General features: G+C 73.4%; 102 protein-coding genes and 1 tRNA gene (1 of these 103 only partly in view). 53 read left to right on the forward strand and 50 right to left on the reverse strand.

The genetic code is table 11. The annotated features are described in order from the left end of the window. Window positions 1-206: 206 nt before the first annotated feature. Window positions 207-280: transfer RNA gene (locus IE332_RS12520), tRNA-Thr, on the forward strand. 135 nt (window positions 281-415) lie between these two features. On the opposite strand, the gene IE332_RS12525 is transcribed toward IE332_RS12520, so the two are convergent. The 6 genes from IE332_RS12525 to IE332_RS12550 all read right to left on the reverse strand — a co-directional run bounded on the left by IE332_RS12525 (window position 416) and on the right by IE332_RS12550 (window position 5,885). Continuing rightward, entirely contained in the window at window positions 416-1,621 is a 1,206-nt protein-coding gene (locus tag IE332_RS12525) for a sensor histidine kinase (protein ID WP_189915902.1), read from the reverse strand. After that, a complete protein-coding gene (cseB, locus tag IE332_RS12530) occupies window positions 1,618-2,367 on the reverse strand; it encodes a two-component system response regulator CseB (RefSeq protein ID WP_229928587.1) in 750 nt (249 codons plus the stop codon). The genes IE332_RS12525 and cseB overlap by 4 nt, the downstream gene beginning before the upstream one ends. 8 nt (window positions 2,368-2,375) lie before the next feature. Then, complete coding sequence (locus IE332_RS12535; RefSeq protein ID WP_189915904.1) at window positions 2,376-3,224, reverse strand: hypothetical protein; 849 nt, start codon at window positions 3,222-3,224, stop codon at window positions 2,376-2,378. A gap of 198 nt (window positions 3,225-3,422) precedes the next feature. Continuing rightward, window positions 3,423-4,070, reverse strand: coding sequence for a class F sortase (locus tag IE332_RS12540; RefSeq protein ID WP_229928556.1), 648 nt, complete (start codon window positions 4,068-4,070; stop codon window positions 3,423-3,425). 187 nt (window positions 4,071-4,257) lie between these two features. Continuing rightward, window positions 4,258-4,710 (reverse strand): hypothetical protein, encoded by a 453-nt coding sequence (locus IE332_RS12545; protein WP_189915905.1) that lies wholly within the window; start codon window positions 4,708-4,710, stop codon window positions 4,258-4,260. A 365-nt stretch (window positions 4,711-5,075) separates the two neighbouring features. Then, window positions 5,076-5,885, reverse strand: coding sequence for a site-specific integrase (locus IE332_RS12550; protein ID WP_229928557.1), 810 nt, complete (start codon window positions 5,883-5,885; stop codon window positions 5,076-5,078). A 202-nt stretch (window positions 5,886-6,087) separates the two neighbouring features. On the opposite strand from IE332_RS12550, the gene IE332_RS12555 reads away from it, so the two are divergent. The 5 genes from IE332_RS12555 to IE332_RS12575 all read left to right on the forward strand — a co-directional run bounded on the left by IE332_RS12555 (window position 6,088) and on the right by IE332_RS12575 (window position 11,526). Next, complete coding sequence (locus tag IE332_RS12555; RefSeq protein WP_189915907.1) at window positions 6,088-7,359, forward strand: MFS transporter; 1,272 nt, start codon at window positions 6,088-6,090, stop codon at window positions 7,357-7,359. 182 nt (window positions 7,360-7,541) lie between these two features. Next, window positions 7,542-7,775 carry a hypothetical protein gene (locus IE332_RS12560; RefSeq protein WP_189915908.1) on the forward strand — a complete coding sequence of 78 codons (234 nt, stop codon included), beginning with the start codon at window positions 7,542-7,544 and terminating at the stop codon, window positions 7,773-7,775. Between the two features lie 192 nt (window positions 7,776-7,967). Further along, entirely contained in the window at window positions 7,968-8,513 is a 546-nt protein-coding gene (locus IE332_RS12565) for a methylated-DNA--[protein]-cysteine S-methyltransferase (protein ID WP_229928558.1), read from the forward strand. Window positions 8,514-8,767: 254 nt separating this feature from the next. Then, a complete protein-coding gene (locus IE332_RS12570; RefSeq protein ID WP_189915909.1) occupies window positions 8,768-10,189 on the forward strand; it encodes a family 2B encapsulin nanocompartment shell protein in 1,422 nt (473 codons plus the stop codon). Between the two features lie 287 nt (window positions 10,190-10,476). Next, window positions 10,477-11,526, forward strand: a complete 1,050-nt coding sequence (locus IE332_RS12575) for a family 2 encapsulin nanocompartment cargo protein polyprenyl transferase (RefSeq protein ID WP_189915910.1) — start codon at window positions 10,477-10,479, stop codon at window positions 11,524-11,526. 61 nt (window positions 11,527-11,587) lie between these two features. Here IE332_RS12575 and IE332_RS12580 read toward each other — a convergent pair whose 3' ends face one another. Further along, window positions 11,588-12,628, reverse strand: a complete 1,041-nt coding sequence (locus tag IE332_RS12580; RefSeq protein WP_189915911.1) for an NAD-dependent epimerase/dehydratase family protein — start codon at window positions 12,626-12,628, stop codon at window positions 11,588-11,590. 234 nt (window positions 12,629-12,862) lie between these two features. Between IE332_RS12580 and IE332_RS12585 the strand changes: the two genes are divergently transcribed. Further along, window positions 12,863-14,287, forward strand: coding sequence for a DUF1254 domain-containing protein (locus tag IE332_RS12585; protein ID WP_189915912.1), 1,425 nt, complete (start codon window positions 12,863-12,865; stop codon window positions 14,285-14,287). A 75-nt stretch (window positions 14,288-14,362) separates the two neighbouring features. Continuing rightward, a complete protein-coding gene (locus IE332_RS12590; RefSeq protein ID WP_189915913.1) occupies window positions 14,363-15,697 on the forward strand; it encodes a DUF1254 domain-containing protein in 1,335 nt (444 codons plus the stop codon). A gap of 500 nt (window positions 15,698-16,197) precedes the next feature. Here IE332_RS12590 and IE332_RS41865 read toward each other — a convergent pair whose 3' ends face one another. After that, window positions 16,198-18,165 (reverse strand): BACON domain-containing protein, encoded by a 1,968-nt coding sequence (locus tag IE332_RS41865; RefSeq protein ID WP_189915914.1) that lies wholly within the window; start codon window positions 18,163-18,165, stop codon window positions 16,198-16,200. Between the two features lie 150 nt (window positions 18,166-18,315). Here IE332_RS41865 and radA point away from each other — a divergent pair, with 150 nt between their 5' ends. Together radA and disA are read left to right on the forward strand one after the other, a co-directional pair. Continuing rightward, window positions 18,316-19,875 (forward strand): DNA repair protein RadA, encoded by a 1,560-nt coding sequence (radA, locus tag IE332_RS12600; protein ID WP_189915915.1) that lies wholly within the window; start codon window positions 18,316-18,318, stop codon window positions 19,873-19,875. Window positions 19,876-20,076: 201 nt separating this feature from the next. Further along, window positions 20,077-21,135 (forward strand): DNA integrity scanning diadenylate cyclase DisA, encoded by a 1,059-nt coding sequence (gene disA, locus IE332_RS12605; RefSeq protein ID WP_189916216.1) that lies wholly within the window; start codon window positions 20,077-20,079, stop codon window positions 21,133-21,135. Window positions 21,136-21,379: 244 nt separating this feature from the next. Here disA and IE332_RS12610 read toward each other — a convergent pair whose 3' ends face one another. Further along, window positions 21,380-22,234 carry a hypothetical protein gene (locus IE332_RS12610; protein ID WP_189915916.1) on the reverse strand — a complete coding sequence of 285 codons (855 nt, stop codon included), beginning with the start codon at window positions 22,232-22,234 and terminating at the stop codon, window positions 21,380-21,382. Between the two features lie 202 nt (window positions 22,235-22,436). On the opposite strand from IE332_RS12610, the gene IE332_RS12615 reads away from it, so the two are divergent. After that, complete coding sequence (locus IE332_RS12615; RefSeq protein ID WP_373313725.1) at window positions 22,437-23,360, forward strand: HhH-GPD family protein; 924 nt, start codon at window positions 22,437-22,439, stop codon at window positions 23,358-23,360. A 123-nt stretch (window positions 23,361-23,483) separates the two neighbouring features. On the opposite strand, the gene IE332_RS12620 is transcribed toward IE332_RS12615, so the two are convergent. Further along, on the reverse strand, window positions 23,484-25,079 hold the full coding sequence (locus IE332_RS12620; protein ID WP_189915917.1) for an MDR family MFS transporter: 1,596 nt from the start codon (window positions 25,077-25,079) through the stop codon (window positions 23,484-23,486). 223 nt (window positions 25,080-25,302) lie between these two features. Between IE332_RS12620 and IE332_RS12625 the strand changes: the two genes are divergently transcribed. Further along, a complete protein-coding gene (locus IE332_RS12625) occupies window positions 25,303-26,043 on the forward strand; it encodes a TetR/AcrR family transcriptional regulator (RefSeq protein ID WP_189915918.1) in 741 nt (246 codons plus the stop codon). A 7-nt stretch (window positions 26,044-26,050) separates the two neighbouring features. On the opposite strand, the gene IE332_RS12630 is transcribed toward IE332_RS12625, so the two are convergent. Then, window positions 26,051-26,965 carry a M23 family metallopeptidase gene (locus tag IE332_RS12630; RefSeq protein ID WP_229928559.1) on the reverse strand — a complete coding sequence of 305 codons (915 nt, stop codon included), beginning with the start codon at window positions 26,963-26,965 and terminating at the stop codon, window positions 26,051-26,053. A 370-nt stretch (window positions 26,966-27,335) separates the two neighbouring features. On the opposite strand from IE332_RS12630, the gene IE332_RS12635 reads away from it, so the two are divergent. Next, window positions 27,336-28,523, forward strand: a complete 1,188-nt coding sequence (locus tag IE332_RS12635) for a threonine aldolase family protein (protein ID WP_189915919.1) — start codon at window positions 27,336-27,338, stop codon at window positions 28,521-28,523. Window positions 28,524-28,616: 93 nt separating this feature from the next. On the opposite strand, the gene IE332_RS12640 is transcribed toward IE332_RS12635, so the two are convergent. The 15 genes from IE332_RS12640 to IE332_RS12710 all read right to left on the reverse strand — a co-directional run bounded on the left by IE332_RS12640 (window position 28,617) and on the right by IE332_RS12710 (window position 46,703). Continuing rightward, on the reverse strand, window positions 28,617-30,962 hold the full coding sequence (locus IE332_RS12640; protein ID WP_189915920.1) for an immune inhibitor A domain-containing protein: 2,346 nt from the start codon (window positions 30,960-30,962) through the stop codon (window positions 28,617-28,619). Window positions 30,963-31,305: 343 nt separating this feature from the next. Continuing rightward, on the reverse strand, window positions 31,306-33,825 hold the full coding sequence (locus tag IE332_RS12645) for an ATP-dependent Clp protease ATP-binding subunit (RefSeq protein WP_189915921.1): 2,520 nt from the start codon (window positions 33,823-33,825) through the stop codon (window positions 31,306-31,308). A 651-nt stretch (window positions 33,826-34,476) separates the two neighbouring features. Next, window positions 34,477-34,827 (reverse strand): histone-like nucleoid-structuring protein Lsr2, encoded by a 351-nt coding sequence (locus tag IE332_RS12650; RefSeq protein WP_189915922.1) that lies wholly within the window; start codon window positions 34,825-34,827, stop codon window positions 34,477-34,479. 92 nt (window positions 34,828-34,919) lie between these two features. Then, a complete protein-coding gene (locus IE332_RS12655) occupies window positions 34,920-35,456 on the reverse strand; it encodes an amino-acid N-acetyltransferase (protein WP_189915923.1) in 537 nt (178 codons plus the stop codon). Between the two features lie 9 nt (window positions 35,457-35,465). Beyond that, on the reverse strand, window positions 35,466-35,918 hold the full coding sequence (locus IE332_RS12660) for a BlaI/MecI/CopY family transcriptional regulator (protein ID WP_189915924.1): 453 nt from the start codon (window positions 35,916-35,918) through the stop codon (window positions 35,466-35,468). Window positions 35,919-36,216: 298 nt separating this feature from the next. Further along, entirely contained in the window at window positions 36,217-37,773 is a 1,557-nt protein-coding gene (lysX, locus tag IE332_RS12665) for a bifunctional lysylphosphatidylglycerol synthetase/lysine--tRNA ligase LysX (RefSeq protein ID WP_189915925.1), read from the reverse strand. Window positions 37,774-37,910: 137 nt separating this feature from the next. Further along, window positions 37,911-38,669, reverse strand: coding sequence for a hypothetical protein (locus IE332_RS12670; RefSeq protein WP_189915926.1), 759 nt, complete (start codon window positions 38,667-38,669; stop codon window positions 37,911-37,913). An 82-nt stretch (window positions 38,670-38,751) separates the two neighbouring features. After that, a complete protein-coding gene (locus IE332_RS12675) occupies window positions 38,752-39,537 on the reverse strand; it encodes a type III pantothenate kinase (RefSeq protein WP_189915927.1) in 786 nt (261 codons plus the stop codon). 46 nt (window positions 39,538-39,583) lie between these two features. After that, on the reverse strand, window positions 39,584-40,552 hold the full coding sequence (gene nadC, locus IE332_RS12680) for a carboxylating nicotinate-nucleotide diphosphorylase (RefSeq protein WP_189915928.1): 969 nt from the start codon (window positions 40,550-40,552) through the stop codon (window positions 39,584-39,586). A gap of 4 nt (window positions 40,553-40,556) precedes the next feature. Further along, on the reverse strand, window positions 40,557-42,230 hold the full coding sequence (locus tag IE332_RS12685; protein WP_189915929.1) for an L-aspartate oxidase: 1,674 nt from the start codon (window positions 42,228-42,230) through the stop codon (window positions 40,557-40,559). A gap of 15 nt (window positions 42,231-42,245) precedes the next feature. Continuing rightward, on the reverse strand, window positions 42,246-42,695 hold the full coding sequence (gene panD / locus IE332_RS12690; RefSeq protein WP_189915930.1) for an aspartate 1-decarboxylase: 450 nt from the start codon (window positions 42,693-42,695) through the stop codon (window positions 42,246-42,248). Window positions 42,696-42,814: 119 nt separating this feature from the next. After that, complete coding sequence (gene panC, locus IE332_RS12695; RefSeq protein WP_189915931.1) at window positions 42,815-43,720, reverse strand: pantoate--beta-alanine ligase; 906 nt, start codon at window positions 43,718-43,720, stop codon at window positions 42,815-42,817. Then, the gene (locus tag IE332_RS12700; RefSeq protein ID WP_229928588.1) at window positions 43,720-44,577 is read right to left on the reverse strand and encodes a Rossmann-like and DUF2520 domain-containing protein; all 858 of its coding nucleotides are present in this window, start codon (window positions 44,575-44,577) and stop codon (window positions 43,720-43,722) included. The genes panC and IE332_RS12700 overlap by 1 nt, the downstream gene beginning before the upstream one ends. 169 nt (window positions 44,578-44,746) lie before the next feature. After that, complete coding sequence (locus tag IE332_RS12705) at window positions 44,747-45,436, reverse strand: response regulator (RefSeq protein WP_189915933.1); 690 nt, start codon at window positions 45,434-45,436, stop codon at window positions 44,747-44,749. 34 nt (window positions 45,437-45,470) lie between these two features. After that, window positions 45,471-46,703, reverse strand: a complete 1,233-nt coding sequence (locus IE332_RS12710; RefSeq protein WP_189915934.1) for a sensor histidine kinase — start codon at window positions 46,701-46,703, stop codon at window positions 45,471-45,473. A 162-nt stretch (window positions 46,704-46,865) separates the two neighbouring features. Between IE332_RS12710 and IE332_RS12715 the strand changes: the two genes are divergently transcribed. Together IE332_RS12715 and IE332_RS12720 are read left to right on the forward strand one after the other, a co-directional pair. Beyond that, the gene (locus IE332_RS12715) at window positions 46,866-47,888 is read left to right on the forward strand and encodes an SAM-dependent methyltransferase (protein WP_189915935.1); all 1,023 of its coding nucleotides are present in this window, start codon (window positions 46,866-46,868) and stop codon (window positions 47,886-47,888) included. After that, window positions 47,885-49,054: an NADH-quinone oxidoreductase subunit D gene (locus IE332_RS12720; RefSeq protein ID WP_189915936.1), complete on the forward strand. Its 1,170-nt coding sequence runs from the start codon at window positions 47,885-47,887 to the stop codon at window positions 49,052-49,054. Before IE332_RS12715 ends, IE332_RS12720 begins: the two co-directional genes overlap by 4 nt. 108 nt (window positions 49,055-49,162) lie before the next feature. On the opposite strand, the gene IE332_RS12725 is transcribed toward IE332_RS12720, so the two are convergent. Continuing rightward, window positions 49,163-50,020, reverse strand: a complete 858-nt coding sequence (locus IE332_RS12725) for a DUF3109 family protein (protein ID WP_189916219.1) — start codon at window positions 50,018-50,020, stop codon at window positions 49,163-49,165. 318 nt (window positions 50,021-50,338) lie between these two features. Here IE332_RS12725 and IE332_RS12730 point away from each other — a divergent pair, with 318 nt between their 5' ends. The 8 genes from IE332_RS12730 to IE332_RS12765 all read left to right on the forward strand — a co-directional run bounded on the left by IE332_RS12730 (window position 50,339) and on the right by IE332_RS12765 (window position 62,025). Then, a complete protein-coding gene (locus IE332_RS12730; RefSeq protein ID WP_189915937.1) occupies window positions 50,339-50,797 on the forward strand; it encodes a hypothetical protein in 459 nt (152 codons plus the stop codon). Between the two features lie 25 nt (window positions 50,798-50,822). Next, window positions 50,823-53,705 carry a toxin glutamine deamidase domain-containing protein gene (locus IE332_RS12735; protein ID WP_189915938.1) on the forward strand — a complete coding sequence of 961 codons (2,883 nt, stop codon included), beginning with the start codon at window positions 50,823-50,825 and terminating at the stop codon, window positions 53,703-53,705. A gap of 791 nt (window positions 53,706-54,496) precedes the next feature. Then, on the forward strand, window positions 54,497-55,768 hold the full coding sequence (locus IE332_RS12740) for an SUKH-4 family immunity protein (RefSeq protein WP_505744298.1): 1,272 nt from the start codon (window positions 54,497-54,499) through the stop codon (window positions 55,766-55,768). Between the two features lie 269 nt (window positions 55,769-56,037). After that, window positions 56,038-57,000 (forward strand): Ppx/GppA family phosphatase, encoded by a 963-nt coding sequence (locus tag IE332_RS12745; protein WP_189915940.1) that lies wholly within the window; start codon window positions 56,038-56,040, stop codon window positions 56,998-57,000. 578 nt (window positions 57,001-57,578) lie between these two features. Next, the gene (locus tag IE332_RS12750) at window positions 57,579-58,382 is read left to right on the forward strand and encodes a sugar phosphate isomerase/epimerase family protein (protein WP_189916220.1); all 804 of its coding nucleotides are present in this window, start codon (window positions 57,579-57,581) and stop codon (window positions 58,380-58,382) included. 63 nt (window positions 58,383-58,445) lie between these two features. Next, window positions 58,446-59,252, forward strand: a complete 807-nt coding sequence (locus IE332_RS12755; protein ID WP_189915941.1) for a class I SAM-dependent methyltransferase — start codon at window positions 58,446-58,448, stop codon at window positions 59,250-59,252. Window positions 59,253-59,442: 190 nt separating this feature from the next. After that, complete coding sequence (ilvD, locus tag IE332_RS12760; protein ID WP_189915942.1) at window positions 59,443-61,287, forward strand: dihydroxy-acid dehydratase; 1,845 nt, start codon at window positions 59,443-59,445, stop codon at window positions 61,285-61,287. Window positions 61,288-61,479: 192 nt separating this feature from the next. Further along, complete coding sequence (locus IE332_RS12765) at window positions 61,480-62,025, forward strand: hypothetical protein (protein WP_189915943.1); 546 nt, start codon at window positions 61,480-61,482, stop codon at window positions 62,023-62,025. 4 nt (window positions 62,026-62,029) lie between these two features. Here IE332_RS12765 and IE332_RS12770 read toward each other — a convergent pair whose 3' ends face one another. Beyond that, a complete protein-coding gene (locus tag IE332_RS12770; RefSeq protein WP_189915944.1) occupies window positions 62,030-63,382 on the reverse strand; it encodes an SCO2583/SCO2584 N-terminal domain-containing protein in 1,353 nt (450 codons plus the stop codon). A gap of 114 nt (window positions 63,383-63,496) precedes the next feature. Beyond that, a complete protein-coding gene (locus IE332_RS12775) occupies window positions 63,497-63,946 on the reverse strand; it encodes a hypothetical protein (RefSeq protein ID WP_189915945.1) in 450 nt (149 codons plus the stop codon). Between the two features lie 265 nt (window positions 63,947-64,211). Between IE332_RS12775 and proC the strand changes: the two genes are divergently transcribed. Continuing rightward, complete coding sequence (gene proC, locus IE332_RS12780; protein ID WP_189915946.1) at window positions 64,212-65,039, forward strand: pyrroline-5-carboxylate reductase; 828 nt, start codon at window positions 64,212-64,214, stop codon at window positions 65,037-65,039. A gap of 240 nt (window positions 65,040-65,279) precedes the next feature. Continuing rightward, the gene (locus IE332_RS12785) at window positions 65,280-66,494 is read left to right on the forward strand and encodes an MFS transporter (RefSeq protein WP_229928560.1); all 1,215 of its coding nucleotides are present in this window, start codon (window positions 65,280-65,282) and stop codon (window positions 66,492-66,494) included. Between the two features lie 27 nt (window positions 66,495-66,521). Here the strand turns inward: IE332_RS12785 and IE332_RS12790 are convergent, their stop codons facing one another. Next, window positions 66,522-67,043 (reverse strand): hypothetical protein, encoded by a 522-nt coding sequence (locus IE332_RS12790; RefSeq protein WP_189915947.1) that lies wholly within the window; start codon window positions 67,041-67,043, stop codon window positions 66,522-66,524. A gap of 119 nt (window positions 67,044-67,162) precedes the next feature. Between IE332_RS12790 and IE332_RS12795 the strand changes: the two genes are divergently transcribed. From IE332_RS12795 to IE332_RS12815, 5 genes are all read left to right on the forward strand, one after another. Further along, on the forward strand, window positions 67,163-68,359 hold the full coding sequence (locus IE332_RS12795) for an acetoin utilization protein AcuC (protein WP_189915948.1): 1,197 nt from the start codon (window positions 67,163-67,165) through the stop codon (window positions 68,357-68,359). 234 nt (window positions 68,360-68,593) lie between these two features. Further along, window positions 68,594-68,803 carry a helix-turn-helix domain-containing protein gene (locus tag IE332_RS12800; RefSeq protein WP_045699258.1) on the forward strand — a complete coding sequence of 70 codons (210 nt, stop codon included), beginning with the start codon at window positions 68,594-68,596 and terminating at the stop codon, window positions 68,801-68,803. A 188-nt stretch (window positions 68,804-68,991) separates the two neighbouring features. Then, window positions 68,992-69,090 carry a 30S ribosomal protein bS22 gene (locus tag IE332_RS12805; RefSeq protein WP_003948845.1) on the forward strand — a complete coding sequence of 33 codons (99 nt, stop codon included), beginning with the start codon at window positions 68,992-68,994 and terminating at the stop codon, window positions 69,088-69,090. A 148-nt stretch (window positions 69,091-69,238) separates the two neighbouring features. Then, the gene (locus IE332_RS12810; RefSeq protein WP_189915949.1) at window positions 69,239-70,333 is read left to right on the forward strand and encodes an NAD-dependent epimerase/dehydratase family protein; all 1,095 of its coding nucleotides are present in this window, start codon (window positions 69,239-69,241) and stop codon (window positions 70,331-70,333) included. 7 nt (window positions 70,334-70,340) lie between these two features. Beyond that, window positions 70,341-71,348, forward strand: coding sequence for a lysophospholipid acyltransferase family protein (locus IE332_RS12815; RefSeq protein WP_189915950.1), 1,008 nt, complete (start codon window positions 70,341-70,343; stop codon window positions 71,346-71,348). Window positions 71,349-71,434: 86 nt separating this feature from the next. Here the strand turns inward: IE332_RS12815 and IE332_RS12820 are convergent, their stop codons facing one another. The 3 genes from IE332_RS12820 to IE332_RS12830 all read right to left on the reverse strand — a co-directional run bounded on the left by IE332_RS12820 (window position 71,435) and on the right by IE332_RS12830 (window position 75,405). Further along, complete coding sequence (locus IE332_RS12820) at window positions 71,435-72,739, reverse strand: DUF5667 domain-containing protein (RefSeq protein ID WP_189915951.1); 1,305 nt, start codon at window positions 72,737-72,739, stop codon at window positions 71,435-71,437. A gap of 270 nt (window positions 72,740-73,009) precedes the next feature. Continuing rightward, complete coding sequence (locus IE332_RS12825; protein WP_373313727.1) at window positions 73,010-73,783, reverse strand: ECF subfamily RNA polymerase sigma factor, BldN family; 774 nt, start codon at window positions 73,781-73,783, stop codon at window positions 73,010-73,012. Window positions 73,784-74,391: 608 nt separating this feature from the next. Beyond that, window positions 74,392-75,405, reverse strand: a complete 1,014-nt coding sequence (locus IE332_RS12830) for an HAD family hydrolase (protein WP_189915952.1) — start codon at window positions 75,403-75,405, stop codon at window positions 74,392-74,394. A gap of 337 nt (window positions 75,406-75,742) precedes the next feature. On the opposite strand from IE332_RS12830, the gene IE332_RS12835 reads away from it, so the two are divergent. The 7 genes from IE332_RS12835 to hemB all read left to right on the forward strand — a co-directional run bounded on the left by IE332_RS12835 (window position 75,743) and on the right by hemB (window position 83,048). Continuing rightward, window positions 75,743-76,018 carry a glutaredoxin family protein gene (locus IE332_RS12835; RefSeq protein ID WP_189915953.1) on the forward strand — a complete coding sequence of 92 codons (276 nt, stop codon included), beginning with the start codon at window positions 75,743-75,745 and terminating at the stop codon, window positions 76,016-76,018. Between the two features lie 163 nt (window positions 76,019-76,181). Then, window positions 76,182-76,928, forward strand: coding sequence for a 3'-5' exonuclease (locus IE332_RS12840; protein WP_189915954.1), 747 nt, complete (start codon window positions 76,182-76,184; stop codon window positions 76,926-76,928). A gap of 107 nt (window positions 76,929-77,035) precedes the next feature. Next, window positions 77,036-77,932: a redox-sensing transcriptional repressor Rex gene (locus IE332_RS12845; protein WP_189916223.1), complete on the forward strand. Its 897-nt coding sequence runs from the start codon at window positions 77,036-77,038 to the stop codon at window positions 77,930-77,932. Between the two features lie 25 nt (window positions 77,933-77,957). After that, window positions 77,958-79,301: a glutamyl-tRNA reductase gene (locus IE332_RS12850; protein WP_189915955.1), complete on the forward strand. Its 1,344-nt coding sequence runs from the start codon at window positions 77,958-77,960 to the stop codon at window positions 79,299-79,301. A gap of 41 nt (window positions 79,302-79,342) precedes the next feature. Continuing rightward, window positions 79,343-80,350 carry a hydroxymethylbilane synthase gene (hemC, locus tag IE332_RS12855; protein WP_189915956.1) on the forward strand — a complete coding sequence of 336 codons (1,008 nt, stop codon included), beginning with the start codon at window positions 79,343-79,345 and terminating at the stop codon, window positions 80,348-80,350. Continuing rightward, the gene (locus tag IE332_RS12860) at window positions 80,347-81,996 is read left to right on the forward strand and encodes a bifunctional uroporphyrinogen-III C-methyltransferase/uroporphyrinogen-III synthase (RefSeq protein ID WP_189915957.1); all 1,650 of its coding nucleotides are present in this window, start codon (window positions 80,347-80,349) and stop codon (window positions 81,994-81,996) included. The genes hemC and IE332_RS12860 overlap by 4 nt, the downstream gene beginning before the upstream one ends. A 74-nt stretch (window positions 81,997-82,070) precedes the next feature. Next, window positions 82,071-83,048, forward strand: coding sequence for a porphobilinogen synthase (gene hemB, locus IE332_RS12865; protein WP_189915958.1), 978 nt, complete (start codon window positions 82,071-82,073; stop codon window positions 83,046-83,048). Between the two features lie 190 nt (window positions 83,049-83,238). On the opposite strand, the gene IE332_RS12870 is transcribed toward hemB, so the two are convergent. The 3 genes from IE332_RS12870 to IE332_RS12880 all read right to left on the reverse strand — a co-directional run bounded on the left by IE332_RS12870 (window position 83,239) and on the right by IE332_RS12880 (window position 84,490). Beyond that, window positions 83,239-83,505 carry a hypothetical protein gene (locus IE332_RS12870; protein ID WP_189915959.1) on the reverse strand — a complete coding sequence of 89 codons (267 nt, stop codon included), beginning with the start codon at window positions 83,503-83,505 and terminating at the stop codon, window positions 83,239-83,241. A 213-nt stretch (window positions 83,506-83,718) separates the two neighbouring features. Continuing rightward, complete coding sequence (locus tag IE332_RS12875) at window positions 83,719-84,063, reverse strand: rodlet layer protein (RefSeq protein ID WP_121174808.1); 345 nt, start codon at window positions 84,061-84,063, stop codon at window positions 83,719-83,721. Between the two features lie 82 nt (window positions 84,064-84,145). Then, window positions 84,146-84,490 (reverse strand): rodlet layer protein, encoded by a 345-nt coding sequence (locus IE332_RS12880; RefSeq protein ID WP_189915960.1) that lies wholly within the window; start codon window positions 84,488-84,490, stop codon window positions 84,146-84,148. 300 nt (window positions 84,491-84,790) lie between these two features. Between IE332_RS12880 and IE332_RS12885 the strand changes: the two genes are divergently transcribed. Further along, window positions 84,791-85,510 carry a hypothetical protein gene (locus IE332_RS12885; protein WP_189915961.1) on the forward strand — a complete coding sequence of 240 codons (720 nt, stop codon included), beginning with the start codon at window positions 84,791-84,793 and terminating at the stop codon, window positions 85,508-85,510. Window positions 85,511-85,680: 170 nt separating this feature from the next. Here the strand turns inward: IE332_RS12885 and IE332_RS12890 are convergent, their stop codons facing one another. From IE332_RS12890 to IE332_RS12900, 3 genes are all read right to left on the reverse strand, one after another. Next, window positions 85,681-86,070, reverse strand: a complete 390-nt coding sequence (locus tag IE332_RS12890) for a hypothetical protein (protein ID WP_373313715.1) — start codon at window positions 86,068-86,070, stop codon at window positions 85,681-85,683. 104 nt (window positions 86,071-86,174) lie between these two features. Then, window positions 86,175-86,447: a chaplin gene (locus IE332_RS12895; RefSeq protein ID WP_189915962.1), complete on the reverse strand. Its 273-nt coding sequence runs from the start codon at window positions 86,445-86,447 to the stop codon at window positions 86,175-86,177. A 109-nt stretch (window positions 86,448-86,556) separates the two neighbouring features. Then, window positions 86,557-86,799, reverse strand: a complete 243-nt coding sequence (locus IE332_RS12900; protein WP_189915963.1) for a chaplin — start codon at window positions 86,797-86,799, stop codon at window positions 86,557-86,559. A 573-nt stretch (window positions 86,800-87,372) separates the two neighbouring features. Between IE332_RS12900 and IE332_RS12905 the strand changes: the two genes are divergently transcribed. Together IE332_RS12905 and IE332_RS12910 are read left to right on the forward strand one after the other, a co-directional pair. After that, on the forward strand, window positions 87,373-87,612 hold the full coding sequence (locus IE332_RS12905) for a chaplin (protein WP_189915964.1): 240 nt from the start codon (window positions 87,373-87,375) through the stop codon (window positions 87,610-87,612). Between the two features lie 273 nt (window positions 87,613-87,885). After that, window positions 87,886-89,523, forward strand: a complete 1,638-nt coding sequence (locus tag IE332_RS12910; RefSeq protein WP_189915965.1) for an RICIN domain-containing protein — start codon at window positions 87,886-87,888, stop codon at window positions 89,521-89,523. A 69-nt stretch (window positions 89,524-89,592) separates the two neighbouring features. Here the strand turns inward: IE332_RS12910 and IE332_RS12915 are convergent, their stop codons facing one another. After that, entirely contained in the window at window positions 89,593-90,180 is a 588-nt protein-coding gene (locus IE332_RS12915) for a DUF4291 domain-containing protein (RefSeq protein WP_189915966.1), read from the reverse strand. 155 nt (window positions 90,181-90,335) lie between these two features. On the opposite strand from IE332_RS12915, the gene IE332_RS12920 reads away from it, so the two are divergent. The 3 genes from IE332_RS12920 to IE332_RS12930 all read left to right on the forward strand — a co-directional run bounded on the left by IE332_RS12920 (window position 90,336) and on the right by IE332_RS12930 (window position 93,766). Further along, window positions 90,336-91,634 carry a glycosyltransferase family 39 protein gene (locus IE332_RS12920; RefSeq protein WP_189915967.1) on the forward strand — a complete coding sequence of 433 codons (1,299 nt, stop codon included), beginning with the start codon at window positions 90,336-90,338 and terminating at the stop codon, window positions 91,632-91,634. A 63-nt stretch (window positions 91,635-91,697) separates the two neighbouring features. After that, window positions 91,698-92,186, forward strand: a complete 489-nt coding sequence (locus IE332_RS12925; protein WP_189915968.1) for a MarR family winged helix-turn-helix transcriptional regulator — start codon at window positions 91,698-91,700, stop codon at window positions 92,184-92,186. Between the two features lie 134 nt (window positions 92,187-92,320). Further along, on the forward strand, window positions 92,321-93,766 hold the full coding sequence (locus IE332_RS12930) for an MFS transporter (RefSeq protein ID WP_189915969.1): 1,446 nt from the start codon (window positions 92,321-92,323) through the stop codon (window positions 93,764-93,766). A 56-nt stretch (window positions 93,767-93,822) separates the two neighbouring features. On the opposite strand, the gene IE332_RS12935 is transcribed toward IE332_RS12930, so the two are convergent. Beyond that, a complete protein-coding gene (locus tag IE332_RS12935) occupies window positions 93,823-94,305 on the reverse strand; it encodes a hypothetical protein (protein ID WP_078589103.1) in 483 nt (160 codons plus the stop codon). Window positions 94,306-94,788: 483 nt separating this feature from the next. Between IE332_RS12935 and hemL the strand changes: the two genes are divergently transcribed. From hemL to IE332_RS12970, 7 genes are all read left to right on the forward strand, one after another. After that, complete coding sequence (hemL, locus tag IE332_RS12940; RefSeq protein WP_189915970.1) at window positions 94,789-96,117, forward strand: glutamate-1-semialdehyde 2,1-aminomutase; 1,329 nt, start codon at window positions 94,789-94,791, stop codon at window positions 96,115-96,117. A gap of 63 nt (window positions 96,118-96,180) precedes the next feature. Continuing rightward, window positions 96,181-96,831: a histidine phosphatase family protein gene (locus IE332_RS12945; protein WP_189916225.1), complete on the forward strand. Its 651-nt coding sequence runs from the start codon at window positions 96,181-96,183 to the stop codon at window positions 96,829-96,831. A 165-nt stretch (window positions 96,832-96,996) separates the two neighbouring features. Further along, entirely contained in the window at window positions 96,997-97,614 is a 618-nt protein-coding gene (locus tag IE332_RS12950; RefSeq protein WP_189915971.1) for a TlpA family protein disulfide reductase, read from the forward strand. Further along, window positions 97,611-98,384: a cytochrome c biogenesis CcdA family protein gene (locus tag IE332_RS12955; protein ID WP_229928561.1), complete on the forward strand. Its 774-nt coding sequence runs from the start codon at window positions 97,611-97,613 to the stop codon at window positions 98,382-98,384. The genes IE332_RS12950 and IE332_RS12955 overlap by 4 nt, the downstream gene beginning before the upstream one ends. Window positions 98,385-98,387: 3 nt before the next feature. After that, window positions 98,388-100,184, forward strand: coding sequence for a cytochrome c biogenesis protein ResB (gene resB / locus IE332_RS12960; RefSeq protein ID WP_229928562.1), 1,797 nt, complete (start codon window positions 98,388-98,390; stop codon window positions 100,182-100,184). Window positions 100,185-100,187: 3 nt separating this feature from the next. Continuing rightward, the gene (gene ccsB / locus IE332_RS12965; protein WP_189915972.1) at window positions 100,188-101,318 is read left to right on the forward strand and encodes a c-type cytochrome biogenesis protein CcsB; all 1,131 of its coding nucleotides are present in this window, start codon (window positions 100,188-100,190) and stop codon (window positions 101,316-101,318) included. Between the two features lie 188 nt (window positions 101,319-101,506). Beyond that, window positions 101,507-101,914 (forward strand): hypothetical protein, encoded by a 408-nt coding sequence (locus IE332_RS12970; RefSeq protein WP_189915973.1) that lies wholly within the window; start codon window positions 101,507-101,509, stop codon window positions 101,912-101,914. Between the two features lie 18 nt (window positions 101,915-101,932). On the opposite strand, the gene IE332_RS12975 is transcribed toward IE332_RS12970, so the two are convergent. Next, on the reverse strand, window positions 101,933-103,024 hold the full coding sequence (locus IE332_RS12975; protein ID WP_189915974.1) for a ScbA/BarX family gamma-butyrolactone biosynthesis protein: 1,092 nt from the start codon (window positions 103,022-103,024) through the stop codon (window positions 101,933-101,935). Window positions 103,025-103,372: 348 nt separating this feature from the next. Here IE332_RS12975 and IE332_RS41870 point away from each other — a divergent pair, with 348 nt between their 5' ends. Then, the gene (locus IE332_RS41870; protein WP_189915975.1) at window positions 103,373-104,008 is read left to right on the forward strand and encodes a ScbR family autoregulator-binding transcription factor; all 636 of its coding nucleotides are present in this window, start codon (window positions 103,373-103,375) and stop codon (window positions 104,006-104,008) included. A gap of 90 nt (window positions 104,009-104,098) precedes the next feature. On the opposite strand, the gene IE332_RS12985 is transcribed toward IE332_RS41870, so the two are convergent. The 4 genes from IE332_RS12985 to IE332_RS13000 all read right to left on the reverse strand — a co-directional run bounded on the left by IE332_RS12985 (window position 104,099) and on the right by IE332_RS13000 (window position 107,706). Next, window positions 104,099-104,710 (reverse strand): ScbR family autoregulator-binding transcription factor, encoded by a 612-nt coding sequence (locus IE332_RS12985; protein ID WP_189915976.1) that lies wholly within the window; start codon window positions 104,708-104,710, stop codon window positions 104,099-104,101. 237 nt (window positions 104,711-104,947) lie between these two features. Beyond that, a complete protein-coding gene (locus IE332_RS12990) occupies window positions 104,948-105,157 on the reverse strand; it encodes an acyl-CoA carboxylase subunit epsilon (RefSeq protein WP_189915977.1) in 210 nt (69 codons plus the stop codon). 73 nt (window positions 105,158-105,230) lie between these two features. Next, window positions 105,231-106,832 carry an acyl-CoA carboxylase subunit beta gene (locus IE332_RS12995; RefSeq protein ID WP_189915978.1) on the reverse strand — a complete coding sequence of 534 codons (1,602 nt, stop codon included), beginning with the start codon at window positions 106,830-106,832 and terminating at the stop codon, window positions 105,231-105,233. Between the two features lie 451 nt (window positions 106,833-107,283). Next, entirely contained in the window at window positions 107,284-107,706 is a 423-nt protein-coding gene (locus tag IE332_RS13000) for a PLD nuclease N-terminal domain-containing protein (RefSeq protein ID WP_189915979.1), read from the reverse strand. A 92-nt stretch (window positions 107,707-107,798) separates the two neighbouring features. On the opposite strand from IE332_RS13000, the gene IE332_RS13005 reads away from it, so the two are divergent. After that, entirely contained in the window at window positions 107,799-109,256 is a 1,458-nt protein-coding gene (locus IE332_RS13005; RefSeq protein ID WP_189915980.1) for a menaquinone biosynthesis decarboxylase, read from the forward strand. Further along, the gene (mqnP, locus tag IE332_RS13010) at window positions 109,256-110,152 is read left to right on the forward strand and encodes a menaquinone biosynthesis prenyltransferase MqnP (RefSeq protein ID WP_189915981.1); all 897 of its coding nucleotides are present in this window, start codon (window positions 109,256-109,258) and stop codon (window positions 110,150-110,152) included. The genes IE332_RS13005 and mqnP overlap by 1 nt, the downstream gene beginning before the upstream one ends. Before the next feature lie 36 nt (window positions 110,153-110,188). On the opposite strand, the gene IE332_RS13015 is transcribed toward mqnP, so the two are convergent. From IE332_RS13015 to IE332_RS13030, 4 genes are all read right to left on the reverse strand, one after another. Further along, on the reverse strand, window positions 110,189-110,995 hold the full coding sequence (locus tag IE332_RS13015; RefSeq protein ID WP_229928563.1) for a Rossmann-fold NAD(P)-binding domain-containing protein: 807 nt from the start codon (window positions 110,993-110,995) through the stop codon (window positions 110,189-110,191). A 146-nt stretch (window positions 110,996-111,141) separates the two neighbouring features. Beyond that, window positions 111,142-111,897 carry an alpha/beta fold hydrolase gene (locus tag IE332_RS13020; protein ID WP_189915982.1) on the reverse strand — a complete coding sequence of 252 codons (756 nt, stop codon included), beginning with the start codon at window positions 111,895-111,897 and terminating at the stop codon, window positions 111,142-111,144. Between the two features lie 171 nt (window positions 111,898-112,068). Further along, window positions 112,069-112,785 carry an MOSC domain-containing protein gene (locus IE332_RS13025; protein ID WP_189915983.1) on the reverse strand — a complete coding sequence of 239 codons (717 nt, stop codon included), beginning with the start codon at window positions 112,783-112,785 and terminating at the stop codon, window positions 112,069-112,071. A 75-nt stretch (window positions 112,786-112,860) separates the two neighbouring features. After that, a protein-coding gene (locus tag IE332_RS13030; protein ID WP_189915984.1) for a cyclase family protein crosses the window boundary here: on the reverse strand, window positions 112,861-113,126 show its end. The gene runs 487 nt beyond the window's last position; the window shows 266 of its 753 coding nt (coding positions 488-753); its start codon lies off the right edge, out of view; it ends in the stop codon at window positions 112,861-112,863.

Genomic DNA, 113,126 nt, shown 5'->3' on the forward strand with positions numbered 1-113,126 from the left:
GTGGTCTGAACCACTGGAACGAAACCGCGACTCCAGGCGACGCTACCCGCGCTTCCGCGCCCTGTCAGCCCCTCCCGCCCCGATTTCGGCATCGGTTCCATCACGCCAGCCCCACCCCACCAACCCCCGGATATCCCACCACCCCGCCACCCCGGCCCGGTAGACTGCCCCCGGTGCCGCCGTGATCCGTCGCGGACGGTCACCGTGCCTCCTTAGCTCAGCTGGCCAGAGCACCGCTCTTGTAAAGCGGGGGTCGTCGGTTCGAACCCGACAGGGGGCTCCGCGTGTGAAGGGCCAGTTCGCCGGGGTGATCCCGGGCGGGCTGGCCCTTCGGCGTTTCGTTGGTGGGGGCGGCGGGCTGGTGGTGAGCAGGGGGTTTGCGGGAGGGGGAGCTGACGTGTGGTCGGCTCGGGGGTCAGTCGGGTGGGAGGGTGAGGGTGGCGAGGGCGCCGCCGTCGGGGTGGTTGGTGAAGGTGAGGGTGGCGCCGATGACGCGGGTGTGGCCGGTGGCGATGGTGAGGCCGAGGCCGTGGCCGCGGCCGCGTTCGGGGGCGTTGGTGCGGAAGCGTTGGGGGCCGTGCCGGAGGAGGTCGTCGGGGTAGCCGGGGCCGTGGTCGCGGACGGTGATGCGGCGGCCGTCGACGTGGAGGTGGACCGGGGCGGCGCCGTGGCGGTGGGCGTTGATGAGCAGGTTGCCGAGGATGCGGTCCAGTCGGCGCAGGTCGGTGCGGACCCGGGGGCCGTCGGCGACCTCGACGGTGACGTCCAGGCCGGTGAGGGTGACGGTCCGGCGCACCGCGCGGTCCAGCGGGATGGCGGAGAGGTCGGGGGCTTCGGCGTCGGCGTCCAGGCGGGAGACCTCCAGGAGGTCTTCGACCAGGCCGCGCAGGGCCTGGACCCGGTTGCGGACGAGTTCGGTGGGCCGGCCCGGCGGGAGCAGTTCGGCGGCGGTGACCAGGCCGGTGAGCGGGGTTCGGAGTTCGTGGGCGACGTCCGCGGTGAAGCGTTGCTCGTCGGCGAGGCGGCGGTGCAGGGTGCGGGACATCAGGTCGACGGCGGCGGCGAGGTCGGCGACCTCGTCCTTGCCGTCGACGAGTTCGCCGATCCGGGTGTCGGTTCCGCCGGCGGCGATGCCCCGGGCCGCTGTGGCCGCGGTCCGCAGGCGACGGCTGATCCGGTCGGCGACGAGTACGCCGGCCAGCACGGTGGTGAAGACCGCGGCGACGACGGTGAGCAGGATGATCCGGTCCAGGTCGGCGATGGCCTGCCGGTCCTGGGCGAAGTCCACCCGGATGGAGAGCACGCCCTGCTGCACCGGGCCGGCCGCCCACATGGATTCGCCCGCGCCGTCGGTCGCGAGCATCGATCCCTGCCGGCCGCCGGTGGCGAGGGTGTGCAGTCGGCCGGGCAGCGCCGGGTCGTTCAGGGCGGCGCCGCGGCCCGCCACCTCGCCGCTGCGGCCGTAGCCGGTCAGGGAGGATTCGAGGGCGGTGAGGGCGGTGGCGCGGGCCTGGTCGACGTGCTGGCGGATCATCGCCCGGTGGACCAGCAGGCCGACGGCCACCGCGACCAGGACGGAGATGGCGGCGACGGCGGTGGCGATCTGGCGGCGCAGGGTCATGCCGGTCGCCGCAGCTTGTAGCCGAAGCCGCGGACGGTCTCGATCCGGCCGGAGCCGATCTTGGCGCGCAGCCGCTGGACGTGGACGTCCACGACGCGGGTGTCGGCGCCCCACTCGTAGTCCCAGACCCGTTCGAGCAGGGTGGAGCGCTCCAGCACGATGCCGGGTGCGGCGGTGAACTCCAGCAGCAGCCGCAGCTCGGTGGGGGTGAGCGGGACCAGGCGCCCGTCGACCCGCACCTCCATGCTGTCGGTGTCCACCCGGAGGCCGTCGAAGCTGCGGACGGTGGGGGAGGGAGGGGCGGGAGGGGAGGAGGGGGTGGTGGGCGGGGCTTCGGACGGCGGCGTCGGGGCGACCGGGATACGCCGCAGCACGGTGCGGATCCGGGCCACCAGCACGGCGCTCTCGAACGGCTTGACCACGTAGTCGTCCGCGCCGGCTTCGAGGCCGGAGACCACGTCCACCGGGTCGGTGCGCGCCGACATCATCAGGATCGGCAGCTGGCTCTCCTCGCGGATCCGGCGGCAGAGGCCGACCCCGTCGAGCAGCGGCAGCATGACGTCCAGCAGGAGCAGGTCGGGCCGGACGGCGTGGAAGGCCTCCAGCCCCTCCAGTCCGTCGGCGGCCGTGGTGACCGGGAAGCCGTAGCGCTCCAGGGCCATCCGGGTGGCCTCGCGGATCACCTCGTCGTCCTCGACCAGGAGGATGTGCGGCTGGGCGGCGGCGGGGTGCGTCGCGGGGGTCATCGCGGGGGTCATCGCTTCGGCTCCGGGGACACGGTGGGCGTGATCTGCGGGGTGGCCGGCCGGGGCGCGCGCGGGGGCTGGACGGCCGCGCCGGCGGAGGGGGTGGCGGTCGGAACGGCCGACGGGCCGACCGGTGCCGCGGTCTTGACGGCACCGCTGGGCTGGGCGGGGCCCTCCCCGGTGGGCGGACGCACGCCGAGGCCCTCGTCCTTCCGCTCCAGCAGGACGAGCCTGACGCCGTCCCAGTGGTAGTGGCTGCTGGTCCGGACGTAGAGGCTGGTCGACTCGTACAGCCACAGGTCGGAGCCGATGGTCGCGGCGCTGAAGGTCCGTTGGACCTGGACCCGCAGGACGGGCAGCAGACGGTTTTCGGCAGGGGTGTAGACGTGCAGCACCACCGGGCCGGGGGTGATGACGGCGATGATCAGCGAGAGCCGGCCGTCCCCGGTGAGGTCGCGGAACTCGGGACTGCGGATCTCGCAGTTGTCGCAGGAGCCGAGCGCCGTCCGTTCCTCGGCGGTGACGGCCGGGTCCTTGGCGAGGACGGTACGGACGTCGACCGCCGTGACGTCCTGCCCGGGGACGGTCACGTCGGGCACGGGCTGCGGCGGTGGCTGGGTGGCGTCACCGGCGCCGGTGACGGGCTGGGTCGGGGCCGGTGTGGCGTCCAGGGCCGGCCAGAGCGCCTGGGCGACGGGCGGTGGCGTGACCGTCCGGACCGGCCCCTGGTCCCGCAGACCGCCGGGGGTGGACCGGCCGAAGGCCAGCGCGGCGACGGCGAGGAGGACGAGCAGGCCGGCCAGGGCCGCCACGGGGACGGCGCCGGGACGGCGGCGGGGTACGGGTGGTGCTGCCACGGTCGGTGCTCGTCCTCCTGATCTGTGGTGATGCGGCGGTCGGCGGGCCCGCTCCGCCGCGCGGCCCGGTGGCCGCCGAGCGCCCGGGCCCCACTGGTAGGTCGTGCGGACGGCGGCCGGGGGTTCCCGGCGGGGTTCCAGGCCGGTGGCTCCCCGGGGGGCGGATCGGGGCGGATCAGGTACGGAACAGGGGAAGGGTCAGGCCGGGTCGGCCAGCACGATGATGTTGTCCGTCCAGTGGCCGTCCGAGCCGATCCGCCCGCCGCAGGTGATCAGCCGCAGCGCGGGTGCGGGCGTGTTGCCGTAGACCTGTTCGGTGGGGAAGGCGTCCTTGGCGGCCTGGAGCAGTGTACGGACCTTGAAGTCCACGGTGCTGCCGTCCGCCCGCCGGACCTGGATCAGCTCGCCGGGCCGCAGTTTCGGCAGCTGTCGGAAGACCGCCGGGCCGTGCGCGGTGTCGTAGTGCCCGATCAGGACGGCCGGCCCGGTCTCGCCGGGGGTGGGGCCGTTGCGGTACCAGCCGACCTCGTCACCCCGGTCGGCCGGCGGTACCTGCACGGTGCCGTCGGCGTTCAGCCCGAGGTCGGTCACCGGCGCGTCCACTCCGGCGGAGGGGATGAGCAGGCGCGTCGGCGGGGAGGACGGGACGGGCTTCGGGGCGGTGGCCGCTGGGCCGCCGACGGGTGCGGTGCTCCCGGCGGCCGGTGCCGCGGGCGGGGTGTTCGCGGTGCTTCCGTGCCCGGAGGCCTCGATCCGTACCACCGGGGTCTCCCGGCCGGACAGCGCCAGCGAGACGCCGAGCACCAGGCAGAGCAGGCCCGCCGTGCCGAAGGCCGTACGGCGCAAGGCGCTCGGGCCGGGTCTGGCGGCTCGGCGCCGTCCGCGCCGGTGTCCCGGCCCGCGGCCGGGGCCGTTCGCGCGCGTGCGGCCGTGGCCGACGGTCCCCGCCGTCGGGGCGGCCCCGGCGCCGTTCCCCCGACTGGCCGGGTGCGGGGGAACGGCGCCGGGGTGCCCGGCGGACTCGGGACCGGTGTCAGCCGCGCGCACCGGAGCGGCGGCGCAGGACGGCGAAGCCCAGCGCGCCGGCGCCGACGGCCGCGACGGCGCCGCCGCCCGCGAGCATCAGGCCGGAGCTGTCGGAGGCGGTGGAACCGTCGCCTGCCTGCGCGGCGCCCTTCGGCACGTCGCGGACCTGCGGCTGGGTGCCGTTGGGGGCCTGCGGAGCGGCCGGGGCAGGGCTCTTCGGGCCGGCGCTCGGGGTCGCGGTCGGCGCGGCCCCGGCGGGGGCGGCGGGGGCCTTGGGGCCGGCCGCGCTCGGGGTGGCGGTCGGGGTGGCCCCGGCGACCGCAGCGGGGGCGGGGGCCTTCGGGGTGCCGTCGGCCCAGGCCTGTCCGCCGGTCATGACGGTCAGCAGTGCGGCCCCGGTGAGGGCGCAGACCGCCAGGACGCGGCGGGTGGGCGAGTGAACGGTACGGCTCCTGCTCATGCGGTGGTCTCCATCTGCATCGGTGGGATACGTCGGTCTTCGGCGCCGGACGTGCACGTCCTCGTCACGGACGCCCCTCGACCGGGTCGCCGTCGGGTCGGAGGGCCGGTACGGCCGGTACGGCCGGTAGGACTCGTGCGACCGGTGCGGCCGGGGCGTCGTCAGTGACGGTAGGAGGGCCCTGTCGCGGTCCTCGGCCGGTCGTGTCACGGCCGCCCATCGGCTGTGTAACGGTCGTCGCGCGGAACGTACCGGGGTCCGCGCGGTCGTGACCCGGACCGGCTGCCGGTCGCCTCGGAAGGGGCGAACTCGCCTTCAGGGCAGGCGGGTTCGGCTGCCGATCAGGTGCTGCGGAGCCGCTGCCGCTACCGCCCCGTCCGCAGCTGCCGGAGGGTCCGGCCGGGCCCGAGCGCGCCGGTGTGGGCGGTGAACAGCTCCGCCGCGCGGCGGTAGGAGAGGCGGGCGCGGCCGGTGTAGGGGCAGCGGTCGGCGGCGGGGGTGCCGGCGGGGGCGCGGCGGTCGGTGAGGAAGAGCGGGCCGGTGCCGCGGCCGGCGATGAGGAGGGGGAGGAGGCGGGCGGTGCCGGCCCGCCAGTGGACGGGGGCGTGTCCGGGGCGGGTGCGGCGGTGCGGGAGGTCGAGGTGGTCGGTGTCCAGGGCCAGGACGGCCTCGATCACGGCGCCGGATTCGTGCAGCAGGTGCCAGAGCGTCTGTTCGCGCAGCGGCGCGCGGAGGGCGAACAGGGCGTGCAGTTCGTCGGGGGTCAACGGGCCGGCGGTGGCGGGTGGTTCGGGTAGTGGGCGGGGGTGCAGGCCGGTCGTCGGGTCGCCGTCGATCCAGCCGCGGGCCCGCCACCAGGCCACGGCCGCGCGGAGGGTGGAGAGTTCCCGGTTGAGGGTGCGCGGGTCGGTGTCCGTGCCGCGGTGGGTGACGGCGGCGCGGAGCCGCCCGGCGGCGTCCGGGTGGTCGAGCAGGGCGAGCGGCAGTACGGGGGGCCGGGCGCGGCGCCGTTCGGTGCCGGTGGGGGCGGGGCGGTCGGCGAGCGCCCAGGCCCAGGTGTGCAGCGCGATCCGGTAGATCCGCCGGGAGCCCTCGGCGAGCCCGGAGGCGGCCAGGTAGCGCTCGACGGCTACGGCGTACTCGACCGGTGGGAGTCCTGCCGCGCTCTCTGTCACGTTCGCCCTCTTCCGCAGTAAATCAATCATCCGAAGCCGCCGGAAGAATATCCGCCAGGCACAGTAAACAGCAGGTGGACGGCTATTTCCAGGGCTGTTTACTGCGGTAGTCACCGACTCGCCGGAAATTGATGCGGAAAGGCTCAAGTTTTTCCCGGAAACCCTTGAATCCCGTCTCCCCGGAACCCCAGACTTGCTGCCCATGGCAGTGGACACCGAACGGATCCCGGCTCGCCGTAGGCGTCTGGGAGACCGGCTCGCCGTGCTGGGCGAGCGCGAATTCCTGTGGTTCTTCACCGGGTACACGACGTCCCTCGTCGGCTCCTCGATGGCGCCGGTGGCGGTGGCGTTCGCGGTGCTCGACGGCGGTGGCGGCGGCACCGACCTGGGGTGGGTGATGGCGGCCCGGATCCTCCCGGTGGTGCTGGTGCTGCTGGCCGGCGGGGTGATCGCCGACCGGCTCGGCAGCCGCCGGGTGATGCTGGGGTCGGACCTGCTGCGCGGGCTGGTCCAGGCGCTGTTCGCCGGGCTGCTGCTGGCCGGGCACGCGCCGGTCTGGGCGATGGTCGCTCTGGTGGCCGTGTGGGGGGTCGGGGAGGGGCTGTTCATGCCGGCCTTCGGTGCGATCGTGCCCGGGCTGGTGCGCCGGAAGGAGCTGTTGGCGGACGCCAACACCCTGCTGGGGCTGTCCCGTTCGGTGTCCACTGTGGTCGGTCCGGCCGCGGCCGGCCTGCTGACCGCAGCGTGGGGCCCGGCCGCCGTGCTGCTGGTCGACGCGGTGACGTACGGCGTCGGGGCCTTCGCGCTGGCCGCGCTGCGGCTGCCCGGGCGCGGGCCGTCGGGCGGCGGCGGGGAGTCGATGATCGAGGACCTGCGGGCGGGCTGGTCGGAGTTCGCCTCCCGTCCGTGGCTCTGGCTCACCACCGCGCAGATGGGCCTGTTCAACCTGCTGGTCTGGGCGCCGTTCCTGGTGCTCGGCCCGCTGACCGCGCAGCGGGACCTCGGCGGTGCCAGCGCCTGGGGCCTGGTGATGGGTGTGTACGGGGCCGGCGCGGTGCTCGGCGGGCTGCTGATGCTCGGCCGTCGGCCCGCCCGTCCGCTGGCGGTGGCCACCGTGGCCGGACTGGGCTGGGCGCTGCCGTCCGGGGCGCTCGCGGCCGGGGCCTCGTTGCCCTGGGTGGTCGCGGGCGGGCTGGTGGCGGGGGTCGGCTCGGCGGTCTGCGGGACGCTGTACGGCACGACGATGCAGGAGTGGGTCCCGGTGGAACTGCTCGGGCGGCTGACCTCCTTCGGCGCGCTCGGCTCCTTCGTCCTCGGCCCGCTCGGTCTGGCGGCGGCCGGCCCGCTGTCCGGCCGGTTCGGGATCGGCGGCGTGTTGCTGCTCGGGTCTGTCTGGCAACTGGCCGCCGGGGCCGTAGTGTTGGGCATACCGGCCGTACGGAATCGGCGCTGGGAGGAGGCGCCGGAGAACTGACCAACCCCTCGGACGGCTCCGGGGCGCACCCCCGGCCCCCGGTGCGACCCACCGCGCACCGTGCCCGGCCGGCCCCGGAGTGCAACCGGCTGCCCCACCCGCGCACGCAGGCCTCCGCGGCGGGCGGGGCGGCCGACCCGGTCGTACCGTGGAGGGGCGGGGGTGACGGAGGAGGTCGACCAATGCCCGGTTCGCTCACCATCAGCCACCACGAGTCCGCGGTCGCCCTGGACCACACGGACGCCGAGCGGCTCGCCACGGTACTGGCCGAGCTGGCGTACCTGCTGGAGATCCCGGGGCCGAACCGGATCAACGAGGCGCAGCTCGCCCTGCTGTGCGAGGGCCGCGCCCCGGACCGCGCCGAACTGGCGCACTGGTCCCAGGCGCTGGCCACCCGGCTGAAGGGGCGGCTCTGACCGGAGTCGTCCGTGTCCGGCCGGCGGCCGACCGCGCCTGACCGCGCCGATTCGGCGGTCGACCGCGCCCGCCCGGAGGCCGACCGCGACCGGGGTGCCGATCGGCCGCCGTACGATGGCGCGCGGGGCGGGGAAGCCCTCCGGGCGCCGGGGTGGCCGGCGGCCGGTCCGGCGGAGGGCGGGGGCCCGAGCGTGTCGCAGTCCTGGTCGATGTCCTGGCTGACCGTGCCGACTCCGCTGCCCAGCGGCCCGATGCACATCGCGGTGACCCCGCTCGGCGTGGCGGCGGCCGGGTACGGCGGACGGGACGGCGAGGCGCCCTCGTGCACCGACGACACGAAGATCGCCGCCGTCACCGAGCGGATCGGCGCCTATCTGGCGGGCCGCACGCGTGAGTTGGGCCTGCCGATCGACTGGAGCCTGAGCTCCGGGCCGCACCGCGCCGTGCTGCAGACGCTCTGGCGCGAGGTGCCGTTCGGCCGCACCGTCACGTACGGCGAACTGGCCTCCCGCAGCGGGGTGTTCGAGGGCGTCACGGAGCCCGGCCTGGCCGCCCGGACGGTCGGGCAGATGATGGCCGCCAACCCGGTCGCGCTGCTGGTGCCCTGCCACCGGGTGGTGGCGGCGGACGGGATCGGCGGCTTCGGCGGCGGCCGGGTCGGGATCGAGGTGAAGCGCTGGCTGCTCACCCTGGAGGGGGTGTTGGAGCCGACGCTCGACTGGGACGGGCCGCTTTAGCGGTGGGGCCCGGACCTTGTCAAGGGGAGGCGCGGGGGGCGGGGTCGATGGGGCAAGATGGGATGCCGGGTTCCGGTCTGTTCGAATGAACGGTCGAATTGATATCGATCAGGTGATCCAGTCGTACTATTTGTTCGGTTGTTCCAAACCACTCGAATGAGTGATTGCGGGCTGCCTTCGAATGGGCCCACGATGAAGCTGCAACACGAATGTGCAAGGCGACGATTCATCGGGATATGCGAAGGGCTCCCCTCATGTCGACCGAAACCAATGCCGGTATTCCCGCGCCAGGTGCGCAGTCGGAAGTCCGGCAGCAGCAGAGTCTGAGCACGGCGGGCGCGCGGAACCTCGCCACGACCACCAAGTCCGCGCCGCAGATGCAGGGCATCAGCCCGCGCTGGCTGCTCAGGAAGCTGCCCTGGGTGCAGGTGTCCGGCGGTACCTACCGGGTCAACCGCCGCCTGCGCTACGCGGTCGGCCGGGGCCGGGTGGGCTTCGTCAAGACCGGTGCCGACGTGCGGATCGTCCCGCCGACGCTCGCCGAGGTGCCGGTGCTGCGCGGATTCCAGGACGAGGCGGTGCTGGAGGAGCTGGCCTCGCGCTTCGTGCAGCGGGAGTTCAACCCCGGGGACGTCCTGGTCGAGGCGGGCACGCCGATCACCGAGGTCTTCGTGATCGCGCACGGCAAGCTCGACCGGATGGGCACCGGCAAGTACGGCGACGAGACGGTCGTCGGTACCCTGGCCGACGGCGACCACCTCGGCGACGAGGCCGTCCAGCAGGACGGCGGCAACTGGCCGTACACCGTCCGCGCCGCGACCTCCGGCACCGTGCTGGTGCTGTCCTGGCCCGCCTTCGAGGAGCTGCACGACCGCTCCGAGGCGCTGCAGCTGCAGGTCATCGAGTACCTGAACGGCTTCCAGCAGGCGCAGAACAAGCACGGCGAGGCCGCGATCGACCTCTCCGCCGGCCACGAGGGCGAGTACGAGCTGCCCGGCGCCTTCGTCGACTACGAGCTCAAGCCCCGCGAGTACGAGCTGAGCGTCGCGCAGACCATCCTCAAGGTGCACAGCCGCGTCGCCGACCTCTACAACCAGCCGATGAACCAGACCGAGCACCAGCTCCGGCTGACCATCGAGGCCCTGCGGGAGCGCCAGGAGCACGAGCTCGTCAACAACCCCGAGTTCGGCCTGCTGGAGAACGCCGCGTACGACCAGCGGATCCAGACCCACTCCGGCCCGCCCACCCCGGACGACATGGACGAGCTGCTCAGCCGCCGCCGCAGCACCAAGATGTTCCTGGCCCACCCCAGGGCCATCGCCGCCTTCGGCCGGGAGCTCAACAAGCGCGGCATCAACCCCGGCACCGTCGAGGTCGAGGGCCGCCACGTCATGTCCTGGCGCGGGGTCCCGGTCTTCCCGTGCAACAAGATCCCGATCACCGGCGGGAACACCAGCTCGATCATCGCGATGCGGGTCGGCGAGGACAACCAGGGTGTCATCGGGCTGCACCAGACCGGAATTCCGGACGAATACCAGCCGAGCCTTTCGGTCCGGTTCATGGGAATCGACGAGAAGGCCATCATTTCCTACCTGGTGAGCGCCTACTACTCCGCCGCGATCCTGGTGCCGGACGCCGTCGGCGTCCTGGAGAACGTGGACATCGCGCAGCGCTGACGGCGGCCCGGCGAGGCCGACCGGAGATCCACGCCGTCCGGCCGGAGGTGCCCACCGCACCCCGGCCGGACGGCGCGTCCCGGCACGCCCCGAACCGTACGAGCCGAGCCGTGCTCGCTGGGCCGCGCTAGCCGGGCCGCGCTAGCCGGGGCGCGCTAGCCGGGGCGTGCTGGCTGGGCCGTGCGTCCCGGTCGCCGTGCCCGAACACCGCCCGACATCCACAGCGCCGTTCCGGCCCGCCCGCACCGGGCCGTCCCGGGACGGGCGCCGACAAGGGGGAGAGACCCATGACGAGTCCCACGCTGGAACGGGACCACAAGGAGGGGCACGAGGCGACGGACATCCTCGCCCGTGCCCGCGCGCTGGTCGACCCGGTCATGCGGGCCGCCGTCGACTCGCTGCCCGGCACGATGCGCAAGGTCGCGGGCTACCACTTCGGCTGGTGGGAGGCGGACGGCACGCCCGCCGCGGCCTCCGCTGGCAAGGCGATCCGACCGGCCCTGGTCCTCGCCGCCACCCAGGCCCTGGGCGGCACGCCCGGCGAGGCCGCTGCCGCGGCCGCCGCGGTGGAGCTGGTGCACAACTTCACCCTGCTCCACGACGACGTCATCGACCGGGACGACACCCGGCGCCACCGCCCCACCGCCTGGCGGGTGTTCGGCACCACCGAGGCCATCCTGGCCGGGGACGCCATGCACTCCCTCGCGCTGCGGCTGCTCGCCCAGGACACCCACCAGGCCGCTCACGGCTCGATCCGCCGGCTCGCCGACTGCGTGGTCGAACTGTGCGAGGGCCAGCAGATCGACTGCGCCTTCGAGCAGCGCAACGACGTCTCGCTGCCCGAGTGCCTGGCGATGGCGGAGGCCAAGACCGGTGCCCTGCTCGGCGCCGCCTGCGCGATGGGAGCCCTGTACGGGGGCGCGTCCGAGGAGACGGCGCAGGCGATGGACGGCTTCGGCCGGGAGATCGGCCTGGCCTTCCAGCTGATCGACGACCTGATCGGTATCTGGGGGGATCCGGCGGTGACCGGCAAGCCGGTCGGGGCGGACCTGGTCGCCCGGAAGAAGTCGCTGCCGGTGGTCGCGGCGCTGAGCTCCGGCACCGCCGAGGGCCGGCGGCTGGCCGAGCTCTACGCGCTCGAACGTCCGCTGAGCCCCGAGGAGTTGGCCCAGTGCGCGGCGGCGGTGGAGGCGGCCGGCGGGCGTGGCTGGGCGCAGGGGCAGTCCTGCGAGCGGATGGCCGCGGCGATGGCGCAACTGGCCGCCGCCGTACCGGAGCCGGCCGCGGCCGACGAACTGCTGGCGCTCGCCGAGCTGGTCACCCGCCGTTCGCACTGAGGGTGCGGTCCGTCGGGGAGTGGGAAGTCGGCCCGTCCGACTTCCCACTCCCATGGCCGGCTCACGCCAAGGCGGCCAACAGCCGCCGCTCCTTCCCTGGTTCGATGCCCATGGGTGTCGCCGTACCCGGCCGCCCCTTGCGTCCGTCGGCGGCGGTGTCCTCGGCCGGTCCGCGCGTCCGCAGCCAGTCCCAGGTGTCGCGGGCGGTCTCGGCGAACGGTCGGCAGCGCAGCCCGGCCGCCTCCGCCCGGCCGGTGTCGGCGAGCCAGGTGCCCGCAATCTCGGGCAGGTCCGGTGCCCAGAGCGGGAGTTCGCTCCAGGGCTCGACCCGGTCCGGCCCCTCGGCGAGCAGCGGGGCGTCCGGCACCCAGACCAGTTCGGTGTCCGTGGCGCCCGCGACCGTCCGGCAGGTCTCCAGCCACTCGCCGAAGCTCAGCCGCCCGGGCGGGGCCGTGGTGAGGAACCGGCCCGCCGTCCCGGCCGTCAGCAGGTCCAGCCCGAAGGCGGCGAAGTCCCGGACGTCGATCACCTGCATGGTCCGGTGCGGATCGCCCGGGGCGAGCACCCGCCCGCCGCGCGCCATCCGCTCCAGCCACCAGGGCAGCCGGCCGCCGATCTCGTACGGTCCGATGAGCAGCCCGCTGTTGAGGACCAGTGAACGCCCGGCGCCGAAGCCCTCCAGCACGGCGCGCTCGCAGCCGGCCTTCAGGGCGGCGCTGAACGGCTGATCGGGCGGGGTGTCGGCTGGGCAGGGGTGGAGCGGGGAGTCCTCGCCGATCACCCGGGCGGGCCAGTCGGCGAAGGCGTGCACGGAGGAGACGAAGGTGTAGTGGCCGGCCCGCTCGCGCAGCAGCCGTGCGGTGAGCACGGCTTGGGCGGGCTGCTGGGCGGAGGTGTCGACGACGGCGTCCCAGGTGCGTCCGTCGATCAGCCGGGCGAGGTCCTCCGCGCTGTCGCGGTCGCCCCGGACGGCCTCGACCCCGGGCAGGTCGGCGGCGCTGCGGCCGCGGTTGAACGTGGTCACCTGGTGGCCCCTGGCGAGGGCCTCGACGGCGTAGGCCCGTCCGAGGAAGGACGAGCCTCCGAGCAGGAGGATCTTCATACCGCTCACCCTCTCCCGGCCGTCCCGCCGGTACGCCCGGATTAGCGCTGAGCAGATTCCGCGACCGTCCGGATCCCGTGGGCGCCCGGATCCCGCGGCGGTCCGGATCCCGCGACGGTCCGGTATCCCGGGGAGCGCCCGGCCCGACATGCCGCCCCCTCCCCGTCCACTTAGCATCCGATCTGTATCGGTCCATACCGATTCGACCGGATTCGGCAGTGGGAGAGCGACAGCATGGTCAACCCGGCACTCGTGGATCCGGACACCGTCCGCGCGACCGCCGCCGAGGCCTGGATCCGCGCCCAACCCCTCCTGCGCACCTACCGCCGCCTCTACGCCCAGGCCCTGGACGACGCGGACCCGTCGTACCTCGGCGGCTTCGGCGTCTTCCGCCACCACCCGAGGCCGCCCACCCCCGCCGACACCCCGACCGGCGCCCCGACCGACACCCCGACCGGCGCCCCCACTGGCACCCCCGTTGTCGGCACCGAAGCCGCCGCCGCCGTCGGCAGCGAGGCCGGGGACACCCCGTACTCCCGCGCCTGGCTCGACCTGCGCGCCGAACCCTGGGTCGTCTCGGTCCCCGCCGAGGACCGCTACTACGTCCTACCGCTGCAGGAACTCGACGGCGTGTACGCCGGGTTCATCGGCTCCCGGACCACCGGCCCGGAGGCCGGCGACCACCTGGTGGCCGGCCCCGACTGGAAGGGCGAGCCCCCGCCGGGCATTCGCAGCGTGACCCGCACCGCCACCCGACTGGTCGGCATCCCCGGCCGCACCCGGCTCACCGGCGACACCTCGGTCGAAGCCGCCGAACTCGCCGCCGTCCAGGAGCGGTACCGGCTGCGCCCGCTGCACGAGTACGCCGGCACGCCCGCGCCGGACCCCGCGCCGGAGCCGGTCTGGCCGGTCTGGCGCGAGGAGATCCCGGACGGCGTCGAGTTCCTCTCCCTCCTCGACTTCCTGCTCGGCTTCTTCCCGCCGGCCGGCCCCGTCCCACTGCCGCCCGCCGAGACCGACCTGCGCGGCCGCCTCGCCGACCTCGGCGTCGACGGCCGCGGCGAGTTCGAGCCCGCCGCCCTCCCGCTGGAGGCGCGCGCCGAGATCGAACGCGGCATCGCCGACGGCCGCGCGCGGCTCCGGGGAGCCCTCGCCGGACTCCGCGACCGGTGCGGCCTGTCCGGCACCCGCGAGCAGATCGGCGGCGACTTCCTCCGGCAGGCCGTCAGTGCCCTGGTCGACCTCGACGGACTGCCCACCGAGGAGGTCTGGTACGACAGCTGGCAGGCGGACAGCGCGGGCCACCGCCCGCCGAACGCCGCCGACCGCGACCACGTCATCCGCTTCGCCCCGGACGCGCTGCCGCCGGCCCGCTTCTCCTGGTCCGCCACCCTCTACGAGCTGTCCGGCGAGCTGCACCGGCTGGTCGACAACACCCTGGACCGCTACTCCATCGGCGACCACACCCCCGGCCTGGTCCGCGACCCGGACGGCGGCCTCACCCTCCACATCCGGCACAAGCGCCCCGCCGACGCCGGCCACTCCGCCAACTGGCTGCCCGCCCCGGACGGCCCGTTCACCGTGGTGCTCCGGCTCTACGGCCCGGACCGGGCCGTCCTCGACGGCAGCTGGCGGCTTCCCCCGCTCGACCCGCGCTGACCACCGACTGCCCCGCCCGCCCCGGCCGTCCCGACCCGACCGCTCCGACCGCCCCGACCGTACGAAGGACCCCCGATGAACCAGCCCGAGCTGGAGGCACTGGCCGCCGACGCGTACGTCTACGGCTACCCGCTGGTCGCCGGCCTCACCATGGTCGAGCGCTTCATCAGGGGCGGCCTGGGTACCCTGCCGGCCGCGCCGTTCAACCACTTCAGCCACGCCACCCGGCTGGCCGGCCCGGCCGACGACTTCGTCTCGGTCAACAACGACACGATCTACTCGATCGCCCAACTGGACCTCGCCGAAGGCCCGCAGGTGCTGCACGTCCCGGACACCGACGGTTCCTACTACGTGCTGCAGTTCATCGACGCCTGGACGGAGAACGTCGCCTACCTCGGCCGCCGCGCCACCGGCACCGCCGCGCAGACCTGGCTGATCGTCCCGCCCGGCTGGCACGGCACCCCGTCGGACCCGGACCGCGTCATCGAACTGCCCACCACCGTCGGCACCGTGGTCGGCCGCTTCGCCTGCACCGGCCCGGACGACCTGCCCCGGGTCCGGGCCCTGCAGTCCGCTCTCGTCCTGGAACCGCTGGAACCCGGCGGCCTGGTCGCCGGACTGCCCGAGCCCGACCCGGACGTCCCCGAACGGCTGGCCTTCTTCGAACGCATGCGGGTCTGGATGCAGGCGTTCCCACCGGCCACGGCGGACATCGAGTACCAGCGCCGCTTCGCCCCGCTCGGCCTGCTGGACGATGGCGCCTCGCCGTACCGGGCGGCAGTCCCCGAGTGGACGCTCGCACTGGCCAAGGGCCTGGCCGCCGGCCGCGAACGGGTCGAGGACGCCACCCGCCCGCCCGAGGACCACCCGCCCGGCGAATGGCGCTCGGCCCTCCACCTCTTCGACTACAACACCGACCACCTCGGCCCCGGCACCCTCGACGACCCCGAGTGGCGCATCCCCGACCGCCGCGCCGCCTACCTCAGCCGCGCCGCCGCCGCCCGCGCCGGCCTCTGGGGCAACCACGCCTACGAGGCCTCGTACGCGATGACCTACGACGACTCCGACGGGCGCCCCCTCAACGGTGCCAACAGCTACACCCTGCGCTTCGACCGGATGCCCCCGGCCGAGGCCTTCTGGTCCGTCACGATGTACTCCGTCCCGGACTACTACCTGGTGGAGAACCCGATCGACCGCTACTCGATCGGCGACCGCACCCCCGGCCTGGTCTACGGCGACGACGGCTCCCTCACGGTGACCCTCCAGCACGACCACCCCGAGGACCCCACCGCCGCCGCCAACTGGCTCCCCGCCCCACCCGGCGACTTCCGCCCCATCATCCGCCTCTACCAACCCGAACCCCCCGTCCTCGACGGTACCTACCAGGTCCCCCCGATCCACCGCAGCTGACACCGAGGGCCGGGGCCTGTCGGCCTGCCGAGCGGCGATTATGAAGACCGGTCTACATGCTGTGCTGCCCGGTGGGCCCGGCGCGGCGCGCGAGAAGTCGGGCTGGTCGACTTTCTGTGCTCGTGGTGTTCGCCGGGGCAGGAATATGGCGACCGGTCTACATATTTTGCGGCGCGGGAGCTGGGTCAGCCCGGCGCGGTGCGCGAGAAGTCGGTCTGGCCGACTTCCTGTGCTCGCGGTATTCGCCGGGGAAGAATTATGAAGACCGGTCTACATGCTGTGCTGCCCGGTGGGCCCGGCGCGGTGTACGAGAAGTCGGTCTGGCCGACTTCCTGTGCGCTCTGATGCCCGGGAGGGCAGGATTATGACGACCGGTCTACATATTGCTTGGGCACTGCCATCAGGTCGTGCGCGAGAAGTCGGACTGGTCGACTTCTCGCGCACCTGACTGCCGAACACGAGGAGTTGGCAAGCGCGCCGCTGCCTGGTGGGCGATCGCCCTAATGAGCCGAGGCTGATGCTGACGCCGACGCCGGGGCGGTTGGGGTTCCCGTCGGGTGGGGTGAAGTGCTGTTCGTCGGGGTTGCCGTTGGTGTGCCCGAGGGGGACGGCGAGCCCGTCGGGGTGTGCGACGGGGGCGGCGAGGACGGCGAGCCGGACGGCGTGGGTGTGCCCGTGGGGGGCGGCGAGATGGTGGCGGAGCCGGTGGCGGTCGGGGTGGCGGAGGCCGTGGGTGAGGGGTCGGCGGGCGAGGAGGCCGAGCCGCCGCGGTTGCGCGGGCCGCCTTCGAGCGTGACCACGGCCTGGGAGGGCGGCAGTGCGATGCGGGCGGTCCACTGGGTGGTCGGCGCGAGGTCCTCGTCCACGGTGACGATCACGGTGATCCGCTGCCCGGGTGCGAGGGTGCCGGAGTCGCGGCTGAGCCGGAGCCAGCCGGCGTCGGTCACCGCGTGCCAGCGGATTTCCGTGGTGCCGGAGTTGGTGAGGGTGAGGACGGTGCGGTTGCCGTACTCGCCGGCTTCGACAGTGAGCAGTCCGGTGGGGGCGGGTTCGGCCGCGCCCGGTGCGGAGGCCCGGTCGACCACGGGGGCCGGGGCGGCGACCAGGGTCGGGCTGCTGAGCGGGGTGGCGCCGTGGGCCGGGACGGGGATCACGGCGCCCTGGAAGGTCAGCCGTGGAAATCCGGGGAGCAACGTTTCTGCACCACCGATTCCACCGCCGCCGGCACCGCCCGCCCCGGCCAGTTCCAGCCCCGGCATGCCCGGTACGCCCTGGCCGGCGCCGGAATGGTCGAGCGACTGCGGCGGCCGTTGCCCGGTCACCCGCCCGGCCTCGTCCACCCGGACCGCCGACACCGAGGCCGCCGAGCCCGACCCGCCGCCGCCCCGGTGTCCGGCCCAGAGGGCGACCACGGGTGCCGCCAGGACGGCCGCGAGCACGCCGGTGGTCACCACCCGCCGACGGACCGCCAGTCCGCGCCCCGCGTCCGGCGCCCGGTGCCGGGGGAATCCGCTCTGGTCGAACCGCAACCCGGGCTCCAGCACCGACGCAACCGACGCAACCGCCGCCACCGCCGTCACCGACGCCACACCCGTGGCACTCGCCGCGCCCCCGACGCCCGCCGCGCCCCCGAGGCCCCCTGCCCCGCCCACGGACACCGGAGCCCCCAGCAGCGGCAGCCCCGACAGCCCCGCCGTGCCCGCCGCCGCCTCGCCGGCCACCCGCTCGGCCGTTCCCCGGCAGGTCGGGCAGTCCACCACGTGCTGCACCAGTTCCCGCCGCAGCGCCGGGCCGAGGACCCAGTCCCGCCAGGACTCGGCCCCGGCCCCGCCGAGCCGGTCGAGTTCCGGGCAGCTGCCCACGCCGAGCACCAGCAGCGCCGCCCTGGTCCGGGCCACTTCGGCCTCGGCGCCGGTCAGCAGTTCCCGGGTCCGTTCGAACGGCAGGCCCAGGACCGCCGCCACCTCCAGCGGGGTGAGCCGGTGCCGGACGGACAGTTCCAGCGCCTCGCGCTGTTCGGGGTCGGTGCCGGCCGCCTCCGGCCAGGCGAGCGAGGCCAGCTCGCGCCGCCGCCGGGCGGCCTCGGTCTCGCTCGGCTCCGCCCCGGAGGCCCGTCCGGCACCGAGCCTGCCGTCAGCCCCGTCCAGACCCCCGCCCCCGTCCAGACCCCCGCCCCCGTCCAGACCGCCGCTCCCGCCCCCGTCCCGGCCCCCGCCCCCGGCCGTGAGCCGGCGCAGGCAGCAGTACCGGGCCAGCGAGAACAGCCAGGCCCGGACGAGTCCGGGTTCGGCCAGTCGGGCGCCGTGCCGCCGGGCCAGCTCACGGACCTCGCGCAGGGCGTCGGCGGCGGCGTCGTGTTCGCACAGCACCGAGAGGCAGTAGGTGAACAGGCCGTCCACCTGCCGGTCGTAGGCCACGAGTACGGCGGCGGCCTGGGGCCCGGCCGGCCCAAGGGTTCGCGTTGTCACCCGTCCGACGGTAGAGACCCCGGACGGCCCGCCCCCGCCATTCGCGCCGTATGTACTTCTTTCGGGTAACAACATCGCCCATCTGTGTGGACGCGCGGCGAGTCCGGTGGCGGACCGCCGCTGTCGTACCCAGGCGCTACCGTGGGCCGCATGCCTCCGCGTTCCAAGACCACCGCCAAGCCGCGCCCGGCCTACCGCTGCACCGAGTGCGGCAACCAGCTGCCCAAGTGGGTCGGCCGCTGCCCGGAGTGCAACGCCTGGGGGACGGTCGAGGAGTACGGCGCGGTGCCGATCCGGACGACGGCCGCCGGTCCGGTCAGCGCGCCGGCCCGTCCGATCGGCCAGGTGGACGGGCAGGTCGCGACGGCCCGCTCGACGGGCGTGCCGGAGCTGGACCGGGTGCTCGGCGGCGGGCTGGTCCCCGGTGCGGTGGTGCTGCTGGCCGGCGAGCCCGGTGTCGGCAAGTCGACCCTGCTGCTGGACGTCGCGGCCAAGGCGGCCACCGCGCAGCACCGCACCCTCTACGTCACGGGCGAGGAGTCGGCGAGCCAGGTCCGGCTGCGCGCGGACCGGATCGACGCGCTCTCCGAGCACCTCTACCTCGCCGCCGAGTCCGATCTGGGCGCCGTGCTCGGGCACATCGAGGCGGTCGGCCCCGGCCTGCTGATCCTGGACTCGGTGCAGACCATCGCCTCCGCCGAGCTGGACGGCGCCCCCGGCGGCCCGGCCCAGGTCCGCGAGGTGGCGGGCGCGCTGATCCGGGCGTCCAAGGACCGCGGCATGGCCACCCTGCTGGTCGGCCACGTCACCAAGGACGGCCAGATCGCCGGTCCGCGCCTGCTGGAGCACCTGGTGGACGTGGTGCTGAGCTTCGAGGGCGACCGGCACGCCCGGCTGCGTCTCATCCGCGGGGTCAAGAACCGTTACGGCGCCACCGACGAGGTGGGCTGCTTCGAGCTGCACGACGAGGGCATCGTCGGCCTGGCGGACCCGTCCGGCCTCTTCCTGACCAGGCGTGACAAGCCGGTCCCCGGCACCTGCCTCACCGTCACCCTGGAGGGCAAGCGCCCGCTGGTGGCGGAGGTGCAGGCGCTGATGGTGGATTCGCAGATCCCGTCCCCGCGCCGCACCACCTCGGGCCTGGAGTCGCCCCGGATCGCGATGATCCTGGCCGTGGTCGAGCGGCACGGCGGGGTGAAGCTCGGCAAGCAGGACATCTACACCGCGACGGTGGGCGGGGTGAAGCTGAGCGAGCCGTCCGCCGACCTCGCGGTCGCGCTCGCGGTGGCCAGCTCCTCGACCGACACCCCGCTGCCCAGCAACCTGGTGGCGATCGGCGAGGTCGGCCTGGCGGGCGAGGTGCGGCGGGTGACGGGTGTGCAGCGGCGGCTGGCCGAGGCGCACCGGCTGGGCTTCACCCATGCCCTGGTCCCGCCGGACCCGGGCAAGGTGCCGCCGGGCATGAAGGTGGTCGAGGTGGCCGACATCGGCGAGGCGCTGCGGGCCATCCCGGGCCGTCGCCGGTCCGCCGCCAAGCCGCGCGGCGAGGCCCGTACCGATGCCCGTACCGACGTCCGTGCCGAGGCCCGTACCGAGGCCCGTGGTGAGGCTCCGTCGGCGCCGCCGGCACCCCGTTCGGCCCGGGTCGCCGCGTACCCGGAGGAGCTGATGGACGGCTGGGAGCCGCTCGACTCCGACGAACTGCGCTGACCCAAGCCCTGCCGAAGCCACACGCAGTTAGACTTTCCCCAGTCTCATTGGCCAGAAGGCAGTACCGAGCGGTACTGAGCGACAGAGCAACAGACCGCGGACCGGCGCACGGCGCGAGGCGCGCGGCACGGGGTCGACCGGAGGAGTCACGTGGCAGCCAGCGACCGGGGGGCGGACAAGGCCTCCCGTGAGGAGGCCCTGCTGCGGGCCTCCCTCACCGCCATCGCGCCCGGCACGGCGTTGCGTGACGGCCTGGAGCGGGTCCTGCGGGCCAACACCGGCGGCCTGATCGTGCTGGGCTTCGACAAGACCGTCGAGTCGATCTGCACCGGCGGCTTCGTGCTGGACGTCGAGTTCACCGCCACCCGGCTGCGCGAGCTGTGCAAGCTCGACGGCGCGGTGGTGCTGGACAAGGACATCACCAAGATCGTCCGGGCCGGTGTCCACCTGATGCCGGACTCGACCATCCCGACCGACGAGACGGGCACCCGGCACCGCACCGCCGAGCGCGTCAACCGGCAGACCGGCTTCCCGGTGGTCGCGGTCTCGCACTCGATGCGGCTGATCGCGATGTACGTCAACGGCACCCGCCGGGTGCTGGAGGACTCCACCACCGTGCTGTCCCGCGCCAACCAGGCGCTGGCCACCCTGGAGCGCTACAAGCTGCGCCTGGACGAGGTGGCCGGCACGCTCTCCGCGCTGGAGATCGAGGACCTGGTGACGGTCCGGGACGTCACCGCCGTGGCCCAGCGCCTGGAGATGGTCCGGCTGATCGCCACCGAGATCGCCGGCTACGTGCTGGAACTCGGCATCGACGGCCGGCTGCTCTCGCTGCAGCTGGACGAGCTGATCGCGGGCGTGGAGCCGGAGCGCGAACTGGTCGCCCGGGACTACTTCCCGGAGCGGGCCGCCAAGAAGGGCCGGACGGTCAACGAGGTGCTGGCCGACCTGGAGGCGCTCACCCACGCCGAGCTGCTGGACCTGCAGACCGTGGCCAAGGCGCTCGGCTACTCGGGCTCGCCGGAGTCGCTGGACTCCGCTGTCTCGCCGCGCGGCTACCGCCTGCTGGCGAAGATCCCGCGCCTGCCCAACACGGTGATAGAGCGCCTGGTCGAGCACTTCGGCGGCCTGCAGAAGCTGCTCGCCGCGAGCATCGACGACCTGCAGACGGTGGAGGGCGTCGGCGAGACCCGGGCCCGCTCGGTCCGTGAGGGCCTCTCCCGCCTTGCCGAATCGTCCATCCTGGAGCGCTACGTCTGACCCGACGCGCGCACGACGACGGACGGCCCCCGGGGGAAACGCTTCCCCGGGGGCCGTCCCGCGTCCCGGCACCGAAAGGGCCGGCACTCCGAGAACCCCGGCACCCCCAGAACCCCGGCACCCCCAGAACCCCAGAACCCCGGCACCCCCCAGAACCCCCAGAACCCCGACCCCCGGCGCCCCGAGAACGCCGGAGCCCCCGGCCGCGCGCGGCCGGGGGCTCCGGAACGGGGATGAGCGTCCCTCAGTTGTCGAGCCGGATCGAGGCCCGCGCCGAGACCTTGTCCCCGGAGAGCCCGGTGAGTTCGGCGAGCACCACGTAGGTGCCGTTCGGCGGCGGGGTCTGGTCGGCGGTCGCGCACTGCGGCTTGCTGCGGCTGCGGTCCCAGGTGAAGGTCTCGGTCTGGCTGCCGCTCGCGGCCAGCTGGACCCAGATGCTGCCCTTCTCGCTGGGGCAGTCGCCGGAGGACCAGACCCGGTCGCCGTTGCTGGCGCTCACGGTGATCGCGGAGGCGATCCGGCCGAGGTCCACCCGGCAGTTGGCGCCGGAGGAGTTCTTGACCGTCAGGGCGAGCCGCGGCTTGTCCTTGGGCTGGAACGAGTTCTGGGTGCCGGCCAGCTCCAGGGCGACCTGCGAGGAGGCGCAGACCGGGAGGGCCATGACCTCCGCGGTGTTGAACGCCGGGGCGCCGCCGGAGCCGCCCGCCGCACCGCCACCGGTGCCGCCGGCCCCGCCGCCCGAGCCGCCGGTACCGCCCCCGGGGGCCGGGTTGGCGCCGCCGGTGCCGCCGCCGCTCAGGTTGACCTCGGTGCCGCCACCGCCGGCCACCGGGCCGCCGCCGGAGCCTCCGCCGCCGGGGCGCGCCGCGGGGCCGCTCGGCGAGGCGCCGGGCGTGATGGCTTGGGCGGGGGTCTGGGACTGGGACGGAACGGCCTGGGCGGCCTTGCTCTGTGAGCCGCCGTCACCCCCTCCGCCCTGATCGGTCATCAGCCAGGCGATCAGGGCGACGACCGCCGCGACGGCGGCGAGCACGACGACGCGCCGACGCCAGTAGATCGAGGCCGGCAGCGGTCCCACGGGTTGACGCAGAGAGGGCACGACCAAACTCTACGAGACTGTGTGTGGCGATTGACTCACCAACACCGCACAGTCGTCCCTTCCTTCACATGATCCGCCATTTGATCCGTTCGAGGGAGCCCCGAAGGGATGATTTCCGGTGAATCCTCCGGGTGGACCGGATCATCGAACTCCACTTCGGCCGGGGTGGCGGGCATGGGAGGATCGAAGGGCCATGACTGCCATCACCGCCACCGCCACACCCCCCGACGCCGGGGCCACCCGGCTGCCGATGCCCCTGCCGCTGTTCCACTCGACCGTCCTGGACTGGTACGAGGCGACCAAGCGGGACCTGCCCTGGCGCACCCCCGACGCGACGCCCTGGGCGGTCATGGTGAGCGAGTTCATGCTCCAGCAGACCCCCGTCAAGCGCGTGCTGCCCGCCTGGGAGGCCTGGCTGACCCGTTGGCCGACCCCGGCCGACCTGGCCGCCGACGCCCCCGGCGAGGCGGTCCGGATGTGGGGCCGGCTGGGCTACCCGCGCCGCGCGCTGCGGTTGCACGCGGCCGCCGTGGCGATCACCGAGGAGCACGGCGGCGAGGTCCCGGACGACCACACCACGCTGCTCTCGCTGCCCGGGGTGGGGGAGTACACTGCGGCCGCGGTCGCCTCCTTCGCCTTCCGCCAGCGGCACGTGGTGCTGGACACCAACGTCCGCCGGGTCTTCGCCCGCGCGGTGACCGGTGTGGAGTACCCGGCGCAGGCCACCACGGCCGCCGAGCGCCGCACCGCCACCGCCCTGCTGCCCGACGACGCCGAGACCGCCGCCACCTGGGCGGTCGGCGTGATGGAGCTGGGCGCGCTGGTCTGCACCGCGCGCGGCCCGGAGTGCGGGGAGTGCCCGCTGTTCACCGGCTGCGCCTGGCAGCGGGCCGGCCGTCCGCCGTACGAGGGCCCGGCCCGGCGCGGGCAGTCCTACGAGGGGACGGACCGCCAGGTGCGCGGCAAGCTGCTGGCGGTGCTGCGCGAGGCGCACGGCGAGGTCGGGCAGGCCCGGCTGGACGCGGTCTGGCCGGACGCGGTGCAGCGGGCCAGGGCCCTGGACGGCCTGGTGGCGGACGGCCTGGTCGAGCCGGTCGAGCAGGGCGTCTACCGCCTGCCCCAGTAGACACGACGGCGCCTCAGCGAACACGAGGGCGCCTCAGCAGGCACGACAACGCCCCAGCGGACACGACAACGCCCCCGGGAGGTCCACTCCCGGGGGCGCCGTCGTACGTGCGGGGCGGGACCGTCAGACGGCCGCCGCCTCCAGCGAGGCCTCGGCCGACTTCTCGTCCTTGCCGGCCCCGCGCAGCGGCACCTCGCGCAGGAAGAGCGCGGCGGCGATCGCGATCACTGCCACCCCGGCGCCCCAGAGGAAGACGGTGTGCATGCCGTTGGACACCGCGTGGTGGTAGGCGTCCTGGATGTTCTCGGGCAGCTTGCGCAGGGCGGCCGGGCTCATCTGGCCCGGGTCCTTGACCCCGCCGCCCGAGGCGGCCTGCTCGCCGAGCTTCTCCTTCATGGTGTCGGTCACCCGGTTGTTGAACAGCGCGCCGAACAGGGCGACACCGAAGGAGCCGCCGATGGTGCGGAACAGGGTGGCGGTGGAGCTGGCCACGCCCATGTCCTTGAGCTCGACGCTGTTCTGCGCGACCAGCATGGTGATCTGCATCAGGAAGCCCATGCCGGCGCCGAGCACGACCATCCAGCAGGCCGAGGTGAAGCTGCTGGTCCCGACGCCCATGGTGGAGAGCAGGACCATGCCGGCGGTCATCACGACGGTGCCGATGATCGGGTAGATCCGGTACTTGCCGGTCTTGGTGACCGCCTGGCCGACGACCAGCGAGACCACCAGCATGCCGAACATCATCGGCATCAGCAGCAGGCCGGAGTTGGTCGCCGAGGCACCCTGGACGATCTGCTGGTAGAGCGGCAGGAACACGGTCGAGCCGAACATCACGAAGCCGACGACGAAGCCGATGATCGAGACCAGGGTGAAGTTCAGGTTCTTGAACAGGGTCAGCGGGAGCATCGGCTCCTCGACCCGCTGCTCCACGTAGCAGAAGGCGATCAGCGAGGCGGCGGCGAGCGCGGCCAGGCCGAGGATCTGCTTGGAGCCCCAGGCGTACTGCTGGCCGCCCCAGGTGGTGATCAGCACGAGCGAGGTGATGCCGACGGTGAGCAGGACCGCGCCCAGGTAGTCGATCTTGGCGGTGCTGCGGACCTTGGGCAGCTTCAGGGTGACGATGACGACGGCGAGCGCGACCACGCCGAGCGGCAGGTTGATGTAGAAGGTCCAGTGCCAGCTCAGGTGGTCGGTGATGAAGCCGCCGACCAGCGGGCCGCCGATGGTGGCGAGGGCCATCACCGCGGCGAACATGCCCTGGTACTTGCCGCGGTCGCGCGGCGGGACCAGCGCGCCCATGATCGACATGACGCCGACCATCAGGCCGCCGGCGCCGAGGCCCTGGACGGCGCGGAAGCCGATCAGCTCGTTCATGTTCTGCGACAGGCCGGACAGCGCCGAGCCCACCAGGAAGATCACGATCGAGGTGAGGAAGGTGCCCTTGCGGCCGTACATGTCGCCGAGCTTGCCCCAGATCGGGGTGGAGGCGGCGGTGGCCAGGGTGTAGGCGGTGACCACCCAGGACAGGTGCTCGGCACCGCCCAGGTCGCCGACGATGGTGGGCATCGCGGTGCCGACGATCAGGTTGTCGAGCATGGCCAGCAGCATGGTGACGACCAGGCCGACCATCACGAGGCGGATCTCGCGGGGCGACCGCGGCTGCTCCTCCTCGGCCGTCTTGTCCTCCGGTACCGGGCCGGCGGTCTTGGACTGTGACATGAGGTGGGGTCTCCCGGAGGGGTGGTTCGGACGGAACGTCGGGCCGTGCGGCGGGTCACTTACTTGTCGCCCGGCTAGTTTATCGATCGTCGGCACGGTAAGTTGTTTCCTAGCCGGTCGTCAAGCCAGTTTTCGAACCGGCCACCTGGGCAGGGAGAATGGTGCCCGGGGCGGACGTCACCGGGCGTCCGCAGCAGTCAACGACGCAGTCATGAGGCAGGCCATGGCCACTCCGCACAGTCCCCGCAGCGACACCCGGGCTCGCATCATCGAGGTGTCGCTGGAGCTCTTCTCCGAGCAGGGCTACGAGCAGACCTCACTGCGCGAGATCGCCGACCGGCTGGGTGTGACCAAGGCCGCGCTCTACTACCACTTCAAGACCAAGGACGACATCGTCCTGGGCATCGTCGAGCGGATGGCCGCGCCGATCGACGAGACCATCGAGTGGGGCCGCGGGCAGTCCTGGAGCCCGGCCATGCGCGACGAGCTGATCCGCCGCTTCGCGGACGGGATGGCCGAGCGGGCCCCGCTGCTGCGCTTCTTCCACGAGAACCAGCCCGCGCTGCGCGAGTCCCCGGCCGGACTGGCCTTCCGGGACCGCATGATCACCATGATGCAGCTGGTGCACGGGCCGCAGGCGGACTTCCCGGACCGGCTGCGGGCCGCGATGGCGCTGTTCACCGTCCACTCGGCGATGTTCCTGCTCAAGCAGGACACCGCGGACGACGGCCACGCCGAGAACGTCTGGGGCGAGCCGCTGGACACGGCGGCCACGCTGGACGAGGCGATCGGGACGGCCCGGGACATCGCGCTGGAGATCGGCGGCCGGATCAGCCACCCGGCACCCCCGGCCGCACCCCCGGCACCCCCGGCCGCACCCCCGGCACCGCCCGCGGCCGCGCCGCCGGCACCCCCTGCGCCGCCCGTACCCGCACCGCCGGCCCCGGAGCCCGTCCGCCCCTGAGGGCCGGTCAGAAGTCCGTGACGCCGTGCGCCGCGAGGTACGCGACCGGGTTGATCACCGCGCCGTAGCTGTTGCTGGTGCGGATCTCGAAGTGCAGGTGCGGCCCGGTCGAGTTGCCGGTGCTCCCGGACAGCCCGATCCGCTGCCCGGCCGCCACCTGCTGGCCGGCCGAGACGGCGAGCGAGGACAGGTGCGCGTACTGCGCGAAGCGTCCGTCCGCGAGCCGCAGCACGACCTCCTTGCCGTACGCGCCGTCCCAGCCGGCCGACACCACGGTCGCGTTGCCGACCGCCAGCAGCGGCGTGCCCGGGGAGACCGCGAAGTCCACCCCGGTGTGGTACCCGGCCGCGTAGCTGCGGTTGGCCACCCCGTACGGGTTGCTGGTCGGCGCGTCCGGCACCGGCGCGGACCACTCGGGCGCGGGCGCCGGCTCCGGGGCGGGAGCGGGCGCCGCGGCGGGCTCGGGCCCGGCGGCCGGGGCGGGCGGCTCCAGCGGCAGCAGGTTGGCCGCCACGGCCGCGGAGTGCCGGGCCGAGTCGCCGTCCTCGGACAGCTTGTACGGGCTCGGCCCGGCCACCTGGACCAGCCCCGCCGCGGGCACCTCCGCCCGCGGCGCGGTGAAGGCCGAGCTGCCGGGCGTGGTGGGCAGCACGGTCTGCGCCGAGGCGGTGCCGGGGGCGACCACCAGCAGCACGCCGGCGAGCAGCGCCGCGGCCGCCCCGATCGAGCCCAGCGCGTGGTCGTGCTCGGCCCGCTGACGGCTGCCCGGCAGCGTGGTGTGCCTGGGCGTGCCGAGGGTGCGCAGCGGCGCGGCCTGGGTGCGGACGGCGTGGCCGAGCCGGGGCTGCCAGGCCGCCGCCTGGGCCGCCGCGCGGGCGGCGAGCCGGCGCAGGGCGGGCGGCACGGGCGGAACGGTGGACATCGGTGGCCATACCTCACGGGTCGGGTCGGAGCAGCACGAAGGGCCCGTTCGGGCGTCTGCTGAGCGGGGGACCACTCAGGTGTAACCGTCACCGAGCGGACTCCCAAACGGTGTGACGTACTACGGCGTGTAGTCAGTGCCGCGCCGGAGATTCAAGCCGATGGAGTAACGATCATGAGATCCGATCGTCCGTGCCCGCTCCGGGGGCGGTTCGCGGGCCGTCCGCGGGTCGTCCGGGCCCGGCTACTACCGCCCGTCGTACCGCGCCGCGGGCCTGTGACCAGCACCACGCGCGGCCGGGGTTTGACGGGCTCGAACGGCTTCCGTCCGCACCGCTGACCGGCCCGGCCCGCTGCGGGACCATCGACGCATGTATGGCAACAGGAGCCAAGACCCCGACGCCGCTGCCCGCCCGAGCCCGGCGGACCGCCGATTCGCCGCCCTCCGCGGCTGCGAACGCATCCTGTCCGGCGTCCGGCCGCAGAGCCTCCGGGAACGCCTCGCCGCGCTGGCCGACCCGCCGACGGAGGGGAAGGGGCCGGTCCCCGACCTGGACGCCCGTCCGGACCAGTACGGCGACGGCGTGGTCCACGCCCTGGAGCTGCGGGTCGCCGAGCTGCTGGGCACCGAGGAGGCGGCCTTCTTCCCGACCGGCACGATGGCCCAGCAGGTCGCCCTGCGGATCCACGCCGAGGCCGCCGGGCTGCGCACCGTCGCCACCCACCCGCTGGCCCACACCGACCGGCACGAGCGGCAGGCACTCGGCGTCCTGACCGGCCTGCGCACCCTCTGGCCGACCCAGGCGCCGCGTCACCCGACCGTCGGGGAGCTGCGCGCCCTGGGCGAGCCGTACGCCGCCCTGAGCCTCGAACTGCCGCTGCGGGACGCCGGCTTCGTGCTGCCCGAGTGGGCGGAGCTGCGGGCCCTGGCCTCGGTGGTGCGGGCGGAGCACGGTGCGGCCCTGCACCTGGACGGCGCCCGGATCTGGGAGTCCGCCGTCGCCCTCGGCCGCCCGCTGCCGGAGGTCGCCGCGCTGGCCGACTCGGTGTACGTCTCCTTCTACAAGACGCTCGGCGGGATCAGCGGCGCCGCGCTGGCCGGTCCGGCGGGCTTCGTCCGCACCGCCAGGGCCTGGCGGCACCGCTACGGCGGGCAGCTCTTCCAGCAATGGCCGTTCGCGCTGGCGGCGTGGTCCGGGCTGGAGCGCGAACTGCCGCTGCTGGAACGGTACGTGGCACACGCTCGGACGGTCGCCGAGGCGCTCGGCCGGGCCGTCGCCGCCGTCCCCGGCGCCCGGGTGCACCCGGCCCCGCCGCACACCCACCAGTTCCGGCTCTGGCTGCCCTACCCGGCCGAGGTGCTGGAGGAGGCCTCGCTGGCGCTGGCCGAGGAGACCGGGACCGGGCTGTTCGGCGCCTGGCGCGAGCGCGAGCTGCCGGGCCTGGCGATGACCGAGGTCACCGTCGCCTCGCCCGCCCTCGACTGGACCGCTGCCGACGTCGAGGCGGCCGCCGCCGCCTTCCTGGACCGGCTCGGGCCCACCGCCGAACGGGCCTGACAAAGCGTCCGGCCCGCCCCCGCGGTGCGGGGACGGGCCGGACGTGGAGTGGTTCAGATTCGCCTGGTCACAGGCTGATCGCTACGGGCTCGATCAGTTGTCGACCGGACGGACCCGGATCCAGGTCTCCAGGTAGTTCGAGGACTCGTTCTCGACCTCGATGCTGGTGCCGGTCTTCGGGACCTGGACGCTGCTGTACGGGTTGTCCTTGGTCCAGTAGTCCTTCAGGTCCGAGAACTCGTCGACGCCCTTGGACTTCGGGATGACGGTCTCGACGCCGGCCTTGTGCAGGGTCAGCGCGGGGACGCGGCGCGAGCCGAAGGTCGAGTCGGCGCCGTTGATGCGCGGACGCATCAGGGTGCCGTCGGACCACTTCAGCGGGGCCGGGTGCGAGTCGATCGGAAGGATCAGACCCTGGCCCGGGTGGGCGCTGACGTTGTTGTCGGTCTGCGACTCGTCCCAGTACCAGATCAGCAGACCGGGCTGGTAGGAGTAGTGCTCGACCCAGCCCGGCTTGTCGGCGAAGCCGAAGTTGTACGGGCCGGTCTTCAGGGTCTGGTCGAAGGACACGTACTGCCGGTTCTCCGCGATGTAGTACTGCGCGTAGTCCTTGGTGTACGAGCCGCCGAAGCGGGTGAAGCCGCTGGAGGCCCAGCCGTTGTCACCCTTCTCCACGTCGTCGCTGAACAGGGTGGCGCCGTCGGCGACCACCGCGATGTTGTCCAGCGCCAGGCCGCGGAAGTGCAGGCCGCCGTCGGTGGTGTTGTGGTAGCGGAACTGGATCTTCTGGCCCGCGAAGGCGTCCAGGTTGAACGACAGGTCGCCCCAGGCGGCGAGCTGGCCGTTCACGGCCGGGCGGCCGTTCTCCTTGGGCAGCGGGGCGCCGTTCCAGGTGCCGTCCACGACGGTCCAGGTCTTGCCACCGTCGGTGGAGACCTCGCCGAACGCGTAGTCGAAGTCCTGCTCCAGCTCGTACCAGGCCTTGGCGTTGATGCTGGCCTTGGCCTTGCCGGTCAGGTCGATCTCGCGGGTCAGCGTGACGTTGAGGTTGTCGGCGCTGCCGCTCCACCACTCACCGGTGCCCGCGAAGGGCTTGTTGATCTCGGTGGTGATGCTCTTCTTCGGCAGGTCGACGATCAGGGCCTGCGGCAGGTTGGAGTTGTACTCCGCCGGGCCGATGTGGTGCGTCGACTCGGTGCCCGCCTTGGCGTGGTCGGCCTTCAGCCAGCCCAGCTTGAACTTGCTCCAGGCGTCGAAGTCGTTCGGCATGTCGCCGATCGAGTTCTTGCCCTCGCCGAGCCAGGAGCCGGACGACATGATCGACCAGAAGCCGACCGAGTTGTCGACGCCCTTGCCGGCGGTGTCGTAGAGGTCCGGCAGACCGAGGTCGTGGCCGTACTCGTGCGCGAAGACGCCGAGGCCGCCGTTCTCCGGCTGCATCGTGTAGTCGCCGATCCAGAGGCCGGAGTTGCCGACCTGGACGCCACCGAGCTTGTTGCCCTCGGGGCCGGCGGTGCCGTTCAGGTTGCCGTAGACGTACGAGCGGTGCGCCCACAGGGCCTTGGTGCCCTGCTTGCCGCCACCGGCCGACTTGTCCTCACCGGCGTGCACGATCTGGAAGTGGTCGATGTACCCGTCGGGCTGGTTGAAGTTCCCGTCATGGTGCGAACCGTAGCGGTCCCACTTGTCGTACTGGGCCAGCGTCGCCTTGATCTGGGCGTCGGTCTGACCCTTGGCCAGCTGGTCCTTGTACCAGATGTCCACGGCGTCGCGGATCAGGTCCTGGGCGCTGGCGCAGACGTTGGAGCCGCAGTAGTCGGAGCCGTACCGGGCCTCGTTCCACGGGACGCGGACCCAGTCCTGGACCACACCGTCGACCGAGTAGCGGCCCGAGGACTGCTTCTCGTAGTAGGTCTTCAGCGAGGGCTTGTCCTTGCTGAAGTACAGGTCCTGGTAGTGCTGCTGGTTGTAGTCAGCCTGCCAGGCGGTCGAGTTGTTGGTGGCCGGGTCCGGCTGCGCGATCTCGTTGTGCTTCGGACCGGCCTCGCCGCCGTACTTGACCTTGCCGTCCGGCGTCTTGGTGGTGTTGTCCACCTGGTCGCCGAAGTCGACGAGGATGGTGAAGATCTTGTCCGTGCGCTCGCGGGCGAGCTCCACGTACTTGTCCTTGCCCAGCTTCACGCTGGTGCTGCCGTTGTGCTCCTCGACCTGAGCGGTGCCGGCGAGCAACTGGTCGGTGGCGGCCTTCTGCTCGGCCTCCACCTTCGCGGTCAGCGGGCCCGGGATGTTGTGCTCAGTGTTCTGGACGGCCTCGGCCGGGTCCTTCGGCGCGGGGGCCGAGCCGGCCGCGACGGCGGTGCCCGGGAACAGGCCCGCGCCGAGCGTGACTATGACCGCTGCGGCAGTGGCGACCGCAGCGGTTCTCCTGGTGTTCTTCAACGTTGTGACGTCCTCCCCGACCGGGGCCAGCTCATGGCCAAAGCCCGGCAAACCAAAATGAAAGACAGGTGGACGTCATTTGATACAAGCGTGCATAAAAAAGATAGACCTTGACCATGACATGGTCACGGCGCTATGCTCCGCGACTTCCCATCAGCTGACCATCTGTCAACCGTATGTTCGTTAAAGCTGTCTGAGAAATTGAGCGTGTCCGTACCAACCAGCGCGGAAGCCCGCCGTCCGAGCCCGTACGGGGACCTGCTTAGGCGGGGTGGAACGCACCGAGCCCCCGGCGCGGACGCCGGGGGCTCGGTTGCTGTGAAGTTGTCTGTTAAAAGTTGGGCTACTTCGTCAGGTCCGGGCCGGACGAGGCGACCTCGGCGGGGGTGTCCGCGACGGCGGACTTCTCCTCGCCGCGGAAGGTGAACTTGGCTTCCTTGCCCTCGCCCTCGACGTCGACGACGACGATGTGACCGGCCCGCAGCTCGCCGAAGAGGATCTTCTCGGAGAGGTGGTCCTCGATCTCGCGCTGGATGGTGCGGCGCAGCGGACGGGCACCCAGGATCGGGTCGTAGCCGCGCTTGGCCAGCAGCTTCTTGGCCTCGACGCTGAGCTCCAGGCCCATGTCCTTGTCCTTGAGCCGCTCGTCCACCTTGTCGATCATGAGGTCGACGATCTGGATGATGTCGTCCTCGGACAGCTGGTGGAACACCACGATGTCGTCGACGCGGTTCAGGAACTCGGGGCGGAAGTGCTGCTTGAGCTCCTCGCCGACCTTCGCCTTCATCCGCTCGTACCCGGTCTGGGTGTCACCCGTGGCCGCGAAGCCCAGGTTGAAGCCCTTGGAGATGTCCCGGGTGCCGAGGTTGGTCGTCATGATGATGACGGTGTTCTTGAAGTCGACCACGCGGCCCTGGGAGTCGGTCAGGCGACCGTCCTCCAGGATCTGCAGCAGCGAGTTGAAGATGTCCGGGTGGGCCTTCTCGACCTCGTCGAAGAGGACGACCGAGAACGGCTTGCGGCGGACCTTCTCGGTCAGCTGGCCGCCCTCCTCGTAGCCCACGTACCCGGGCGGGGAGCCGAACAGCCGGGAGACGGTGTGCTTCTCGGAGAACTCGGACATGTCGAGCGCGATCAGCGCGTCCTCGTCGCCGAAGAGGAACTCCGCCAGCGTCTTGGACAGCTCGGTCTTACCGACACCGGACGGGCCGGCGAAGATGAACGAACCGCCGGGGCGCTTCGGGTCCTTGAGGCCCGCACGGGTGCGCCGGATGGCCTGGGAGAGCGCCTTGATGGCGTCCTTCTGGCCGATGACGCGCTTGTGCAGCTCGTCCTCCATGCGCAGCAGGCGCGAGGTCTCCTCCTCGGTCAGCTTGAAGACCGGGATGCCGGTGGCGGTGGCCAGGACCTCGGCGATGAGCTCCTCGTTCACCTCCGCGACGACGTCCATGTCGCCGGCCTTCCACTCCTTCTCGCGCTTGGCCTTGGCCTGCAGGAGCTGCTTCTCGTCGTCGCGCAGGGACGCGGCCTTCTCGAAGTCCTGCGCGTCGATCGCGCTCTCCTTCTCGCGGCGCACGTCGGCGATCTTCTCGTCGAACTCGCGCAGGTCCGGCGGCGCGGTCATCCGGCGGATGCGCATTCGCGAGCCGGCCTCGTCGATCAGGTCGATCGCCTTGTCCGGCAGGAAGCGGTCCGAGATGTACCGGTCGGCCAGGGTGGCGGCGGCGACCAGGGCGGCGTCCGTGATGGAGACCCGGTGGTGGGCCTCGTAGCGGTCGCGCAGACCCTTGAGGATCTCGATGGTGTGCGGCAGCGAGGGCTCCGCGACCTGGATCGGCTGGAAGCGGCGCTCCAGCGCGGCGTCCTTCTCCAGGTGCTTGCGGTACTCGTCCAGGGTGGTGGCACCGATGGTCTGCAGCTCGCCGCGGGCCAGCATCGGCTTGAGGATGCTGGCGGCGTCGATGGCGCCCTCGGCGGCGCCCGCGCCGACCAGGGTGTGCAGCTCGTCGATGAACAGGATGATGTCGCCGCGGGTGCGGATCTCCTTGAGGACCTTCTTCAGGCGCTCCTCGAAGTCACCGCGGTAGCGCGAGCCGGCCACCAGGGCGCCCAGGTCCAGCGTGTAGAGCTGCTTGTCCTTGAGCGTCTCCGGGACCTCGCCCTTGACGATCGCCTGCGCCAGGCCCTCGACCACGGCGGTCTTGCCGACGCCGGGCTCACCGATCAGGACCGGGTTGTTCTTGGTGCGGCGGGACAGCACCTGCATGACCCGCTCGATCTCCTTCTCGCGCCCGATGACCGGGTCGAGCTTGGCCTCGCGGGCGGCCTGGGTGAGGTTGCGGCCGAACTGGTCCAGGACCAGCGAGGTCGACGGGGTGCCCTCGGCGGGCCCGCCGGCCGTGGCCGACTCCTTGCCGCCGCCGGTCTGGTAGCCGGAGAGCAGCTGGATGACCTGCTGGCGCACCCGGTTGAGGTCGGCGCCCAGCTTCACCAAGACCTGGGCGGCGACGCCCTCGCCCTCGCGGATCAGGCCGAGCAGGATGTGCTCGGTGCCGATGTAGTTGTGGCCGAGCTGCAGGGCCTCCCGGAGCGACAGCTCCAGGACCTTCTTCGCCCGGGGGGTGAAGGGGATGTGGCCGGACGGGGCCTGCTGCCCCTGGCCGATGATCTCCTCGACCTGCTGGCGAACGGCCTCAAGAGAAATCCCGAGGCTCTCCAGGGCCTTGGCGGCGACGCCCTCGCCCTCGTGGATCAGACCCAGGAGGATGTGCTCGGTGCCGATGTAGTTGTGGTTGAGCATCCGGGCTTCTTCCTGAGCCAGGACGACAACCCGCCGCGCGCGGTCGGTGAACCTCTCGAACATCGTTTATCGCTCCTCAGAGCGGTCGGGCAGTTCGGGGTCCGTCCCCGCCCTGTCCTTCCGCATGCTAGTCCCGCTCAGCGGCGCGGCCCACGGATTCACTCCCCGGTAGAGGAGCGAGATGCTGCGCGACCAGCCGACACCAATCCCAACCTGATGCTGGGAAACGGTGTTCCCACTGGTGGGCCGGATGCACCGGAATCCGCTACGCCATCGGCGAACAAGCGCCGCCGAGGCGCGGTCGGACCCTCTCCGACCGGTCGCGCATACTGCCCCTGGACGGGTCCGAGAACCCGTCCACCTGCATTCATACCCGGTATCGGGGCGGTTCTCGCGCAGTTTCCGCGGTGGCGGTGTTCGCCTGGCGAGAAGTCCGGCCGCGGTGACGGTGGTTCGACGGCGCCCGGGGTGGTCGGTACGCCACCCGGTGGTGTCCGCGTTACCGCTTCGCCCCTACAGCGTTGCACAGCTCGTGATTGTTCCGCCGCCCGAGCCCGCACCCCGGACACCCCCCGGTCCCGGTGGTGCCGTGGCGGTCCGGGCGAGCGCCGCGGGGCGCGGAGGAGACTCCTCCGCGCCCCGCGCGTGTGTCGTCGGCGCCGTGTGCGGCCGCCGGGGCCCCGCATCCGCTCCGGCGTGCCGGCGGCGCCGGGGTCAGGACGCGTTGGCCGCCTCGTAGGCCTCGCGGACACCGCTCGGCACCCGGCCGCGGTCGTTGACGTCCATGCCCTGCTCCTTGGCCCACGCGCGGATCTTCGCGGTGTCCGGAGCGCTGCCCGCGGTGCGCTGCGCCGGGCCGCGGCCCGGGCGGCGGGCGCCGGCCAGCCGGCCGCTCTGCTTGCGGCCCTTCTCCACGTACGGCGCCAGCAGGCCGCGGAGCTTGTCCGCGTTGGCGCTCTTCAGGTCGATCTCGTAGGCAACGCCGTCGAGAGCGAACGTCACCGTCTCGTCCGCCGAACCACCGTCGAGATCGTCTTCAAGAATGACCTGCACCCTCTGTGCCACGGGCTTCCCTTTCCGCTAAACGACCCATTGCCTAAGGAAAGGAAAGCGCCTTTCTCCGGAAAACACAAACCCTTGACCCCGGCGGGCGCCGCTCAGAGGTGCAGCAGCATGCGCGAGTTGCCCAGTGTGTTGGGCTTCACCCGCTCCAGGTCAAGGAACTCGGCGACGCCTTCGTCGTACGAGCGGAGGAGTTCTTCATAGACATCCGTAGCGATCGCCGCCGGGTCTGTCGTACCATCATCGGTTTCCTGGAGCTCGCCGATCTCGACGAAACCGTGTTTCGCGAAGAACGGGACCTCGAACGTCAAGCAGAAAATCCGACGGACGCCGAGCCAGCGCGCGGTCTGCACCAGCTTCTCCAGCAGCAGGTGTCCGATCCCGAAGCCCCGGCAGACCGGATCCACCGCGAGGGTCCGGACCTCGGCCAGGTCCTCCCACATGACGTGCAGTGCGCCACAGGCCACCACCGCGCCGTTGTCGTCGCGTTCCGCGACCCAGAACTCCTGGACGGATTCGAACAGTGTGACAGTGGGCTTGTCCAGCAGAATGCCGTCGCGCGAGTAGGCGTCGATGAGCCTGCGTACTGCCCGCACGTCCGTGGTCCGTGCGCGGCGGATGGTGACCTCCATGGCGGGACGTTATCGCGTCGTCCCCGGCGGGGTCTCCCCGGTATCGGGTGCCCCGGTATCCGGTCCCTCCGCGGCGGAATCCGGGCCGGCCGGATCGGGCGGGAACAGAGCCGCCACCCGCAACGCGTCCCGGAGCGCCTCGCGTTGCTCGGGCGACATCAGGCCGAAGAAGTGCACCAGGGCCGCCGCCGGATTGTCACTGGTGGCCCACGCGTCGTTCATCAGAGCCGCCGTGTACGCCTCACGCGAGGAGACCGGTTCATATCGATAGGCCCGGCCGGCCCGCTCGCGGCGCAGCCAGCCCTTTCTGTGGAGCTTGTCCAGGACGGTCATCACCGTGGTGTACGCGATTTCGCGTTCCGACCGCAGATCGAGGAGAACCTCGCGAACCGTCACCGGTCGGTTCCACTGCCACACCCGGGTCATGATGGCGTTCTCAAGTTCGCCGAGTTGCCGGACCATAGTGCGGCCAGGATAGGGAGTGAATGGGGCAAATCTTGTGAAGTGCGCCAAACCGGCGCGCCGCCACCCCCGGGAATCGGGAATGGCGGCGCTCCGGTCGTTCGGGGCGGCTGACGGCGTCAGTCGCGGGTCCGCTCGCGGGTCGTCCGGGCCGGGGCGTCCGGCCCCGGCGGATCAGTCGAAGTCTTCCTTCGCCTTCCGGCTCCCGCCCTGGCTGCGGACGATGGCCCGCACCAGGAACCCGAAGCCGATCGCCATGACCAGCGGCGGCACGATCGCGCTGACGTAGTCCATCAGGTCACTCCTCCTCGGTCTTCTCCGCCGTCGCGGCGGCAGCCTTCGGCTCCGGCTTCACCAGCGGGAAGAGCACCGTCTCCCGGATGTTCTTGCCGGTCAGCAGCATGATCAGGCGGTCCACGCCGAGGCCGAGGCCACCGGTCGGGGGCATCGCGTACTCCAGGGCGCGCAGGAAGTCCTCGTCCACCTGCATCGCCTCGACGTCGCCGCCGGCCGCCAGCAGCGACTGGGCGGTGAGGCGGGCGCGCTGCTCGACCGGGTCGACCAGCTCGGAGTAGGCGGTGCCGATCTCCGTGCCGAAGATCACCAGGTCCCACTTCTCGGCCACGCCCGGCACCGAGCGGTGCTGGCGGGTCAGCGGGGAGACCTCGGTCGGGTAGTCCTTGATGAAGGTCGGCCGGACGGCGTTCTCCTCCAGCAGGCGCTCGACCATCTCCAGCACGATCTGACCGTGGCCCCAGTCCTTCTCGAACGGGATGCCGTGCTCGGCGGCCAGCTTGCGCAGCTCCTCGACGGTGGTCTCCGGGGTGACCTCGACGCCCAGGTGCGCGGAGATGCCCGGGTAGACGCTGACCTCCGCCCACGGCTCGGCCAGGTCGATCTCGTGCTCGACGCCGTGCGCGTCGACGCCCTTGATCACCGTGGTGCCCAGCGCGTCCCGGGCCGCGTTGACGATCGTCTCGCGGATCAGCTCGGCCTGGGTGTCGTAGTCGCCGTAGGCCTCGTACGACTCCAGCGAGGTGAACTCCGGGTTGTGGGTGGAGTCCGCGCCCTCGTTGCGGAAGTTGCGGTTGATCTCGAAGACCTTCTCGGCGCCGCCGACCACCAGCCGCTTGAGGTACAGCTCGGGGGCGATGCGCATGTAGAGGTCGATGTCGTACGCGTTGATGTGCGTCTTGAACGGACGGGCGTTGGCGCCGCCGTGCACCGGCTGCAGCATCGGGGTCTCGACCTCGATGTAGCCGCGGTCCTCGTAGGTGCGGCGGATCGAGCGGACGACCTTGCTGCGCAGGTGCAGGATCTCGCGGGCCTCGGGGTTGACGATCAGGTCCACGTAGCGCTGGCGGACCCGGGCCTCCGGGTCGGTCAGGCCCTTGTGCTTGTCCGGCAGCGGGCGCAGGCACTTGGCGGTGAGCTCCCAGCGGTCCACCATGACCGACAGTTCGCCGCGCTTGGAGGTGATCACCTCGCCCTCGACGCCGACCTGGTCGCCGAGGTCGATGTCGGACTTCCAGGCCGCCAGGCGCTCGGGGCCCAGCTTGTCCAGGGAGAACATGACCTGCAGGTCGCCGGTGCCGTCGCGCAGGGTGGCGAAGCAGAGCTTGCCGCCGGTGCGGGAGAGGATCACGCGGCCGGTGATGCCGGCCCGCTCTCCGGTCGCGGTGTCCGGCTCCAGGTCCGGGTGCTTGGCACGCAGGTCCGCGATGGTGCTGGTGCGGGGGAATCCGACCGGGTACGGGTCGACGCCGGCCGCCCGGAGCCGGTCCAGCTTCTCGCGCCGGACGCGCATCTGCTCGGGAAGGTCGTCGGTCGCGGGAACAAGGCTCTGATCGCTCACCCCACAAGGGTAGCCAGCCACACACCGTGCTCCGTGACCGGATTGCGTGCGAGGGCACCGGAACGCGCCCGAGGCGGCCGGAACGCGCCGGAGGGGAGACCGCGGCGGCGGTCTCCCCTCCGGCGGGCCCGGGTCGCTCAGCCGGTCCCGGTGGCGAGCTCGATCTCCTCGGGGGCCTCCGCGGCCGGCGGGGCGGGCCGGGCCGGGGGCTTGGGACGGCGGCCGAAGAGCTCCGCGGGGGTGGGCATCCGGTGCGGGCGGGGCGGGGCCCCCGCGGCGGCGGGCTCGGCGGACTGCTCGGGGCGGGACTCCGGGCGGGACTCGGTGCTGCTCATGGTCCGTCCTCCTACAGGGGTGGGGTGACAGCTCGGGGGTGCGGCGGGGCTCGGCACGGCCACCAGGTGGCGCGGCTGGCCGGTGGTGAGGGCGAGGCGTTCGCGGACGGCCGCCTCGGCCAGCGCGTGGCAGCGCCCGGCCAGCCGCGAGCGGCGCGACCGTTCGCCCTGTCCGCAGGGCTGGCGGGTCAGGCCGCGCAGCGCGGTGAGGTCCTCGGGCCCGGGCAGATACCCGTCGGACACGGCCTCCTCCAGCCGCTGCAGGTAGCCGGGCGCGCTGCCGGGCAGGGCGGAGCGGTAGCGGCCGAGGTCGGCGAGCAGGAAGGCGCGCAACCGGCCGCCTTCCTGGACGGCCTCGTCGATCGCCTCGGTCAGGTACAGCGCGTCCTGGACGTCCTCCGCCCAGAGTTCGGCGCCCGGCCCGGCGAAGGCCGTCCGGTCGGGCCCCTGGAGGTGGACGGGGACGGCGGGGTGCAGGGCTTGGGCGAGGGCTCGGCGCAGCACGCGGACTTCGTCGGCGCTGAAGGCCATGCCGCCGCGCGATCCGTGTGGCGTAGGCATGGGCTGACACTACGTGAGGAATATCCGATTTGTCGGTAACGTCGCGCCGAACCACCCACGTTCGGCCCGACGGGGGAGCCGGTCAGCTCGGGCGGTTGCGTTCGTAGACCAGCCGCAGGCCGATGAGGGTGAGCCAGGGCTCGTGGACGTCGATGGTGCTGGCCTCGCCGAGGACGAGGGTGGCGAGGCCGCCGGTGGCGATCACCTGGACGTCGTCCGGGTCCTTGGCGAGCTCGCGGGCCATCCGCTCGACCAGACCGTCGACCTGGCCCGCGAAGCCGTACAGGATGCCGGACTGCATGCCCTCGACGGTGTTCTTGCCGATCACGTTGCGCGGGCGGGCCAGCTCGATCTTGCGCAGCTGGGCGCCGCGGACGCCGAGGGCCTCGACGGAGATCTCGATGCCGGGGGCGATCGCGCCGCCGACGTAGTCGCCGCGGGCGTTGACCGCGTCGAAGGTGGTCGCGGTGCCGAAGTCGACCACGATGCACGGGCCGCCGTACAGGTGGTTGGCGGCCAGCGCGTTGACGATCCGGTCGGCGCCGACCTCCTTGGGGTTGTCCATCAGGACGTGCACCCCGGTCTTCACGCCGGGCTCCACGATCACCGCGGGGACGTCGCCGTAGTAGCGGCGGGTCACCTCGCGGAGCTCGTGGAGCACGGCGGGAACGGACGAGCAGATCGCCAGGCCCTCCACCGCGGCCTCCTTGGCCGCGGTGTGGTTGCCCATCAACCCCTGGAGCAGCACCGCCAGTTCATCGGCCGTGCGGCGCGGATCGGTGGAGATCCGCCAGTGTTCCACCACTTCCTCGCCGTCGAACAGGCCGAGCGTGGTCTGGGTGTTGCCGACGTCGATGGTGAGGAGCATGGGCCGCTTTCTGCGAGTCGGGACGGGGCTGCGCGGGTCCGGACGGTCAGGCGCGCAGGTCCAGGCCGATGTCCAGGATCGGCGAGGAGTGCGTGAGCGCGCCCACGGCCAGGTAGTCCACCCCAGTCTGGGCGACCTCGCGCGCGGTGGCCAGGGTCAGTCCGCCGGAGGCCTCCAGCTTCGCCCGGCCGGCCACCAGCGCGACGGCCTCCTTCAGCTGCCCGACGGTGAAGTTGTCCAGCAGGATCAGGTCGGCCCCGGCCTCCAGCACCGGCGCGATCTGCTCCACGGTGTCGACCTCGACCTCGACCGGGAGCTCCGGGTACGCGGCCCGGACGGCCCGGAAGGCCTCCGCCACGCCGCCGGCCGCGACCACGTGGTTGTCCTTCACCAGGGCGGCGTCGGACAGCGCCATCCGGTGGTTGGCGCCGCCGCCGCAGCGCACCGCGAACTTCTCCAGCGCGCGCAGGCCCGGGGTGGTCTTGCGGGTGTCCCGGACCACCGCGCCGGTGCCCTCCAGGGCGTCCGTCCAGGCGCTGGTCGCGGTGGCGATGCCGGACAGGTGGCAGAGCAGGTTGAGCGCGCTGCGCTCGGCCGTCAGCAGGTCGCGGGTGCGGGAGCGGACCGAGAGCAGCACCTGGCCGGCCTCGACCCTGTCGCCGTCCTCGACGTGCCGCTCGACCTCGAACTCCTCCTCGCAGACCAGCGAGACGACCGCCTCGGCGACCCGCAGGCCGGCCACCACGCCGGCCTGACGGGCGGTGAAGTCGGCGGTGGCGACGGCGTCGGCGGGCACGGTCGCCACCGAGGTGACGTCCTCGCCGCCGGCCAGGTCCTCGGCCAGCGCCAGGGTGGCGATGTCCTCGACCTCGACCGGGTCCAGCCCGGCCTGCTCCAGGAGCTCGGCCAGCTGCGGGTCCAGACCGGTCTCGTAGCCCTCGCCGTCGCCACAGGCGCAGCCGTCGCCGCAGCCGCCCTGGTCGGCCAGGGGGAGTTCCTCGTGGGAGTGGGTCATCGTTCTACTGCTCCTCAGGGGTGCTGACGGGACCGCCGGTGGCGGCGAGGGTGGTGATCAGGTGGCGCCGCCAGTGGGCGTCGTCGCGCTCGGGGAAGTCCTCGCGCCAGTGGCAGCCGCGGGTCTCCTCGCGCTGCTGGGCGGCCGCGACCAGGGCGGTGGCGACCAGCAGCAGGTTGGCGGCCTCCCAGGTCTCCACCCGGGGGTCGGCCGGCTTCTCCTCGGCCACGTGGAAGCGGGCCTGCTCGGCGATCAGGGCCAGTCCGGCCGCCGCGTCGGCCATCGAGGCGGCCGAGCGCAGCACGCCCGCGCCGCGCGACATCAGCCGCTGGATCTCGGCCCGGGCCTCGGAAGCGGGCAGCGGCACCGGGTGCGCGGCCCGCGCGGCGGCGACGTCCACCGTGCGCTCGGGCAGCTCGCCGGCCGCGTGCAGGCCGGCCAGGTCGGCGGCGATCCGCTCGGCGAAGACCAGGCCCTCCAGCAGCGAGTTGGAGGCCAGCCGGTTGGCGCCGTGCACCCCGGTGCAGGCGACCTCGCCGCAGGCGTACAGGCCCGGGACGCTGGTGCGGCCCGACCGGTCGGTGCGCACGCCGCCGGAGGCGTGGTGCGCGGCCGGGGCGATCGGGATCGGCTCGGTGACCGGGTCGATCCCGTGCGCGCGGCAGGAGGCGAGGATGGTCGGGAATCGGTGCTCCCACATCTCGGCGCCGAAGTGCCGCCCGTCCAGGAACATGTGCTGGGCGCCCTGCTCCTGCATGCGCCGGGTGATCGCCTTGGCGACGATGTCGCGCGGGGCCAGCTCGGCCAGTTCGTGCTGCCCGACCATGAAGCGGACGCCGTCCGCGTCCACCAGGTGGGCGCCCTCGCCGCGGACCGCCTCGGAGACCAGCGGCTGCTGGCCCTCGGCCTCCGGGCCGAGCCAGAGCACGGTGGGGTGGAACTGGACGAACTCCAGGTCGGTGGCGGCGGCGCCGGCCCGCAGGGCCAGTGCTACGCCGTCGCCGGTGGAGACCGCCGGGTTGGTGGTGGCGGAGAAGACCTGGCCCATGCCGCCGGTGGCGAGCACCACCGCGCGGGCCCGGACGGCGCCGACGCCGTCGCGCTGGCCCTCGCCCATCACGTGCAGGGTCAGTCCGGCGGTGTGGCCGTCGGCGTCGGTGAGCAGGTCGAGTACGAGCGCGTGCTCGATCAGCTCGATGTCAGGGTCGGTGCGGACGGCGGCGACCAGGGCGCGCGATATCTCGGCCCCGGTGGCGTCGCCGCCCGCGTGGACGATCCGGCGGCGGTGGTGGCCGCCCTCGCGGGTCAGCAGGATCTCGCCGTCCTCGCCCCGGTCGAACAGGGCGCCGGTGGCGATCAGCCGGCGGACGGCGTCCGGGCCCTCGGTGACCAGGGTGCGGACGGCCTCCTCGTCACAGACGCCGGCGCCGGCCACCAGGGTGTCGGCCAGGTGCTGTTCGGGGGTGTCCCCCTCGCCCAGTGCGGCCGCGACGCCGCCCTGGGCCCAGCGGGTCGAGCCCTCGTCCAGCATGGCCTTGGTGACCACGAGGACCCGCAGGCCGGCCTTGCGGACGTTGAGGGCGACGGTGAGGCCGGCCACCCCGGAGCCGACCACGACCACGTCGGTGGTGGTGGTCCACCCGGGGTTCGGGGCGGTCAGGCGGTGCGTAACGGACATGGCTCTGTGGCTCCTTCAGCGCGAGGCGGCGACGGCCGCGCCGTTGCCGCCACGGTACGCCGCGTCGCCGCGGAGCAGTCCGGTGCCCTCCTGGGCTTCGGCCGGGTCCCCGCCCATGCCGGTGATCCGGTTGTGCTCGTCCACGAAGACGACCTTCGGCTCGTAGCCCTTGGCCTCGGCCGTGTCCATCTGCCCGTAGGCGATGAGTATGACCAGGTCGCCCGGGTGGACCAGGCGGGCGGCGGCGCCGTTGATGCCGATCACGCCGGAGCCGCGCGGGCCGGCGATGGTGTACGTCTCCAGCCGGGCGCCGTTGTTGATGTCGACGATGTGGACCAGCTCGCCGGGGAGCAGGTCGGCGGCGTCGAGCAGGTCCTCGTCCACCGTGACCGAGCCGACGTAGTGCAGGTCGGCCTGGGTCACGGTGGCCCGGTGGATCTTGGACTTGAGCATGGTGCGGAGCATTGCGGGTCACGCCTCCTGTGAGTGCATGCCTGAGGGGGTTGCTTGCCGAGCGGTGGTGCCGGTGGTGCCGGTGGAGCGGTGGTGCCCGCCGAGCGGTGGTGCCGGTCGGGCGGCGGTGCCTAGCGGACGATGACGCGGACGTTGTCGATCAGGCGGGTCGAGCCCACCTGCGCGGCGACGGCCAGCACCGCCTCGCCCTGGAAGTCGTCCGCCGCCTCGGAGAAGTCGTGCGGGTCGATCAGGGCGAGGTAGTCGAGGGTGACGCCCTCGGCGGCGTCCAGGACGGCCGAGGCGGCCTCGCGGACGGCCTTCGGGCCCTGCGCGGCGACGTCCCGGCCGGCGAACAGGGCGCCGGACAGGGCCAGGGCGCGGGTGCGCTCCTCCGCCGAGAGGTAGCGGTTGCGCGAGGACAGCGCCAGGCCGTCCTCCTCGCGGGCGGTCGGCACGCCGACGATCTCGACGTCGAAGTCCAGGTCGGCGACCATCCGCTGGACGAGCGCCAGCTGCTGGGCGTCCTTCTCGCCGAAGAAGGCGAAGTCCGGGTCGGTGATGTGCAGCAGCTTGGCGACCACGGTCAGCACGCCGTCGAAGTGGCCGGGCCGGGTGGCGCCCTCGAAGCGCTCGCCCATCGGGCCGGCCACCAGGCGCACCTGCGGCTCGCCGTTCGGGTAGACCTCCTCGACGGACGGCGCGAAGACCACGTCGGCGCCGTTCTCCTCGGCCAGCTTCACGTCCTCGTCGAGGGTGCGCGGGTAGCGCTCCAGGTCCTCGCCCGCGCCGAACTGCAGCGGGTTGACGAAGACCGTCACCGCGACCCGGCCGTCCCGGCCGACCTGCTTGCGGGCGGCCCGGACCAGGGCGGCGTGCCCCTCGTGCAGCGCGCCCATCGTCATCACGACGGCGTTGTCCACGGGCTGCTCGTCCGGCCAGAACGCGGCCTCGAAGTCGTCCACGGTGCGGGTGACCACGGCCCGGTGGACCTTCGGCGTCCGCTGGGGCTTGTTCGGCTGCTTGCCGCGTGCCATTAGCGCTTCTCCTCGTTCAGTACGTCCAGCAGCGCCGCCGCCGCCGTGTCGTCGATCGTGCCGTTGGCGAGCGCCCGCTGCGCGGTGGCGCGGGCCATCGCCCGGTAGGCCGCCGGGATGTCGGGGGACACCGTACTGAGCTGCGCCAGGTGGCGCCGTACGGTGCCCGCGTCGCCCCGGGCGACCGGGCCGGTGAGGGCCGCGTCGCCGGAGCGCAGGCTGTTGTCCAGCGCGGCGCCCAGCAGCGGGCCGAGCATCCGGCCGGGCTCGGCCACCCCGGCCGCGCGCAGCAGCTCCATGGCCTGCGCGACCAGGGTGACCAGGTGGTTCGCGCCGTGCGCGAGGGCCGTGTGGTAGAGCGGGCGGACCTCCTCGGGCACCCACTCGGGCTCGCCGCCCATCTCCACCACCAGCGCCTCGGCGACCGGCCGCAGCTCCTCGGGGGCGGTCACGCCGAACGGGCAGCCGGCCAGCCGGTCCAGGTCGACGGAGGTGCCGGCGAAGGTCATCGCCGGGTGCAGGGCCAGCGGCAGCGCCCCGGCCCGGGTGGCGGGCTCCAGGACGGCGACGCCGTGCGCGCCGGAGGTGTGCACCACGAGCTGCCCGGGGCGGACGGCGCCGGTGGCGGCCAGCCCGGCCACCAGGTCGGCCAGCGCGTCGTCCGGGACGGTCAGCAGGACCAGGTCGGCGGCGGCCAGCACCTGCGGCGGGGTGACGATCCGCACCCCCGGCAGCAGCGCCTCGGCGCGGCGGCGGGAGGTGGCGGACACCCCGGAGGCGGCGACCACGGTGTGCCCGGCGAGCTGCAGCGCGGCGCCCAGCGCGGGACCGACCCGGCCGGTGCCGACCACGCCCACGGCGAGCCGGGCCGGGCGGTTGCCGGGATCGCCCGGGTCGCCGAGGCCGTCGGCGAGCGGGGCGAGGTCGCCGAAGTCCGCGAAATCGGAAGGACTCAACCTTTGTCCCTGATCATCCGTTCCAGTCCACCTGCGGGTACCGGACGTACCGCCCCAGTGTACGGGCGCGTCAGTCGGTGGCACCGGCCCGGATCAGCCCGGCCTCGTACGCCAGCACCACGGCCTGGACCCGGTCGCGCAGGCCCAGCTTGGCCAGGATCCGGCCGACGTGGGTCTTCACGGTGGCCTCGGAGAGCACCAGCCGGGCCGCGATCTCACCGTTCGACAGGCCCTGGGCGACCAGTAGGAACACCTCCCGCTCGCGCTCGGTCAGCGGGCCGAGGACGTCCGAGCCGGGCGCGCTCTGCGGGGTCGGCAGCACCTCGGCGAAGCGGTCGATCATCCGGCGGGTGGTGGTCGGGGCGACCACCGCGTCCCCGCCGTGCACCGCGCGGATCGCGGCCACCAGCTCGGTCGGCGGGACGTCCTTGAGCAGGAAGCCGCTGGCGCCGGCCTTGAGCGCGGCGAAGGCGTACTCGTCCAGGTCGAAGGTGGTGAGGATCAGCACGTGCGGGGCGTCCGGCAGCGGGCTGCCGTCCTCGGCCAGGCAGATCCGGCGGGTCGCCTGAACCCCGTCCAGGCGGGGCATCCGGACGTCCATCAGGATCACGTCCACCTCGGTGTGCCGCAGCCGCTCCAGCGCCTGCGCGCCGTCGCCCGCCTCGGCGGCGATCTCGATGTCGCCCTGCGACTGCAGGATCATCCGGAAACCCGTGCGCAGCAGTTCCTGGTCGTCGACGAGCATCACGCGGATGGTCAAGGTGGCTCCTAAGGGGGCGGAGGTGCGCGGAGGGTCAGTGTGCGGCCTTGAGCGGGAGGACGGCACGGATCCGGAAGCCGCCGCCGGGGCGGGGGCCCACGTCGAGGCGGCCGCTGACCATGCCGACCCGCTCGCGCATGCCGATCAGGCCGTGCCCGAGACCGTCCGTGCCGCCGGAGGCCAGCTGTTCGTCGGTGCTGCCCCGGCCGTCGTCCTCCACCAGGACGGCCAGCTCGCGCTCGCCGAAGTCGACCGCGACCCGGGCGTGCACGTCGGGGCCGCCGTGCTTGCGGACGTTGGTCAGCGCCTCCTGGACGATCCGGTAGACGGTCAGCTCGACGCCGCGCGGCAGCTCCCGCGGATGCCCGGACGTCGCGTAGTCCACCTGCAGCCCGGCCGTGCGGACCTGCTCCAGCAGCTCCGGCAGCTCCTCCACGCCCGGCTGCGGCACGTACTCCTCGGCGGTGGTGTCGGAGGTGCGCAGCACGCCCAGCAGCCGGCGCATCTCGACCAGCGCCTGACGGCCGGTGGAGGCGATCGTGCCGAGCGCCTCCTTCGCCTGCTGCGGGGAGTTGTCGAGGACGTACGCGGCGCCGTCCGCCTGGACGATCATCACCGAGACGTTGTGCGCGACCACGTCGTGCAGCTCGCGGGCGATCCGGGCCCGCTCGGCGGCGACCGCCACCTTGGCCTGGGCGTCCCGCTCGCGCTCCAGCCGGGCGGCGCGGTCCTCCAGCTCCGTCAGGTAGGCGCGGCGCACCCGGGTCAGCCGCCCCCAGGCCCAGCACAGGATGAACGGCGTGCTCATCAGCAGCATGATCAGCGCTGCTTCGCCGATGTTGTACGAGCGGGACACGTAGTGGCCGGCGCTCTCGCGGACCGTCTTCATCGGGTGCATCTGCCAGAACACCAGCGGCCCGGCGGACAGGCCGGCCACCAGCGCCAGCCGGGACGTCCACTTCTGCCCGAAGGCGGCACCGGTGTACGCGAAGACCAGGTAGGCGATCGAGGAACCGGCCGGCTCGACGTCCGCCAGCACCTGGCTGACCCCGAGGCCGGTGGCGGCGGCCACCGTGACGTCCGGGTAGCGCCGGCGGACGACCATCAGCGCGGGCAGCACCAGCGCGACCAGGACGTCCGCGTCGAAGCGCCAGCCGTCGTCGGGGAAGTTGTCGTTCGGCAGCAGGCCGAGGAAGAGCACGATCGCCGCCCAGGCGGAGTCGACCACCATGGGGTGACGGCGGAGCCAGGCGTTGAGTCGATGCACGTGTCCAGCGTAGGCAGTCGCTCCACGTGTCCAGGTCCGCCGGTAGGGCGATCCGTCCTACTCCGTAGGTCGGAGACGCGCCGGCACCGATCGGGAGGGGGCACCGGGGCGCACCGGCGCCGATTGGGAGGGCCCGGCGACCGGCGGGTAGCGTCCGGCCCCATGACTTGGATGCGGTGGGCGCCCGCCATGGAACAGGCCCTGTACGACCCCGACCGGGGCTTCTACCGCAGGCCGGAAGGCCCCGCAGGCCACTTCCGCACCTCCGTGCACGCCTCGCCCAGGTTCGCCCGTGCGGTGGCCCGGCTGCTCCTCGAGGTTGACGCGGCCCTCGGCCGTCCGGAGGAGCTGGCCCTCGTCGACGTCGGGGCCGGGCGCGGCGAACTGCTCACCGGCGTCCTGGCCGCGCTGCCCGGGGACGTGCTCGCCCGGCTGCGCCCGTACGGCGTGGAGATCGCCGGGCGCCCGGCCGGACTCCCGTCCACGGTCCTGTGGACGGACGAGCCGCCGCGCGGCGTGACCGGGCTGCTCTTCGCCAACGAGTGGCTGGACAACGTGCCGCTGGACGCCGGGGAGGTGGACGGCGACGGGGTGCTGCGCTACGTCGAGGTGGACACCGCGACCGGCGCGGTGCGCCCCGGGGCGGAGGTGCCGGCCGCCTCGGCCGACGCGGCCTGGGCCGAGCGGTGGTGGCCGGTCGCCGAGCCCGGCGAGGTGGTGGAGTTCGGCGGCCCCCGGGACGCCGCCTGGGCGCGGGCCGTCGCCGGGCTGGAGCACGGACTGGCCGTCGCCGTCGACTACGCCCACACGGCGGGGCGCCGGCCGCCCTTCGGCACCCTCAGCGGCTTCCGGGACGGCCGGGAAGTGGCACCGGTGCCGGACGGCTCCTGCGACGTCACCGCGCACGTGGCCCTGGACGCCGTCGCCGTTCCCGGTCTCCACAGCCTGTGGACGACGCAGCGCGAGGCCCTGCGCGCCCTCGGCGTGAGCGGCGGACGCCCCCCGCTCGCCCTCGCCTCCACCGACCCGGCGGGCTACCTGCGGGCGCTGAGCGGGGCCGGGGAGGGCGCTGAACTGACCGACCCGGGCGGGCTCGGCGGGTTCGGGTGGCTGCTGCAGACCGTCCGCATGCCGGTACCGGAGAGCTTGGGTGTGCTGCCGGGATGGCAGACTCTGGGGGCATGAGGGAGACCACGGTCGGCATCGGGGCGGGAGCCGAGAACTTCAGCGGCGCGGCGGGCACCACCGACATGGTGCTCAACATCGGCCCGCAGCACCCGGCCACGCACGGCGTGCTGCGACTGCGCCTGCTGCTCGACGGCGAGCGCATCGTCACCGCCGAGCCGGTGATCGGCTACATGCACCGGGGCGCGGAGAAACTGTTCGAGGCCCGGGACTACCGGCAGATCATCATGCTGGCCAACCGGCACGACTGGCTCTCCGCCTTCTCCAACGAACTCGGCGTCGTCCTCGGCGTCGAGCGGATGCTCGGCATGGAGGTCCCCGAGCGGGCGGTGTGGATCCGCACCCTGCTCGCCGAACTCAACCGGGTCCTCAACCACCTGATGTTCCTCGGCTCCTACCCGCTGGAACTCGGCGGGATCACCCCGATCTTCCACGCCTTCCACAGCCGCGAGGAACTCCAGTACGTGCTGGAGGAAGCCTCCGGCGGCCGGATGCACTACATGTTCAACCGGGTCGGCGGCCTCAAGGAGGACCTCCCGGCCGGCTGGCTCGGCCGGGTCCGCGCCGCCGTCGCCAAGGTGCGCTCCGAGACGCCCGTCTTCGAGGAACTCGTCCTCGGCAACGAGATCTTCCGCGCCCGCACCGCCGGCGTCGGCGTCCTCACCAAGGCCCAGGCCCAGGCGTACGGCGTCAGCGGCCCGATCGCCCGCGCCAGCGGCCTCGACCTCGACCTGCGCCGCGACGAGCCCTACCTCGCGTACGGCACCGAGGAACTGCGGCAGGTGCTCACCGTCGTCACCCGCGAGGAGGGCGACTGCCTGGCCCGCTTCGAATGCCTGCTGGAGCAGACCCTCAACTCGCTCGACCTCGCCGAGGCCTGCCTCGACAAGCTCGCCACCCTGCCGCCCGGCCCGGTCAACCAGCGGCTGCCCAAGGTGCTCAAGGCACCCGAGGGCAGCACCTACACGTGGACCGAGAACCCGCTCGGGATCAACGGCTACTACCTGGTCTCGCGCGGCGACAAGACGCCGTGGCGGCTCAAGCTGCGCTCGGCGTCCTTCAACAACATCCAGGCGCTCATCGAACTGCTGCCGGGGACGCTGGTCGCGGACATGGTGGCGATCCTGGGGTCGATGTTCTTCGTGGTCGGGGACATCGACAAGTGATCGGCGCGTAGGGGCGGTGCCGAACGGGGGTGCCGGGTCGGGCGGGGGTGACGAGCTGGCCGGGGAGCTGGCCGGGGATGCCGGGCCGCGCGGGGGCCCGGCACCGGCTCAGGCCTTCTTGGGCTTCTTGTCCGAGGCCGACTTCTTGTCCGGGTCCGACTTCTTGCCCGGGTCGGCCGGGTGCGGGGCGATCCTGCGGTCGCCCTTGGTGGCGATCCGCTCCTCGCACAGGCGGGCCAGCACCTCGTACCCGGCCTTGCCCATCAGCTCGGTGAGCTCCGGGCGGTAGCTGACGTACACCGGCTCCGCGCCCTGGTGGGCCGCCGGCGCACCGGTGCACCACCAGTGCAGGTCGTGCCCGCCCGGGCCCCAGCCGCGGCGGTCGTACTCGCCGATCGAGACCTGGAGGTAGCGGGAGTCGTCCGGGCGGTCGATCCAGTCGTAGGTGCGGCGGATCGGCAGCTGCCAGCAGACGTCCGGCTTGGTCTCCAGCGGCTCGCGGCCCTCCTGGAGCGCGAGCGCGTGCAGGGCGCAGCCGGCGCCGCCCGCGAAACCCGGGCTGTTCACGAAGATGCAGGCGCCGCCGACCCGGCGGGTCTGGCGGTCGCCGTCCTCGTCGAGCATGGTGATCCCGCCGTCGGAGACCAGCCGGCCCTTGGCGTCGGTGCCCTCGGCGAAGTTCTCCCACAGCTCGGGCGTCAGCCGCGCCGCGTGCCCCAGGACGCGCTTCTCGTCGTCCTCGTCCGAGTAGTGCGCGCCCAGCGTGCAGCAGCCGTCCGACTCGCCGCGGCCCTCACGGATGCCGTGGCAGCCCTGGCCGAAGACGCAGGACCAGCGGGAGGTCAGCCAGGTGAGGTCGCAGCGGAAGACCTGCTCCTCGTCGGCGGGGTCGGCGAACTCGACCCAGGCGCGCGGGAAGTCGAGCGGGACCTCGTCGCGCGGGATCTCGCGGCGCAGGGTCGGCATCGCGAGGTCGACGGGGGCGGGGGAGGCCTTGGGCTTCGCCTTGGCCTTCTTCTTGGACGTTTCTGCTGGTGCCACCCGGCAAGGGTAGAGCTTTCGCGGGGGTGGTGACGGGCGGCGGGCTGGCGGTGCGGGGCCGGGATCGGGTGCGGGGTCGGATGCGGGCCCGGTTCGGGTTCGCGCTCGGGCTCGGTTCGGGCTCGTGCTCGGGTTCGTGCTCGGTCCGGGGTGAAGGCGGGGTGAAGAGCTCCGCCGGGCGCCGCGGGCGGGCCGGGGAAGATGCCTAGGATGGCGGCCGGTCCGCTACGGGGAGGTACGGGGATGGCAGGCGGCAGCACCGGGGCGTCCGACCGCGGCGGTGGGGAGTTCGTCCTCAAGCCGTGGGAACTGCACGGCGAGGGGCGGGAGTTCGAGAAGCTCGGGGGACAGCTGACGAAGGCCGTCGCCGCCCTCGAACGGGACCTCGCCGCGCTCGGCGCCCCCTGGGGCACGGACCTGCCGGGCAGCGGCTTCGCCGCCGTGTACGGTCCGGCGCACGGCGAACTCGTCGGCGGGCTGCGCGGACTGGCCGGACGGGTCGGGAAGGTCGGGGCCGGGCTGCACACGATGGCCGAGCGGACGGCCGACGCGGACACCTCGGCGGCGAGCGGGTTCGGCGCCGGGACCGGGGTCGAGGGCGGGGGTGGAGCGGTGGTGGTTCCCGCGGTCGCCCCGGCCCGTACGACGACGGGGGCAACCCCGGGGGCGGCACCCGCCGTCCCCAAGGACATGTCGGTCTGACGGACCCGGCCGGAGGGGGAAGCGCGTGTCCCGGAAACTGCCCGAGGAACTGGTGCCGGTACTGGCCCGGACCGGCCACCCGTGGCCGCAGGCCGACGAGGAGGGCCTGCGCAAGGCGGCCGGGGTCTGGCGGGAGTTCGGCACGGAGGCCGACCGCCTCACCCGGCGCTGCGGCGAGTCCGTCCAGCGCGTCACCGCCGACAACTCCGGCCACGCGGTCGAGGCCTTCGGCGCGTACTGGCAGGCCTTCAGCGGCGGCGGAAAGGGCCACCTGGACGACGCGCACGCCGCCGTGGGGCTCGTCGCCGGCGCCTTCGACACGGCCGCGCAGGCCGTGGACACCTGCAAGGCCGAGATCATCACGACCCTGCGGCAGCTCGCCGCCGACCTCGCGCAGGCGGAGGAGGCGGCCGCCAAGGCGAAGGAGGCGGCGGGCAGGGTCGCCGCGGCGGCCGACGGCGGGTCCGGGGCGGGTCCGGGGTCGGTGTCCGGGCCGGGGCCGGGTTCGCGGGTGGACGCGGGCGGGGTCGTCGGAGGGCTGCGGAAGGCCGTCGGCGGCCTCGCCACCGACGTGAGGAACGCCGCCACCGAGCAGGTCGCGGCGGGCCTGGAGACCGTCGCGGTCGAGGCCGCCGCACTGAAGATCGGCGGACTGCTCGCCGAACTCGGCCGCGCCATGAAGGACGGCCTCGCCACCGCCCTCAAGGAACCTGCCGCCCTCGCCCTGCTCCGGCTCGGCACCGCGCGCGGCCCGGGGATCACCGCCGCCGGGTACCGCACCGGCACCTTCGACCCGCTCACCGCCGGCCTGCCCGTCGCCGGCCTGCCCGTCGCCCTCGGCGAACCGGGTGTGCTCCGCGCGGACGGCTCCGGACTGGTCCTGCTCGCGGGCAGGGACGGAAAGCCGCTGGTCGGCGTCGACGGGCTCACCGTCAAGGTCGACGAACACGGACAGCCCGTCCTCGGCCGCGACGGGCAGCCGGTGATCCTCCGGGCGGACGGCACCCCCGTCGGCGACGCCTCCGGGCTGCTGGTCGTCCCGGGGCCGGACGGCAAGCCGGTCGTCGGGGTGGCCGACCTGGCCGTCCGGCTGGACGAACACGGGCGGGCGGTGCTCACCGACGCGCACGGCGAGGAAGTCCACGGGCTACCGCTAGCCGGGCTGACGGACGCGCGGGGCGGGGCGGCCGACGGGAAGCCGGTCGACGGGAAGGCGGTCGACGGGAAGGCGGCCGACGGGCCCGCCGCCGGGAGGACGGACCTGAGGCCGCCCGGCCTGCTGACCGTGGCCTCGGCCGTCGTGGCCGACCCGGTGGCGGTCGTCGGAGGGGCGGACACCGCCGTCGCCGCGAGCGCGCCGGTCGGCGCGGTGGCGTCGGGTGCCTCGTACGCGACCGGGGGCGGGGGCGGGGGCGGGGGCGGGCAGGGACAGCACCGGGCGGTGACCGGCGGTGGCGACTGGACGCCACCGGCCCGGGACGACGGGGCCACCGGGCGGATCGTTGCCGCGCCGATCCGCCAGGGCGGCGGGACGGCGGGCGGGTCGGACGGGGACTACCCGCTCCAGGCGCCGTCGGTCCCGGCGCACGGCGGGGGCGGAGGTGGGGGCGGGCCCGTGTCCGTACGGACCGACTCGGTGAGCGCGCCCGCCGCGCCCGGTGCCGTGTCGTCCCCCGACTCCGGTACCCCCGGTTCCTCGCGTGGTCCGGGGCCGGACGCCCCACCGGCGGTCCGGCCGGTTGGTGGCGGCGGGCCGTTCGGGACGCCGGCGTACGGCGGCGGGTACCCGGTGGTCGGTGCGGTCGGTGCGGTCGGTGCGGTCGGTGCGGTCGGTGCGGTCGGTGCGGTCGGCACCGTCGGGCCCGGACCGCTCGCGGGCGTCGCCGGAGGGCCCGCCGCCCAGGTGGCGGCTCCGTTCGGCAGCGGCGTCGGGGCGGGCGGCGGTGGCGGTGGTGGTGCTGCCGGTGCCGCGGGGCCGCAGCCGGTGGCCGGCGAAGCCCGGCCGGGAGCGCCGACGGCCCGTACCCCGGTCGGTGCCGCGCCACTCCCCGTCGTCGGGGCGCCGCCGGTCCACACCGCACCGCCGAGCCCGGCGGCGCCGCCCGTCGTCGGCACCACCCCGGTGCTCGGGCGGCCCGAACCCCACCAGGCGGACACCCGCCGCCGGGACACCGCCGCGACCGTCGCCGACCCCACCCTCGCCTGGGGCGCCGTCCCGGTCGCGACCGCCCACGCAATGGCCCTCCACCTCGCCCTGCGTGCACGGCGCGGCACCGGGCCCGACGACCCGGACACCCGACCGCGCAGCATCGCCGACAGCCGTCCGTACGGACCGCCGGGCGGGCTCGCCCCGGTCGACCCGGAACACCAGGCCGAACTCGAACGCCGTACACCCCGCGACGAGGACGGCCTGCCCCTCCGCCACCCCGACCCGGCCGCAGGCGGCTGGACGGAAGCCGTCAACGCCGGCGGCTACCGCCAACCGGGCCGGTCCAACAACAGCATCGAGATCGCCCTCTCCGCGGTCGAGTGCTACACCGGCCGCCCCACCTGCGCCGCCCCGCGCATCCCCACCGAGGGCGACGCCGGCGAACGCGGCGGCCGCGACCGCGCCGAACGCGAACTCGGCGCCCCCTTCCGCGACCTGGGCGACGGCGGCCGGGCCTTCGACCGCCTCGCCGAGGACATCCGCCGCGCCGGCCACGGCTCCCAGGCCGTCCTCCTCACCCTGGACGCCTTCGGCCGTCCCCACGCCTGGAACGCCGTCAACCACCGGGACGCCGTCACCTACCTCGACCACCAACTCGCCCGCCAGGGCCCCACCCCCCTCCACCCCGCCACCCACGGCCTCTGGGCCATCGCCCTCACCCCCGAAGGCCGCCCCCTCGACCTCACCCCAACCAGCTAGCCCCCGGCCAGGCCCGCTCGGGACGAATATCTAGACCGGTCGTCATATTCGCTGAGCCCCGTCTCGTCGGGCGCACGCACAGGAAGTCGGACCGGCCGACTTTCTGTGCGTGGCGCGGTCGACCCCGAGTGAATCTGTAGACCGGTCGTCATAATTTCCCGCCAGGTCGGATGGGGTGCGGCGCCAGAAGTCGGTAGGGCTGACTTCCTGTGCGCGCTGTGGTTGGGCGCGGATGGGTATGTAGACCGGTCTTCATATTCGACTTGCGTCGGCGTGGGCGGCTGCGTGAAAAGTCGGTGGCGCCGACTTCCTGTGCGCTTTGGGGGAGGTGGCGGGGTGGCGAAGGCTGACTTGGGTCCCGGGTCGGGCGGGGCCTGGCGCGAGAAGTCGGTCAGGTCGACTTCCTGTGCGCGCTGTGGTTGGGCGCGGATGGGTATGTAGACCGGTCTTCATATTCGAGTGGTGTCGGCGCGGGCGGCTGCGTGAAAAGTCGGCCAGGTCGACTTTCTGTGCGCTCTTTTTGGGGAGGTCGCGGGGAGGGTTGATATGTAGACCGGGCGTCATAATTTTGGGAGTCGCTGGGGTGGCTGTGTCGGTGTACGAGGGTGGATGGGCAGAGTGAATCTGTAGACCGGTCTGCATATTTTTGCCCGCGGTTGGCCTGGGTGGCGCAGGAAGTCGGCAGAGCCGACTTTTCGTGCGCCGGGCGGGTGGGGGCGTAGGGTCGCGGCGCGGTGGGGTTGGGTGTCGTCGGGGGCGGGGGTTGCCGGGTGGTTTCGCGGGCGCAGGCGGTGGAGGCGGGGCATCGGTGGATCAATGGGGATCTGCCGCAGGGCTCCGGAGTGGTGCGGCGGGTGTGTGCGCACGAGTTCGAGCTCGGGTGGGTGGTGTGGGCGGAGCCCGCGCGGGTGGAGGTGGATCCGCGGACCGGGGAGCGCCGGGCGCCCGAGGAGGTCGGGGCGGCGTGTGCCGTGGTGGACCGGGAGAGCGGCCGGTTCACGGTGTGGCCCTCGGTGCCCGTGGACGAAGTGGTCGGGCTGTACCGGGACTTCGCCGGCGCGGGCGGGTACGACCCGACCCGGCCGCCCGCGACCGGTCGCGGGGTCCGGGCCGAGCTGACGTACCGGGACGGCGCCGGCGAGGAGCGTTCGCTGGCGCTGCGTTCGGCGGCGGGTCTGCCGCATCCGGCGTTGCGCGGCTGGTGGTGGCTGCGTGAGCAGGGGGTGGCGGCCGAGGACGTGTCGGCCGTGCGGACCGACCTGCGGATGAGCGCCCTGCCCGGCGGCTACTGGGCCCACGCCCTGGCCGCCGAACTGCCGGACGCCCGGATCGACTTCGAGTTGCCGTACGGCCCGCGATTCGACCACCGGGCCGCCGCCGTACGGGCGTTGCCCGCTCCGCCGGACGGTCCGGTCCGCAACCGGGTGCCTTTCCCGCGCCCGGTACGCGGAGAGCCGGACGCGCCGGACGCCGTGTTGGCCGGGCGGCTCGCGGCGAGGTTCGGTCCGGCGGGCGTGCGGCGTTTCGACCCGGCGGACGTGGTGCGGGCCGAACTGTCGGGGGACGAGGCAGCGTTGCTGCTGACGGTCGGCGTGCCGACGGCCGTGCCCGGGTTCTTCGCACTGCACCACCCCGGTACGGAGGCCGTCGCGGACGGCACCCGCCCCGGCACCGTGCTGCCGTCGGCGGTCGCGCACCTGGCCGCGCTCGGCCGGGGCGCCCGGGTGGCCGAGCGCGAGCGCCTGGCCCTCGCCGAGCAGCTGGTGCTGGGGACGGACGGCTGGGCGCTGGTGGTCCTCGACCGGCTGGACGGCACCGTCCGGGCGGTGGACCCGGACTACGCGACCGCCCGCCACTGCAACGCCGACCTGCGCGCTTTCGTCCGCTGCCTGGAGGTCTTCGCGGGCTGGTGGCCCGCCCTGCGCGGGCTCGACCCGGTGGCCGCGGGCGGGGCGGTGGACGGCCTGCAGCGCGCCTTGGTGGAGCTGGACGGTACGGTCTTCGCCGATCCCGAGAACTGGTGGGCCGTCATCGTGGAGCAGCTGTGGGACGGCCTGCTGTGACCGGACGCCCTCGGAGCACTCGGAGTAGGAACAAGATCAGGAGCCGGAGCGCCCGGTCGCGCGGGCACTGACGACCCGGTCACCGACTGCCCCGGCGCCGCCCGACCGGCACCGGACCGGCACCGGACCGGCACCGGACCGGCCCCGGATCGGCCTCCCGGACCGGTCCCGGACCGACCCCCACCCGCCCCGCCCTCGGCCCCCCGGACCAGCGCGAACAGGGCCGCAACCCCCCTCGCCCGGGCCCGGATCGCGTAGCGTGGAGGATTATGCGACTCGGTGTTCTCGACGTAGGTTCCAACACGGTCCACTTCCTCGTGGTGGACGCCCATCCGGGCGCCGCCCCGCTGCCCGCGTACTCCCACAAGGCCGAACTGCGTCTGGCCGAGCTGCTGGACGAGAACGGGGCGATAAGCGAGGCCGGCGTCGAGCGGCTGGTCGGCCACATCGCCTCCTCACTGCGGGTCGCCGAGGACAAGGGCGTCGTCGACATCCTGCCGTTCGCCACCTCGGCCGTGCGCGAGGCCGCCAACGGCGAGGAGGTGCTGCGCCGGGTGGCGGCCGAGACCGGCGTCGAGCTGCGGGTGCTGTCCGGGCAGGACGAGGCCCGGCTCACCTTCCTGGCGGTCCGCCGCTGGTTCGGCTGGTCCTCGGGCCGGCTGCTCAACCTGGACATCGGCGGCGGCTCCCTGGAGATCGCCTGCGGCCTGGACGAGCAGCCGGACGTCGCCTGCTCGCTGCCGCTGGGCGCCGGGCGGCTGACCGCCGGCTGGCTGGCCGGGGACGTCGCCGATCCGGACGAGCTGCGCGGGTTGAGACGCCACATCCGGGCCGAGATGGCCGCCGTGGTCGGCGAGATCGCCCGGCTCGGTCCGCCGCAGCACGCGGTCGCCACCTCCAAGACCTTCAAGCAGCTGGCCCGGATGACCGGCGCCGCCCCCGCCGACGCGGGCCCGTACGCGGACCGCCGGCTGACCCGCAGCGGGCTGGCCGCGTGGGTGCCGCGGCTGTCCACGATGACCGTCGCCGAGCGGGCGCAGATCCCCGGGGTCTCCGAAGGCCGCGCCAAGCAGCTGCTGGCCGGCGCGCTGGTCGCCGACGCCGCGATGGACCTGTTCGGCCTCGAAGAGCTGGACGTCTGCCCGTGGGCCCTGCGCGAGGGCATCATCCTGCGCCGGCTGGACGCCATGGACAGCCCCGCCGACCGGCGCCGACCGGCGCTCACCCCGTAGGACGACGAGGTCAGGACGGGCCGGGGCGGCGCCGGGACAACGTCGGGGCGGGGTCGGGACAACGCCGGGGCGCCGTCGAGACGGCGTCCCGTTCGGAGCGCGCTCCGCTTACGCTGTCTCCCGTGGTGCATCCAGCGGGCGAGGACGGTACGCGGGAGGGCCGCGCTCCCGGGGACGGGCAGCCGCGGCCGGACGGCCCGCGCCGTCGGCCGGGCAAGGCGGCCGAGGGCACCGCCGCCGCACAGGCCGACGGGTCATCCAAGAGCTCCAACGCCGCCAAGGCGGCCCCCAGGACCACCAAGACCACCAAGACCGCCAAGACCCCGAAGCCCTCCAGGACCCCGAAGACCACCAAGGCGACCAAGGCGACCAAGACCACCGAAGCCGCCGAGCAGCAGCCCGCCCCCCGCCGGGCCGCCGCCAAGGCCGCGCCGAAGGAGACCCGCACCGCCCGGGCCGCCGGCGCCGCCAAGGCCGCCGTCCAGTCGGTGCGCTCGGTCAAGGCCGCCCGCCGGGACGCGGCCCGTCCGCCGCTGCTGCGCACCACCGACCGGCTGGTGCTGCCGCAGCACCCGGCGCTGCACATCCCCGACACCAAGGTGGTGCTGTCGACCGCCTCGGTGTACCCGGCGAGCACCGCCGTCGCCTTCGAGCTGGCCGCCAAGCTGGGGTACGACGGGGTCGAGGTGATGGTCTGGAACGACCCGGTCAGCCAGGACGTCGATGCCCTGCGCCGGCTCTCGGACGCGCACCAGCTGCCGATCCTGGCCGTGCACGCGCCCTGTCTGCTGATCACCCAGCGGGTGTGGACGACCGACCCGTGGACGAAGCTGGTCCGGGCCCGGGCGGCGGCGGAGAAGCTGGGTGCGAGCGCGGTCGTCGTCCATCCGCCGTTCCGCTGGCAGCGCCAGTACGCCCGGGACTTCGTCGAGGGCATCAACCGGATGGCGGGCGAGACGGCGGTCCGCTTCGCCGTCGAGAACATGTACCCGTGGCGCTACCGCGACCGGGAGGTGCTGGCGTACGCGCCCGGCTGGGACGTGACCGACGAGGAGTACCGGCACTTCACCATCGACCTCTCGCACGTCGCCACCTCCCGGATCGACGCCTTTGAGATGGTCGAGCGGATGGGGGACCGGCTGGCCCACGTCCACCTGGCCGACGGCAGCGGTTCGGGCAAGGACGAGCACCTGATCCCGGGGCGCGGCAAGCAGCCCTGCGCCGAGCTGCTGGAGCACCTGGCCCGTACCGGCTTCGACGGGCACGTCGTGCTGGAGGTCAACACCCGCCGGTCCGCGTCGCCCGCCGAACGCGAGGCCGACCTGGCCGAGGCGCTGGCCTTCACGCGCTTGCACCTGGCCACTCCCTCGCGCGTACGCTGAGCCGCACGGGCCACCCGTCGGCGCCAGCCCCTCGGGTGCGAACCGCCGCGCGGAGGTGGGGACATGACGGAGGAGCGGGACTACCGGGAGGCCGCCGCCAGCTTCGGCGCGGTGGCCGACGAGTACGAGCGGGGCCGCCCCGGCTACCCCGACGAGCTGTTCGACGCGCTGGAGCGGCTGTGGGGCCGCGGCCTCGGGGGCGCCCGGGTCCTGGACGTCGGCGCGGGCACCGGGATCGCCACCCGGCTGCTGGCCGGCCGGGGCGCGGAGGTCGTCGGGGTCGAGCCCAGCGCGGGCATGGCCGCCCGGTTCCTGGCCTCCTCGCCCACGGTGCCGCTGGTCCGCGGCACCGGCGACGACCTGCCCTTCCACGACCGTTCCGTCGACCTGGTCGCCTACGCCCAGGCCTTCCACTGGACCCGTCCCGAGCGGTCCGTCCCCGAGGCGCTCCGGGTGCTGCGGCCGGGCGGCGCGATCGCCGCCTGGTGGAACGTGCACGACGACGGCGTGCCGTGGGTGCGGGCCCGTGACCGGCGGATGGCCGCCGTCCTGCCCGGCCGCTACCACGGGTACCGCGGGATCGACGGTCACGTGGGCCACTTCGCGTCGGCCGGTCTCGCGGTGGAGCGGACGGTGCTGCACTGGGAGCGGCGGGTCACCGTCGACCACGTGCTGACCGACCTCACCTCGCGCTCGTACGTGGCCTCGCTGAGCCCCGAGGAGCGGGCGCCGGTGCTGGCCGCCGAGCGGGAGGCCATGCTCGCCGAGTTCCCGGACGGCGTCGTGGTCGAGCCGTTCAAGGTGGACCTCACGGTGGCGGTCGTCCCGGAACACCCCGAGCACCCGGAGCACCCGGAGCAACCGAACTGACCGGAGCGGCCGAACCGACCGGAGGAACCGAACCGACCAGAGCGACCGCGATGACGGGTCCGGCCCCGCTGACCGCATCGCGGACGTGCTGTCCGCCGGCCGGACGGCGGGCGTAGGCTCGGTAGCCACAGCGGCCCCCGCACCCTCCCACCGTCGGGGCGCCGGCGAGAGCCCGAAGGAGTGGAGCACAGTGCCCGAGCTGAGGTCCCGTACGGTCACCCACGGTCGCAACATGGCAGGCGCCCGGGCGCTTCTCCGGGCGGCAGGCGTAGCCCGCGAGGACTTCGGTAAGCCGATCATCGCGGTCGCCAACTCCTTCACCGAGTTCGTCCCCGGCCACACCCACCTGCAGCCGGTCGGCCGGATCGTCTCCGAGGCGATCAAGCAGGCGGGCGGCATCCCGCGCGAGTTCAACACCATCGCGGTGGACGACGGCATCGCGATGGGCCACGCCGGCATGCTCTACTCGCTGCCCTCGCGCGACCTGATCGCCGACTCGGTCGAGTACATGGTCAACGCGCACTGCGCGGACGCCCTGATCTGCATCTCCAACTGCGACAAGATCACCCCGGGCATGCTGATGGCCGCGCTGCGCCTCAACATCCCGACCGTCTTCGTCTCCGGCGGCCCGATGGAGGCCGGCAAGGCGACCCTGGTCGACGGCACCGTGCGCAAGCTCGACCTGGTCGACGCGATCTCGCAGGCCGTCAACGAGAACGTCTCCGACGAGGACATCGCGATCATCGAGGAGAACGCCTGCCCGACCTGCGGCTCGTGCTCCGGCATGTTCACCGCCAACTCGATGAACTGCCTCACCGAGGCCATCGGCCTCTCGCTGCCCGGCAACGGCTCCGTCCTCGCCACCCACACCGCCCGCCGGGCGCTGTACGAGAACGCCGGCCGGACGGTCGTCGAGATCGCGAACCGCCATTACGGCCAGGACGACGCCTCCGTGCTGCCGCGCGCGATCGCCACCCGCGCGGCCTTCGAGAACGCCATGGCCCTGGACATCGCCATGGGCGGCTCGACCAACACCATCCTGCACCTGCTCGCCGCCGCCCAGGAGGCCGAGCTGGACTTCGACCAGCGGGCCATCGACGCGATCTCCCGCAAGGTGCCCTGTCTGTCCAAGGTCGCGCCGAACGGCTCGTACTACATGGAGGACGTCCACCGGGCCGGCGGCATCCCGGCCATCCTCGGTGAGCTCTACCGCGGCGGGCTGCTCAACGAGGACGTGCACACCGTGCACTCCGACTCGCTCGCCGAGTGGCTCAAGACCTGGGACGTGCGCGGCGGCTCGCCGTCCGCCGAGGCCCTCGAACTGTGGCACGCCGCCCCCGGCTGCGTCCGCTCCGCCGAGGCGTTCTCCCAGTCCGAGCGCTGGGAGTCGCTGGACACCGACGCCGCCAGGGGCTGCATCCGCAGCGTCGAGCACGCGTACTCCGTCGAGGGCGGCCTGGCCGTGCTGTACGGCAACCTCGCCGAGGACGGCTGCATCGTGAAGACGGCCGGCGTGGACGAGTCGATCTGGACCTTCAGCGGACCGGCCGTCGTGGTCGAGTCCCAGGACGACGCGGTCGAGGCGATCCTGGCCAAGCGGATCAAGGAGGGCGACGTCGTCGTCATCCGCTACGAGGGCCCCAAGGGCGGCCCGGGCATGCAGGAGATGCTCTACCCGACCTCCTTCCTCAAGGGCCGCGGCCTCGGCAAGGCCTGCGCGCTGGTCACCGACGGCCGCTTCTCGGGCGGCACCTCGGGCCTGTCCATCGGCCACGCCTCCCCGGAGGCGGCCTCCGGGGGCACCATCGCCCTGGTCGAGGACGGCGACACCATCGCCATCGACATCCCCGGCCGGACGATCTCCCTGGAGGTCCCGGACGAGGTCCTCGCCGAGCGCCGCCGCGCCCTGGAGGCCTCGGGCGGCTACCGGCCGAAGAACCGCGTCCGTCAGGTCAGCCAGGCCCTGCGCGCCTACGCGGCGATGGCGACCTCGGCCGACAAGGGCGCCGTCCGGGACGTGACCAAGCTCGGCTGAGAGCGGTCCGCCCCTGTCCAGACCGAGCCGGTCCCCGCGACCGGAAACCGAGGAGCCGTCCCGCAGGCCGGGACGGCTCCTCGCCGTACGGGGCGGTCGGGCTCCCCGCCGTCCCGCCTGACCGGCTCCTCCGCCGTCCCGCCCCGACAGCTCCTCCCCGCCGCCCGGCCCGGCCGGGTGATAATCGACGGCGTGAGCGAGCAGCCCCCCACCCCCGCCCCCAGGCCCGTCGCCCCCAGGCCCGTCGGCGCCCCCGAGCCGCAGCCGATCCGCTGGTTCGGCACCAGCTGGCTGAACCGGGACGGCGGCTACTGGCCGCGCCGGGTCGCCGTCGCGGTCGGCTCCCTGGCGGCGACCGCCGCCGTGGTGCTGCTGCTGCGCTTCGGCGTGGAGGGCATCGCCCTCTCCGAGAACGGCACCTTCGTCAACGGGCTGCTGACGGCCGCCATCGCGGTCTGCTCGATGATGTCCGTCCGGCGCACCTGGAAGCTGCTCACCGAGGGCAGGGACCAGCTGACCGGCTGGATGGCCGAGGACAAGTCGCTCGGCGCGGTCTGGCTCATCGGCAGCGCCGGCGCACTGGCCGCCTACTTCGCCCGCAGCCTGGTCGAGGCCCCGGGCGAGGCGGTGCGGCGAGCCTCGTACGAGCGGGCCGTCGCCCAGTACGAGAAGCGCCAGGCGGGCCGCGGCGGCCGGCCCGACGGAAAGTCGCCGAGCCGGCCCAAGCGCAAGCGCTGACCGGTCAGTTGCGGCTGATCGTGCCGCAGCCCTCGGTCTGCTCGACGTCCTTGCTGCGGTCGTACGGGTCGATGGCGGGTCCGGTCGGCCGGGAGCCGGGGGTGTCCTGCCGCACCGGCGCGAACTGGTCGAACTGCGGGTGGAAGAAGCCGTCGTAGACGTCGCAGGCCGAGTTGGCGGGGTCCGTCTGGCTCTTGGCGTAGACGACCTTCTTCGGCTGGACCTGGTAGCGCCCCGGGTCGTAGAAGCGGAACGTGTCGACCCGCCGCACGATCGTCCGGGTGGTCCAGGTGTCCCCGGCCACGTCGTCCGTCCGCTCGACCAGGCCGGCCGGCCGGGGAGTGCCGCCGCCCTGCGGCGCGGCCGGCTTCGCCGGCTGCGGGGCACGGGTCGTCGGCTGGGGCGCAGCGGCGCGCTTGGCGGCCTCCGGGCCGGGGCGCAGCGCGTACACGAAGCTGAAGTCGGTGTGGATCAGGACGCCCTTGTCCCCGTCGCCCTCGTAGGTCATCCGGCCCTGGACCTTGACCGTGTCGACCACCGGGATCGCGTCGCGCGGGTCGAACCGGCTGAACAAGTTGGTCGGGTCGTTCTCCTTGGACGGGTGCTCCAGTGCGGCCCTCGCCTCGTCCTGGTCCTGCCGCTCCAGCAGCGCCAGGGCGGCGTCCGGCCGGCCGCCCGCGACCACGGCCGGGTCCAGGTTGGCGGCGATCAGGTAGTCCTTGACGGACTGCAGTTGCGAGGCCACCTGGGCGGTCGTGAAGACGCCGGTGGCCTGTGCCTCGGGGAGGACGAAGGCCTCGGCGCCGTTCGGCCAGCCCTCGGCGGGGGAGCCGGCCCAGGGGTGGGCGACGGTCGGCTGCTGTTCGTCGGCCTTCGGCGGCGCGGTGGTCGGCCTGGCCGTCTCGGGGGCGACGGTCGGCACGGGGGTGTGGGCGGCGGAGGAGCCGCCGAAGCGGCTCGTGTACCAGCTGCGCAGCCCGTCGATGTTGAGCGCCGCGAGCAGCACGGCGACGGTCAGCGCCACGTAGAGCGGTGTGCGCCAGCGCGAGGCGCGCGGTCGCACGTTCCCCCAGGCGTCGAACACCGGGGGCTTCGGCTTGCGGCCGAAGCGGCGCTTGGGCGCGGGGCCGTCGTTGACCGAGCGGCGGCCGCCCGGGTCGACCGGCGGGGTGTGCTTCCACCGGGCGCTCAGCATGCGGGTGCGCCCGCTCTGTTCCTTGACGGCGGCGCCCCGGACGAATTCCTCGTCCAGGACGAGGTCGGCGAACGGGTCCTTCGCGCCCGTCCCGGACGGGTCGGACCCGCCCGGTTCACCGCCCCGGTCGGGGCGCGGTTCTGGATCTTCGGCTATCGGCATCGCGCCAGTATGACGACGGGGTGTGACGATGCGCCGATCAGGGGCACACCACGTGGTGAACTCGTGTCCGTCGGGCGGCGCTTCGCCCCGCTTCGTCCCGGAACCGCGCCGGGCTCAGGACTTGCCGCGCGCCTGCTTGACCGACCCCACCACCCCGGCGATCGCCAGCAGCAGACCGGCGGGCAGCAGCGAGATGAAGAAGGCGCCGAACAGACTGGAGTCGCCGAGGAACAGCTGCGCCAGGGTGTTCAGGGCCAGCAGCCCGCCGGCCGCCGGCAGCGCCGACTGCCACGGGTGGTCGTTCGCCCACCGGCGCAGCCGTCGGTCGGCGGTGTCGCGGCGCAGTTGCCCGCCGACGGTGCCGACCAGGAAGAAGAAGAACAGGGCCCAGCCGGCCGGACCGGCCAGCATGCTCAGCGACCAGCTCCCGGAGATCGCCTCGATCCCCAGGGATGTCGCCCCCACCACCGCACCGACCCCCGCGGCGGTTCGCCACGGTCCCACGGTCGCCGAGGCGACGGCGAGTTGCCGGTTCTCACGTCGGGACATGTCGTCGTGTGCCATGGCTCAACGGTGCGCCCGCCAGGGCCCGGAGGCCATAGGGGAACCCCCTGGTTTTCTCCCTAGGGGCGGATCCGGGGCGGACCCGGGGCGGCCTCGGGTCGAACGCCGGGGCGGCGGGTCGAAAGCCGGGCCGACCGGCCGCCCCGGGCCGCGCGACCACGGGCCGACCGGCCGCCCCGGGCCGCGCGACCACGGACCGGACGGTCCCGCCGGGCGCCGCCGCGCGGTGCGAGGATGGCCGCAGTACCGAGGCAAGGAGCGGACCATGGGCAGCAGCGCGGCACACGGACAGAAGATCGCCTTCCTGGGCACCGGCAAGATCGGGGAGGCCCTGCTCTCCGGTCTGCTGCGGGCCGGCAAGGACCCGGCGGACGTCCTGGTGACCGCCCGCCGTCCCGAGCGCGCGGCCGAACTCGCGGCCCGGTACGGCGTGGTGGCGGCCTCCAACGCCGAGGCGGCCAAGCTCGCCGACACCCTGATCCTGGCGGTCAAGCCGCAGGACATGGGCACCCTGCTGGAGGAGCTGGCGCCGCACGTCAGCGCGGACCGCCTGGTGATCTCGGCCGCGGCCGGTGTCCCGACCGCCTGGTTCGAGGAGCGGCTGGCGGCGGGCACCCCGGTGGTCCGGGTGATGCCCAACACGCCGGTCCTGGTGGACGAGGGGATGAGCGTCATCTCCGGCGGCTCGCACGCCACCGAGGAGCACCTGGTGCGGGCGGAGGAGATCTTCAGCTCGGTCGGCAAGGCGCTGCGGCTGCCGGAGTCCCAGCAGGACGCGGCCACCGCGCTGTCCGGCTCCGGACCGGCGTACTTCTACTTCCTGGTCGAGGCGATGACCGACGCGGGCATCCTGCTGGGTCTGCCCCGTCAGGTGGCGCACGACCTGATCGTGCAGTCGGCGATCGGCGCCTCGGTGATGCTGCGGGACTCCGGGGAGCACCCGGTGAAGCTGCGCGAGGCGGTCACCTCCCCGGCGGGCACCACCATCGCGGCCATCCGCGAGCTGGAGAACCACGGGGTGCGGGCCGCGCTGCTGGGCGCCCTGGAGGCGGCCCGGGACCGCTCCCGGGAGCTGGCCTCCGGCGGCAAGTAGCCCCGGCCACACCCCAGCACACCCCGGCACGCCCCGGCCACCCCCCAGCACGCCCCGGCCACCCCCCGGCACGCCCGGGACACCCCGGAACGCCCGGAATTCGCCCGGGAGGCGTCCGGGACCGGACCGGACGGACCCTGCGCGACCCCTCCCGCAATCGCGGCGCACCGCCTACGCTCTCGCCAACATCGTCCTACCGGCCGGTAGCGAGGTCGCCAGGAGACCCGTGTGGAGGTCCGTGTGAGTGCCCCGCCGTCCGTGCAGCCCGTCCCGTCCCCGGTGGCGCCCGGCCTTCGGGTCGGGCGGGCCGCGCTCGCCGTCAGCTTCCTGCTCCAGGGCACCACCTTCGCGCTGCTGGTCACCTGCATCCCGGAGATCCAGCACCGGTACGGGCTGAGCGACGGGCTGCTGCCGGTCTTCCTGGCCGCTGTGCCGGTCCTGGCCGGGGCCGGCTCGATCGCCTCGGAGCGGCTGGTGAAGCGCACCGGCGCGCGGGCCGTGCTGCGGGTGGTCCAGCCCGCCGTCTGCCTCAGCCTGGCGGCCGTCGGGCTCGGCGACGCGCTCTGGCAACTCGCGCTGGCGCTGGGCGCGTTCGGGCTGCTGGTGGGGGCGCTGGACGCCAGCATGAACATGCTCGGGGTGGGCCTGCAGCACCGCTACGGCCGCTCGATCATGATCGGTTTCCATGCCGCGTTCAGCCTCGGCGGCATCGTCGGCGCGGCCCTGGCGGGTCTCGGCTCGCACTACGACCTCGGGCTGCCGGTGCTGTTCGGCACCGCCGCCGCGGTGGTCGCCCCGCTCGCGGTGCTCACCGGCACCAGGTTCGCCGGCCCCGCCGAACTCGGCGACGCCGTCCGGGAGGCCGCCGAGGCCGCCGCCCGGTCCGTTCCCTGGCGGCCGCTGCTGCCGCTCTGCCTTGCGATGGCCTTCGCGTACATCGCGGACGCCTCGGTCTCCAACTACAGCGTCAAGTACCTCACCGACGGCCTGGGCAGCCGGGAGGACCTCGCCAAGCTCTCCTACCTCGGCTACATGTGCGCGATGCTGCTCGGCCGCGCCCTGGGCGACCGCGCGGTGCAGCGCTTCGGCGCGGTCCCGGTGGTCCGGGCCGGCGCCGCGCTGGCCGCGCTCGGCTTCGGGCTGGCCGCGGTCGCGCCCGCCGCCTGGGCCGGCATCGCCGCGTTCACCGTGCTCGGCTTCGGCATCTGCGCGATCATCCCGCAGGTGTTCGCGGCCGGCGGCCGGCTCTTCCCGGCCGACTCGGACGCCGCGGTGGCCCGGCTGAACCTCTTCAACTACGTGGGCTTCCTGATCGGTTCGCCGCTGGTCGGCGCGATCGCCGACGCGAGCTCGTACCGCTGGGCGCTGCTCGCCCCGATGCTGCTGGTGCTGGCCGTCCTGCCGCTGGCCGACCGCTTCGCCCCGGCGCCGGTGTCGGCCCCCGCCGTCACGTGACGACGGGGGCCGAAGGCGGGGCGGGGGTCAGCTGATCACGGTCTGCAGCTCGGGCAGGCCGGTGAGCGAGCCGCCCTCCCGGACGTCGCTCGGACCGCCCACCTGGCCGAACTCGTAGTAGACGTACGTCGCCCAGTTCACCGTGTAGGGCCCGGCGCCCCAGGACGGAGTGTCGGCGATCTTCACGGTGAGCGTGACGGTCTTGGTCGCGCCCGGCGCGATCGGCGCGTTGAAGTGGAAGTTGGCGCTGTTCCCGCTGATCACGCAGTCGACCGTGTCCCCGGTGCAGCCCGTGACGGTGAAGGCCCCGCTCGTATTGGCCGGCCAGGTCGGCGAGACGGTCTCGTAGGCGAAGTAGATGTCGCTGGTCTCGGTGTTGGTGAGGGAAAGCGTCAGGGTCAGCTGGTCACCGGCCCTCGCGGTCGGCTTGTCGACGGCGAAAGCGGGTCCGCTGCCCGCGGCGGAGGCCGGCTGGGCGGCGAAGAACAGGCCAAGTCCCAGTATCGCAGCGAGAATTACCCCAAGGCGTTGCACGCTGAATGGCTTCATGGCGGAGACGATAGGGAGTCGTGAAGGTTTTGTCTGTACCGCCTCAATAGCGCCTCGCCGTTGACCCCGGGCGCGCCCTGGCGGCGGCCCGTCCGCCCCCACCCGCTACGGTGGAGGCCATGCCCGAAGCCGAGCGTGACACCCCCTGCGGCCTGCACCTCTTCTGGGACGAGGCCGTCACCGCCTACGACTTCGGCCCCGGCCACCCGATGGACCCGACCCGCCTCGCCCTCACCATGCGCCTGGTCGAGGCGCTCGGGCTGGACGCCGGCCCCGGGGTCACCGTGCGGTCCGCGCCGCCGGCCGGCGACTCCACGCTCCGGCTGGTGCACACCCGCGAGTACGTCGAGGCGGTGAAGCACGCCGGTGCCCACCCCGAACAGACCGACGCCCGGCACGGCCTCGGCACCGACGACAACTGGGCCTTCCCCGCCGTCCATTCGGCCTCCGCGCTGATCGCCGGCCAGTCGGTGGCCGCCGCCGAGGCGGTCTGGCGCGGCGAGACCCCGCACGCGGTCAACTTCGCCGGCGGACTGCACCACGCGATGCCCGGCAAGGCCTCCGGCTTCTGCATCTACAACGACCCGGCGCTCGCCATCGCCCGGCTGCTCGAACTCGGCGCCGAGCGGGTCGCCTACGTCGACGTGGACGTCCACCACGGCGACGGGGTCCAGGAGGCCTTCTGGAACGACCCGCGGGTGCTCACGGTCTCCCTGCACGAGCACCCCGCCACGCTCTTCCCGCAGACCGGCTGGCCGATGGAGACCGGCGGCCCGGACGCCCCCGGCTCCGCCGCCAACCTGCCGCTGCCCGCGGGGACCGGCGACGCCGGCTGGCTGCGCGCCTTCCACGCCCTGGTGCCCGACCTGCTGGCGGCCTTCCGGCCGCAGGTCCTGGTCACCCAGCACGGCGCCGACACCCACCTGGAGGACCCGCTCGCGCACCTCGCCGTCACCGTGGACGCCCAGCGGCTGATCGCCGAGGAACTGCACGACCTGGCCCACCGGCACACCGGCGGCCGCTGGGTGGCCACCGGCGGGGGCGGCTACGCGGTGGTGGACGTCGTCCCGCGCTCCTGGACCCACCTGGTCGCCACCGCCGCCGGCCGGCCGGTCGACCCGGCCACCGAGACCCCGGAGCCCTGGCGCGCCGAGGTCCACCGCCGCACCCGCCGCCCGGCCCCGCTGCGGATGACCGACGGCGCCCGCCCGGCCTGGCGCGACTTCGAGGCGGGTTACGATCCGGCCGACCGGCTCGATCAGGCCATCCTCGCCAGCCGCCGCGCGGTCTTCCCCCACCACGGCCTGCTGGCCTGACCGGCCGCTCCGGCCCCGCCCCGGCCGGGTCCGGCACGGCGGTGCGTACGCGGGGCGGTGCGATCCGCCGATCGGCTACGTACTGCAACAGTCCTATCTCTCACCGTACGAGGACTGCACTTCCCCTCTTCCCACTGGTACCACCCATAACTACTCTGGGGATACACGTGTGCCGGTGGAGTCACCGGAGGGGAAGCCGGTGCCTTGCACACGGGTAAGGGTCGGGTGATGGTCATGAGTTCCGTGGAGCGTCCCCTGCAGGAAGTCGTCTTCCTGACCGTGGCGGAGGTCGCCGCGGTCATGCGGGTGTCCAAGATGACGGTGTACCGACTGGTGCACAGCGGAGAACTGCCGGCCATCCGGGTCGGACGGTCCTTCCGGGTGCCCCAGCAGGCGGTGCACGAGTACCTCAAGGAGTCCTACGTGCGGCTCGAGAGCGCGTAGCACCCCGTCGGCCGGGGCGGTCCACAGCCGTGGATCCGCCCCGGTTCGCCGGAGATTTCCCCTGAGTTTCCCGGTTGCGAGGGGCACGATTACGGCCCCGGCCACGCGGACGGTAGGCTAGGCCCTCACGTCAGTCGTATGGACTCCGTCTCTCACGGACGAGAGTCTCAGTGAGCGAGGGTTGTTCCGTGGGCTCTGTCATCAAGAAGCGTCGCAAGCGTATGGCCAAGAAGAAGCACCGCAAGCTTCTCAAGCGCACTCGCGTTCAGCGTCGCAACAAGAAGTAAGCGCCCCCGGCCGCGCCCAGCGCGCCCAGCGCTTCCACCGCCCGTCCGGCCCCCGTGGCCGGGCGGGCGGTGTCGTTTCACGGCCCGGCAGGGTGGCGCGGTACGGTGCACGCAAGCCGCTCGGGCCGAGGGAATGGGGTGCAGCACCGTGGGCGTGGTCGTGCTCGTCACCGGCGTGGCACGCCATCTCGGTGCCCGCTTCGTCGCCGAGGTCCGCCGCCGTCCGGGGGTGGACCTGGTCGTCGGCGTGGACGTGCAGCCGCCCCGGCTGCCGGTCGAGGAACCGGCCGGCCCGGCCGCCCCGTACCGCTTCCACCAGCTCGACCTGCGCCGCCCGGCGCTGTCCCGGGTGCTCGCCGAGCACCGGGTGGACACCGTGGTGCACCTCAGCGTCAGCGCCACCGGCCTGGGCTCCACCAACCGCTCCGCGGTGAAGGAGTCCAACGTGATCGGCACCATGCAGCTGCTCGGCGCCTGCCAGAAGGCGCCCGGGGTGAGCCGGCTGGTGGTGAAGTCCACCACCGGCGTCTACGGTTCCGCGCCCCGCGACCCGGCCGTGTTCAGCGAGCGGATCCAGCCCAAGGACCCGCCCGGCGGCGGCTTCGCCAAGGACGCGTCGGAGGTCGAGGGGTACGTCCGCGGCTTCGCCCGGCGCCGCCCGGACGTCGCGGTGACGGTGCTGCGCTTCGCCAACATCGTCGGCCCGGACGCGGACACCCCGCTCAGCGAGTACTTCGCGCTGCCCGTGCTGCCGACCGTCCTCGGCTACGACCCGCGGCTGCAGTTCGTCCACGAGGACGACGCCGTCGCCGTGCTCTGCCGGGCCTCCGGCGAGCCCGAGCCGGGCACCGTCAACACCGGCACCTTCAACGTGGCGGGCGAGGGCGTCCTGCTGCTGTCCCAGTGCGCCCGACGGCTCGGCCGGCCCACCCTGCCGCTGCTGCTGCCCGCGGTCAGCTGGATGGCCGTGCTGGCCCGGCAGACCCGGCTGGTCGACGTCTCGCCGGAGCAGCTGCGGCTGCTCACCCACGGCCGGGTGGTGGACACCACGCGGCTGCGCGAGACCTTCGGCTACCGTCCGGCCTTCACCACCCCCGAGGCCTTCGCCGACTTCGCCGCCGCCCGCGGGCCGGGCCTGCTGCCGCCCGAGCGGCTGGCCGCCGTCACCGACCGGCTGGCCGCGCTGCTCGGCCCGGAAGGGTCCGCCGCCGTACCGAACCGCCCCCGCCGACCGAGGAGCTGAACCCGCGATGAGTGCCGCAGCCGAGAACGCGCCGGGCCGGGCCAAGGTCATCCCGATCGAGTCCGCCCCCAGCTGGACCTCGCCCGAGGGCGCCGGCCTGGCCGACCGGCTCGCCGGGGCCGTCGGCGGGGCGCTGTCCGGACCGCTCGGCCCGGCCGCGACCCGGCTGTTCGGCAAGGGCTGGGAGGGCCGCGCCGCCGAGGGACTGGCCTTCCTGCGCCGCCGGGTCACCGGGGACTACGAGGTGGACGAGTTCGGCTTCGACCGGGAGCTCACTGAGGAGGTGCTGCTCTCGCTGCTGCGCCCGCTGGCCGAGAAGTACTTCCGGATCGACGTGCAGGGCGTGGAGAACATCCCGGCCGAGGGCGGTGCGCTGATCGTCGCGAACCACTCCGGGACGATCCCGCTGGACGCGCTGATGACCCAGGTGGTCATCCACGACCACCACCCGAACCGGCGGCACCTGCGGATGCTCGCCGCCGACCTGGTCTTCGTGCTCCCCGGGATCAACGAGCTGGCCCGCAAGGCCGGCCACACGCTGGCCTGCAACGAGGACGCGCAGGCGCTGCTGGAGCGCGGCGAGGTGGTCGGGGTCTGGCCGGAGGGCTTCAAGGGCATCGGCAAGCCGTTCTCCGAGCGCTACAAGCTCCAGCGGTTCGGCCGCGGCGGGTTCGTGTCCTCGGCGCTGCGGGCGCGGGTGCCGATCGTGCCGTGCTCGATCGTCGGGGCGGAGGAGACGTACCCGATGATCGGCAACGTGAGGACGCTGGCCCGGCTGCTGGGCCTGCCGTACGTGCCGATCACGCCGACCTTCCCCTGGCTGGGCCCGGTCGGGATGCTGCCGCTGCCGACCAAGTGGACGATCCGCTTCGGCGAGCCGATCGCCACCGACACGTACCCGGCGGAGGCCGCGGAGGACCCGATGCTGGTCTTCGACCTGGCCGACGAGGTGCGGGAGACCATCCAGCACTCGCTGTACCAGCTGCTGGTGCAGCGGCGCTCGGTGTTCTTCTGACCTTCTGACCTTCGGGCCTCAGGGCCCCAGGGCAGGCGAAGGGCCCGGCGGATATCGCACTCCGCCGGGCCCCGCGCACACCCCGGTCAGCCGCCGAGGATCCGCAGCCCGGGCAGCAGGCCCGGGACCAGTGGGGGCACCTCGACGCCCTGCTGCCGGTCCGCCTCCGGGACGCCGGGCGTGCCGGACGGCTGCGGCGCCTGCGACGGGGCCGCGTCGGCGCTGGGCGAGGGCTTGGTGCCGGTGAGCCCGCTGGTGAGGTCGCCGACCAGCCCGTTGACGGCGTCCGGCGCGCTGGTGGGCAGGGTGCTCGGCAGGCCGCCGCCCTTGCCGCCGCTGCCGCCGGTCGCGCCGGTGCCGGGGAGGACCGGGGCGTGGTCGGTGGCACCGGGGCGGTTGCCGCCGGTGGCGCCGCTGCCCGGGGCCGGTCCGCTGCCCCGGCCCGCTCCGGAGCCGTCGGCCGGGGTACCCGCGGGGGATCCGCCGGTCGACTCGGCCGAGCCGTCGCCCGCCCCGGAGCCGCCCGTGCCACCGCTCTTGGCGGGGGGCTGGGCCAGCCGCAGGGGCGCGACGTCCTCGCTTATGTCGTCGAAGAGCTGGTTCACCAGGTCGGCCTGCTGGGTGAGCTGGACGGGCAGCTTGCCCTGGAGCTCGCTCCAGCGGCCGTCCTCGTCGTGGGCGAAGCCGGCCAGCGCGCGCATCGGGTCGAGCGAGCCGTTGCTGCGGTAGACCGAGCGCAGCAGCTCGCGGCCCTTGAGCGCGTCGGCGTGCATGTCGTCCAGGGCCCGCCGGACCTGCTCGACCGTGCCCGGGCTGAGCCCGCCGGCCGGACCGGTGCGGCCGACCAGGGTCTTGGCCTCGCCGAGCCGGGTGGCGGCGTTGTCCAGCAGCAGTTCGCCGCGCTCGGAATCGGAGCCGGCGAAGTCGAGCCGCAGGCCTTCCAGTCCGCGCTTCAGCCCGTACAGCGTGTCCCCGGGGACGGCGCCGGTGCTCGCGGCGGCGGCACCGGCCAGGCTGCCGACGGCGAGCCCGGCGACGAGTCCGCCGATCGCGAACCGGCGGCTCCAGCGGCCGCGTGGCGCCGTCCGGATCGCCCGGTGGCGGCGCTGGCGGGGCACCGCGGCCCCCGGTCCGCCGGCGAAGGCCTGCTCGAACGCGGCCATCAGCTGGGCGCGTTGGACCGTCCGGACCTCCTGGTCCAGCACCGGTCCGGGTAGCGCTCCCAGCGCGTCGGTCAGGCCGACCAGTTCGACCATCGCGGCCGAACCGGCGCCGGTGCCGGCGGCGTCGGCCGACTCCGCGTCGGCCGTGCCGCGTTGCTCCGTCCGGTGGGCCTCCAGCGCCTCGGCGAAGGCCTTCGCCCGCCGGTGCTCCAGCACGTTTGCCGTCACGGGCCACACCTCCCTTCGTCGTTGTCGACACCCCGGCCCGCCGGACGGTTGCCCCGGCTGGCCAAAGCCACTCCATCGGGTGACGGGTCGCAATTCGGCTTGACCGTACGCCTGGTGGAGGCTTGCACCGTGGCCAACGAGCGGTGCGGGCGGTCGGTTACGCACGGCTGATCATCGGATCGACCGTTCACTCTGACGTGTCGGTCGGGCGCGGACGGTGACGGCCGGCCGGGCGGCCCTCCGGCTATGTCCCCCTCGGTCACGGCCGGCTCACCGCGCGTCGGGCGGGAGCAGCCGGGCCAGGGTGCGCACGGCGCGGTACTGCAGGGTCTTGATGGCACCCTCGTTCTTGCCCATGATCCGGGCCGTCTCGGCGACCGAAAGCCCTTGCAGGAAGCGCAGGGTGACGCACTCCTGCTGCTGCGGGTTGAGCCGGCGCACCGCGTCCAGCAGGGCGGCGTTGGAGAGCGACTCCAGCACCGACTCCTCCGGGCTGCGCTCGCACTCGTTGGAGTCGAGCATCTCGCCGGTGGTGACCTCCAGCCGGAAGCGGCTGGACTTGAAGTGGTCGGCGACCAGGTTGCGGGCGATGGTGACCAGCCAGGCGCCGAAGTCCCGGCCCTGCCAGGTGAAGGTGCCGATCCGGCGCAGCGCGCGCAGGAAGGTCTCGCTGGTGAGGTCCTCGGCCGTGGCCCGGCTGCCGACCCGGTAGTAGATGTACCGGTAGACGGTGTCCGCGTAGTGGTCGTAGAGCCGGCCGAAGGCGTCGCTCTCGCCGGCCTGGGCCCGCTCGACCAGCTCCATGATCGGGTTGTGCTCGGTCTCGTACCCGGGGCCGGTCGTCGTCCGGGCGCGGCCGCGGCCGACGCCGGTGGTGCCGGTGCGGCCGCGCGCCCCGGTGCCGGTCGAGCCGGCGGCGGTGGTGCGCAGCGCCAGGCCGGTGCCGTGCGGGTGGCCGAACGGTCCGCCGGCGGTCGCGAGTTGGGGCGAGGCGGCGAGCTGGCTGCGGAGCAGCGTGCGCAGCAGGTCCAGGCCGGTGGAGATCTGCCGCTCGGCGGCCGGGCGGACGCGGTGGCCGGAGCGGGGGCGCAGGGGCGCGGACGACGGGCGGGAGGGTGCAGGCGCGTCGTTCCGGACGGGTGGGTACACGGGACTCCCAGAGGCAGAACTGTGGACGGATCACCTCCGCCTGCGCGGAGAGCACTCCCCGAAGCGTCCGTTCGAGCGGGACGCGTGGTGACGTGCATCCAGGAGAGAATAACGCTTTGTGCAATGACAGCTACACCGTGTGGTCGAAGTGGTCGTTTGGGATCCAGTTGTTGTGCATATTCGGCTGACACTGACCGGAGCTGTCATCGTTCATCCGGCTCAACGTGATCGAACGGGCGCCCAGGGTGACCAATTCGGCGGTCTGACGGGCGGTTTCCCAGCCTTGAGGCTCGGCAACCCCCGACTTTCCCGGTCTGGCGAACGATCAGAACCGGTCACCGGCTGACAGGTTCGCTCAACCACCCCGGACTCGCCTGTGATGCAAGGGAGTTCGCCCGTAAGAGCGGCCAGCTCAGGGCCCTGGTTGACGCCCGCTCACCCGCCCGGGGGAACGGGCCGGGTGAGCCCGCGCGAGCGCCGGTGACGGCCGCGGGAGGGTGGGATCAGGCGCGCCGGCGACGGCGGTGCAGTGCCACCGCGGCGGCCGCGCCGCCGGCCAGCACGCCGACCGCGGCCGCGGCCGGCAGGCCCACCCGGGCCGCCTTCCGCCCGGTCCGGAAGTCCCGCACCCGCCACCCCTGGGCCCGGGCGTGGCGGCGCAGCGCGCCGTCCGGGTTCACCACGTACGGGTGGCCGACCAGCGAGAGCATCGGGATGTCGTTGGCCGAGTCGCTGTACGCGGCGCAGCGGTCGAGGTCGAGGCGCTCGCGGCGGGCCAGCGCGCGGACGGCGGCGGCCTTGGCCGGGCCGTGCAGCAGGTCGCCGACCAGACCGCCGGTGTACCGGCCGTCCCGGGCCTCGGCGACGGTGCCGAGCGCGCCGGTCATGCCGAGCCGCCGGGCGATGATCCGGGCCACCTCCAGCGGGGCGGCGGTCACCAGCCAGACCCGCTGGCCGGCGTCCAGGTGCATCTGGACCAGGGCGCGGGTGCCCGGCCAGATCTTGTCGGCGACGACCTCCTCGAAGATCTCCTCGCAGATCGCCTCCAGGTCGGCGGTGGGCTTGCCGGCGACGATGCCGAGGGCGGTGTTCCGGGCGTCCGAGATGTGGTCCGGGTCCTCGGCGCCGTGCAGCCGGAACCAGGCCTGCTGCCAGGCGAAGCGGGCGATGTCGCGGCGGGTGAGGAAGCCGCGGCGGTAGAGGCCGACGCCGAGGTAGAAGATCGCGGCGCCGCGCAGGATGGTGTTGTCGCAGTCGAAGAAGGCCGCGGCGCGGGGGTCGTCCGGGTCCGGGGTGTGGTTCTCGGCCGGGGCCTTGGGGGTCTTCCCGGGCCTGGCCGCGGCCGGAGCCCCGTCGGCCTCCCGCGGGGTCGGCGCGTCCGTCGCGGGGGCGGTCGGCGCGGGCCCGGGCTCGGCGGCCAGTGCGGCCTCGGCAGCCTCGGCGGCGGCCTCGCCGGCCAGGGCGCTCCGCTCGCTGGTGGAACGTCTCGACTGGGTGAGCCTTCGGAGCACGGCCATGGCATCGAGCATAGCCAGCCGGGCACGCGGAGGCCGTGACGGAGCCGTGCCCACGAGGTGAACAGCTCCACCGGGCACCGGGCGGACACCCGACGCGCCGGGCGGGCCCCGGGCACGCCCTGGGCGGGCCAAGGACAGGCCGGGCGCCCCGCCCCGAGCCGAAGGGCCGTGCCGGTGCCGAAAGGGAGAAGCGAGGGAGCGAGGCACGAGCGAGGGAGCGCCGACCGTCGGCACCGGGTCCGAGCGGCCCGGAGGCGAGCGGGCGAGTGGCAGTGCGGGCGAGTGGCAGTGCGGGCGAGTGGCAGTGCGGGCGAATGACAGCGCCCACAATGGGCTGGTGAGCCCACTGCTGCGACGCAAGACCCCCAAGCCCGCGGACCGTACCGTGACCCTGGTCGGCAAGCCCGGCTGCCACCTCTGCGACGAGGCCCGCGAGGTGATCGTCCGGGTGGCGGGCGAGCTGGGGGCGTCCTTCGAGGAGAAGGACATCACCCAGGACGAGGAACTGTTCCGCCGCTACTGGGAGCAGATCCCGGTCACCCTGATCGACGGCCGGCAGCACGACTTCTGGCGGGTCGACGAGCGGCGGCTGCGCGCGGCCCTGGGCGGCTGAACGGCCCCTCGCGCCGGTGTCCGCGCCCCCGCCGATCGGCGGGGGCGCTTCGCCGAATCGTTGCCAAACGCACGCCGTTTCGGCTTGGGGCGGGGCGGGTTGGTCGGCTTACGATCGAACGCGTTTGCGCCCGTGGGGGGCTGAGCACACGAGGAGTGTCGCCATGCTTCCCGGTCCGACACCTGGCACGCCCGAAGGCCCGTCCGGGGCCCGGGGCTTCGCCGTGGTGGACGTGGAGGCGACCGGCCGCAGCCCGTGGCGGCACCGGGTGGTCGAGGTCGCCGTGGTGCTGCTCGACGAGCGGCTGTGCCCCGAGGGGGAGTTCGCCACCCTGCTGGACCCGCTGGGCCCGGTCGGCCCGACCCATGTGCACCGGATACACCAGGGCGACGTCGAGGGCGCCCCGCGCTTCCGCGAGATCGCCCCGCTGCTGCTGGAGCTGCTGGCCGGGCGGGTGCTGGTCGGCCACCACGTCACCTGTGACCAGGCCTTCCTGGATCGCGAGTTCGCCCGGATCGGGGTGCCGCTGCCGCCCGTCCCGCTGCTGTGCACGATGGAGCTGGCCCGGGTCCACCTGCCGGAGGCCCCGAGTCACGGCCTGGCGGCCTGCGCGGAGGCGGCGGGCCTGGGCTGGTACCCGGCGCACACCGCGCTGGGCGACGCCCGGGTGACGGCCGACCTGCTGCGGCACTGCCTGGGCGCCCCGTCCTGCCCGCGGGACGACTGGGCGGGCCCGCTGCGCGAGGCGGCCGGGGTGCCCTGGCCGCGGCTGGGCCGGGCGCGGTCCCGCCCGTCCGGAGGGGGCGTCCCGCTGCTGCGGCGGGAGGCTCCGTACGGCCCCTGGCTGCCCGGTTCCCAGGCCCCGGAGGTCGTGCTGACCCAGGCCGCTGCTATGGGTTCGACGGCGTGATGCGCATCACTGTGCCCGGACAAAACGGACACCATCTTTGTGCACACGTTCACAAACGCATAGCCTGGCTGCCAAAGCCCAGCTTCACCCACAGGAGCACCGTGGCAATCGGCCGATCACCACAGAGCAGTTCGCAGACGCCCGACCAGGGCGCCGCGCGCCGACCCTCGCGTGCCCGGGGCATCCCGGAGGCGACCGTCGCCCGCCTTCCCCTCTACCTGCGGGCCCTCACCGCGCTCTCCGAGCGCTCGGTGCCGACCGTCTCCTCCGAGGAGCTGGCTGCCGCGGCCGGCGTGAACTCGGCCAAGCTCCGCAAGGACTTCTCCTACCTCGGCTCCTACGGCACCCGCGGCGTCGGCTACGACGTCGAGTACCTCGTCTACCAGATCTCCCGCGAGCTCGGCCTGACCCAGGACTGGCCCGTGGTCATCGTCGGCATCGGGAACCTCGGCCACGCCCTCGCCAACTACGGCGGCTTCGCCTCCCGCGGTTTCCGGGTGGCCGCCCTGCTCGACGCCGACGCGAACGTGGTCGGCACCAGCGCGGCCGGCCTGCCGGTGCGCCACATGGACGAGCTGGAGTCGATCGTCGAGAGCCAGCACGTCTCCATCGGCGTGATCACCACCCCGCCCGGCGCGGCCCAGCAGGTCTGCGACCGGCTGGTCGAGGCCGGCGTCACCAGCATCCTGAACTTCGCCCCGACCGTGCTGACCGTCCCGGACGGCGTGGACGTGCGCAAGGTGGACCTCTCCATCGAGCTCCAGATCCTGGCGTTCCACGAGCAGCGCAAGGCCGGCGAGGAGCCCGACGACCGCGCCGAGTCCGTGCTCGACCGCGCCCCCGGCCCGGTCCGCGCGGCCGCCGCCAAGCTGCGCCGCGCGGCCGGCGGCAGCGGCAAGGGCCGGGGCGCCGCCGAGCCGGCGCCCAAGGACCAGGCCGAGCCGGCCAAGGGAAAGTCCGCCAAGGGCGGCGACGGGGATCTCTCCGCGGTGATGCCCGCATGAACACCGAGAGCTGTGGGGGGCGGGCATGAGCCTTCTCGTCGTAGGGCTGAGCCATCGCACGGCCCCGGTCGGGGTGCTCGAGCGCGCCGCGCTGACCGGCGGGGTGCCGACCCGGCTGCTGCACGACGCGGCCGCCACCGCGACCGTCGCCGAGGCCGCGCTGCTGAACACCTGCAACCGGATCGAGCTGTACGCGGACGTGGACAAGTTCCACGCCGGCGTCGCCGAGCTGTCGCTGCTGCTGGCCCACCACAGCGGGGTGGACCTGGAGGAGCTGACCTCCCACCTGTACGTCCACTACGAGGACCGCGCCGTCCACCACCTGTTCTCGGTGGCCTGCGGGCTGGACTCGATGGTGGTCGGCGAGGGCCAGATCCTCGGCCAGCTGCGCGACGCCCTGGCCAAGGCCCAGGAGGAGCACACCGCCGGACGCGGCCTGAACGAGCTGTTCCAGCAGGCGCTGAGGGTCGGCAAGCGGGCGCACAGCGAGACCGGCATCGACAAGGCCGGCCAGTCGCTGGTCACCTTCGGCCTGGAGCAGGTCGCGGCGGGCGCGGGCGAGATCGCCGGCAAGCGCGCGCTGGTGGTCGGCGCCGGCTCGATGAGCTCGCTGGCCGCCGCCACCCTGGTCCGCTCCGGCGTCACCGACCTGCTGATCGCCAACCGCACCGCGGCCCGCGCCGAGCGGCTGGTGGAGATCCTCGGCCCGGACGTGGCCCGCACCCTGGACCTGGCCAAGGTGCCGGAGGCGCTCGCCGACGTCGACCTGGTGATCTCCTGCACCGGCGCGGCCGGTGTGGTGGTCAAGGCCGAGGACGTGGCCGCCGCCGTCGCCCTGCGCCCGGCCGGCCGGGGCCCGCTCGCCCTGCTCGACCTGGCCATGCCGCGCGACGTCGACCACGCCGTGCACGAGCTGGACGGCGCCCTGCTGGTCGACCTGGAGAGCCTCTCCCACGCGCACGCCGCCACCCCCGGTGCCGGCGACGTCGACCAGGTCACCCGGATCGTCGCCGACGAGGTCACCGCCTTCGGCGCCGCCCAGCGGGCCGCCCGGATCGCGCCGACCGTCGTCGCGCTGCGCTCGATGGCCTCCGACGTGGTCGCCGCCGAGCTGGGCCGGCTGGAGTCCCGGCTGCCCGACCTGGACGAGCGGTCCCGCGCGGAGATCGGCCAGACCGTCCGCCGCGTCGTCGACAAGCTGCTGCACGCCCCGACCGTCCGGGTGAAGCAGCTGGCCGCCGAGCCCGGCGGCGCCTCCTACGCGGAGGCCCTGCGCGAACTGTTCGACCTCGACCCGGCCGCCGTGCACGCGGTGTCCGGCACGCCCGTCGGCGGCGCGCCCCAGCCCTCCGCCGGGGGCACCAGATGAACCGTCAGCCATCCCACGAGTACCACCGGGACGATCACCCCATGAATGGTCAACCGATCACCGAGCAGCCCTCGGCCACCGCGGCACTGCGGCTCGGCACCCGGCGCAGCGCCCTCGCCATGGCCCAGTCGGGCATGGTGGCCCGCGAGGTGACCAGGGTCACCGGGCGCCCCGTCGAGCTGGTCGAGATCACCACGTACGGCGACACCTCCCGCGAGGCGCTGGCGCAGATCGGCGGCACCGGCGTGTTCGTCTCCGCGCTGCGGGACGCGCTGCTGGAGGGCCGGATCGACTTCGCCGTGCACTCGCTCAAGGACCTGCCCACCGCCGCCCCCGAGGGCCTGGTGCTGGCCGCCGTCCCCGAGCGGGAGGACGTCCGGGACGCCCTGGTCGCGGCCGAGGGCCTGAACCTGGACGAGCTGGTGGAGAAGCTGGCCGGAGCCGGCCGCCCGGCCCGGATCGGCACCGGCTCGCCCCGCCGGATGGCGCAGCTGAACGCCTGGGCCACCGCCCGCGGCGCCCAGCTGGAGACCGTCGCGATCCGCGGCAACGTGGACACCCGGATCGGCTACGTGGCCGGCGGCGAGCTGGACGCGGTGGTCCTGGCCACGGCCGGCCTGAACCGGCTCGGCCGCGCCGCCGAGATCTCCCAGCACCTCGACCCCGAGCTGATGGTCCCGGCCCCCGGCCAGGGCGCGCTCGCGATCGAGTGCACCGCCGCCGACCCGGACCTGGCCGCCGCGCTCGCCGCCCTGGACCACGCCCCCACCCGGGTCGCCGTGGCCGCCGAGCGCGCCCTGCTGGCCACCCTGGAGGCCGGCTGCTCGGCGCCCGTGGCCGCGCTGGCCACCTGGGGCCGGGAGAACGAACTGCGGCTGGACGGTGTGGTCGGCAACCCCGACGGATCCGCCCTGCTGAAGATGTCCGCCAATGGTCCGATCGTCCTCGACGAGACCGCCGAGCGGCAGGCGGTGGCCCTCGGCCGCGCGCTGGCCGGCCGGCTGCTCGACGGGGGCGCGGCCGCCCTGATGGGGGAGCGAGCCCGATGAGCCCCACCGCCGCCACCGACGCCCTGTTCCCCGCCGGGCAGCCCGCCACCGGACGGTGCACCTTCCTGGGCGCGGGCCCCGGGGACCCGGGCCTGCTGACCCTGCGCGCGGTCGAGGTGCTGTCCACGGCCGACGTGCTGGTCGCCGACCCGCTGACCGCCGCCGCCGTGCGCAGCCACTGTCCGGCCGCCGTACAGGTGCACGCCCCGGCCGCCGAGGGCACCGACTTCGACCTGGCCAAGGTCGTCGCCGAGGCCGTCCGCTCCGGCAAGCACGTGGTCCGCACCGTCGACGGCGACCCGGGCCTGGACGGCTGCGCCGCCGAGGAGATGCTCCGCTGCGCGGGCGACGGGATCCCCTTCGAGGTCATCCCGGGCGTCGCCCAGTCGGTCGGCGTCCCGGCGTACGCGGGCGTCCCGCTGCGCGCCGGCGCCGGCACCGACGTGCGCTTCGTGGACGGCGCCCAGCTGCTGGCCGGGGGGCCGGTCGACCTGGGCGCGCCGGAGACCACCCTGGTCGTCCGCACCACCCTGGGCCAGCTGCCGGCCACCGCCAACGCGCTGGTCTCCAACGGCCGCAAGCCGGAGTCCGCGCTCAGTGCGACGCTCTCCGGCACCACCACCCGGCAGCGGACCTTCACCTCCACGCTGTCCGCCATCGCGGCCGACCTGAAGGCCGCCCGGGTGCTGCCCTCGCCGGTCTCCGCGCCGGTGGACCCGGCCACCTCGGTGATAGCCGTGGTGGGCGAGCAGGTCGCCCACCGGGCCTCGCACTCGTGGTTCGAGACCAAGCCGCTGTTCGGCTGGAACGTCCTCGTGCCGCGCACCAAGGAGCAGGCCACCGGCCTGTCCGAGCAGCTGCGCTCGTACGGCGCGGTGCCGCAGGAGGTGCCGACCATCGCGGTCGAGCCGCCGCGCACCCCGCAGCAGATGGAGCGGGCCATCAAGGGCCTGGTCACCGGCCGCTACGAGTGGATCGCCTTCACCTCGGTGAACGCGGTGCGCGCCGTCCGGGAGAAGTTCGAGGAGTACGGCCTGGACGCCCGCGCGTTCGCCGGGATCAAGGTCGCGGCGGTCGGCGAGACCACCGCGCAGGCCCTGGTGGACTTCGGCGTGAAGCCCGACCTGGTGCCCTCCGGCGAGCAGTCCGCCGCCGGCCTGCTGGAGGACTGGCCGCCGTACGACCCGGTCTTCGACCCGATCGACCGGGTGCTGCTGCCGCGCGCCGACATCGCCACCGAGACCCTGGTGGCCGGTCTGGTCGAGCTCGGCTGGGAGGTCGACGACGTGACGGCGTACCGGACGGTGCGCGCCTCGCCGCCGCCCGCCGAGACCCGTGAGGCGATCAAGGGCGGCGGTTTCGACGCGGTGCTGTTCACCTCGTCCTCGACCGTCCGGAACCTGGTCGGCATCGCGGGCAAGCCGCACAACGTCACGGTCATCGCCTGCATCGGCCCGGCCACCGCCAAGACCGCCGAGGAGCACGGCCTGCGGGTCGACGTGATGGCCCCGGCGCCGTCGGCGGCCGCGCTGGCCCAGGCCCTGGCAGACTTCGGGGCCAAGCGCCGCGACACCGCGACGGCCGCCGGTGAGCCGGTCTACCGGCCCAGCGAGCGCCGTCCGGGTTCGCGCCGCAAGGCCCGCTGAGGATCCTCAACCATGAGGCCGGGGGCGGCGGTTGCTCGCCCCCGGCACTGCACGACCGTTCGGAGAGAGAAGCCGTGTCCGCTGAATTCCCGTACGTACGTCCCCGCCGGCTGCGCCAGAGCCCGGCGATGCGCCGACTGGTGGCCGAGACCCGGCTGCACCCGGCGGAGCTGATCCTGCCCGCGTTCGTGAGCGAGGGCCTCACCGAGGCGAAGCCGATCGCCTCGATGCCCGGCGTGGTCCAGCACACCCGGGACACCCTGCGGAAGGCCGCGGTGGAGGCGGCCGAGGCCGGCGTGGGCGGCATCATGCTGTTCGGCCTGCCCGAGGTGAAGGACGCCGTCGGCTCCGAGGGGACCAACCCGGACGGGATCCTGCAGCAGGCCATCCGCGACGTGGTCGCCGAGGTCGGCGACCAGCTGGTGGTCATGTCGGACCTCTGCCTGGACGAGTTCACCGACCACGGCCACTGCGGCGTGCTGGCCGAGGACGGCAGCGTGGACAACGACGCGACCCTGGCGCGCTACGCCGAGATGGCCGTGGTCCAGGCCGAGGCGGGCGTCCACATGGTCGGCCCGTCCGGCATGATGGACGGTCAGATCGCGGTGATCCGCCGGGCGTTGGACGAGGCCGGCCACCAGGACGTCAGCGTCCTCGCCTACACCGCCAAGTACGCCTCCGCGCTGTACGGCCCGTTCCGCGAGGCCGTCAACTCCTCGCTCAAGGGCGACCGCAAGACCTACCAGCAGGACCCGGCCAACGCCCGGGAGGCCCTGCGCGAGCTGGAGCTGGACCTCGCCGAGGGCGCGGACCTGGTGATGGTGAAGCCGGCCATGCTGTACCTGGACGTGCTGCGGCAGGTCGCCGACGCCTCCCCGGTGCCGGTGGCCGCCTACCAGATCTCCGGCGAGTACTCGATGGTGGAGGCGGCCGCCGCCAACGGCTGGATCGAGCGGGAGCGCACCATCCTGGAGACGCTCACCTCGATCCGCCGGGCCGGCGCCGAGCAGATCCTCACCTACTGGGCCGTCGAGGCCGCTGGAATGCTCTGATACTCGCCCGCTCACCTCCGGGGCGCTCCGACCCGGTGCCGACGGTCGGCGCTCCAAGGCCCTCGTTCCTCGGGCCTCCTCGCTTCTCCCTTTCGGCACCGGCGCGCCCCTTCGGTTCGGGGCGGGAGTGTGCGGAAAAGCGGAAGGCCGGGCCGCTCCCCCCGCGGGGAGCGGCCCGGCCTTCCGGCTGTTACTGCCAGCCCTTGATGTGCGCGAAGCCCTCGCCGCCGCCGATCAGGTCGGTGGAGGTGGCCGCGCCGCCGCCGAAGCCGCCGGCGGCGACGTCGGTGGTGTGGGCGATGCCCCAGCCCCCGCCGGCCACGAACGGCTCGTCGGCCGAGGCGACGATGCCGCCGCCGCCCGCGAGGCCGACGTGGGCGAAGGCCGGGGTGGCGGCACCCGCGAGTGCCAGGGCGGCGGTGACGGTCAGTGCGGCCTTGGCCAGCGTGCTCTTCATGGATCTGCCCTCTCTCTGGGAGCGCCCCCGCGGGCGCTCTGACACGTGTTCACATCCGGCCGTCCGGCCCGGCGCCCCACGCGCCGGGCCGGACGACCGGTCACCCGGCCGGTCCGCCCGGTGGCGGCCGGCCGGACACCTCGTCCGTCACAAGCCCGGAGGGCCCGGGGAGACCTTCCTCCCCGGGCCCTCCGTCCGTGCCGTGCCCCTTGATCAGCCGATCAGGTGCGAGACGCCCGCGTCGCCCGAGGACTGGGTGTTCTGGCCGACGTTGCAGATCTGCTTCGGGGTGCTGTTCAGGACCGGAACCTCGACCGGAACCGCGACGCCGATCACGGCGACGGCGATGTTGTGGACCTCCGGCAGGCAGATGTTCGCGTTGTCCAGGGTGTGGAAGTTCGGGCTGCCGTTGCCGTGGGTGCCGGTCTGGTTGGTGCCGCCGTTGCCCTGGACGGAGGTGGCGGCGCCGTCCGAGTCGACGATGGCGGAGGCCGAGCCGGCGGACATCGCGATGGCGGCGGCGGCCAGGCCGGCGGCGGCGAGGGACTTCTTGATCATTTCCGGTTTTCCTCTCGAGGGTGAATCGGGGAGCGATTCGAAGGTGGATCAGAGGGTGGTGCAGGGTGAGCTGAACGGAGCGTCAGCCGATCAGGTGGGACACGCCCGCGTCGCCGTGGCTCTGGGTGCCCTGGCCCTGGGTGCAGTACTGCTTGCCGCCGCTGTTGGCGATCGGGACCTCGACCGGAACGGCCACCCCGAGCACACCGACGGCGATGTTGTGGATCTCGGGGAGGCAGACGTTCGCGTTGTCCAGGAAGTGGAAGTTCGGGCTGTTGTTCCCGACCGTGCCGGTGAAGTTGGTACCGCCGTTGCCCTCGATGGAGGCGGCGGAGCCGTCCGCGTCACCGATGGCCGAGGCGGGCGCGGCTGCGGCGGCCAGCGCGGCGACGGCCAGGCCGGCAGCGGCGAAGGACTTCTGGATCATGGGGAGATCCCTCTCTGAAATGCTTGGATTCCGTGCGTACAACGCGTAGAACGCTCAGACCCGGTCTGCAGTCACTGACGTCCAGATCAAAGAATGACGGCACGGAAGGTTACGGGGATTCTTGAAAAGAGTCCGGGAGGCGCGGCGTCGGGCGCTTTCCGGTCGCATTATTAGGCCGATCCGGTTAACCGGCGCAATCCGGGCTCCCGCTCACTCGTTGAGGCAGATTGCTTTCCGGCTGCGCCCGCGCAGCCCTTCCCCCGAGTGATCCCCAGTACGGACAGCAGAACGGTGAAAAGCATGAAGTTCTCCAAGAGGGCCGGCGCGATGCTGCTGGCGGTCGGTGCGGGCATGCTCGCCTCCCAGGGACCGGCCTCCGCCGCGCCGGTCGGCCCCGACCAGGTCGGAGCCCTGGAGGACAAGCTGGCCACCCAGCAGGTCCCGGCGGACGTGCCGCTCACCCCGCTGGGCAGCCACCTCTCGGCCGGCATCCCGACCTCGCTGGTCATGCCGCCGGTGCCCGGCCGGACCACCAGCACCAGCAGCGAGCTGATCCCGGAGCGGATCGTCCCCCAGCTGAGCACCGGCAAGGTCGGCCCGAGCGCCAAGGCCGAGCTGCCGCTCCCGCTGGTCGACCAGGGCGCCGACCTCGGCGCGGTGCTGCTGGACGCCCCGGCCTCGCCGCTGCACGCCGACACCCCCGGTCTCACCCTCGGCAAGCCGCTCTCGCTGGCCCAGGACGGCGCCGGGCAGCTCGCCGACGGCCGGCTCAAGGTGGACGAGCTCGACCCGCGCCTGCTCACCGGCGCCGTGCAGGCCGTCCCCGGGGCCAATGCCAGCCTCGGCGGCGAGGACCACCGGCTCTCCGTCACCGACGAGGTGAGCGACCTGACCACGACCACCGCCGCGACCGCCACCGAGGTGGTGGGGCAGACCGGACTGGCCGACCCGGCGGGCACCACCGCGACCGCCACCGGCGTGGTCCAGCAGACCGGGCTGACCGACCTGACCCGGCTCTGACCCGGCTCTGATCCGACCCGACCCCGGCACCGCTCCGTGGCCCGGCACCGGTTCGTGTCCCGGCACCGGCCCCGGTCCGGGAGCTCGGGCACCGGCCCGGCGCCCGGTACGGCAGGAGCCCGGCACCCCGCTCGCGCGACGGGGTGCCGGGCTCCGGCGCGTCCGGGGGCTCAGCCCGGCAGGACGCCGGTCAGCCCGCCGACCAGCGGCAGGTCCTTGACGCCGCCGCCCGCGCTCAGCGGGCCGGTCAGCGTGTCGGTGCCGACCGGGGCCAGGCCCTGGTCCGGCTGGACGGTCGCGCCGTTGTTGAGCACGTCGGCGGAGGAGTTCGCCCAGGGGTCCAGGCGCAGGCTCTTGATCGGCGCGACGCCGTAGCCGAGGCCGGAGGTCGTGCCGTTCAGCGCCTGGCCGATGTCGGTCCTGGCCAGCGTCGCCGGACCGGCCGGGGCCTGACCGGCCGGGGCGGTGGCGGCCTGCGCCGAACCGGCGCCGAGCAGCACCGCGGCACCGACGGCGGCGGCCAGACCGGCCCCGCTCTTCTTCGAAACCATGCGGATCACCCTTCGGAGGATCGGGGATCCCGGACGTCCGTCCGGGGATGCCGAACTGCCCCCCGGCCGGCTGGTCGGGGGGCAGTACGGCCGGAACACGTGCCGATCGGGGATCAGCAGTCGTCCGCGGGCGGCGCCGGGTGCGCCTCGACGTTGGCGCAGCTGTTGCCGAACGCCGGGTTCAGCAGGCCGATCACGTCGATGGAGTTGCCGCACAGGTTGATCGGGATGTGCACCGGAACCTGGATCTGGTTGCCGGAGGCGACACCGGGGGAGCCGGCGGCGACGCCCTCGGCGCCCGAGCTGGCGGCGGCGGACCCGGCCGCGCCCAGCACCAGGCCGGCGGCGGCGGCGGAGAGGACGGCGGCCTTCTTCACGTTCTGCATGGGGGTTGATCTCCTCGATCACACACGGGTGGAGCGTGCCGCGCCCCGGCGCTGCGGGGCGCGGCACGGGCTCGGTGAATCAGCTGTCGCCGCTAGGACGACCGCGGGTTCAGCCGATGTTGGCGCACTTGTTGCCGAACGCCGGGTTCAGGATGCTGACGACGCCGATGCTGTTGCCGCAGACGTTCAGCGGGATGTGGATCGGCACCTGGATCTGGTTGCCGGAGAGCACACCCGGGGAGCCGGCGGCGACGCCCTCGGCGCCGGAGCTGGCGAAGGCACCGCCGGCGGCACCGAGCACCAGGCCGGTGGCGGCCAGGGAGAGCGCGGCGGCCTTCTTGAGGTTACGCATGTCATTCCTCCGATTTCTGCCCGACGGAAGGTGAATGTCGGGATCCGGGCGAGTACGAATACTCACCCGAAGGGTTCAGGGATTGCCGTGATTTTCACTCGGGTGGCGCACACCGGCGTGTTCCGCCCATGGCTCGGGCGTGGACGCGGTCGCCGTTCCAGCAGCGCCTGTCGAAACGATTCCCGCACGGCCGGGAAAGGCTTCGGAGCGAAGGCGCGACCAGGTGGAATTCCCGGTCAGGCGTTCCGGCGGGGATTGCCGGACGCCGCGTTCGGGAGGCCCGCCACGCCGATCGAGCCGCCGGTGGCCGCGGTGCCGACGACGCCGTGGGCTCGCTTGCGCATGGCCGTACTCGATTCGTGTGTGGGGGCCGGTGGATCGGGTTCCGTGAGGGAGAACGAGGCACCGCGCGCGGGGAAACGGTCCGGTCGAAGCCGATCACCCGAATGCCGACCGGAGACCCCGTTGCTCCGGACGGGTGACAGTACGAGCGCCGTCGCAACCGCTCCGGACGGGTGTCGTTCTTGATGTCGCACTCCCCGTGCATCTCTGTTGAACAGTCAGGAGGCTCGCATGAGCATCAAGAAGACCGCCGCCGTGGGCGCGGCCGTGGTGGGCATCGTGGCCGCCGGCGCCGGCTCCGCGATGGCCAGCTCCGGCGCCGAGGGCGTCGCGGCCGGTTCCCCCGGTGTCATCTCGGGCAACCAGGTCCAGATTCCGGTGCACGTGCCGGTCAACCTGTGCGGCAACACCATCAACGTCATCGGCCTGCTGAACCCTGCGTTCGGCAACCACTGCGCCAACGTGGGCTGAGACCGCACCCGGTTCGGCCGGTGCGAGCCGCCGTTCCGCGCTTCCCTCCTGGGGCGCGGAGCGGCGGCTCTTCGCGTTCCCCGAGGCGTTGCCCGAAGCGTCGCCCGAGGCGTTGCCCGTCCGGCCGTCAGCTCCCGGCGCTGTCAGAAGCCTTGTTGCGTTACTTGTCAGTACCTAGAATCCGAGTCCTGCTCACCTTTTCCGCTCCCTCTCCTGCTCCGCGCCGCTCGGCGCCCGCCCGGGCGGTCCCCACCCCCCTGCAAGGAGTCGCGTGTGATCAGGTCCCGGCTGTCGGCGGCACTCGCCACCGGCGCCCTCCTCGCCACCCTCGGCCTGGCCGGCGCCCCCGCCGCCCTCGCCGACTCGGCACCGGCCCCGGCGCCCGGCGCCGCCAAACCGGCCGCGGTCGTCGCCCTCGGCGACAGCGCCATATCCGGGGAAGGGGCCGGCACCGACACCGGCGACGGCTACTTCCCCGAGACGGACAGCCCCACCAACTACTGCCACCGGCACCCCAAGTCGGAGATCTTCGTCACCGACATCCCCGGGGTCACCCCGATCGACCTCGCCTGCTCCGGCGCCCAGACCGGCGACCTGGTCAGCGACCCCGAGCTGGCGAAGATCACCGGCCCGGGCAGCGGCGACTTCGGGGAGCCCAAGCAGGACGTCAAGCTCGCCGACACGGCGGCCAGGTACGACGTGAAGCTGGTCGTGGTGACGATCGGGGCCAACGACGACTTCGACTTCAGCGGCGTCATGATGCACTGCCTGGCGCAGTACTTCCCCGTCCCCAAGGACCAGGGCTGCCGCGACACCATCGGCAGCGACGAGATCCGCAAGCGCGCCAAGGGCGTCCAGCCCAAGGTCGTCGCGGCGCTGCAGAACATCCGGCAGACCATGCGCCGGGCCGGCTACGCCGACTCCTCGTACCAGCTGGTCTACCAGTCGTACTTCAACCCGATCACCCCGGACATCCGGCGCAACGACTACCTCGGCAAGGTCGCCGACGGCTGTCCGGCCTTCCCCGAGGACCTCGCCTGGGGCCACAACTGGGTGGTCCCGACCTTCAGCGACGCCCTGCGCGGCGCGGCCGAGCAGGTGCCCGGCGTCCGCTACCTGGACCAGCGGCGGGTCGCCTTCGGGCACGAGGTCTGCGCGGAGTGGACCAGCTCCCCGTACGAGTACAGCAACGGGGACGTCATCAACCTCTCCGAGTGGGTGCGCAACGGCTGCGACTCGCAGATCGGGATCCCCGGCCTGTGCATGAACATGGTCCGCCAGTCGTACCACCTGCGGGTGGCCGGCTACCGCGGCGAGGGCGTCTGCCTCGGCCAGTTCTACGCCCGGCCCGAGCTGGCCCAGGCGTACTGCACGCTCAACCAGCAGAACACCACGTCGATCCAGCCGCTCACCCCGGGCAAGCCCTTCGGCGACGTCCCGGAGGACGGCGCCTGGTACCAGCTGACCAACGCGGGCACCGGCAACGCCCTGGACCTCACCGGCGGCGGCAGCTACGGCGACTCCACCAACGGCCGGGCCGCGATCAGCTACCCGGCCGGCGGCGGGCTCAACCAGTCCTTCGTGCTGGAGGCCAAGGCCGGCGGCGGCTACGAGCTCGACTTCAGCGGCAACCGGGACATGTGCCTGGACGCCAACGCGGCCTCGACCGCCCCCGGCACCCGGATCCAGCAGTGGCGCTGCAACGGCGGCGGCAACCAGCACTGGGTGTTCAAGCCGGCCGGCGACGGCCGCTACAAGATCGCCGACTCCCAGGACCAGGGCAAGGTCCTGGCGGCCGGCAGCACCCTCGACGCCAAGGGCAACCCCTACGTCGAGCTGGCCACCGACACCGGAGCCGCCAACCAGCTCTGGCAGCTCACCAAGCTCGGCATCGTCTACGTCAAGGGCTGAGCCAAGGGCTGAGCCAGGGCCTGAGTCAGGGTCTGAGTCAGGGCCTGAGCCGAGGGCTGACCCCGCCCCTCACACCGTCGCCGCCCCCAACCGGGCGGCGACGGCCGCACCCACCGGGTACGCCGTCTCGACCGGCAGCAGCCCCGGATCCCGCCCCACCCGCACCCGCTCGGCGAGCGCGGTGACGTCCGAGATCCGCCGGATCCACTCGTCCGCGTACCGCCGTACCGCCTCGCCGCGCAGCCCGACCTGGACCGCCCGGTGGTCCAGCGGCCGCAGGTGCAGATCGCGCTCCGGGTCCCACTGGACCCGCACCGGGCTCTGCCGCAGCTCCCGCTTCCAGGCCGCCTGCGAGTCGTGCACCCGGCCGGTGTAGGCGCTCAGCACCGCCCGCTCCAGCGCCCAGTCGAAGCCCTCCCGGCTGATCTCCAGGGCCAGCACCCGCTCCTGCCCGGGGCTGCGGCCCCAGTCGCTGCGGTGCATCATCCAGAGGAACGACGGCTTGATCCAGGTCATCCGGTCGCGCTTGAAGGCCTCCGGGAACCGCCCCTCGGCGGCCGCGGGCTCCGCGATCTCCGGCGGGAACGCCTGGTAGACGGTGATCGTGTCGGCGGTGTGCGCGGCCCTGATCAGGCGTGTCGCGGGGGTGCTGGGCATACGGGGAATCGTCGCGGGCGCCGCCGCCCGGGCGCCAGGGGTTTTCCACCGGGCGGGGGTCGGCGGGCCCGCCGGGGGCGTGCCGTAGGCTCTCGGGAACATCGTTGCGCCGGAGCCGCGCGGACCACGAGCGGGGCGGGGAGTACCCAGAGCAGATGAGCACGGCATCGAGCACCGAGTCGTCCAGCACCGAGCCCGGCAGCACCGAACCCGGGGCGCCCGCCGCGGCGACGACGGCGGAGCCGTCCGGGACGGGGGCGGGCCGGGCACCCGGGCGGTTCGGGGCGCTGGTGGACCGCTTCGCACCCGCGCTGGGCGCGTACGCGGTGGTCAAGGCCACCGGCCTGACCGTCTTCCTGCTGCTGCTCTCGCACACCGGGGACTACCTGAAGAAGCAGCCGGGCCGCGGCGGCGGCGCCAACCCGTGGGACGTGCTGGGCACCTGGGACGGCGTCTGGTACCAGCGGATCGCCGAGAACGGGTACGACCCGCAGCTGATCCCGCTGCGCGGCTTCCCGCTGGCCACCTACTACGAGAACTCGGCCGCCTTCTTCCCGCTCTACCCGTGGCTGATGCGGCTGGTCGGCGCGGTCACCGGGCTCGGCCCGTACGGCTCCGGGATCGTGGTCTCGGTGCTGGCCTCGCTGGTCGCCGTGGCCGGGATCTTCGCGATCGCCGAGCGGCTCGGCGGCTTCCGGGCGGGCGTGACCGCCGCGGTGATCTGGGGCCTGTTCCCGGGCTCCGGCGTGGAGTGGGCGGTCTACTCGGACTCGCTGTTCGTCGCGCTGTCGGCGTGGGCCTGCTACTGCGTGATGACCCGCCGCTGGCTGACCGCCGGCCTGCTGGCACTGGTGGCGGGCCTCAACCGGCCGACCGCCGCCGCGCTGATCGCCGCCGTCTCGATCGCCGCGCTGGTCGCGCTGGTCCGCCGCACCGACGGGGTGGCCCGTCCGCTGACCGCGATGCTGATCACGCCCTGGGGCCTGATCGGCTACGTCGCCTGGGTCGGCTGGAGGATGGGGGACTGGGGCGGTTACTTCAAGCTCCAGCGCGGCGCGTGGAACCGCTACTTCGACGGCGGCGCCTCCACGCTCCGCACGTTCATGGACGTGATCACCGGGCACTGGGACTTCTGGCAGTCCAACCCCGTCCCGGACCTGATCGCGATCGCCCTGCTGATCGCCCTGCCCGGCCTGCTGGTGCTGCTCTGGCGCGCCCGGCCGCCGCTGGTGCTCTGGGTCTACACGGCGCTGACCATCGCCACCGCGCTGAGCAGCAACCAGATCTTCGGCAACATCTCGCGCTACCTGCTGCCGGCCTTCCCGCTCTGCATCGGTCTGGCGTTCGCGCTGCGCAAGGTGCGGCTGTCCTCGCTGGTCGGGCTGTTCGCGATGCCCGCGATCGCGGCGGGCTGGTACGCCGGCTATGCGCTGTTCGAGTTGGGCATCCCGTAGACCCGGCGTTGGTTGGCAACGGGATCATCCGGCAGCAGACGGGCCGTTGCTAACCTCGGACGTATGACGACGACCCCTCCCGTGCGCCAGATCCGCGACATCTCCGGCCTGCTGGACCACGCCAGCCATGTGCTGGCGACCCGGATGTCGGCCGCCTTCACCGAGCTCGGGATCACCCCCCGCGCGTACTGCGTGCTGTTCCACGCGCAGGAGGCCGAGCGCACCCAGATCCAGCTGGCCGAGCTGGCCGACCTGGACAAGACCACGATGGTGGTCACCGTCGACGAGCTGGAGAAGGCGGGCCTGGCCGAGCGCCGCCCGTCCGCGACCGACCGCCGGGCCCGGATCATCTCGGTCACCGAGGAGGGCGAGCGGGCCGTCGTGCGGGGCACCGCGATCGCCGACCGGGTGCACCGGGAGCTGCTGGAGTCGCTGCCGCAGCCCGAGCGCGAGGTGCTCGTCTCGGCCCTGACCCACCTGGTGGAGGGCCATCTCGCGGAGCCGGTGGAGAGCGAACGCACCGTGCGCAGGGCCCGCCGGGCCCGGGGGTAGCCCGACCGCCCGAAGCCTGCCCCCGAGGCCTGCCCCCGAGGCCTGCCCTCGGAACCTGCTCCCGAGATAGATAGTCCCGAACAAAACAATCTGATAGCGTCTTACCCGGTACTCGACGAACCGGGAGAACTGCCATGACCACGCACGCGCCGGTCGCGCCCCGCACGGATTCCGCGACCTCCACCCGTTCCCGCCTGCTCGCCCTCGCGGTGCTCTGTGCCGGAATGCTGATGATCATCCTGGACGGCTCGATCGTCACCGTGGCCCTGCCGGCCATCCAGGAGGACCTCGGCTTCTCGCCGGCCGGGCTGACCTGGACGGTCAACGCCTACCTGATCGCCTTCGGCGGCCTGCTGCTGCTGGCCGGCCGGCTCGGCGACCTGATCGGCCGCAAGCGGGTGTTCGTCGCCGGGCTCGCCCTCTTCACCGCCGCCTCGCTGCTCTGCGCCGTCGCCACCAGCCCCGGGCTGCTGATCGGCGCCCGCTTCCTGCAGGGCGTCGGCGGCGCGCTCGCCTCCTCGGTCAGCCTCGGCATGATCGTCACGCTCTTCCCCGAGCCGGGCGAACGCGGCCGCGCCATCGGCGCGTTCAGCTTCGTCGGCGCGGCCGGCGCCTCGATCGGCCAGGTGCTCGGCGGGGTGCTCACCCAGGCGCTCAACTGGCACTGGATCTTCCTGATCAACCTCCCGCTCGGCCTCGCCGCCGCCCTGCTCGCCGTCCGGGTGCTGGAGTCCGAGCGCGGCCCCGGCCTGCGGGCCGGCGCCGACGCCCCCGGCGCCGCGCTGATCACCGCCGCCCTGATGCTCGGCGTCTACACCATCGTCGGCACCGGTGAGTACGGTTGGGCCTCCGCCCGCACCCTCGGCCTGGGCGCGCTCGCCGTCGCCCTGCTGGCCGCCTTCCTGTGGCACGAGGGCCGGGCCGCCCACCCGCTGCTGCCGCTGCGGATGTTCCGCTCCCGCGACGTCTCCGGCGCCAACCTCGTCCAGGTGCTGACCATCTCCGGGATGTTCGGCTTCCAGATCCTGGCCGCCCTCTACATGCAGAACGTCCTCGGCTACGGGGCCGCCGCCACCGGCCTCGCGATGCTGCCGGCCGCGGTCGCCATCGGCGCGGTGTCCCTGCTGCTCTCCGCCCGGCTGAGCGCGCGCTTCGGCGAGCGCCGCGTCCTGCTCGCCGGTCTCGCCCTGCTGGTCGTCGCGCTCGGTCTGCTGGCCCGGCTGCCCGTCGACGCCGAGTACGGCGTCCACCTGCTGCCGACCATGCTGCTCATCGGTGGTGGCGGCCTGGTGCTCTCCACCCTCGCGGTGCTCGGCATGTCGGGCGCCGGTCCGGACGACGCGGGCACCGCCTCCGGCCTCTTCAACACCACTCAGCAGGTCGGCGGCGCGCTCGGGGTCGCCGTCCTGACCACCCTCGCCGACGGCCGTACGGCCACCCTGGCCGCGGCCGGGCAGGCCGCCCCCGACGCCCTCGCGGGCGGCTTCCGGCTCGCCTTCGGGATCGCCGCCGTGCTGCTCGCCGTGGCGCTGCTGGTCGCCGCCACCGTGCTCAAGTCGAAGCCCACCACGAAGAGTTGACGAATCGTCACATCACCTCACCCCGGCCCGCGTTCCGCGGTTCCGGGGTGGCGTGCTCAGGGCCAGACCAGGCAGTACAGCTGGTGGCCGGCCTCGTGCAGCCGGTTGGCGAAGTCCTGCCACTCGTGCAGCATGCTGTAGATCACGAAGGCGTCCCGCGGCCCGCGCCGGTCCGGGACGGTGGACCAGATGAAGGCGGCGGCGCCGAGTTCGGTCTCGTCGGCCTTGCGGAGCGGCTCGACGACGTTGTGGGGGAGCTGGACGACGGCGTAGTCCGGGTGCAGCACGACGAGTTCCAGCGGCGGCACCTGGTGCAGCGGGACGCCCTGGATGCCGGTGAGGACCATGGCGCTCATGGTCTCCGGTTTGATCTTGGTGGAGAGGTGGCCGGTGGGGGAGCCGCTGGTCTCCATCAGGTCGCCGAGCCGCCCCAGCGAGCCGAGTTCGCCGGCGTCCAGGCCGAGCCCGCCCGGGCCGAGGGCGGTGGGGACTCTGGCGGCGGTCGCGCGGTCGGGGGCTCCGAAGTACTTGTAGGTCACCCCCACGCGTCCCTCACCCCGCCTCTCGCCGCCGCGGCGACCACGTCCCGTACCCGCTCCCGTACCCCCGCGTGCGGCCTCGGCAGGCCGGCGGGAGCCCCCCGCGGCCTCGTCGTAGCCGTCCTGCGCCTCGGACACTCGGACCATCCTCACCGGAATTCGCCGGAATCGACAGACCCCCGCACGTCCGGCGTCCCTCCGGACGTGCTCCTTACCCGTCATGCGCCGCCGTACCCACTCGCGGGCCCTACCCACTCGTGGGCCGTACCCACTCGCGGCGCACAGCAGTCCTCTTCCACACCCCTGCACACAACGGGAGCGCTCGCGCACCCTGTGCACACAGTCTGACTGGTCCGTCCTCCGGAGCGCTCAGCGGCCCCGTCGGTACGGACTGTAGGGACAACCGTACAGACAACGGTGCCCGGATCATCGTTCCAGATGATCGGGTCCGACATGCAGAGGGCAAGGACACGATTTGAGACCATGTCTCCCGTGAGCTACCCCTACGAAGCCCCCCAGTCCCAGTCGCTGTTCGATCGCGCCTCCGTGGTGACGCCCGGCGGCGTCAACTCCCCGGTGCGCGCCTTCCGCGCGGTCGGCGGCACGCCGCGCTTCATGGTGTCCGGTACCGGCCCCTACCTCACCGACGCCGACGGCCGCGAGTACGTCGACCTGGTGTGCTCGTGGGGTCCGATGATCCTCGGCCACGCGCACCCCGCGGTGATCGACGCCGTCCAGCGGGCCGTCACCCTCGGCACCTCCTTCGGCACGCCCGGCCAGGGCGAGGTCGAGCTGGCCGAGGAGATCGTCGCCCGGGTCGCCCCGGTCGAGCAGGTCCGCCTGGTCTCCTCCGGCACCGAGGCCACCATGTCCGCGATCCGGCTGGCCCGCGGCTTCACCGGCCGGGCGAAGGTCGTGAAGTTCGCCGGCTGCTACCACGGTCACGTGGACGCCCTGCTGGCCGCCGCCGGTTCCGGCGTGGCCACCTTCGGCCTGCCGGACACCCCGGGCGTCACCGGCGCCCAGGCCGGCGACACCATCGTGCTGCCGTACAACGACCTGGCCGCCGTCGAGCGGGCCTTCGCGGCCCACCCGGGCGAGATCGCCTGCGTGATCACCGAGGCCTCGCCCGGCAACATGGGCGTCGTCCCACCGCTGCCCGGCTTCAACGCGGGCCTGGCCAAGGCCTGCCGGGAGAACGGCGCGCTGTTCATCTCCGACGAGGTGATGACCGGCTTCCGCGTCTCCAAGGCGGGCTGGTACGGCCTGGAGGCCGCGAACGAGGGCTGGGCCCCGGACCTGCTGACCTTCGGCAAGGTCATGGGCGGCGGCTTCCCGGCCGCGGCCTTCGGCGGCCGCGCCGACGTGATGGCCCACCTGGCCCCGGCCGGCCCGGTCTACCAGGCGGGCACCCTGTCCGGGAACCCGATCGCCACCGCGGCCGGCCTGGCCCAGCTGCGCGGCTGCACCGACGAGGTGTACGCGAGGGTGGACGAGGTCGCCGCCGAGGTCTCCGGCCTGGTCTCCGAGGCGCTGGCCAAGGAGGGCGTGGCGCACCGGCTGCAGACGGCCGGGAACATGTTCTCGGTGTTCTTCACCGAGGCCGCCGTGACGAACTACGACGAGGCGAAGACCCAGGAGGCGTACCGTTTCACCGCCTTCTTCCACGCGATGCTGGCCGAGGGCGTCTACCTGCCGCCGTCCGCCTTCGAGTCCTGGTTCGTCTCGGCGTCCCACGACGAGCGGGCGATCGAGCGGATCGCCGCCGCCCTGCCCGCCGCCGCGCGCGCCGCTGCCGCCGCCACGGCCTAGTCCACCCCGAGTCCCAGGAGCAGTCGAGAAGTGAGCGCCAAAGAGATCACCGTCGTCCACGTGATGCGGCACGGCGAGGTGCACAACCCGGAGGGCGTCCTGTACGGGCGGCTGCCGGACTACCACCTGTCCGAGCTGGGCCGGCGGATGGCCGACCGGGTGGCCGAGGACCTGGCCGGCCGGGACATCACCCACGTGGTGGCCTCGCCGCTGGAGCGGGCCCAGGAGACCGCCGAGCCGATCGCCAAGGCGCACGGCCTGGACGTCGCGGCGGACGAGCGGCTGATCGAGGCGGAGAACGTCTTCGAGGGCAAGACCTTCGGGGTCGGCGACGGTTCGCTGCGCAACCCGGGGTACTGGAAGTACCTCACCAACCCGTTCAAGCCCTCCTGGGGCGAGCCGTACCTCGACCAGGTGGTGCGGATGATGGGCGCGCTCGGCGCGGCCCGGGACGCGGCGCGCGGGCACGAGGCGGTCTGTGTCAGCCACCAGCTGCCGATCTGGATCCTGCGGTCCTTCGTCGAGCGCCGCCGGCTGTGGCACGACCCGCGCAACCGGCAGTGCTCGCTGGCCTCGCTGACCAGCTTCACCTTCGAGGGCGACCGGATCGTCTCGGTCGGCTACCGCGAGCCGGCCCGCGACCTGCTGCCCGCGCACCTGGTGGGCAAGGGCCGCAAGGGCGACAAGCCGGTGGGCAAGAGCTTCGGCGCGTAGGGCCTGTCGCTGGTCCGCCGCACGGCCCGTAAGCGGTGCGTAAGTATGACTTCGGGTCACCTGGCGAGCGCCGGGTGACCCGAAGTCGTAGCAGGTCAGCGGGGGTGCGACGCGCAAGGCAGGACCCCCCCGAACCTGCCCGGAACTCCATGCGAAACTTTTCACATGTCTGCCATGACGCGCCCCCGTCCCCGTGTCGCCGCAGCCGCCGTCGCCACCGCCGCGGCCGCCGCGCTCGCCCTCACCGGCTGCTCCTCCTCGGGTTCGTCCGCCGGCGGCGAGGGCCAGGTCGGCTTCGTCACGGTCAAGGGCACCAACCTGTCGACGGCGGACGCCGGGAAGCGCGGGGACGCGCCGGACATCTCCGGGGAGACCCTGGAGGGGAGCCAGACCAAGCTCTCCGACTACCGGGGCAAGGTCGTCGTGCTGAACGTCTGGGGCTCCTGGTGCGGCCCGTGCCGGGCCGAGGCGAAGAGCCTGCAGGCCGTCGCGGACAAGTACAAGGACCAGGGCGTCCAGTTCCTCGGCGTCAACACCCGGGACACCGAGAAGGGCAACGCCGTCCGCTTCGAGCAGGAGCAGGGCGTCAACTACCCGAGCATCTTCGACCCGGCCGGCACCCAGCTGCTCAAGTTCCCCAAGGGCAGCCTCAACCCCCAGTCGATCCCGACCACCCTGATCGTCGACCGCGACGGCAAGCTGGCCGCCCGCGCCGTCGGCGGCACCACGCAGGACGCGCTGGAGTCGATCCTGCAGCCGGTGGTCGCGGAGCAGAAGCAGTGAGCCTGCCGCAGCAGCTCGCCGACAACACCGGCACCCTCCAGAGCGGAGCGCTGCTGGTGGCCGCGCCGATCGCGGTGGCCGCCGGCCTGGTGTCGTTCTTCTCCCCCTGCGTGCTGCCGCTCGTCCCCGGCTACCTGTCGTACGTCACCGGCTTCTCCGCCGCCGACCTCGCGGACGCGCGCGGCGCGCGGCGCGGCCGGATGCTGCTCGGGGCGACGCTGTTCATCCTCGGCTTCACCGCCGTGTTCGTCTCGGGCGGGGCGCTGTTCGGCCAGTTCGGCGACACCCTCCAGGAGCACAAGCGGGTCATCTCGATGGTGCTCGGGTCGGTGACGATCGTGATGGGCCTCGCCTTCATGGGTCTCGTCCCCGGCCTGAGCATGCGTGAGGTGCGCTCCCACCGCCGGCCGGCGGTCGGCCTGCTCGGTGCCCCGCTGCTCGGCGTGGTCTTCGGCGTCGGCTGGACGCCGTGCATCGGCCCGACCCTGGCGACCGTCCAGAACCTGGCCCTGAACCAGGCCGACGCCGAGCGCGGCGCGCTGCTGATGACGTTCTACTGCCTCGGCCTCGGCGTACCGTTCATCGTGGCCGCGGTGGCCTTCCGTCGGGCGCTGGGCGCCTTCGGCTGGGTCAAGCGGCACTACCCGCTGGTGATGCGGATCGGCGGCGGCATGCTCGTCGCGGTCGGCCTGCTGCTCGTCACCGGGATCTGGGACTCCATGATGAGCCAGCTGCAGTCCTGGACCGCCGACTTCCAGATCGGAATCTGACCCGTGAGCAACACCACGACCGAGACCGAGCAGCCCCCGGCGCCGGACGACACCGCCGCCGAGCGGCTCAGCACCGCGCCGGTCGAGTCCGACGGGCCGACCGGCATAGGGGTGCTCGGCTGGGCGCGCTGGATGTGGCGTCAGCTGACCTCGATGCGGGTCGCGCTGGTCCTGCTCTTCCTGCTCTCGCTGGCCGCCATCCCCGGCTCGCTGATCCCGCAGTACCAGAACGGCCAAGGGCAGCTGAAGGTCGAGGCCTGGAAGGCGCAGCACGGCACCGTCGCGCCGGTCTACGAGAAGCTCCAGCTGTTCGACGTCTACAGCTCGGTCTGGTTCTCCGCGATCTACATCCTGCTGTTCCTCTCGCTGGCCGGCTGCATCGTCCCGCGCACCTGGCAGTTCGTCGGCGTGCTGCGCGCCCAGCCGCCGGCCGCGCCGCGCAACCTGACCCGGATGCCGGTGCACGCCGCCTGGCGCACCGCGGCGGACCCCGACGCGGTGAACGCCGCCGCCCACCGGCTGCTGCGCAAGCGCGGCTTCCGCGCGAACCTGTCCGGCGGCGCGGTGGCCGCCGAGAAGGGCTACCTGCGCGAGGTCGGCAACCTGCTCTTCCACCTGTCGCTGTTCGCGCTGCTCGGCGGTTTCGCCTGGGCCAGCCTGGCCTCGGGCACCGGCGGCAAGCTGATGGTCGAGGGCGAGGCCTACTCCAACACCATCACCCAGCTCGACGACTTCAACGGCACCCGGTTCTACGGCAACCAGGACCTCGACCCGTTCTACCTGAAGCTGGACACCTTCACCGCGAAGTTCCAGTCCAGCGGCTCCCAGATCGGCGCCGCCCGGCAGTTCACCGCGAACGTCGAGTACGCGGCCGGCAGTGACACGTCGAAGCTGAAGAAGTCCACGATCGAGGTCAACCACCCGCTGGAGATCGGCGGCAGCAAGGTCTACCTGATCGGCCACGGCTTCGCCCCGGTGGTCACCGTCCGCAACGCCAAGGGCGACGTCGTCTACAGCGGCGCCACGCCGTTCCTGCCGCAGGACGGCAATCAGACCTCCACCGGTGTCGTGAAGGTCTCCGACTACGGCCAGAAGGACGGCCAGCGGACCCAGCTCGGCTTCAGCGGCTTCTTCCTGCCGACCGCGCCGGTCAGCTTCGAGGGCACCGGTCCGGTCTCGCTGTTCCCGGACGACGCGGCGCCGGAGCTGGTGCTGAACGCCTACGCGGGCGACCTGGGCACCGACTCCGGGCTCCCGCAGAACATCTACCAGCTCAACCTGCGGAAGATGACCCAGCTGACCCAGGACGGCCAGCCCGCCAAGGTCCGGCTCAAGCCCGGCCAGGCCTGGGAGCTCCCGGACGGCTACGGCAGCGTCACCTTCGAGGGCTACAAGCGCTGGGCCAGCTTCGACGTCTCGCACCGCCCGGGCAACGTGATCGCCCTGACCGGCGGCGTGCTGGCGATCCTCGGCCTGATCGGCTCGCTGTTCATCCAGCGCCGCCGGATCTGGGTGCGGGCGGTCGCCCTCCCGGGCGGCGGCACCCAGGTGGAGCTGGCCGGGCTGGGCCGCAGCGAGTCGGCGAAGATCGCCGAGGAGCTGGCCGAACTCGCGGTGGACCTCCAGGACGACGCGCCCGCCTCCGAGGAGGAGGACGCCCCCGGTTCAGCCGAGGACGACGTGCCTTCCGCCGAGGAGGACACCCCCGCCGCCGCGGCGGAGGACACCGCGGCACCCGACGACTCCGAGGCCGAGGCCTCAGCCCCCGCAGTCCCTGCCGACCAGAACTCCAAGGAGTAGACGGTGCAACTCGCCTCGGCGGTCGACCCACAGCTGGCCGACCTCTCCAACAAGCTGATCTATTCGGCGATGGTGGTCTACACGCTCGCCATGTTCGCCCACATGATCGAGTGGACCTTCGGCAGCAAGGGCGCCGTCGCCGTCCGCTCGAAGGAACAGTCGGGCAGCCTGGGCGAGGCCGTCGCCGCGGCCGGGAAGAAGGCCGCGAAGAAGGTCACGGTCACCGTGGCCGCGGCCGGCGGCGGCACCACCACGCTCACCCGCACCGCGGTCGCGGGCGAGGGCGCGACGGTGGTCACCAGCGGGCGCGGCGCCGAGGAGGAGGACGGCCCGGGCGCGGCCGGCACCAGCGAGAAGGCCGACCTGGCCGGGCGGATCGCGGTCTCCCTCACCGTGCTGGCGCTGATGCTGCACGGCGGCGGCATCATCACCCGCGGCCTGTCGGTGTCCCGCTGGCCGTGGGGCAACATGTACGAGTTCTCCTGCGCCTTCGCCTTCGCGATGGCGGCCGCGTACCTGGTGCTGCTGGCCGCGCGGAAGAAGGTCCGCTGGCTCGGCCTGCCGGTCGTCCTGGCGGTGCTGCTGACCCTGGGCATCGCCACCACGGTGCTGTACACCGACTCCGACCAGCTCGTCCCGGCGCTGCACTCGCCGTGGCTGGCGATCCACGTCTCCACCGCGATCTTCTGCGGCGGCGCGTTCTACGCCGCGTTCATCGCCACGCTGCTGTACCTGGGCAAGGACTCCTTCGAGAAGCGGGCCGCGGCCGGCCTGGCCACCGGATCGCTGGGCACCCCGGCGTCGGTCTGGCAGCGCCTGCCCGCCGCGTCGACCTTCGACAAGCTGTCGTACCGGATCAACGCGCTGGTCTTCCCGCTGTGGACGTTCACCATCATCGCGGGCGCGATCTGGGCCGAGGCGGCCTGGGGCAAGTACTGGGAGTGGGACCCGAAGGAGACCTGGTCGTTCATCACCTGGGTCGCCTACGCCTGCTACCTGCACGCCCGCGCGACGGCCGGCTGGAGGGGCCGCAAGGCCGCCTACCTGGCGCTGGCGGCCTTCGCCTGCTGGCTCTTCAACTACTACGGCGTGAACATCTTCGTCACCGGCAAGCACTCGTACGCGGGGATCTGACCGGGGCGCGACCACCCACCGGCCCGGCATTCCACAGGGGGTAGCCGGGCCCGGGCTTGTCTCCCGAGTTTTGTCGGATCAGGCGGGCCCGGCAAGGACCCGGGAGACGAGCCCTGGGTGTGACAGGGGTAGTTCGTGCCGGCCGCGTCCGCGCCGGTACGGGGAGGAACTGAGGAGGAAATCGCGCAATGGAGTGCGACGAGGTCATGCTGACCGTCCGAATCACCGCCGGAGAGCAGCTGCTGCTGCGCCGGCTCGCCCAGGGACACCGGAGCGACGTGTCCGAGGTGGTGGCGGACGCCCTGCTGGACATCATCCCCACGCTCAGCGCGCCGGGGGACGCCTACCGGCTGCTGGGCGCGCTCGCGATGCCGGCGCCGTGCGCCCTGACGGTCTGGCTGCCGACCCCGCTGGCGGACCTGCTGGTGCCCGGCGCGGCCCGGATCGCGCAGATCACCGACGTCCGGATCGAGTCGGCCAGCGCCGCCCTGGGTGCGGCGCTGCGGCTCTGGCTGGCGCAGGACCCGGTCAGGCTGGCGGCCAACCTCAGCGTGATGCACGCCGGGCGGCCGTCGTCGGCGCTGGTGGCCGCCTGACGGCCCCCGGGGCGGGGTTCAGCTCGCCAGCGGCAGCCGGGTGCTGCCGAGGCCCGGCGCGGTGGGGCGGCCGTCGAGGGCGTCCCGCCGGGCCGGCGGCACCGTGGGGCCCTCGGCGGGCCCGTCCAGCGGCCCGTCCAGGGGCTCGGTGAGCAGCCGGCACTCGGCCGCCGTCCGCCCGTCCTGGACCAGCTGGACCCGTACGGGCAGCCGGCGGCCGTCCGCGGCCGGTTCGGGGACGGCCCGGACGAAGCAGGGGCGGTCCAGCTCTATGTAGTGGTCGAAGGAGGTCACCAGCTCGACCGGGACCACCGGTTCGGGGTGGCGCAGCCGTTGGGCGGCCTGCCGGGCGGCCTCCAGCACCAGCATCCCTGGCACGTGGTCCAGCTGGTGGTCGAACAGCACCGGGTGCGCGGCGTCGGCGCGCAGCAGCCAGGTGTCCGGCCGCAGGGTCGGGCTGAGCACCACGTCGGCGGGCTGGGCGCGGCCGACGAGTTCGGGCGCGGTGGGGGCCGGCGGCCGGGGCGGGGCGACGGCGTGCCGCGCGGGGCCGCGGAGCCGGGCGTACGAGGCGGGGCACAGGACGCGCAGCTGGCCCGAGCCGTGGCCGACCGGCCGGCCGTCCCGGGTGATCTCCGCGCGGATCCGCAGCGAGACCAGCCGGCCGTGCCGCATCCGGACGTCCTCGCAGCCGACGGCGAGCATCAGCGAGGCCGGGCCCGCGGCGACGGCCAGTCCGGGCAGGCCGGGCCCGTCGAGCGCGTAGGAGAGGTCCTCCATCACGAAGTGGTGGCCGCGCGGCACCCCGAACCCGGCGTGGCCGATCAGCAGCCCGGCCTGCCGGACGGTCTCGGCCATCAGCACCGGGTCGTGGTAGCGGTCGCCGGGCAGCCGGTAGAAGCCGTGCAGCCGGGGCCACTGGGCGCCGAGCAGGAAGTCGTACGGGCCGGTGGCCTGCCAGCCGGTGAGGAAGACCTCGGAGACCGAGGCGCGGTGCACCAGGTGCCGGGAGACGGTCCGGTCGTGGAAGTCGTAGCCGGAACCGGGGCCCTGGCCGGTTCCGGGGCGGGCGTACGCGCCGTGCGGGTCCGGCTCTACGATCGATGGCATGACTGGCCCCCGCTCCCAGGGTGTCGGTCGAGCGGCCGCCATGGACGCCCGAGCAAAACATACATACCACCCGGTTTGTGTTCGGCGACTGGGGTGCCCCGGTCGCACAGCCCGGCGCGTTCACGCTACCCGCCCCGTGGGCTGGGGCAATGCCCTACGGGGTACCGCAGACCTTGGGCGGGGGGTGGTCCCCGCTGGACGGCGGGGGCGAAGCAGGCGCTAGATTAGATACCAACCATGCGGTTTCGGTCGCGGCCGTCCGCATGCGAGCGCCGCTCCTGGCAGGGGGCGGGCCGACAACAGCCGGGCGGGGCGGGAATCGCGCCCGGCCGAGTCCGGAGGGGGCCAGTGGTCAAGCAGGAACGGGCTGGGCGGACCCGGCAGGCCGTGCTGCTAGCCGCGGCGGAGACCTTCGCGCGGGTGGGCTTCGAGGCCGCCAGCCTGGTCGACATCAGCCGTCGCGCCGGCGTCAGCAAGGGCGCCCTCTACTTCCACTTCGTGTCCAAGCAGGCCCTCGCCGACGGGGTGCGCCGCGCCGCCGGGCGGGAGGTCGGCTCGGCCGCGCTGCGCGCCCTGCGCGCCGACGGACCGGCCCTCCAGGGGCTGATCGACTTCTCGCACGAGCTGGCCCGGATGCTCCGGGAGGACGTGGTGGTGCGGGCCGGCGTCCGGCTCGGCCGCCAGGGCCTGCGCCGGGGCGACGGCCCTGGAGGCCCGGGCGGCCCGCCGGGGCCGGACGCCACCTGGCGCAGCCTCACCGCGGTCGTCCACCGGCTGCTGGACCGCGCCGCCGAGGCCGGGGAGCTGTGCCCCGGGGTGGACCGGCGGGCCGCCGCCGAGCTGCTCACCGCCGTGGCGGCCGGTCAGGTGCTGCTGTCGGGCGAGGAGGCCGACCGGCCCCGGCCGGAGGCCGTGCGCCGGGTCTGGGCGGCCGCGCTGCCGGCCCTGGTGGCGGCCGAGGACCGGGCCGGCTACCGGGTCTGACCCCGGCCCGCCGTGGGCCCGCCGTGCGCCCGCCGGGGGCCTGCTGCGGGCCCGCAGCAGGGCTCGCGGCGGGCGCCCGCCGTCCGGGCCTCAGGCCCGCTCGGCCACGCTCAGCCGGGCGAGCGCGTGCGGCTGGACCAGGCCGGGCAGCAGCAGCGTCCACAGGTCGGCCATCCGCTGGATCAGGTCCTGCCGGTCGGCCAGCACCTGGGAGCTCAGCTGGATCCCCGTGACGGCCCCGGTGATCACCCCGGAGGCCGCGACCAGGTCGACCCCCGGGTGGAGGTCCCCGGCGTCCCTGGCGTGCTCCAGCAGCTCCCGGACCAGGTCCATCCAGCCCTGGTAGGCCGCGATCTGCGGCTGGGTGAAGCTGCCGTGCTCGATCGTCAGCCGGATGCTGCCGCGCACCAGCGGGTCGTCCTGGAGCGCGCGGGCGAAGGCGTACCCGAGGTCGATCAGGTTCTGCACCGAGCTGTCCGAGGACGGGTGCCAGCCGGCGATCCAGGCGCCCTGCCCCTCGATGACGGCGAGCGCCAGGTCCTCCTTGGAGCGGAAGTGGAAGTACAGCGCGCCCTTGGTGACGCCGGCGCGGTCCAGGATCTCGGACATCGTGGCGGCGGCGTAGCCCCGCTCGTCGAACACCTCGGCCGCCGCGAGGAGTACCGCCTGGCGGGTCGCCAGCGCGCGGGCCTGCCTGGCCATCGCAGCCTCCCTGGGAAAGTTCTGGTACCTCGGCAGCGGCCGATCCTATGGGGGCCGACGGGGCGTCGGAGGCATACCGTCCAGTAGGCATCCTACCGAGCCGCCCGCCGGCCGGTCCGGCGCACGGGCGGTCGGCCACCGGCCGGACGGGCGCGAAGGGTGCGTCCGCCGCCGGGGAACGGCCGACGGCCGGCCACCCGTGCGGGGTGACCGGCCGTCGGCGGAAGCCGCGGTGCGTCAGGCGGCCTGCTGCCAGCTGACCGGCGAGTAGTAGGCCGGGCGGCGCTCCAGGCGCTGCCAGTTGGCGATCGGCTCGACCTGCGCGGTGGCGGCGGCGTGCTGCGCGGCGGCGGCGCGCGCCATCAGGACGGCGGTCAGGGCGGCGAGTTCCTCGTCGGTGAGGGTGCCGCGGACGATGCGGACGAGCGGTTCGGCGGAAGCGGTCATGTCCTGGTTTCTCCCCCGGTGGCTGTGGTCTGAGGTGGCTCGGTACGGCCTGCTGCGGTGCGCACCGCGCCCACTACATCGGCGGGTTGCCGTGCTTGCGGCTGGGCAGGTCGGCGTGCTTGGTGCGGAGCATCGCCAGTGCGGAGGCGATCACCCGGCGGGTCTCGGCCGGGTCGATGACGTCGTCCACGAGGCCGCGCTCGGCCGCGTAGTACGGGTGCATCAGCTCGCTCTTGTATTCCTTGATCTTCTGGGCCCGCATGGCTTCCGGGTCCTCGGCGGCGTTGATCTCGCGCCGGAAGATGACGTTGGCCGCGCCCTCGGCGCCCATGACGGCGATCTCGTTGGTCGGCCAGGCGTAGGAGAGGTCGGCGCCGATGGAGCGGGAGTCCATCACGATGTAGGCGCCGCCGTAGGCCTTGCGCAGGATCAGCGAGATGCGCGGCACGGTGGCGTTGCAGTACGCGTACAGCAGCTTGGCGCCGTGGCGGATGATGCCGCCGTGCTCCTGGTCGACGCCGGGCAGGAAGCCGGGGACGTCGAGCAGGGTGACCAGCGGGATGTTGAAGGCGTCGCACATCTGCACGAAGCGGGCGGCCTTCTCGCTGGCGTTGATGTCCAGCACGCCGGCCAGCGACTGCGGCTGGTTGGCGATGATGCCGGTGACGTGGCCGTCGATCCGGGCCAGCACGCACAGCACGTTGGTGGCCCAGCGCTCGTGGACCTCCAGGTACTCGCCGTGGTCGACGATCTCCTCGATCACCTTGCGCATGTCGTACGGGCGGTTGCCGTCGGCGGGCACCAGGTCCAGCAGGGTGTCGTTGCTCCGCTCGACCGGGTCCTCGCTCATCACGGGCGGGGGCATCTCGCGGTTGTTCTGCGGCAGCAGCGAGAGGAGGTAGCGGACCTCCTCGATGCAGGACTGCTCGTCGTCGTAGATGAAGTGGGCCACGCCGGAGACGCCGGCGTGCACGTCCGCGCCGCCGAGGCCGTTCTGGGTGATCTTCTCGCCGGTCACCGCCTGGACCACGTCCGGGCCGGTGATGAACATCTGCGAGGTCTCGCGGACCATGAAGACGAAGTCGGTCAGCGCGGGGGAGTACGCGGCGCCGCCGGCGCACGGGCCGAGCATCACCGAGATCTGCGGGATGACGCCGGAGGCCTTGGTGTTGCGCTGGAAGATGCCGCCGTAGCCGGCGAGGGCGGTGACGCCCTCCTGGATGCGGGCGCCGGCGCCGTCGTTCAGCGAGACCAGCGGCGCGCCGGCCGCGATGGCCATGTCCATGATCTTGTGGATCTTCTGCGCGTGGGCCTCGCCCAGCGCGCCGCCGAAGATCCGGAAGTCGTGCGCGTAGGTGAAGACGGTGCGGCCGTGGACCGTGCCCCAGCCGACCACGACGCCGTCGGTGTGCGGCTTCTTGGCCTCCAGGCCGAAGCCCTGGGCGCGGTGCCGGCGCAGCGGCTCGACCTCGTGGAAGGAGCCCTCGTCCAGCAGCAGCTCGATGCGCTCGCGCGCGGTCAGCTTGCCCTTGGCGTGCTGGGCCTCGGTGGCCTTCTCACTGGGGCCGCGGAGGACCTTCTCGCGCAGCTCGTGCAGCTCGGCGACCCGCCCGCGGGCGTCGGCCGGGACCTCGGGGACCTCGCCGTCGACCGGCGCCTCATGCACAACCGTCATCTCGAACCACTCCAAGGGTGAGGGAACTGTCCGACAGCCAACGTCTGCTGTGCCCCCGGCCGCGAATCACTTTCTTCACTTATGACTGTACGAGGGGCCGTGCGCTGGTTTCGGCGTCGATTCCGTACAAGGTCGGGTTCGTTTAGCTGTCAGGCCTGCACAGAAGCGGTCGGGTCGGAGCCGGGGCACTCAGTGTTCGTTCGATTACCGGGGGTTGTCGGACAGATGATGGTCCGATGATCTGAGCCTGAAGAAAAGCGCAGGTCAGGGCCTTCCCTCAGTAATGTAGGGCGGCCGTCTGGGGTGCCGCTCAAGGTCCGCTCAAGCCGGGGGCCCGGACGGCGGCCATCCGTGTGAGACGGCCTCCAGTCGTAGGGAAGCGCCAAAAAGGCCGTGGCCCACCCCAGGACGCTCGGGTGGGCCGTTGGAGGGAGGCGCGAACCCCCGGTGATCAGGGCTTCCGGCCGTCCTCCGGCTCGTCCCGGTCGCGCAGCTCGCGCTCCCGGCGGCGCAGATCGGCCTCCCACTGCTCCAGCATCGACTCGTGGTCCTTGTCGTTCTTCTTCAACGAGGCGAGGAACTCGGGGTCGTCGTCCGGTGCGAGCGGCCGCCCGCCGCGCCCGGCCGGGCGCCCCGGACCGTCGGCCGCCGGGCGACCCGGGTGGCCGTCGGCGGCCGCGACCCGCAGGAAGCCGCGCTGCCGGCCGGCGATCAGCCAGGCGATCGGGCCCAGCGGCGGGAAGAGCAGCACGATCAGCACCCAGACCACCTTCGGCAGGTGCTTCACCTCGTCCTCGGGCGTGGTCAGACAGTCGACGAACGCCCAGACCCAGAGCGCGAGCGGAAGGACGATGGTCAGCAGAATCCGCAACATGGCTGCGATCTCCCCCCAACGGGCGGCAGTGGCGGGCGCCTTCCCGGGCCCTTGACGCAAGCCAGGCTATCTGGTGGCGGATACTGACAGGCATGGCATACGACGATCTCCGCTCGTTTCTCCGGGCCCTCGACCGCGAAGGCGACCTCAAGCGCATCAAGGCGGAGGTGGATCCCCACCTGGAGATCGGCGAGATCGTCGACCGGGTGCAGAAGGCCAAGGGCCCGGCGCTGCTCTTCGAGAACGTCAAGGGCTCGTCGATGCCGCTCGCGATGAACGTCTTCGGCACCGAGCGGCGGCTGGCCAAGGCGCTCGGCCTCAAGGGCCCGGACGACATCGCGGAGAAGATCGCCGGCCTGCTCAAGCCGGAGCTGCCGCAGGGCTTCACCGGCTTCCGCGACGCCTTCGGCAAGCTCGCCTCGATGGCGCACGTCCCGCCGCGGCACGTGAAGTCCGGCGACGCCCCGGTGCAGGAGGTGGTGCTCACCGGCGACGACGTCGACCTGGACGAGCTGCCCGCCCTCTTCACCTGGCCGATGGACGGCGGCTCCTTCTTCAACCTGGGCCTCACCCACACCAAGGACCCGGACACCGGCGTCCGCAACCTCGGCCTCTACCGGCTCCAGCGGCACGACCGCCGCACCATCGGCATGCACTGGCAGATCCACAAGGACAGCCGCAACCACTACGCGGTGGCCGAGCGCCGCGGCGAGCGCCTCCCGGTCGCGATCGCCTTCGGCTGCCCGCCGGCCGTCACCTACGCGGCCACCGCGCCGCTGCCGGGCGACATCGACGAGTACCTCTTCGCCGGCTTCGTCGCGGGGGAGCGGGTGCGGATGGTCGACTGCAAGACCGTGCCGCTGCAGGTCCCGGCCGACGCCGAGGTGGTCCTGGAGGGCTGGCTGGAGCCCGGCGAGATGCTGCCCGAGGGCCCGTTCGGCGACCACACCGGCTTCTACACCCCGCAGGAGCCGTTCCCGGCGCTGAAGATCGACTGCGTGACGATGCGCCGCCGCCCGATCCTGCAGTCCATCGTGGTCGGCCGCCCGCCGACGGAGGACGGCCCGCTGGGCAAGTTCACCGAGCGCTTCTTCCTGCCGCTGCTGAAGATCATCATCCCGGACATCGTCGACTACGACCTGCCCGAGGCCGGCGGCTTCCACAACTGCGTGATCGTCTCGATCGACAAGAAGTACCCCAAGCACGCCCAGAAGACGATGCACGCGATCTGGGGCGCGCACATGATGTCGCTGACCAAGCTGATCATCGTGGTGGACTCCGACTGCGACGTGCACGACTACCAGGAAGTCGCCTGGCGGGCCTTCGGCAACGTCGACTACAGCCGCGACCTCACCGTGGTCGAGGGCCCGGTCGACCACCTCGACCACGCCTCGTACCAGCAGTTCTGGGGCGGCAAGGCCGGCATCGACGCGACCCGCAAGCTGCCCGAGGAGGGCTACACCCGGGACGGCGGCTGGCCCGAGATGGTCTCCTCGGACCCGGCCACCGCCGCACTGGTCTCGCGCCGCTGGAAGGAGTACGGGCTCTGATGAGTACGGCTGCCGTCGAAACCCCGGGACGCACCAAGGCGTTCCTGCGTCTGGTGATGATCGAGCACTCGGTCTTCGCCCTCCCCTTCGCGTACATCGCCGCGCTGACGGCCATGTTCCTGGCCGACAAGCGGGTGCACTGGGGCCAGTTGTTCGTCGTCACGGTCTGCATGGTCGGCCTGCGGACCTTCGCGATGGCCGCCAACCGGATCATCGACCGCGAGATCGACGCCCGGAACCCGCGCACGGCCTCGCGCGAACTCGTCACCGGCGCGGTGTCGTTGAAGACCGCGTACGTCGGCTCGGCGGTCGCGCTGGTGGTGTTCCTCGGCGCGGCGGCGATGCTCAACCCGCTCTGCCTGGCGCTCGCCCCGGTGGCCGTGGTGCCGATGGTCGTCTACCCGTACGGCAAGCGCTTCACCGACTTCCCGCAGGCGATCCTGGGGCTCGCGCAGGCGATGGGCCCGGTGGGCGCCTGGCTCGCCGTCACGGGCAGCTGGTCCTGGGACGCGGTCGTGCTGGGCGTCGCGGTCGGCATCTGGATCGGCGGTTTCGACCTCATCTACGCCTGCCAGGACGTCGAGTCCGACCGGCACGGCAAGGTGCGCTCGGTGCCGGCCCGCTTCGGCATCCCGGCGGCCATCCGGGGCGCCCGGGTGTGCCACGTCCTCACCACCCTCCTGCTGGGCTGGTTCGCGCTCCTGACGGACGCCGGAGCGGCGTTCTGGGTCGGCCTGGTGGTCGTCGCGGGCGCCTTCGTGTACGAGCACACCATCGTGAAGCCGAACGACCTGTCGAAGCTCAACCGGGCGTTCTTCCAGACGAACGGGTTCGTGGGCATCTCGCTGTTCGTCTTCGCGCTGCTGGACCTGATCATCCGCGGCCTTGGGATCTGACCCGGGCCCGCTCCCCGTTCCCGGCGGGCCGCGCCGTCACCGGAACAGCGCGGCGTGGTCGGCGGCCCAGACGCGGAAGCTGCGGGCCGGCCGGCCGGTGACGTCCGGGACGGTCGTGGTGGGCGGCTGCGGCTCGGCGATCCGGGCGTGGACGAAGGCCAGCGCGCCGTCGGCGGTCGCCGGGGGCCGGCCGGCGGCGAGCATCCGCTGCCGGGCGGCCTCGCGGGGGACCTCCTCCCAGGCCACCGGGCGGCCGGCGGCCTCGCCGATGATCCGTACCTGCTCGGCCTGGGTCGGCGACTCCGCGCCGGTCAGCACGTAGCGGGCGCCGTCGTGGCCGTCCTCCACCAGGGCCCGGACGGCGACCGCCGCCACGTCCCGCTCGTCCACCGGGTTCAGCTCGGCCGCGCCGCCGTAGCCCCGGACGGTGCCCCCGGCGCGGATCTCCTCCGCCCACTGCAGCGCGGCGGCGAACCCGTACGTGCGCAGCACCGTGTGCCGCACGCCGCTGCGGACCAGCAGCGCCTCGACCTCGCCGTCCGGCTGCTCGGGGACGTCCCGGACGGCCGCCGAGGAGAGGAAGACCACCCGCCCGACCTCCCGGGCCAGCACGCCGACCGCGTCCGCCGTGGCCTCCGTCCCCGGGTGCGGCCAGCCCAGCAGCACCGCGCCGACGCCCTGGGCGGCCGCCTCCAGGGACGCCGGGTCGAGCAGGTCGCGGTTCGCCAGCGTCCGCACCCGTATCCCGGAGGCCGCGAGCTGCAGCCCGACGTGCCGTCCGACCGTTCCGGAGACGCCGACGACCAGCACGGGCGACGCGTCATCAACTCGCTTTTCTGTCATGCCTAGAACGTAGGCGACAAGCATGAGACGCCCAATGCGCACGGGTCTAGGGTCCATGCGCCAGCGTCTACCCCGGTGCCCGTCACCGGGAGCCGCACGGGAAGCCGGCCCGGCCGACCTCCCGCGCGGCTCCCGGGGATCCGGGGTCAGTTGTGCAGGAACCCCTCCAGGGCGGTGGCCAGGGCGACCGGCGCCTCGTACATCGGGTAGTGGCCGCTGCCGCCGAGCTCCTCCAGCTCCGCGTTCGGGTAGTGGGTGAGCCAGGTGCCGCGCATGACGTCGGCGGTGAGGGCGAGGTCGTGCTCGCCGACGATGACCTTGACCGGCACCGGGTTGCCGCTGATCCGCCGCTCCAGGTCGGCCGTCGCCCAGTCCCGGACGTAGCCGCCGAACGCCTCGGCGGTGGACAGCCGCAGGGACTGGTCGACCATCCGGTCCAGCCAGACCCGGCCGGCCCGCTGCCCGGTGACCAGGTCGAGGATCGCGAAGCGCTTCTCCCGGTCCCCGGCGGCGCCGTAGAACAGGGCCTCGCCGGCCTCGTCCAGCGGGTAGGCCCCGGCGGGCACCGGGGCCAGGCCGACCAGCTTGCGCACCCGCAGCGGCGCCTCGGCGAGCACCTGCTGGGCCGCCTTGCCGCCCATCGAGTGGCCGACCACCGAGAAGCGGTCCCAGCCGAGCTGGTCGGCCAGGGCGAGCGCGTCGGAGGCGATCTCGGCGAGCGTGTAGTCGCCGGTGACGTCCTTGCGCTCGCCGTAGCCGCGGTAGTCGAGGAAGGCGTAGCTGAAGGCGCCGCCGTCCAGGTAGTCGAGGAACGGGCCCCAGCCCGCGCTGGTGCCGAACCAGTCGTGCAGGACCAGGACGTGGTGGTCGCCGGTGCCGGTCAAGCGGTGAGGGATCGTCATGCCCTCCGTCGTTCCCCGCGACCGGCCCGCCCGAACGGCCGGTTCGCGAAAGGTGCCGCGTGGTCGGTGCCGCCCATCCGTACGACGCGGGCCGGTGGAGCGTCTTCGCCGACCCGGCCGGGCATCCGTTCTGCTTGATCGGCCCTCCGCGCACAGGTAATTGACGAGTCGTCAGTCGAGGGCGAGGCGGTCGCCGACCCGGAGCCGGCCCGGGGTGGCGACCTCCGCGAGTGCGTCCAGCCGGCCGTCGTGGGCGTGCACGACGGCCTTGAGGATCTCGGGTGCGTGCGGCAGTCCCGGCTGCGGGGCGCCGCTCATCGCGCAGCGCTCGCTGGAGGTGACGAAGGCGAGCCGGGCGCTGTCCGGGGCCTCGCCGCGGGCCTGGCGGCCGAGCCAGGCGTCCTCGACGAACGGCGGGGTGCCGGGCGGGGTGCGCAGCACGATGTTGGGCCGGAACCTGCGCTCGTCGACGACGGCGAACGGGACGGCCTCGCGGACCCAGTCCAGGGTCGCGGTGGAGAGCACGCTGACCGGCAGCCGGTCGAAGTGCGAGACGGCGTCCTCGCGGGCCAGTTCGACGTCCTCGCGCTGGAGGTAGGCGCGCAGGAAGGCGGCCGGCCGCTCGACCGGGCGGCCGAGCGGGTCGAACAGCTCGGGACCGTCGATCCGGTGGCCGAGGCGGGCGGAGAGGCGGAGCAGGCCGTCCATCCGGCGGAAGCGCCGGGTGTTCTTGCCGGAACCGAGTCTTCCGGCCGCGTCGCGGACGGCGTAGAGGCGGTCGCCGGCCAGGCCGCGCCCGTCCACCTCGACGGAGTCGAGCCGCTCGCCGCCGGTGGACTTCACGGGGTAGCGCCAGAGTCGCTCGATCACTCCGATGATCTCAGCCATGGGCGGACAGCGTACTGGCGCCACCGGGGGATGGTCTAGACCAAGTGCGGTGCCGGCGGGGGCCGTCGGCGCGGTTCAGCCCAGCCGGGCCACCGCCCGTACGGGGGCGCCGTCCGCCGCGACCAGCCGCAGCGGGAACAGCGAGACCTCCACCGGGCGGCCGGCCTCCTGCGCCGCCAGCAGCACCCGCAGGTCGGTCAGGTTCTCGGCGATCACCCCGCCGCCCGGCGCCCCCAGCAGCACCCGGTGCGCGGCGAGCGAGGGCTCCTCGGCGGTGCCCTGGTCGTGCTCGTCGGTGAGATCGGCGAGCAGGGCGGCCACCGCCGGGTCGCCCGGGCCCG

Source organism: Kitasatospora xanthocidica (genome assembly GCF_014656195.1).
In the GTDB taxonomy this organism is placed as follows: Bacteria; Actinomycetota; Actinomycetes; order Streptomycetales; family Streptomycetaceae; genus Kitasatospora; species Kitasatospora xanthocidica.

Excerpts from the sequence above, each read along its gene's own strand:
- IE332_RS12985 (WP_189915976.1), bottom strand. The coding sequence starts at position 104,710 with ATGGCCAGGCAGGCCCGCGCGCTGGCGACCCGCCAGGCGGTACTCCTC.
- IE332_RS12990 (WP_189915977.1), bottom strand. The coding sequence starts at position 105,157 with ATGACCGCTTCCGCCGAACCGCTCGTCCGCATCGTCCGCGGCACCCTC.
- IE332_RS12905 (WP_189915964.1), top strand. The coding sequence starts at position 87,373 with ATGAGCATCAAGAAGACCGCCGCCGTGGGCGCGGCCGTGGTGGGCATC.
- IE332_RS12645 (WP_189915921.1), bottom strand. The coding sequence starts at position 33,825 with ATGTTCGAGAGGTTCACCGACCGCGCGCGGCGGGTTGTCGTCCTGGCT.
- IE332_RS12920 (WP_189915967.1), top strand. The coding sequence starts at position 90,336 with ATGAGCACGGCATCGAGCACCGAGTCGTCCAGCACCGAGCCCGGCAGC.
- IE332_RS12590 (WP_189915913.1), top strand. The coding sequence starts at position 14,363 with ATGAACCAGCCCGAGCTGGAGGCACTGGCCGCCGACGCGTACGTCTAC.
- IE332_RS13005 (WP_189915980.1), top strand. The coding sequence starts at position 107,799 with ATGGCATACGACGATCTCCGCTCGTTTCTCCGGGCCCTCGACCGCGAA.
- IE332_RS12720 (WP_189915936.1), top strand. The coding sequence starts at position 47,885 with ATGAGGGAGACCACGGTCGGCATCGGGGCGGGAGCCGAGAACTTCAGC.
- IE332_RS12970 (WP_189915973.1), top strand. The coding sequence starts at position 101,507 with ATGGAGTGCGACGAGGTCATGCTGACCGTCCGAATCACCGCCGGAGAG.
- radA (WP_189915915.1), top strand. The coding sequence starts at position 18,316 with ATGCCTCCGCGTTCCAAGACCACCGCCAAGCCGCGCCCGGCCTACCGC.
- IE332_RS12660 (WP_189915924.1), bottom strand. The coding sequence starts at position 35,918 with ATGGTCCGGCAACTCGGCGAACTTGAGAACGCCATCATGACCCGGGTG.
- proC (WP_189915946.1), top strand. The coding sequence starts at position 64,212 with ATGGGCAGCAGCGCGGCACACGGACAGAAGATCGCCTTCCTGGGCACC.
- IE332_RS12775 (WP_189915945.1), bottom strand. The coding sequence starts at position 63,946 with ATGGCACACGACGACATGTCCCGACGTGAGAACCGGCAACTCGCCGTC.
- IE332_RS12995 (WP_189915978.1), bottom strand. The coding sequence starts at position 106,832 with ATGACGGTTGTGCATGAGGCGCCGGTCGACGGCGAGGTCCCCGAGGTC.
- IE332_RS12625 (WP_189915918.1), top strand. The coding sequence starts at position 25,303 with ATGGCCACTCCGCACAGTCCCCGCAGCGACACCCGGGCTCGCATCATC.
- IE332_RS12930 (WP_189915969.1), top strand. The coding sequence starts at position 92,321 with ATGACCACGCACGCGCCGGTCGCGCCCCGCACGGATTCCGCGACCTCC.
- IE332_RS12840 (WP_189915954.1), top strand. The coding sequence starts at position 76,182 with ATGCTTCCCGGTCCGACACCTGGCACGCCCGAAGGCCCGTCCGGGGCC.
- IE332_RS12745 (WP_189915940.1), top strand. The coding sequence starts at position 56,038 with ATGCGACTCGGTGTTCTCGACGTAGGTTCCAACACGGTCCACTTCCTC.
- IE332_RS12875 (WP_121174808.1), bottom strand. The coding sequence starts at position 84,063 with ATGATCAAGAAGTCCCTCGCCGCCGCCGGCCTGGCCGCCGCCGCCATC.
- cseB (WP_229928587.1), bottom strand. The coding sequence starts at position 2,367 with ATGACCCCCGCGACGCACCCCGCCGCCGCCCAGCCGCACATCCTCCTG.
- IE332_RS12585 (WP_189915912.1), top strand. The coding sequence starts at position 12,863 with ATGGTCAACCCGGCACTCGTGGATCCGGACACCGTCCGCGCGACCGCC.
- IE332_RS12755 (WP_189915941.1), top strand. The coding sequence starts at position 58,446 with ATGACGGAGGAGCGGGACTACCGGGAGGCCGCCGCCAGCTTCGGCGCG.
- IE332_RS12885 (WP_189915961.1), top strand. The coding sequence starts at position 84,791 with ATGAAGTTCTCCAAGAGGGCCGGCGCGATGCTGCTGGCGGTCGGTGCG.
- IE332_RS12900 (WP_189915963.1), bottom strand. The coding sequence starts at position 86,799 with ATGCGTAACCTCAAGAAGGCCGCCGCGCTCTCCCTGGCCGCCACCGGC.
- panC (WP_189915931.1), bottom strand. The coding sequence starts at position 43,720 with ATGGCACGCGGCAAGCAGCCGAACAAGCCCCAGCGGACGCCGAAGGTC.
- nadC (WP_189915928.1), bottom strand. The coding sequence starts at position 40,552 with ATGACCCACTCCCACGAGGAACTCCCCCTGGCCGACCAGGGCGGCTGC.
- IE332_RS12795 (WP_189915948.1), top strand. The coding sequence starts at position 67,163 with ATGCCCGAAGCCGAGCGTGACACCCCCTGCGGCCTGCACCTCTTCTGG.
- IE332_RS12975 (WP_189915974.1), bottom strand. The coding sequence starts at position 103,024 with ATGCCATCGATCGTAGAGCCGGACCCGCACGGCGCGTACGCCCGCCCC.
- IE332_RS12800 (WP_045699258.1), top strand. The coding sequence starts at position 68,594 with ATGAGTTCCGTGGAGCGTCCCCTGCAGGAAGTCGTCTTCCTGACCGTG.
- hemC (WP_189915956.1), top strand. The coding sequence starts at position 79,343 with ATGAATGGTCAACCGATCACCGAGCAGCCCTCGGCCACCGCGGCACTG.
- hemL (WP_189915970.1), top strand. The coding sequence starts at position 94,789 with ATGTCTCCCGTGAGCTACCCCTACGAAGCCCCCCAGTCCCAGTCGCTG.
- IE332_RS12730 (WP_189915937.1), top strand. The coding sequence starts at position 50,339 with ATGGCAGGCGGCAGCACCGGGGCGTCCGACCGCGGCGGTGGGGAGTTC.
- IE332_RS12630 (WP_229928559.1), bottom strand. The coding sequence starts at position 26,965 with ATGTCCACCGTTCCGCCCGTGCCGCCCGCCCTGCGCCGGCTCGCCGCC.
- IE332_RS13025 (WP_189915983.1), bottom strand. The coding sequence starts at position 112,785 with ATGGCTGAGATCATCGGAGTGATCGAGCGACTCTGGCGCTACCCCGTG.
- IE332_RS12620 (WP_189915917.1), bottom strand. The coding sequence starts at position 25,079 with ATGTCACAGTCCAAGACCGCCGGCCCGGTACCGGAGGACAAGACGGCC.
- IE332_RS12670 (WP_189915926.1), bottom strand. The coding sequence starts at position 38,669 with ATGCCTACGCCACACGGATCGCGCGGCGGCATGGCCTTCAGCGCCGAC.
- IE332_RS12570 (WP_189915909.1), top strand. The coding sequence starts at position 8,768 with ATGTCGACCGAAACCAATGCCGGTATTCCCGCGCCAGGTGCGCAGTCG.
- IE332_RS12950 (WP_189915971.1), top strand. The coding sequence starts at position 96,997 with ATGTCTGCCATGACGCGCCCCCGTCCCCGTGTCGCCGCAGCCGCCGTC.
- IE332_RS12655 (WP_189915923.1), bottom strand. The coding sequence starts at position 35,456 with ATGGAGGTCACCATCCGCCGCGCACGGACCACGGACGTGCGGGCAGTA.
- IE332_RS12525 (WP_189915902.1), bottom strand. The coding sequence starts at position 1,621 with ATGACCCTGCGCCGCCAGATCGCCACCGCCGTCGCCGCCATCTCCGTC.
- IE332_RS13015 (WP_229928563.1), bottom strand. The coding sequence starts at position 110,995 with ATGACAGAAAAGCGAGTTGATGACGCGTCGCCCGTGCTGGTCGTCGGC.
- IE332_RS12945 (WP_189916225.1), top strand. The coding sequence starts at position 96,181 with ATGCGGCACGGCGAGGTGCACAACCCGGAGGGCGTCCTGTACGGGCGG.
- IE332_RS12560 (WP_189915908.1), top strand. The coding sequence starts at position 7,542 with ATGCCCGGTTCGCTCACCATCAGCCACCACGAGTCCGCGGTCGCCCTG.
- mqnP (WP_189915981.1), top strand. The coding sequence starts at position 109,256 with ATGAGTACGGCTGCCGTCGAAACCCCGGGACGCACCAAGGCGTTCCTG.
- IE332_RS12830 (WP_189915952.1), bottom strand. The coding sequence starts at position 75,405 with ATGGCCGTGCTCCGAAGGCTCACCCAGTCGAGACGTTCCACCAGCGAG.
- IE332_RS12635 (WP_189915919.1), top strand. The coding sequence starts at position 27,336 with ATGTATGGCAACAGGAGCCAAGACCCCGACGCCGCTGCCCGCCCGAGC.
- IE332_RS12870 (WP_189915959.1), bottom strand. The coding sequence starts at position 83,505 with ATGAAGAGCACGCTGGCCAAGGCCGCACTGACCGTCACCGCCGCCCTG.
- IE332_RS12715 (WP_189915935.1), top strand. The coding sequence starts at position 46,866 with ATGACTTGGATGCGGTGGGCGCCCGCCATGGAACAGGCCCTGTACGAC.
- IE332_RS13020 (WP_189915982.1), bottom strand. The coding sequence starts at position 111,897 with ATGACGATCCCTCACCGCTTGACCGGCACCGGCGACCACCACGTCCTG.
- IE332_RS12850 (WP_189915955.1), top strand. The coding sequence starts at position 77,958 with ATGAGCCTTCTCGTCGTAGGGCTGAGCCATCGCACGGCCCCGGTCGGG.
- IE332_RS12790 (WP_189915947.1), bottom strand. The coding sequence starts at position 67,043 with ATGAAGCCATTCAGCGTGCAACGCCTTGGGGTAATTCTCGCTGCGATA.
- IE332_RS12545 (WP_189915905.1), bottom strand. The coding sequence starts at position 4,710 with ATGAGCAGGAGCCGTACCGTTCACTCGCCCACCCGCCGCGTCCTGGCG.
- IE332_RS12915 (WP_189915966.1), bottom strand. The coding sequence starts at position 90,180 with ATGCCCAGCACCCCCGCGACACGCCTGATCAGGGCCGCGCACACCGCC.
- IE332_RS12685 (WP_189915929.1), bottom strand. The coding sequence starts at position 42,230 with ATGTCCGTTACGCACCGCCTGACCGCCCCGAACCCCGGGTGGACCACC.
- IE332_RS12815 (WP_189915950.1), top strand. The coding sequence starts at position 70,341 with ATGAGTGCCGCAGCCGAGAACGCGCCGGGCCGGGCCAAGGTCATCCCG.
- IE332_RS12580 (WP_189915911.1), bottom strand. The coding sequence starts at position 12,628 with ATGAAGATCCTCCTGCTCGGAGGCTCGTCCTTCCTCGGACGGGCCTAC.
- IE332_RS12770 (WP_189915944.1), bottom strand. The coding sequence starts at position 63,382 with ATGCCGATAGCCGAAGATCCAGAACCGCGCCCCGACCGGGGCGGTGAA.
- IE332_RS12575 (WP_189915910.1), top strand. The coding sequence starts at position 10,477 with ATGACGAGTCCCACGCTGGAACGGGACCACAAGGAGGGGCACGAGGCG.
- IE332_RS12860 (WP_189915957.1), top strand. The coding sequence starts at position 80,347 with ATGAGCCCCACCGCCGCCACCGACGCCCTGTTCCCCGCCGGGCAGCCC.
- IE332_RS12895 (WP_189915962.1), bottom strand. The coding sequence starts at position 86,447 with ATGCAGAACGTGAAGAAGGCCGCCGTCCTCTCCGCCGCCGCCGCCGGC.
- IE332_RS12925 (WP_189915968.1), top strand. The coding sequence starts at position 91,698 with ATGACGACGACCCCTCCCGTGCGCCAGATCCGCGACATCTCCGGCCTG.
- IE332_RS12675 (WP_189915927.1), bottom strand. The coding sequence starts at position 39,537 with ATGCTCCTCACCATCGACGTCGGCAACACCCAGACCACGCTCGGCCTG.
- IE332_RS12555 (WP_189915907.1), top strand. The coding sequence starts at position 6,088 with ATGGCAGTGGACACCGAACGGATCCCGGCTCGCCGTAGGCGTCTGGGA.
- IE332_RS13000 (WP_189915979.1), bottom strand. The coding sequence starts at position 107,706 with ATGTTGCGGATTCTGCTGACCATCGTCCTTCCGCTCGCGCTCTGGGTC.
- panD (WP_189915930.1), bottom strand. The coding sequence starts at position 42,695 with ATGCTCCGCACCATGCTCAAGTCCAAGATCCACCGGGCCACCGTGACC.
- IE332_RS12725 (WP_189916219.1), bottom strand. The coding sequence starts at position 50,020 with ATGCCGACCCTGCGCCGCGAGATCCCGCGCGACGAGGTCCCGCTCGAC.
- IE332_RS12880 (WP_189915960.1), bottom strand. The coding sequence starts at position 84,490 with ATGATCCAGAAGTCCTTCGCCGCTGCCGGCCTGGCCGTCGCCGCGCTG.